This window comes from Luteimonas galliterrae (genome assembly GCF_023374055.1).
Classification (GTDB): Bacteria; Pseudomonadota; Gammaproteobacteria; order Xanthomonadales; family Xanthomonadaceae; genus Luteimonas_C; species Luteimonas_C galliterrae.
This window is the reverse complement of record NZ_JAMBEP010000001.1, coordinates 1089647-1200918: the sequence shown is the minus strand read 5'-3', so window position 1 is coordinate 1200918 and position 111272 is coordinate 1089647. Positions and strand designations below refer to the sequence as shown.

The following is a 111272-nucleotide window of genomic DNA, read 5'->3' as shown; positions in this document are numbered from 1 at the left end:
ACCCAGGTCTGCATGCCGTGCGCTTCGCTGCCCGATGCGCGCAGCCCTTGCGGCGTGCGTTCGGAATGGGCGATACCGCGGCCGGCCGTCATCCAGTTGACGTCGCCGGGGCTGATGTCCTGCAGCGAACCCAGCGTATCGCGGTGGGTGATGGCGCCGGCCCAGAGAAAAGTGACCGTGGCCAGGCCGATATGCGGATGCGGGCGCACGTCGATGCCGCGGCCCGGTTCGAACACCGCCGGACCCATCTGGTCGACGAACACGAACGGCCCGACCGAACGCGCCTGCACGCTGGGCACGGCGCGGCGCACCTGGAAGCCGCCGAGGTCGTGGACGCGCGGGGCGATGATCGTGGTCATGGGAGGCCTCCGTTTCCGAGCTGCGCACAGCATGGCATCAGCGGCATGATGCCGCCACGCGGGTCATGCAACGATGCATTCCGCCCGCCCTGCTTTTCGTAGGAGCGGCTTTAGCCGCGAGCTTTGCAAGATCGCCGCGATCCTGAAGAGCTCGCGGCTAAAGCCGCTCCTACGAAAAGCCAGCCGCTGCGTTTCGGCCTTGCTCGGTCAACTTCCAGCCATCGATCAACCGCACGCTGGCGCAGGCAGGCCCGCCGTCCGTTCCGGTACCGCGCATCCGCGTTTCCAGTCGACTGCCGCTGCGCAGCGCGCGTGCCAGCAAGGCCTGGTCGATGCCGGCCAGCATGATCTTCGCGCGCCGCGTCCAGCACGAATCCGCTTGCCCGGCCAACGTGCCGGAATTGACGTAGACGAAACGCGCCGATGGCGTGCCCTGGGCGAAGGGGCCGAGAAGATTGGGGCGGCCGTCGGCGAGCGGTTTGCCGGTACGCAACTCGAAATCGAAAGACAGATGGCCGTCATCGCGGTTCGCCGGCGGAACGAGTTCGTCGCGGCCGCGCTGCATCGCGAACGTCACGCCCGGCGGCGGATCGATCACGACGATGCGTAATCGCACCGTGACCTGTTCCGGCACCGCATCGCTCACGGCAGGGAGTCGAACCGCAATTGCGCCTCGGGATTCGCGCCGCGCGCCAGCGAAACCAGCGCGAGCCTGTGGCCGGCGACCGGCCTGCTGGCCTTGTCCGCGAAACCGGTATGCAAGCCGAACGATTCGGTTCCGGCGCCGGTTGCGGTCCACTCGAAGGTCACTTCCGCATCGCCCGCCCATACGCACTGGCGCTCGGGCGGACAACGCGAATCGTTCTTCACGCCGACGTATTTGAGCTGGCCGTTTCCAGCGAGCGCCACGCTTTCGCCGGGTTTCATCGCGAACGTTTGCGCGACCGGGACGCTGCGAGCGCCGCTGTTTTCGCCCGCGGCGGTGGTCGACGTGCAGCCGAGCGCGGCGGCGGCGAGGGCGGTAGAGATCAGCAATGCGGAGATACGACCGGTCATCGGCAACTCCTGCCATGGAGACGAGCCGGGAGCCTATCCCGCGGTACCCGAGCGCACCGTGAATCCGCTTTTCCGGAGGCTAACCCCGGTCCTCGTCGCGGCGCGAAGCCAGCCGATCGGCCAGCCGGGTCGGCTCCGGCAGCCGGTAGCGGGTCACGAAGCGCATCGTCAGGTCGGCGGCGGACGCCATCGCCACGTGCTGGCCCGGCGATACGATCAGCGGATTGCAGTTGGGCTTGCTGCGCAACAGCCAGCCGATCTGCTCGCCTTTGTGGCGCAGCGCGACGTAGGCGCCGCGCATCTGGTGCGGCACTGTTGTGGCTGCGCCTACCAGGATCTTTTTCGCCACGCCGATGCTGGGCAGGCCCGTGACGACGCCGAAATGGGCGGCGATGCCCAACCGGCGCGGGTGCGCAATGCCGTGGCCGTCGACGAAGACCAGATCGGGCGTCGCGCCCAGCCTGTCCAGCGCTTTCAGCAGCGCCGGCAATTCACGGAACGAAAGCAGTCCCGGCACGTAAGGCATGACCGTTTCGATGCGCGCGACTTCGGATTGCAGCGGCTGCAGCGTTTCCGCATCCAGCAGCACGGCCGCGGCGCGGGTGACGGCGCCGTCCTCTTCGAAGCCGACATCGAAGCCGGCGATGGTCCGCAGCGTCTTCGGAAAGCCATCGCGCAGCACCACGCGCTGCGCCAGTTCGCTCTGCATCGCGCGCGCATGCGCGACGCTGCCGTCCCAGTCCGCGAAGGCCGGATGCGCGGCCATCAGGCGGCCTTCAGCGTGGTCAGCAGGCCGCGCGCGGCGTTGAAGCGCGTCGAAGCGTCCGGCAGATCCAATTTCACCCGCAACTTGTCAGGCCCGTCCATCTGGTAGGCCTTGGGCTGGCCCTGGATCAGGCGGATCACCGCCATCGGGTCGATATTGGGCTTGGATTCGAAATGCACGCGGCCGCCTTTTTCGCCCAGATCGAGCTTGCGCAAGCCCAGTTGCGTGGCTTGCAGTTTCAGTTCGGCGATGGCGAACAGGTGCTTCGCTGCGTCCGGCAGCAGGCCGAAACGGTCGATCATTTCCACCTGCAGTTCGCGCAGCGATTCGGCGTCGCGCGCCGAGCTGATCCGCTTGTACAGCGTCAGCCTTGCGTGCACGTCGGGCAGGTAATCGTCCGGGATCAGCGCCGGCACGTGCAGTTCCACATCGGCGCCATGGCGTTCGACGCCATCGACGTCCGGCAACTTGCCCTGCTTGATCGAGCGCACCGCGCGTTCCAGCAGCTCGGTGTACAGGCTGAAGCCGACTTCGGCCATCTGCCCGCTCTGGTCTTCGCCGAGCAGTTCGCCGGCACCGCGGATTTCCAGGTCGTGCGTGGCCAGGGTGAAGCCGGCGCCGAGCTCGTCCATCGCCGCGATCGCGTCCAGCCGCTTGCGCGCATCCGACGTGATCGAACGTTGGTCCGGGATCACCAGATACGCGTAAGCGCGATGGTGGGATCGGCCGACGCGGCCGCGCAACTGGTGCAGCTGCGCCAGGCCGAACTTGTCGGCGCGGTTGATGACGATGGTGTTCGCGTTGGGAATGTCGATGCCCGATTCGATGATGGTCGAGCAGAGCAGCACGTTGAAGCGCTGCTTGTGGAAATCCAGCATCACCTTTTCCAGTTCCCGCTCCGGCATTTGGCCGTGGGCGATGCCGATCCGCGCCTCCGGGACCAGTTCCTGCAGTTCGCGCTGCATGCGGCCGATGCTTTCCACGTCGTTGTGCAGGAAGTACACCTGGCCGCCGCGCGACAGTTCGCGCTGGAAGGCTTCTCGCAGTTGCGCATCGTCCCAGGGCACCACGAAAGTCTGCACCGCCAGGCGGTGTGCGGGCGGGGTGGCGATGATGGCCAGGTCGCGCAGCCCGGCCATGGCCATGTTCAAGGTGCGCGGGATCGGCGTGGCGGTCAGCGTGAGCAGATGCACGTTGGCGCGTAAGGCCTTCAGTGCTTCTTTCTGGCGCACGCCGAAGCGCTGTTCCTCGTCGACGATCACCAGGCCCAGGTCGTGGAATTTGACGTCCGGCTGCAGCAGGCGATGGGTGCCGACGATCACGTCGATCTTGCCTGCGGCGAGTTTTTCCAACTCCGCCTTGATTTCCTTGGTGGATTTGAAGCGCGACAGCACCTCGACCCGGATCGGCCAGTCGGCGAAACGATCGGCGAAGTTACGGTAATGCTGTTCGGCCAGCAGCGTGGTCGGCACCAGCACCGCGACCTGTTTGCCGGCGGCTGCGGCGACGAAAGCCGCGCGTACCGCGACCTCGGTCTTGCCGAAGCCGACGTCGCCGCAGACCACGCGGTCCATCGGCTGCGAGCTCGACAGGTCGCGGATCACCGCTTCGATCGCGGCATGCTGGTCCGGCGTCTCCTCGAACGGGAAGGTCGCTGCGAACGGTTCGTACATCGCGCGATCCAGTGGCAAGGCCAGACCCGCGCGTGCCTGCCGCTTGGCCTGGATGTCCAGCAGTTCCGCGGCCACATCGCGCACTTTCTCCGCGGCGCGCTTCTTGGCCTTGGTCCAGGCCTCGCCGCCGAGCGAATGCAGCGGCGCGGTCTCGGCCGAGGCGCCGGAGTAACGGCTGACCAAATGCAACTGCGCGACCGGCACGTACAGGCGATCGCCCTTGGCGTATTCGATGTCGAGGTATTCGCCGGCCAGCCCGCCGGCTTCCAGCGTGACCAGGCCGCGGTAACGGCCCACGCCATGGTCCTCGTGCACGATCGGCGCGCCTTCGGACAATTCGCCCAGATCGCGGATGATCGCTTCGGGTTCGCGCCCGGCGCGCTTGCGCCGGCGCGGCTGCGCAGCGCGTTCGGGGAACAGCTGGCGCTCGGTGAGGATGGCGATGCGCGGATCGTCGAGGGCGAAGCCGTTGTCGAGCGGCGCTACTGCGATGGCGAAGCGTGCAAGCCCCTCTCCCTCTGGGAGAGGGGTTGGGGTGAGGGTTCGGGGAGGCGTCGCAGGTTTGGATGCCTGCGGCTTCTCCGAACCCTCATCCGGCGCTTCGCGCCACCTTCTCCCGGTGGGAGAAGGAAAGGCGAAGGCCTGGAAATCGGGCAGGACGTCAGGCGACAAGCCCGCGGCCTGCAGTACTTCGAGCAATGCTTCCCGACGTCCCGCGGTGTCGGCGGCGATCAATACGCGCCCCGGATAAGTAGCCAGGAACGTCTTCAACGAATCCGCCGGTTCCGCATCGCGGATCGCGATCGGCATATCGGGCGCTGGCTGGTCGCCCAACGGCGACGACTGTTCGCGACGCGCGTGTTCGGGGCCGCAAACTTCGACGCACTCGAAACGGTTCAACCTTTCGCGCAGCGAATCGGGCGGCAAATACAGCTGGTCCGGCGCCAGCAACGGGCGTTCGATGTCGTGGCGCCGCTGTTCGTAGCGTTCGCCGGTCTGGCGCCAGAAATGTTCTGCGGCTTCATTGCTGCCGTCGACGATCACCGGCAACGCGTTCGCGCCGAGATAATCGAACAGCGTCGCCGTCTTGTCGAAGAACAAGGGCAGGTAGTATTCGATGCCGGCCGGCGCCAAGCCGGCTTTCAGATCCTGGTACAGGGCGCTGCGTCGGGTATCGATGTCGAAGCGTTCGCGCAGCGCATCCATCGCGCGTTGCGCCGACTCGTCGTCGAGCGGGATCTCGCGGCCGGGCAGCAGCTGCACCGCCTGTGTTTTTTCCAACGAGCGTTGCGATTCGGGATCGAAGGCGCGGATGGAGTCGATGGCGTCGTCGAACAGCTCGACGCGGTAAGGTTCGTCCGCGCCCATCGGGTACACGTCGAGCAGGCCGCCGCGCACGGCGAAATCGCCGGGATCGAGCACCTGCGGCACGTTGCGGTAGCCGGCGGATTCCAGCCGCCGTTTCTCGGTGTCGAGATCGAGCTTCTGGCCGACGCGCACATCGAAGGTATTGCCCACCACGTAGCGCAGCGGCGGCAGGCGCTGCATCAGCGTCTGCACCGGCACCACCACGATGCCGCGCTTCAACGCCGGCAGGCGGTGCAGCGCGGCCAGGCGCTGGGAGACGATGTCTGGATGCGGGCCGAACTGGTCGTAGGGCAGGGTTTCCCAATCCGGGAACGGGATCACCGGCAGCGCGGCGTCCTCGCCGAGCAAGGTGCGCAGATCGGATTCGAGCTGGTGCGCGTTGTGGTTGTCGCGCGCGATCGCCAGCAACGGTCCGTCGTGCGCCTGGGCAGCGCGTGAAACGGCCCAGGCCAGCGCGGACGCGGACGCAGGCGCGCGCCACCAGGCGCGTTGCTGGCCGGTCTTGGGTAGAGGCGGGGCGGGGAAAACGGCGTTTTTGATAGGGGCGCTCATTGATCGCACAAAACAACGGCAGCGCCGGACGCGGTTTGCGCCCAGCGCGGGAAGGCCTAAGTTTAACGCGTGATCGCCCCCCGGCTCCGCCGACACGGCTTGGCGGGCCCGATCACGGTACGCACTTCGGCGACGCTGTCGGCGATTCAGCGCAGATCGAGCACTACGCGCACGAGCCCCGGCGAATTCGCCGATTCGCGATGGAAGCCCAACGATTGCGCCAGCTGCAGCATCGGATGGTTGTGCTCCAGCACATCGCCGTACAGGCGCTCGAGCTTCTTGCCCTTGGACCAGCGCACCAGGCGCCGCATCAGCTGCCGGCCCAGGCCCATGCCGTTGATGTAGTGGCTGACCAGGATCGCGAATTCCGCATCGCGCGTGCCCGGCGCGACCGAGGCGCGGGCGACGGCGCCCACCAGCGCTTCGCCGGGCGGCAGCGGCTCGGCCGCGACCAGCGCGAATTCGGTGCGTGGGTCGGGATGGGTCAGCCGCTCGGCCTGGTCCTCGCTGAGCTCCTTCATCGCGAACAGGAAGCGCTGGCGGACCTCATCCGGCTGCAGCAGGGGAAAAGCAGCGCGCAGCGGGCCGGCATCGTCCGGCCGGATCGGCCGGATCAGCACTTCCCGGCCGTTGGGCAGGCGCAGTTGCTCGTGCCACGGCGGCAGGCGGTTGCGGGGGCTCATGGCCGAATGCTGGCATGGCGAAAGTGAAGCTATGCTCTACGGCATGAAGACCGCCGCCGTACGCCGCCTCGTTTCCGCCTGGCCGGGCGTCGCGGAGGAGGTCAAATGGACCAAAATCCTGGTGTTCTCGGTCGGCGGCAAGATGTTCTGCGCGATGCACGACGGCATCGAGGCGCGGAATCTGGCCTTCAAGGTGGAAACGGCGCGCTTCCTGGAGTTCACCGACCGCCCGGGCATCGTCCCGGCGCCGTTCCTGGCACGCTGGCATTGGATCAGCCTGAACGATGCGCAGGCCTTGCCCGAAGCCGAGACCCGGTCGCTGATCCGCCGCAGCTACGAACTGGTGCGCGGCAAGCTGAGCCGCAAGCTGCAGCGGGAATTCGCGGACTAGCCGCTGCGCGGGCTGCGCGGGACGCTTTGCTAGACTTCCGCCCCTCCCAACGCAAGAGTCCCTCCCATGGCCGGCAGCGGCGATTCCACCCGTGCGATCCTGTTCGCGCTCGGCGCCAACTTCGCGATCGCCTGCGCCAAGGGCGTGGCCGCGTTCTTCACCGGGTCCAGCGCGATGCTGGCCGAAACGGTCCACTCGTTGGCCGACTGCGGCAACCAGTTGCTGTTGCTGTTGGGCATGCGCCAGGCCAAGCGGCCGCCGTCGCCGGATTATCCGCTGGGCTACGGCAAGGCGATCTATTTCTGGTCGTTCCTGGTCGCGGTGATGCTGTTCACGGTGGGCGGCATGTTCTCGCTGTACGAGGGCATCCACAAGCTGCAGCATCCGGAAGAATTGCGGCAGTGGTGGTGGGCGGCCGGCGTGCTGGTGTTCGGCATCGCCGCCGAGGCGGTGTCGATGCGCGCCTGTCTGCACGAGGTCGACAAGGCTCGCGGCGGCCGCAGCCTGTGGCAGTGGTTCCGCGAAAGTCGCCAGGCCGAACTGGTGGTGATCTTCGGCGAGGACCTGGCCGCATTGCTTGGCCTGGTGTTCGCATTGGCCGCGGTGATGACGGCCGTGGTCACCGGCAATCCGATCTGGGACGCGGTGGGCACCATCGCGATCGGCGTGCTGCTGATCGTGGTCGCCGTGTTCGTGGCGATCGAGGTCAAGGCCATGCTGATCGGCCAGAGCGTGGATCCGGCGCGGCAGGCGCAGATGCGCAAGTTCCTGGAGGACCGGCCCGAAGTCGGCCGCGTGATCAGTCTCATCACCCTGCAACTGGGCAACGATGCGTTGGTGTCGGTGCAGGCCGAGATGAGCGAAGGGCAGAGCGCTCGCGCGTTGACGGATCAGATCAACCAAGTGGAGCGCGCCTTCAAGGCCGAGTTCCCGGAAGTGTTATGGAGTTTCTTCGAGCCAGACGTCAAGACTAGCGTTTGACGGGTTTTGTAGAGCGGAGCTTGCTCCGCTGCTCTTTTGCTTGGGGTTTGTCGCGACCTGCCGGCCTTCCAGGCCGGAGTTTCGTCCGCTAAAATCGCGGCCGAGTGACCCTTCGGCAAGCTCAGGGCATGCTTTCTTTTTGATGGGCCCAAAAAGAACAGTAACCAAAGAAAAAGGGCCTTTGGAAGGGATCCTGGCGAGGGGGTTACCTCGTGTTCTTGGCCACCGCTCGCCGGCTCTCGGGATTCTTCCGTCGCTTCGACATTCAGATCCGAGGCGATCGATCCGAACGCCTCCTTAGCGCAACTCCGCAAAAGCCACGTCACCCATAGGTTGCGAATCAAAATCTAGTACCTGCGTAAGAAGGTCACCCACGACGAAAGCCGGGCCGCTGGCGAACTTTCAGGTACGACGCATCGCACCGCAGTTCAGGCCCTTTCTTGGGTTACTTTCTTTGGGCCAACAAAGAAAGTGACCCGGGCGCAGCCCGGAAGCCTTTGTCCATGGCGCGAGTCGCAGCGCGACCCGCGAGGACGCGGGCCTGGATCCCGGCCTTCGCCGGGATGACGGCTGAGGGGCAAGAGCAACATGGGTCCCAGCGTTCGCTGGGATGACGGCCTAAGAGCGAACGGCCTAAGAGCGAACGGCTTAAGAGCGAACGGCTTAAGAGCGAACGGCTTAAGAGCGAACGGCTTAAGAGCAAGAGCAGCGGGGCAAGCCTCGCTCTACAAAGCGGAGCGGAGCCACTCCAACTGCGCCGACCCGCCGTCGTCGCCGAGCGCCTTGAGTAGCACGCCCAGCGCCGGTTCCAGCGCTGCATCCAGCTTCCATGGCGCATTGAGCAGCAGCAGGCCGCTGCCATTCATGCGCAGCGGCGAATCGTCGGCACGCACCAGCAACTCGGCGACGAGCGCGGATTTGGCCGGCAGGTTCGCCGCTTTGCGATAAAACGGCCGCAACGCACGGCGCAGTTTGATCGGGTACCAGAGCGCGAATACGCCCTCCGGCCAGCGTTGCAGTCCTTCGCGCAGCGCGGCGACGGCGGCATCGAACTCGTTGAGCTGCGCCTCGTATGGCGGATCGATCAGAACCAGACCGCGGCCGATCTTCTGTGCCCCGCTTTTCGGCGGCAGGAAGGCTTTCATGGCCGCGTAGCCGTCGCTTTCGTGCGCGGCGACGCGTGAATCGCCGGCGAAGTTGGATTTCAGCGCGGCCGCTTCTATCGGTTGCAGTTCGCAGCAGACGATGCGGTCCTGTTCGCGCAGGGCGTGGGCCAGCAGCCACGGAGATCCGGGATAGGCGTCGTGCCCCTGTGCCGCGCGACAGGCCTGGACGGCTTTCAGGTAACGCGCGACGGCCGCATTGCGCGGCTGCGCGGCGATCAGGCGGCCGATGCCATGCTCGGCCTCCCCGGTGCGCTGGGCCGAGCCGGATTTGAGGCGGTACAGGCCGCGGCCGGCATGCGTATCGAGCGCGAAAACCGGCGACGGCTTGACGGTCAGGGCGTCGCAGATCGCCAACAGGGCGACGTGCTTGAGCACGTCGGCATGGTTGCCGGCGTGGAAGGCGTGGCGGTAGTTCATGCCGGCAGCATACAGCCGCTATGCTGCCGGCATGACCGCCGCCCATTCCCCGACGATACTCCTGGCCGAAGACGAGACCGCCATCGCCGATGCGGTGATGTATGCGCTGCGCAGCGAAGGCTTCGCGGTGGAGCACTGCCTGCTGGGCGGCGACGTGTTGCCGCGCGTGCGCGCCGGCGGCGTCGACCTGCTGCTGCTCGACGTGGGCCTGCCCGACGTGAGCGGCTTCGACGTATGCCGCCGGCTGCGCGATTTCAGCGACCTGCCGGTGATCTTCCTGACCGCACGCAACGACGAGATCGACCGCGTGCTGGGCCTGGAGCTGGGCGCCGACGATTACGTCGCCAAGCCCTTCTCGCCGCGCGAGCTCGCCGCGCGCGTCCGCGCGCGCCTGCGCCGGCATGCCGCGGCCGATGCGGGCTGGCGCAGGCACGGCGCCTTCGAGATCGATGCCGAAGGCCGCCGCATCCGCTACGCCGGCCGCGTGTTGGAACTGACCCGCTACGAATACGCGCTGCTGGCCGAACTGCTGCGCCGGCCCGGCGCGATCCTGAGCCGCGCGCAACTGCTCGACCGCGCCTGGGACGGCGACAGCGACAGCGCCGACCGCACCGTCGACACCCACGTCAAGACCTTGCGCGCCAAATTGCGCGAAGCCGGGGCGGAACCCGACCCGATCCGCACCCACCGCGGCGTCGGCTACTCGATCGAGGCATGAGATGAGGCTCGGGCTGCGCCTGTTCCTCGGTTTCTTCCTGATCGTCGGCGTTGCCGCGTTTTTCGTGATGCGGGTGTTCGTCGATGAGGTAAAGCCGGGCGTGCGCCAGGCCATGGAAGCCAACCTCGCCGATACCGCCAACGTGCTGGCGGCGCTGGCGACGGCGGACATGAAAGCCGGACGCATCGCCGACGGCGCGTTCGCCCGCGACATCGCCGCCGCGGGCCGCAGGCGATTGGGCGCCGACATCTGGGGCACGCGCAAGGAGCGGCTGGAAGGGCGCATCCTGATCACCGATGCGCGCGGCACCGTGGTCTACGATTCGCGGAACGAAGCGGTCGGGAAGGACTATTCGCGCTGGAACGACGTGTATCGCACCTTGCGCGGCGAATACGGCGCGCGCTCCAGCGGCGAAACGCCGGGAGATCGCCAGAACACGGTGATGCACGTGGCCGCGCCGATCCTGGACGGCGACAAGATCATCGGCGTGCTGACCGTGGCCAAGGCGAATCGGACGATGGAGCCGGTGATCGAGCGCAGCCAGCGCAACATCCTGCGCAAGGGCGGCTGGTTGTTGGGGCTGTCGGCCCTGATCGGCCTGGCGATGACCGCGTGGCTGGTGCGCGGCATCGGTCGTTTGAACCGGTACGCGCAGGCGGTGAGCAGCGGCGAACGCGTACCGCCGCCGCCGCCGCGCCGCGACGAGATCGGCGATCTCGGCCGCGCTCTGGAAACGATGCGGCGCGAACTGGAAGGCAAGCAATACGTCGAACAGTACGTGCAGACGCTGACCCACGAGATGAAGAGCCCGCTGGCGGCGATCCGCGGCGCGGCCGAGTTGTTGCAGGAGCCGCTGCCCGAAGCCGAACGTGCGCGCTTCGCGGCCCACGTGCAGGGCCAGAGCGAGCGACTGAACGAGATGATCGAAAAACTCTTGGCGCTGGCCGCGGTGGAACACCGCCGCGAGTTGCGGCAGAGCGAGCGCATCGATGCGGCCGATCTGGTGGCCGGGACCATCGAAGAATTGCGGCCCCGGCTGTTGCAAGCCGGTATCGAGGCCGTAGGCAGGGCACCGGAAAAACCGGTGGCGATCGACGGCGATCGCTTCCTGCTGCGGCAGGCGTTGCGCAACCTGCTCGACAATGCGATCGACTTCGCGCCCCAAGGCTCGCGCATCGACGTCGAATGCATGTTCGAAGGCACGGATGTCGTAGTTCGGGTCGGCGACCGCGGCCCGGGCGTGCCGGAATTCGCCCGCGAACGCGTCTTCGAACGCTTCTACTCGTTGCCGCGTCCGCAAGGCGGCCGCAGCACCGGCCTGGGCCTCACCTTCGTCCGCGAGGTGGCCGGCCTGCACGGCGGCAGCGTCCGGCTGTCGCCGCGCGAGGGCGGCGGTACCTGGGCCGAGCTGCGCCTGCCCGTCACCTGATCCATCTGCGGGGCAGCGCTCTTCGTAGGGGCGGCTTTAGCCGCGAGCTCTTCCGATGATCGATAGACACCCGCGGCGCGCGGAAAAGCTCGCGGCTAAAGCCGCTCCTACGAAGAGCTATAAGGCCGGACTTCACGCTGGCTTCAAATTCGCCCCGTCATGGCCTCATGGCGTCCCGGCACGCTGGCGCCGTCCAATGCCGAGGCTGCGCCATGAAGAACATGCGTTTGTTACTGCGTTTCATCACCGTCGGCGGCCTCGCACTGCTGCTGCTGATTCCGTTGACGATGATTCGCGGCACGATCAACGAGCGCCAGGCGTATCGCGCCGAGGCGGTGCGAAGCATCGCGCGCAGCTACGCGGGCGAGCAGAGCATCGCCGGTCCGGTGCTGGTCGTCCCTTATGTGGAAACGATCGAGGTCGAAGAAAGGAACGACGAAGGCGTGGTGATACGCAAGGTCAAGCGCGACGGAGAAAGCGGGCATTGGACGTTCTTCGCCGACTCGATGGACGTCGAAGGCAAAGTCGTGCCCTCCTCGCGGCGCTTGGGTCTGCACGAAGTGAGGGTCTACGAGCTGAAAGGCGTGCTGGCGGCGCGCTTCCAGGCGAAGATTCCGGCCGATGCGGACCCCAATCTGCCGCGCAAGATCGGCCGGCCCTGGCTGAGCTACGGTATCGCCGACGTGCGCGGATTGGCTGGTACGCCGCGCTTGCGCGTCGGCGGCAGCGAACGGCCGCTGGAACAAGGTCTCGGCAGCCGCGACGGCGCGGGCGTGCACGTCCGTCTGGCCGCGCCGCGCGCGGGCGAAACGCTGGCGCTGGACAGCCGCCTGGACTTCGCATTGGGCGGCACCGAATCCCTGGCGATCTCGCCGCTCGCCAAGCGCAACCGCATCGTGCTCGATTCGGTCTGGCCGCACCCGCAATTCAACGGCTCGTTCCTGCCGCGTACGCGCACCATCGACGCCAAGGGATTCCATGCGGAATGGGAAATCTCGTCGCTGGCCACCAATGCGCAGGCGCAATATCTCGCCGGCGCGAAGGCGGGCAAGGCGGGCGAACCCGCGCCTGGCGGGCTCGACGTGATCGGCCTTTCGCTGGTCGATCCGGTCAACGTCTATTCGCAGGCCGACCGCGCCAGCAAATACGGCATCCTTTTCATCGTGCTGACCTTCGTCGGTTTCGCGATGTTCGAACTGATCAAGCGGCTGCCGATCCATCCGCTGCAATACCTGCTGGTCGGCCTGGCGCTGGCGATCTTCTTCCTGCTGCTGCTCAGCCTGTCCGAGCACATCGCGTTCTGGCGCGCCTATCTGGTGTCGGCGGCGGCTTGCATCGGCCTGCAGGCGTTCTATCTGAGCCATGTGCTGCGCAGCAAGCTGCGAGGGCTCGGCTTCGCCGCCATGCTGACCATGCTGTACGCCGTTTTGTACGGCCTGCTGGTATCGGAAGACAACGCGCTGCTGATGGGTTCGCTGCTGCTGTTCGGCATCCTGGCCGCGATCATGTGGGTCACGCGCAAGGTCGATTGGTACGAATTGGGATCGTCGCTGCGCTGATGCGTCGGCGCGCTGATCGATGGATTTAGAAGAGGGCGATGGCGTGGGTTAGAGTTGCCGGCATGGATGCCGCCCCCGCCATCGCCTGTTTTCGTGGCGCCGCCATCGCGCCTTACCTGGAAGACGTGGCCAGGCTGCGCATCGCGGTGTTCCGCGACTGGCCTTACCTGTACGAGGGCGACCTCGCCTACGAGCGCGACTACCTCGCCGCTTACGCGGCGTCGCCCGACAGCGTCTTCGTCTTGGCTTTCGACGGCGACGAGCCGGTCGGCGCCTCCACCGGCCTGCCGCTGGCCGACGACACGATCGAGTTCCATCTGCCTTTCGTCGGCCGCGGCATGCCTGTCGATGAGGTGTTCTATTGCGGCGAGTCCGTATTGCTGCCGCGATATCGCGGTTGCGGGGTCGGACATGCCTTTTTCGACGAGCGCGAGGCGCACGCCCGGTCGCTGGGACGCTTCGCGTGGACGGCCTTTTGCGCGGTGGATCGCGACGCGGGGGATCCGCGCCGTCCTGCCGACCATCGCGGCAACGAAGTATTCTGGGCGAAGCGCGGCTATGAGCGGCAAGCGGGCATGACGATGAGATTGAACTGGCAGGAAAGCGGCGCGGGCGATGTCGAGCATGCGCTGACGTTCTGGCTGCGCCCGTTGGAGCGCGCGGCCGCATGAAGATCGCCGTCGCCAAGTATCCGATCGACGCACCGCGCGATTTCACCGAGTTCGCCGACAAGCAGGGTCGTTTGCTGGAACAGGCCGCAGGCGAGGGCGCGCAGGTCGCCGTGCTGCCCGAATTCCTGTCGTTAGAGCTTGGTGCGACGTTGGGCGAGGCTGTACGCGGCGATCTACAAGCTTCGCTGGCCGGCATACAGCGCCATCACGGCGATTGGCTGGCGCTGTTCGGCGGGTTGGCGCGCGAAACCGGAATGCGCATCGTCGCCGGCACCTTCCTGCTTGCGGACGGCGCCGGACGCTACCGCAATCGCGCCTATTTCTTCGCGCCCGACGGCCGTCACGCATGGCAGGAGAAGCTGCAGATGACCGGTTTCGAGAAAAAGGCCGGCACTATCGACGGCGGCGATGCGTTGAAGGTTTTCGATACCAACGGCATCCGGACGGGCATCGCGGTCTGCTACGACATCGAGTTCCCTCTGCCGGTGCGCGCGCAGTGCGAAGCCGGCGCCCGGTTGTTGATCGTGCCGAGCTGCACCGATGCCGCTGCGGGCGCGACCCGCGTCCGCGTCGGCTGCCTGGCGCGCGCGCTGGAGAACCGCTGCTACGTGGCGCAGTCGGTGACGGCGGGCGAAGCGCCGTGGAGCCCGGCGCTGGATTTCAACACCGGCGAAGCGACGATCTACGCGCCGATGGACACGGGCTTGCCTGCGGATGGGGTCGTGGCGCAGACGCAGGGCGATCAGGTGTGGGCGATCGCCGATCTGGATTTCGAGGCGCTCGACGCCAGCCGGGAGCGAGCGCAAGTCGCCAACGATCGCGATTGGCCGGGGCAAAACAAGCCCGGCATCGTCAGCGCGAAGGTAGAGCCTTTGTAGGAGCGGCTTTAGCCGCGAGCTCTTGATCTTGTGTGCGATCTGGCCAAGAGCTCGCGGCTAAAGCCGCTCCTACAGAGAGCGCAGCTCGCTAAGCGAACAACGACACGCCCGGCACCAGCCACAACGACAGCCCCGCCAGCGCGGTGCCGATGCCGGTCGCAGCCAGCACATCGCTCGGGTAGTGCAGGCCCAACACGACGCGCGATACGGCGACGCTGGCGGTGAACGGGATTAGCAGCCAGGCCAGCGTCGGGTAATGCGCCAGCGCTACCAGCGTGAAAGCGACGGCATGCAGGGTGTGGCCGGACGGGAAGCTGAACTCGTCCAGCGGCGCCACCCAAGCGCGGATGCGCACATCCGAAGCGTACGGTCGCGGACGCTTGGTCCAGTGCTTGAGCAGCTTGTACAAGCTCAGCGCTATCGCGCCGGTCGCGGCCAGGTGCGCGGAGGCCTTCAGTCCGTCGTAGCCGTCGAACACGATCAATGCGCCCATCAAGGCATACCAGAACACGCCGTCGCCCAGGCGGCTGATCGCCGCGAAATAGGCGCGCATTCCATGACGATCGCCCCAGTGGTTGGCGCGCAGGCACCAGCCCGCTTCCCAGCGCGATCCCATGCGCCGGCCGCGCATCGCTAACGAATTACGTCGAGGCAGCGGGTGCATAAGCCCTCCTGGTGTCCGCGAGCCGCATGAGCACGTCGTCGAAGTCGGCCGCGACCTGTTCCGGCCGCAGCGCCGCCACGGCCTGGCGCGCCGCGGCGCCCATCGCCCGGCGTTTTCCGGCGTCGCCGGCGATGTCCGCGCAGGCGCGCACGAAACCGTCGTCGTCGCCGTCGCGGATCGCCGCGCCGTGCACGCCGTCGCGCAGGTATTCGCGTGCGGCGCCGTAATCGAAAGCCACCGTCGGCAAGCCGCTGGCCATCGCTTCCAGCGTGACGTTGCCGAAGGTTTCGCTGAGGCTGGGGAACACGAACAGATCGCCGCTGGCGAAGTGCCGCGCCACGGCCTGGCCGCGTTGCACGCCGCAGAACACGAAATCGGGATGGTCCTGCGCCAGCTTCTCGCGCGAAGGGCCGTCCCCGACCCAGACGAAACGCGCGCGCGGTTGGATTTTTTGCAGCTCGCGGAACGCGCGCACGGCCAGGTCCAGGTTTTTCTCCGGCGCGATGCGGCCCAGGTAGATCACGGCGAGATCGTCGCGGCCGACGCCCCAGCTTTCGCGCAGCGCGTCGTCGCGTTTGGCCGGGTCGAACATCATCGTGTCTACCGCGCGCGGCAAGCGCACCACGTTGTCGAAGCGCTGCGACTCCAGGAACTGCGCCAACTCGCGCGTGGGCACGAGGGTCGCGGCGCCCTTGTTGTGGAATCGGCGCATCCAGCGCAGCGCGGTCTGCTGCAGGAAGGCGGCGCCGTAATTGCGCATGTACTCGTCGAACCGGGTATGGAAGCCGGTGGCGGCGGGGATCCCGAGACGCTTCGCCGCCCGCAACGCCGACCAGCCGAGCGGTCCCTCCGTGGCCACGTAGATGGCATCGGGCATCGCCTCGCGCCAGGCGGCGGCGAGCTTGCGCGTGGCCGGCAGCCCGAAACGCAAGCCCGGGTAGCGCGGCAACGGCGCGCCGCGCACCAGCAATTCGTGTTCCAGTCCGGCGCTGTCGGAGGCTTGTCGCGGCCGTACCACGGACACCTCGTGGCCGCGCGCGCGCAGGCCGTTTTCCAGCCCCTGCACGGTCAAGGCGACGCCGTTGACCTCGGGCGGATACGTCTCGGTGACGATGGCGTAACGCATGCAGGGCTTCCCGTTTTGGGAAGACTGAAGGCGCCGCATGAAACGGCAATGTCAGCGCGGTGACTCGGAAATGACAGCCTTAAGCCCGCGAAAACAGGGGTAAATGACTGTTTTTTGTAGGAGCGGCTTTAGCCGCGAGCTTTTGGGTCGTTTCCGAGGCGACAAAAGCTCGCGGCTAAAGCCGCTCCTACAGGAAGCCACGCTCAGATCAGGAAGGGCTTGAATACGACGCCCAATCCCGCCTGGCCTTCGACCTCGCCGACCAGGTCGGCGCGCAGCAGCGGGCGCGCGTCGACCCACGCCCGCGACAACACCAGGTCGAGGCGGTCGCCGCCGGCGCTCAGTTCCAGCTTCGGGATCGGATCCGCTTCGTGCGCACGGTGCAACGACACCGCCAGCCGCAACAACGCGGCCTTGCGCTTGGCGCTGAGCAGCAGGCGGTCGGGCAGGGCGTCGAAGGCGTTCTTGGGCACGCCGCGGCGATGCGTGCGCACCAGCGCCGCCAGCACCTGCTGCTCCTGGCGCGAGAAGCCGGCGATGTCCGAATTTTCCAGCACGTAAGCGCCGTGCACATGGTATTGGCTGTGGGCGATGGCCAAGCCGATCTCGTGCAAACGCGCGGCCCAGCCGAGCATGCGCGCATCGTCCGCGTCCAACGACCAGGCCTGGGCGGCTTGTTCGAACAGGGCGAGCGCCGTGTTTTCCACGCGCGAGGCCTGTTGCGCATCGATGCCGTAGCGCTGCATCAGCGCCGCCACCGACGTGTCGCGCGGGTCGTCCGCGCCGCCGCGGCCGAGCATGTCGTACAGCACGCCTTCGCGCAGCGCCGCCTTGCTCACCGCCATGCGCTGCAGGCCCAGCACTTCGAAGGCCGCTTCCAGGATCAGCAGGCCGCCGGCGATGATCGGCCGGCGTTCGTCGGACAGTCCCGGAAGGTCGATGTCCTCGATGCGTTCGGCCTGGAGCAGCCGGTCGCGCACCACGGGCAGGGCCTCGGCGGTCACCGCGCCCTTGGTCAGCTTCATCGCCGCGCAGATGTCGCCGATCGCCTTGTTGGTGCCGGACGAACCCAAGGCTTCGTGCCAGCCGAGCGTGCGGTAGGCCACGGTGAACTGCTGGAACTCGGCGGCCACTTCGGTCAGCGCTTCGCGCCAGCGTTTCTTGGAGAGCTTGCCGTTGCCGAAGAAGCGCCGCGTACTGGCCACGCAGCCCACCTGCAGGCTTTCGCGTTCGATCGCGTCGAAGCCGCTGCCGATGATGCATTCGGTGGAGCCGCCGCCGATGTCGATCACCAACCGCAGCTGCTCCGGCTTGGGCGGTTGCGCGTGGGCGACGCCGAGATAGACCAGGCGCGCCTCCTCGCGGCCGGACACCACTTCGATGGCATGGCCGAGCGCGGTTTCCGCCGGCACCAGGAAATTCTGCGGTGCCGACAGCTGGCGCACGGTGTTGGTGGCCACGGCCCGCACGCGTTGCGGCGGGATGTCGCGGATGCGTTGGCCGAAACGGGCCAGGCATTCCAGCGAGCGCTGGCGCACTTCGGCGTTCAGGCCGCCCTTGCCGTCCAGGCCTTCGGCCAGCCGCACCATCTCGCGCAGCCGGTCGACGATGCGCAACTGGCCGAGCGTGTAGCGCGCGACCACCATGTGGAAACTGTTGGAGCCCAAATCGATCGCCGCGAGCAGGTCGCCGTCCTGCAACGGCGTTTCCAGCGCGGATGCGAGCGCGACGCTCGCGCTCATCCGCAGATCCTGTTGAGCAGCGCCGCCTGCGCCGAATGCGGTGCCGCGCCATCCTGCGGCTGGAGCTTGCGGTAGCCGCCGTCGGATTGCAGTTCCCAGGCGTTGAGGTTGTCGACGAGATAGTTGTCGAGCGCTTCGTCGTAGACGCGCTTGGCCAGTTCCGGGTCGAGTATCGGGAATGCGGTTTCGACGCGCCGCAGCAGGTTGCGCTCCAGCCAGTCGGCGCTGGTGCAGAACAAGTCCGGGTCGCCGTCGTTGCCGAACCAGTAGACGCGGCTGTGCTCGAGGAAACGGCCGACGATCGAGCGCACCCGGATGTTGTCGGATACGCCGGGCACGCCGGGACGCAACGTGCACGCGCCGCGCACGATCAGGTCGATCTGCACGCCGGCTTGCGAGGCCGCGTACAGCGCGCGGATCACCTGCGGCTCGTTGAGCGCGTTCATCTTGGCGATGATGCGGCCTGACTTGCCGCTGCGCGCATGTTGCGTTTCGCGCTCGATCCGTTCCAGCACGCCGGCATGCAGCGTGAACGGCGATTGCAGCAGGCGTTTGAGCTTGATGGCCGGCGCCAGGCCGGAGATCTGCTGGAATATCTGGTGCACGTCGCTGCCGATGTCCGGGTCGGCCGTGATCAGGCTGATGTCGGTGTAGGCGCGCGCCGTGCCGCTATGGTAGTTGCCGGTGCCCATGTGCACGTAGCGGCGCAGCTTGCGGCCTTCGCGGCGCACGATCAGCAGCATCTTGGCGTGGGTCTTGTAGCCGACCACGCCGTATACCACCTGCACGCCGGCTTCCTGCAGCCTGTCGGCGAACGCGAGATTGGCTTCCTCGTCGAAGCGCGCGCGCAACTCGACCACGACCGTGACGTCCTTGCCGTTGCGCGCCGCCTGGACCAAGTGCTCCACGATCTGCGATTCGCGGCCGGTGCGGTACAGCGTCTGCTTGATCGCCAGCACGCCCGGGTCGTTGGCGGCTTGCTTGACCAGCTCCAGCACCGGCACGAACGAATCGTAGGGGTGGTGCAGCATCACATCGCCGGCCGAGACGCGCTCGAACAGCGATTCGCTGCCCGAGAGCATGCGCGGCTGGAAAGGCGCGAACTTCACGTCCGGGCGCTGCACCAGGTCGTAGATCTGGATCACGCGGTTGAGGTTGACCGGGCCGTCGATGCGGTAGACCGCGTTCTCCGGCAGGTCGAAATTCTCCAGCAGCATGCGTACGATCGGCGCCGGACAGTCCTGTGCGATCTCGAGCCGCATCGCGCGCAGATAACCGCGCCCGACCAGCTCGTCGCGCAGCGCCAGCGCCAGGTTCTCGACTTCGTCTTCGTCGACGATGAGTTCGGAGTTGCGGGTCACGCGGAACTGATAGGCGCCCTTGACCTCCATGCCCGGGAACAGTTCCTCGACGAACGCCGACAGCACCGAGGACAGCAGCACGAAATCGTTGTCGCCGCCGGAGACTTCCTGCGGCAACTGGATGATGCGCGACAGCGAACGAGGCGCGCGCACGATCGCCAGGTGGCCGGCGCGGCCGAACGCATCCTTGCCTTCCAGCACCACGACGATGTTCAGCGATTTGTTGAGGATCTTGGGGAAAGGATGCGCCGGATCCAACCCGAGCGGCGACAGCACCGGCATGATCTCGTCGCGGAAATACGCGCGCAGCCAGCGCGACTGCTTCGCGTCCCAGGAATTGCGGCCGAGCACGCGGATGCCGGCATCGGTCAATGCCGGGCGCAGCGCTTCGTTCCAGCAGCGGTATTGCGCTTCGACCAGCGACGCGGCGCGATCGTGGATCTGCTTGAGTACCGTGGCCGGGGCCAGGCCGTCCTGCGCCGGCACGATGCCGAAATCCTGCGCATGGCGCACGGTAGCGGCGCGGATCTCGAAGAACTCGTCGAGATTGGTGCAGGAGATGCACAGGTAGCGCAACCGTTCCAGCAGCGGTACCTGCGCGTCCTGCGCCTGCGCCAGCACGCGGAAATTGAAGTCCAGCTGCGACAGCTCGCGGTTGAAGTACAGCGCCGGGTCGCGCAGCGCTTCGTGATCGGTGCTCGGAGGCTGCAGGTCGATTTGCGCGTTCATTTTCCGGTCGCCAATAAGGGAGGTGCGGCGTGGTCGCGCGGATGCACGCGCTCGGCGCCGAAGTGACAGGAGAAGGTGCTGCCGCGCCCGACCTCGCTTTGGATCTCGAGCCGGGCCTGGTGCAGGTTGAGCACATGCTTGACGATGGACAGTCCCAGCCCGGTGCCGCCGCTCTCGCGGGTGCGGCTGGTGGAAACCCGGTAGAAGCGTTCGGTGATGCGCGGCAAGTGCGCGGCCGGTATGCCGTAGCCGGTGTCGCTGACGCGCAGCACCGCGCCGTCGCCGTCGCGCTCGAAGCGGATGCCGATGCTGCCGCCGGCCGGGGTGTAGCGCACCGCATTGCTGACCAGGTTGGAGAAGGCGCTGTGCAGTTCCTTGGTCGAGCCCCACAAATCCAACTGGGTCGTATCCTCGACCACGATCTGGTGGCGCTGCTGGCTCAGCGCTTCGGCCTCGCGTTTGAGGGTGGTCATCATCGGCGACATCGCCACGCTTTCGTCGGGAAGCCGATCCTGCGCCTCCAAACGTGACAATGTCAGCAAGTCCTCGACCAATTGGGTCATGCGTTGCGATTGGCGCTGCATTTCCGCCAGCATCGGCGCCCATTCCGGCTTTTCGGCGGGATCGAGCATCTCGAGATAGCCGTGGACCACGGTCAGCGGCGTGCGCAGCTCGTGCGAGACGTTGGCGACGAAGTCGCGGCGCACCTGTTCCAACCGCATCAGTTTGCTGACGTCGCGCGCCACCAGCAGCCACAGTTCTTCCGAATACGGGATCAGCCGCAGGTTGATGCGGGTTTCAGGGCTTACCGGCGAAGGCGCGTCCATCAGCGGTTCGGCGTTGCGGCCCTGGGCCAGCCAGCGCGACATCGGCAGGCTGTGCAGGCGGTCGCCGATCGGCGCGCCGATGTCGTTGGGATACTCCAGACCCAGCAGCGCGGTCGCGGCCTCGTTGAACCATTGCACGCGCTGGCTGTTGCGTTCCACCACCACGACCGCATCCGGCAGCGCGGCGGCGGCGGCGCGGTAGGCGCGCAGCATGTCCACCAGGCGCCGCTTGCGGCTGCGCATTTCGGCTTGGCCGCGGTGGAGCAGGCGGTCGAGTTCGTTCCAGATGCCTTCGCCCTGCGGCGGCGACAGGCGCTGGCGTGCGGTCAATCGCGTCAGCACGCCGCGGAGCCGCCAGTAATGCCAGGCGACGATGCCCAGCGCCGTGACGGCGAGCACCGGCCAGACTTGCCCGATCGTCAGGCCGACGACGACGGCCGCGGCCAGCAGCGCCGCGAGGGCGCCGATGGTCCTGAGCCAGGCGTTTTGGGCGCGGGGAGGCATGGTTTCGAGATTAGGGATTGGGGATTAAGGATTCGGAACAGCGAGTGTAGCCAGGGATCATATTCCGAGTCGCCGATGATGGTTTTTTACCAATCCCGAATCCCCAATCCCAAATCCCGAGCCTCACAGCGCCGCCGAGAACCGGTAACCGGCACCGCGCACGGTCTGCACCATGCCGTCCAGCTGGTGCGGTTCGAGCGTCTTGCGCAGGCGGCGGATGTGCACGTCGACGGTGCGTTCTTCGACATAAACGCTGCCGCCCCAGACATGGTCGAGCAGCTGCGAGCGCGTGTAGACACGTTCGGGGTGGGTCATGAAGAAATGCAGCAGGCGGTATTCGGTGGGACCGATCGGCACCGGCGCGGGCGTGCCGGCGTTTTCGGCGAACACCCGGTGCGCGGCGCCGTCGATGCGCAGCGCGCCGATCGCGACGCTGCCGTCCTCGTCGTCCTCGCGCGAGCGGCGCATGACCGCGCGGATGCGGGCCAGCAATTCGCGCGCCGAAAAGGGCTTCACCACGTAGTCGTCGACGCCGGCTTCGAGCCCGCCGACGCGGTCGTTCTCCTCGCCGCGCGCGGTGAGCATGATGATCGGGATCTCGCGGGTCAGCGGATCCTTGCGCCAGCGCCGCGCCAGTTCCAGGCCGCTGGTGCCGGGCAGCATCCAGTCGAGCAGGATCAGGTCGGGCACATGGTCGGCGATGGCCGACTGCGCCTCGCGGGCGTCGCCGGCATGGATCGGATCGAACTCGCCCTTGCGCAGGGCGAAGGCCACCATGTCGCGGATGGCCGGTTCGTCGTCGACGATCAGGATCTTCTTCTGCATTGCGGTCCGAGGCGCCCGCGGGCGTCCTTTGCGAGGGGTGCCGGACCAGTAGACTACGGTTTTATGACGGTCTCGTGACCGTGACTCATTCCATCCAGGGCGAGCTGCGCAGATGGGTGGTGGGTCCATCGAACCGATCGTCTTCCTTGAGCCGGGATCCGCGCTCCAGCACCTCGTCCTTGACGCCCTGCCGGCGCAGTTCCAGCACCGTCGGGGTGATCGCGGCGATGCGGGCGTCGATGCGGGCCCGTGCGTAATAGTCCAGTTCCGGGCGCTTTTTCAGGGTGTTGAGCTGGATCAGAGCCTGTTCCGGCCGCCCGTTCAGATAGGCGGCTTCGGCATAGGCCTCGCCGGCGCGGATAGGGTCGCCGGCGATTTCGCTGGCGCGCGCGAAAGTTTGCTGGAAGACCGGATCATCCCCGGAATTGGCCAGTAGCGGCCGCAGCACGGCCTGGGCCCGTTTGCCCGTCGCGGGCGTATTGCGCTCGCCCAGCACCTTGGCGTAGGTCAGCACGACCGCGCGGTTGTTGGGCATGCGTGCGATCAGGGTTTCGAAGCGCGCTTCGGCGGCCGCGGCATTGCCGCTGCGGGCCTCGGCTTCGGCGATCGCCAGGGTCAGCCACAGATCGCCGGGATGTTTCTGCAGCAGCGGCGTCAGGTCGGCCTGGGCGGCCTTGCCCTGGCCGGCTTCGAGCTTGGCCACCGCCAGGCCGTAACGCTGCGCATCGTTGAGCCCGCTGCCCTGGCCGCGGGCGATGCGGTCGTATTCGGCGATGGCGGCGGCCGGCGTATTGGCGCTGAGCGCGCGCAGGCGCTCGCGCGCCCAATCGAACTGGCCGGTCGCGCCGCGCGCTTGCGCCGTCGGCAGGCGCAGGCTGCCCGGCAGCAGCGGGTTGTTGCTGAGCGTGCCGGTGTCGGCGCTGGCGAGGACGGGTTTGGGCAGCTTGGCGGCGCGGTCGCGCGCTTCGGTGATGCGCAGCGAGGTGACCGGGTGGGTGAGCAGGTAATCCGGCGCGCGGTCGCGGTCGCCGCCCTGGTTGCCGCGGCTGGCGGCCTGCATGCGTTCGAAGAACGAAGCCATGCCATCGGGGTCGTAGCCGGTGCGCGACAAGGTGCGGATGCCGATGCGGTCGGCCTCGGCTTCGTTGCTGCGCGTGTAGTCGATCTGGCGTTGCGCGATCAGGCCCTGCGCCGACATTACCGCGGCCATGGTGGCATCGTCGCTGGAATTGCCGCCGCTGGCCTGCGCCACCGCGATCGCGCCCAGCATCGCCAACAATATCGGCACGCTGTCGCGCTTGGCGCGTTCCACCGCGCGCAGCACGTGCGATTGGGTGACGTGGGCGATTTCGTGCGACAGCACGCCGGCCACTTCGTCCTCGCTGCGCGCGGTCAGCACCAGGCCGGCATTGACGCCTATGTAGCCGCCGAGCGTGGCGAATGCGTTGATCTGGCGGTCGCGCAGCATGAAGAAAGTGAAAGGCTGGCGCGGCTGTTCGCTGTTCGCGGCCAGGCGGCCGCCCATCGACTTGAGCCAGCTGTCGATCAACGGGTCTTCCAGCACATAGCCGTAATGGCGCAGCTGGCTGAGCGTCATCGCGCCGTATTCTTCCTGCTGCGCGGGGCTGATCACCTCGCCGGCGGACGAACCGATGTCCGGCAGCCGCGACTCCTGCGCCGGCGCCAGGCCGCAGGCGAGCAGGAAGGTGAAAGCAGCGGCCAGGGGCAGGATCGGTCGCACGTTGACTCCACGTTGGCGCAACACAGTGTGCAGCAGGATGCCGGGCGCCGTCGTCCACGGCGTGAATCGGGCGTTAACTCCCGGTTTCGCGGGCCGCAGGGGTGGAAAATCGGCGATACGCGACCCATATTGACCGCAGACCCGCCGACAAGTTGCACCGGAGTTCCGTCTTGAGCCAGCAACCCGAAATCACCGTCTACACTTCCGCGATCTGCGCCTACTGCGTCGCCGCCAAGAATTTCCTCAAGAGCAAGGGCTTGAGCTGGAACGAAGTGCGGATCGATACCGACCCGTCCCAGCGCGAGAAGATGATGGCGCTGACCCGCCGCACCACGGTGCCGCAGATCTTCATCGGCCAGACCCACGTCGGCGGATACGACGACATGATGGCGCTGCACCGCGCCGGCAAGCTAGAACCGCTGCTGGCCGGGGCTTCCGAATGAGCGTCGGCGAGCAGGGCGAAAAGGACCGCGTCGCCCGGAGCGAGAGCGACCGAGTAGGCGAGTTCACCGCGTTCCGCAAGCGCATGAACGAGCGCATCCTGGCCGAACCCAACCAAGTGGTGCGGCGCTTCTTCGCGCTGGATACGCAGACCTACCAGGCGGGCGCGCTGGACGTGAAGACCAAGGAGCTGCTCGGCCTGGTGGCATCGCTGGTGCTGCGCTGCGACGATTGCATCAGCTACCACGTCGCGCAGTGCCGGGAAGCCGGCGTGAACCGCGACGAGATGTTCGAGGCGTTCTCGGTGGGCCTGGTGGTCGGCGGCAGCATCGTGATTCCCCACCTGCGCCGCGCAGTGGATTTCCTGGATAGGCTCGAGAGCGGAGCCGGCGGCCCGGCACCGGCGCACGCGCACGACTAGCCGGGCGCGTGCCGCGACCGCGCGCTGCCTGCGGCTTACCGCGTGACTTGCCTGAAGATCGCGTCCACGAGCGTCGCGGCGCGCAACACGCCGAACACCAGTTCGTCCGCGCCGGCGTTGCGCAGCGTTCGCGCCACGCCGGGATCGCTGCTCGGCAAAAGGGCGATCACGCGGGCATGGGGTTGGCGCTGCTTGACTTCGCGCACGATGCGGGCGGCATCCTGATCCATGTTGACCAGGACCACGTCGGGCGGACGCCGCGAGGCCATGCGCAATCCTTCGGCGACATCGTGCGTGGCCATGACGACATCCAGGCTGGCGTAGCGCTGCAGCAGGTTGTGCGCGCCTTCGCGGCGGAACGAGGATTCTTCGAGCACGAGCACGCGGATCGGCCGATCGGCGGCCAGGGAGGGCAGTGCGGACATGGGCGATACCTTTCGCGCGGGGGAGTCCGCAGCATCGCGCGCCGCCCGGCCGCGCCGACACCGCTAAAGCGCATGCTCGGCCGCATCACCGCCGATAGCCGCCGGCCTGCCGTTGGTGGGTGGCCCGATGGGGCTCGCGAAGCGTTTACGACTGCAGCCGGACATGGCTTCGGGCATAATGCGCGGCTATCTTTCCCACGCCGTCGCGCCGTCCGCGCGCGACCGGCCCTGCGCCTGGAACCTGCAAATGACCCCGACGAACGCGGCCAAACAGACCATCACGGTCATCCGTGGCGATGGCATCGGCCCAGAAATCATGGATGCCGCCCTTTATGTGCTCGACGCGATGGATGTCGGCCTGCAGTACGAGGAAGCCGACGCCGGCATGGTGGCGCTGGAGAAGCACGGCGAGCTGTTGCCGGCCGCGACGATGGATTCGATCCGCCGCAACCGCATCGCGCTGAAGAGCCCGCTGACCACGCCGGTCGGCGAAGGCTTCAGCTCGATCAACGTCGAACTGCGCAAGCGCTTCGACCTGTACGCCAACGTGCGCCCGGCCAAGTCGTTCCCGAACACGAAATCGCGTTTTCCCGAAGACGTCGACCTGATCACGGTGCGCGAGAACACCGAAGGCGCCTACATCGGCGAAGGCCAGATGACTTCCGAGGACGGCCAGATCGCAACGCTCACGCAGAAGGTCACGCGAAAGGGCTCCGAGCGCATCGTCCGCTACGCTTTCGACCTGGCGCGCAGCACCGGCCGCAAGAAGGTGACGGTGGTGCACAAGGCCAACATCCTCAAGTCGACCTCGGGCCTGTTCCTGAAGGTGGCGCGCGAAGTGGCCGCGCAGTATCCCGAGATCGAATGCAACGAGATGATCGTCGACAACACCTGCATGCAGCTGGTGATGCGGCCCGAGCAGTTCGACATCATCGTCACCACCAACCTGTTCGGCGACATCATCTCCGATCTGTGCGCCGGCCTGGTCGGCGGCCTGGGCCTGGCGCCGGGCGCCAACATCGGCGCCGATGCGGCGATTTTCGAAGCCGTTCACGGCTCCGCGCCGGACATCGCCGGCAAGGGCATCGCCAATCCCTGCGCGTTGCTGCTGGCGGTGGGGCAGATGCTCGACCATCTGGGCAAGCCGGCCGACGCGACGCGCCTGCGCGCGGCGATCGTCGCCACGCTGGAAGCGAAGGACGCGCTGACGCCGGACCTGGGCGGGCAGGGCAATACCATGTCGTTCGCCAAGGCGATCGCCAGCCGCGTCTGACTCGCGCGGTCCGCTCTTCGTAGGTGCGAATTCATTCGCACGCGCTTCCGACATGAGCAAAAAAAGCGTGCGAATGAATTCGCACCTACGAAAGCCGGGTCAGAGGCAGGCCTGGGCGCGGGTGCTGATCACCAGCACTGCTTCCTGCTGGAAGCGCCGCTTGTATTCCGCTGAAATCTCGGCGATGCGTTTACGGCCATCGGGATCGTCTTCATGCACGATCTCGACCATGCGCGACTCCTCGCGCTCTACCTGGCCACTGGCCCCGCGCCACTGGCCCTGCGTGCGGTAGACGGTCAAGCCGTCGGGGAAACGGGGCGTCACCGTATCGGCCAAAAAAGCCTGCCATTGCGTCTCATCCACCGGGCCGGTAGGAGTGTTCATGCCGAACAGCAGGCGGTCCGAGCGCTTCTCGCTGCATGCAGTGCCGGTCTGAGCGATCGGCTGCAGCGGCGCGCTCGCGCAGCCGGCGAGCGTGCCCAGCAAAACCAGCGAAGACAGCCATCGTGTCATCATATCGGCAAGCCCATTCCTTCAGGATCGGCAGGCTAATCGTGCGGATCATTGTGCGCGCCGCCGGGCCTTCGTGCGGCGCGAGCGCGACGGCGTGGGTCAATCGCCGGCCGTATTTTGGCCCATCCGCCGGTTGAACTGCAGGGCGATGAAGACCGCCAGCGCACAGCCGACCGGATGCGCGATTTCCGTAATCGCGCGCTGTATGGCATTGCCGGCGCCGGGCAGCAACCACAGCGTCAGCAAGTAGGTCACCAAACCCACCAACAAGCCAAGCAGCACGTGCGCTTTCCAACCGCGTTCGTTTTTGGCCAGCCAGAGGATCGCAGCGCCCAACAGGGCGTATTCCGCGCCTTTGATGCCGGCGGCCAGCCATGGCACCGCGCCGCCGGCAGCTTCGCTACCCAGTACTTCGAGCGTGGCTTTGTGCAGCGATCGCGCCAGCAGGAAGGCGATCGGGGCGCCGATCAGGCCGGCCAATCCCGCCAGGCCGCCGGCGCCGCGCGCGACCGCCTGGCCAGCGGCCAGCACCGCGCAGACCAACGACGACCAGGATATTTTCTGGACCGTATCGGCCGCGATCCGGACAGGCTCGGGCAACTGGCCCTGGAAGAGCTGGACGGCGAGCAGCATGCCTTCGATCAACAGGCCAAGGATGATGCCCAACCATGCGCCTCGCAGGAGGCGGGTGACCAGCTCGGGCTCGGGCGTTGCGACGGTTTGGGCAGATGTGGACATGGGCATTCTCGCGGGGGGTTCAGAAGCTACCGGTAGGGGCGGGGGCAAGACACCGCCAAAGTGAAGGGCTGCAATCGGCGGACACCGGCAATAAATACGGATAACTACCGTCGAGACGGCCATCGACCCGCTCAGACCCGCCCTATTCCGTGGCCGCAGGCGCTGGACAGCGGGCTTGCTGCGTCGCACAATCCGTAAAATCTCTTTATGCGGATGAAAGGATGAAGGTCGTCCCCAGCGCCGTTGCGCTGACCCCTCTGCTGCTGTTCCTGGCGCTGTTCTTCGGCGCCGGGCTCTACTACACGGCGCAGGGCGAGGCGATGGGCTTCTATCAGCTGCGCGCACCGGTGGCGATCCTGCCCGCGCTGGCCCTGGCGCTGTGGATCGCGCATCGCCGCGGCGCGAAGGCCATGGACACGATGCTGGGCGGCATCGGCGATTCCAACATCGTGCAGATGTGTCTGATCTTCCTGTTGGCCGGCGCGTTCGCTTACGTCACCAAGCTGATCGGCGCGGTCGACGCGGTGGTGTCGCTGGGCATCGGCGCGCTGCCGGCGGCGTTGATTCTGCCGGGGTTGTTCGTGGTCGCCGGCTTCCTGTCGCTGGCGATCGGCACCTCGATGGGCACGATCGCCGCCGTGGCGCCGATCGCGTTGGGCGTGTCCGAAGCGTCGGGCCTGGACCGCGCGCTGGTGATCGGCGCCGTGCTCGGTGGCGCCACGTTCGGCGATAACTTGTCGGTGATCTCGGACACCGCGATCGCCGCCGCGCGCACGCAGGGCTGCAGCATGCGCGACAAGTTCCGCGAAAACATCAAGATCGCATTGCCGGCGGCGGTGCTGACGATCGCGGTGCTGGCTTTCGTCGGCGAAGCCTCGCCGGTGGAGGCCTACGACGAAGTCTCGGCGTGGCTGGCGCTGCCCTACGCGCTGGTGCTCGTATTGGCGGTGATCGGCTGGGACGTGCTGGTGGTATTGACCATCGGCCTGGTGGTTGCTGGCGTGTTCGGTTTCGCGATGGCGCCCGATTTCGATACCGTCGCCTATGCCGAAGCGATCTACGACGGTTTCGAAAGCGTATTCGAGATCATGCTGCTGGCGCTGCTGATCGGCGGCTTGGGCGCATTGACCAAAGCCAGCGGCGGCCTGTCGTGGATCGCCAAACAGATCGCGCGCATCGCCCGCGGCAATACCGGCCGGCGCACCGGCGAGTGGAGTATCGCCGCGCTGTCTTCGGCGACCGATGTGTTCACCGCCAACAACACCGTAGCGCTGCTGATCAGCGGCGGCCTTGCGCGCGACATCGCCGAGCGCCATGGCGTGCCCGCGGCGCGTTCTGCGAGCCTGCTCGACATCTTCGCCTGCGCCGTGCAGAGCTTGCTCCCGTACGGCGCGCAGATACTGTTGGCGGCGTCGCTGGCGCACCTGTCGCCGATGGCGCTGATCGGCAAGGCGCACTATTGCTGGCTGCTGATCGCGATCACGATCGTGTTCATGCTGTGGCCCGCGCGGCGCGCCGGATGGGCGGCTGCCGATACGCAGCCATGAAAGGGGCGCCGCGGCGCCCTTTCATGGCTACCGAAAAAAGCGATCACGGCTGCACGCAACTGTGCAGTTGCTGAGCCTTGCGTTTGGGGCGGACTACGGGCGGAAGGTTGGGCGCTATGTGCTGCGCAAAGAACTGATTGGCCTGTTCCATCGTCTGCCAGACTTCGAACACGCGCCAGCCGCCGTCTTCCGATTCGTAGGCGCCGTGCATCAGGAAGCCCGGAGCGCGTTTGATCGGCCCGCTGAGCACCTTGAGCATGCCGTCGTAGCCTTCGCGGGTCTGTCCCGGGACGTCGGCGGTGATGAGTACGGTCATCGTTCGATCTCGTTCGTGGGGGAGAGGCGCGTCGAGACGAGCGCCGGCCGCAAATATTCGGCCCCTGCGTCAGAGACGGCGAGATGCGAAGGAAAGGGGAGGAACCCGCCTGTCGGCATGGCAAACCGCCCCCATTCGAGAGGGGCTACGATGCCGAGCAGAAAAAAAGGGCGCCGAAGCGCCCTTTTTGGGAAGCTGTGCCGAGGCTCAGCGCGACTGCAGCTTCGACAGCAGCCGCAGGAATTCGATATACAGCCACACCAGCGTGACCATCAGGCCAAACGCGCCGTACCACTCCATGTACTTCGGCGCGCCTTGCTCGACGCCGTTTTCGATGAAGTCGAAATCCAGCACCAAGTTCAGCGCGGCGATCACCACCACGAACAGGCTGAAGCCGATGCCGACGATGCCGTTCTCGTGGATCATCGGGATGTTGACGCCGAAGAACCCGAGCACGATCGTCGCCAGATAGACCAGGAAGATGCCGCCGGTCGCCGCGACCACGCCCAGCTTGAAGTTCTCGGTGGCCTTGATCAGCCCCGAGCGGTAGGCGAACAGCAGCGCGAACAGCGTGCCGAACGTCAGCAGCACCGCCTGGAACACGATGCCGGGGAAACGCAGCTCGAACATCGCCGAGATCGCGCCCAGGAAGAAGCCTTCCACCAGCGCATACATCGGCGCGGTGATCGGCGCCCAGGTCTTCTTGAAAGTGGTGACCAGCGCCAGGATCAGGCCGCCGATCGCGCCGCCCCAGACGTAGGGGCCGGCGTTGGCGATGCCGGCCTCGCTGCTGACCTGGTTCCAGGCGAACGCTGCGGTGAGCACGCACAGCAGCAGCAACACGCCGGTCTTGTTGACCGTGCCGTTCAGGGTCATGGCGCCGCCGTCGCGGGATACGACGGTGCCGCTGCCCAGGTCGAGGAAGGTCGATTCTTTGAGTGCCGGATTGCCGCTGCGGATCATGGGAACCCCTGTTTTCGGTGAAGGCGGCCGCCCTGGCCGCGTCGGTTCGGAGCATACACTCAGACCTTGTCCGGATGCGCCGTGTTTGACATAGGTGGGGCCGGTTCCGAGAATAGCCAGGTTCGGAGCGCTGGCGCGTTGCGACGGCAAGAACCGACCGACCGTACCGGCGGGGTATAGCGCAGTCTGGTAGCGCGCCTGCTTTGGGAGCAGGATGTCGGGGGTTCGAATCCCTCTACCCCGACCATCCCGGCCCACAGGCCACGGTGTAATGCGACAATCCGGCCCCGAGCGCCCGTAGCTCAACCGGATAGAGCACCGGCCTTCTAAGCCGGCGGTTACAGGTTCGAGTCCTGTCGGGCGCGCCAGAAGCGTTCAAAGCGGTTCAATGGTGGATGTAGCTCAGCTGGTTAGAGCACCGGATTGTGATTCCGGGGGTCGCGGGTTCAAATCCCGTCTTCCACCCCAAACCTTTGCCGCATCGAAGTTTGTTACAATTTCCAGATCGGGCCGTTAGCTCAGTTGGTAGAGCAGTTGACTCTTAATCAATAGGTCCAAGGTTCGAATCCTTGACGGCCCACCAATCCCGGAAGCGCCTGGCGACCCCAGGCGCTTTTTTGTTGGCGGGGCGGGGATCGCCTAAGATGCCGCCGAGCCAGCCGGGCGCCCCGGTCGGACGTTGCGAAAGTGGCGGAATTGGTAGACGCCCTGGTTTTAGGTACCAGTGCCGCAAGGCGTGGGGGTTCGAGTCCCCCCTTTCGCACCACCCCGGGCCGCCGATCAGGTCCCCGGCCCCATAAAAAGTGGCGGCAGGCCGCGTCTTCGGCCAAAATAATCCGTTCGATTGGACCGGATTGGGGCGCCATGGCCAGAAGCCGGCGCAGGCCCGGTCCAAATCCCCAACATCGCGCTGCGGAAACAACCCCGTGGCGGCAGGAGCGCACATGCAGGTCTCGGTCGAAACCATTGGCAATCACGAACGTCGCATCACCTTCCGCCTGCCCGCGGACAGCGTCGACAACCAAGTCGGCGGCCGCCTGCGCGAGATCGCGCGCAGCGCGCGTATCAAGGGCTTCCGCCCGGGCAAGGTGCCGGCCAAGGTGATCGAGCAGCGCTACGGCCAGCAGGTCCGCGCCGAAGTGCTGGACGACCTGCTGCGCAGCGGCTTCGACAACGCCGTGCGCAACGAGTCGTTCCGCATCGCCGGCAACCCGCAGATCGTGCCCAACAAAGAAGCCGCCGAGGGCGAGCTGGAATACGTCGCCACGTTCGAAGTGGTGCCCGATTTCGGCGAGATCGACGTCGCCAAGCTCGAAGTGGTGCGCCATACCTCCGAGGTGGAAGACGTCGACATCGATCGCATGATCGAGAACCTGCGCCTGCAGCGCCGCGAGTGGATACCGGTCGATCGCCCGGCGAAGGAAGGCGATCTGGTCGAGCTGGAAATGTGGTCCGAAGCCGGCGGCGTGCGTTTGCCCGCCGAGGGTGTCGAGAAGGGCAGCACCGTGCTCGGGTCGGGGATGATGTTCGGCGGCCTGGAAGCGGCGCTGCCCGGCATGGCCAGGGGAGAGCAGAAGACCGCCGATGTCGACTTCCCGGCCGATTGGCCGGTGGCGCCGCTGGCCGGCAAGACCGCGCAGATGCACGTCACCGCGTTGAACGTGTCCGAAGCCAAGCTGCCAGAGGTCGATCAGGCCTTCATCCGCAGCTTCGGCGTGAAGAGCGGCGAAATGGACCGCTTCCGTTCCGACATCCGCAGCAACCTGGAGCGCGAGCTGAAGGGCGCATTGATGAACCGGCTGCGCCGCGAAGTCGGCGAGCAACTGGCCGCCGCTTATGCCCACGTCGAAATGCCGCCGCGGCTGGTGGAGAACGAAGCCCGCGCCATGGCTGCCAGCGCCGCCCAACAGGCGGCCCAACAAGGCCAGCGCATCGACCAGGCGCCGGGTCCGTACATGGAAGCCGCACGCAAACGCGTGCTGGTCGGCCTGCTGGTGGGGGAGATCGCGCGCCGCAACGAATTGCGCCTGGAACCCAAGCGGGTCAATGAGACGCTGCGCCTGATCGCCTCCACCTACGAGGAGCCCGAGCAGGTGATCGAGCTGTACCGCAACGACGCGCAACTAATGAACGGGCTGCAGACGCGGGTGATGGAGGAGCAGGTGATCGACTGGATCGCCGAACGCGCCCACCACACCGAGCAAGCGCTGTCGTTCAGCGACGCGATTCGGCAGTAATACGGGACAATCGGAAAAGCACCGTCGTCCCGAGCGTAGTGAGGGATCTGCTTTCTGGATGTTCCAGCAGCAGGTCCCTCGCTGCGCTCGGGATGACGCGTTTTGGAGCGCGCGACCCGCTACCTCCCTCCGCCACTTGCGCTCGGGCCGCTTCGGCCCCAACTTGAGCGCATCTTCCTATTTCTTTCGCCTGGGTGCGACCGCAATGGACAATCGAATCAAAGCCCTGAATCTGGTGCCGATGGTGGTCGAACAGACCAGCCGCGGCGAACGCGCCTACGACATCTACTCGCGGTTGTTGAAGGAGCGGGTGATCTTCCTGGTCGGCGGCATCGACGACCACATGGCCAATGTGATCGTGGCCCAGTTGCTGTTCCTGGAAGCTGACAACCCTGAAAAGGAAATCAGCCTGTACATCAACTCGCCCGGCGGCATCGTCACCGCGGGCATGGCGATCTACGACACCATGCAGTTCATCAAGCCCGACGTCAGCACCATGTGCATCGGCCAGGCCGCCAGCATGGCCGCCACGCTGCTGGCCGCGGGCACCAAGGGCAAGCGTTATGCGCTGCCGAATTCGCGGGTGATGATCCACCAGCCGTTGGGCGGCTTCCAGGGCCAGGCGACGGACATCGACATCCATGCGCGCGAAATCCTGAGCATGCGCCAGCGCCTCAACGAGATCCTGGCCAAGCACACCGGCCAGGCGCTGGAGACGATCGCGCACGACACCGAGCGCGACAACTTCAAGAGCGCAGAAGCCGCGCGTGAATACGGCCTGATCGACCAGGTGCTGGAGCGCCGTTCGGAAGAGTCGATCCAGCCGTCGTGACCCAAAGCCCCTCTCCCATCGGGAGAGGGGTTGGGGGTGAGGGTTCGGCGAAGCGACGAACGCCCGATTGACGTCGCGAACATCGGGATCGCAACTTCGCCGAACCCTCATCCGCCCTTCGGGCACCTTCTCCCGGAGGGAGAAGGAAAAGCGATAAAAAAAGCGCAACAGGAGCCACATGAACGACCGCACCACCGCTTTGAACCTGGTCCCGATGGTGGTCGAACAGACCAGCCGCGGCGAACGCAGCTACGACATCTATTCGCGGCTGCTGAAGGAGCGGGTGATCTTCCTGGTCGGCGAGATCGACGACTACGTGGCCAATGTGGTGATCGCGCAGATGCTGTTCCTGGAATCGGAAAACCCGGAAAAGGACATCAGCCTGTACATCAACAGCCCCGGCGGCGCCGTCACCGCGGGCCTGGCGATGTACGACACCATGCAGTTCATCAAGCCCGACGTCAGCACGATCTGCGTCGGCCAGGCGTCCAGCGCCGGCTCGCTGCTGCTGATGGCCGGCGCCAAGGGCAAGCGTTATTCGCTGCCCAACTCCCGGGTCATGATCCACCAGCCTTCCGGCGGCATGCGCGGGCAGGCCACCGACATCGAAATCCACGCGCGCGAGATCCTGTACCTGCGCGAGCGCCTGAACCAGATCTACGCCGACCACAGCGGCCAGCCGCTGGAGCAGATAGAACGCGACATGGAACGCGACCGTTTCATGAGCGCGGTCCAGGCCCAGGAATACGGCCTGATCGACCATGTCCTGGACCGCCGCGCGGACGACTCGATCCAGGCCGCATGAGGCCGGTCCGGACAGGCTTAACCGGCCCTGGCGCAGGCGCGCCGGGCCTCACTTACCCGGGAACGGGCGCAAGCCGCCCGTCCAGTGCTATTCTCGGGCCGCATACGTATGAATGATTGGGCGATAGGGGCATGACCGAAGACCGTCAAAGCCGTACCGGCGACAGCAACAAGATCCTGTACTGCTCCTTCTGCGGCAAGAGCCAGCATGAGGTGCGCAAGCTCATCGCGGGCCCGAGCGTGTTCATCTGCGACGAGTGCGTGGAGCTGTGCAACGACATCATCCGCGAGGAACTCGAGGAGAAGTCGCAGTCCGCGCGCAGCTCGCTGCCCAAGCCGCGCGAGATCCTGGACGTGCTGGACCAGTACGTGATCGGCCAGCAGCGCGCCAAGAAGACGCTCGCGGTGGCCGTCTACAACCACTACAAGCGCATCGAGAGCCGGCAGAAGGCCGACGACGTCGAACTGGCCAAGTCCAACATCCTGCTGGTCGGCCCGACCGGCTCGGGCAAGACCCTGCTGGCCGAAACGCTGGCGCGGCTGCTCAACGTGCCGTTCACGATCGCCGACGCGACTACGCTGACCGAAGCCGGCTACGTGGGCGAGGACGTCGAGAACATCATCCAGAAGCTGCTGCAGAAGTGCGACTACGAAGTCGAGAAGGCGCAGCAGGGCATCGTCTACATCGACGAGATCGACAAGATCTCGCGCAAGAGCGAAAACCCGTCGATCACCCGCGACGTGTCCGGCGAAGGCGTGCAGCAGGCGCTGCTGAAGCTGATCGAAGGCACCATCGCCAGCGTGCCGCCGCAGGGCGGGCGCAAGCATCCGCAGCAGGAGTTCCTGCAGGTCGATACCCGCAACATCCTGTTCATCGTCGGCGGCGCGTTCGCCGGCCTGGACAAGATCATCCAGCAGCGCAGCACCGAGGCCGGCGGCATCGGTTTCGGCGCCAAGGTGAAGAGTTCCGAACGCAAGACCGAGACCGGCAAGGTGCTGGCCAACGTCGAGCCGGAAGATTTGATCAAATTCGGCCTGATCCCCGAATTCGTCGGCCGCCTGCCGGTGGTCGCCACGCTCGAGGAATTGGACGAGGCGGCACTGGTGAAGATCCTCACCGAGCCGAAGAACGCGATCAGCAAGCAGTTCAAGCGCCTGTTCGAGATGGAAGGCGTGGAGCTCGAGTTCCGCCCGGACGCGCTGCTGGCGATCGCCAAGAAGGCGCTCAAGCGCAAGACCGGCGCGCGCGGCCTGCGCACCATCGTCGAATCGGTGCTGCTGGACACCATGTACGAGCTGCCGTCGCTGGAGAATGTCACCAAGGTGGTGGTCGACGAATCGGTGATCGAGCACAAGTCCGAGCCTTACCTGATCTACGAAAGCACACCGGCCCCGCCGAAAGTCGCCTCGGCCGAGTGAATAGAGCCCCTCTCCCGTCGGGAGAGGGGTTGGGGTGAGGGTCCGGCGAAGCGATGGTTTCGACGATCGCGATCTGATTCGCCAGCTGACGACAGATGCTGCAATTTGGCCGAGCGAAGCTCCGCCGAACCCTCATCCGCCCTCCGGGCACCTTCTCCCGGTGGGAGAAGGGAAAGCGTGGCGCCCAACGCAACACTAGGTTTCAAACACGCCGCAAACGCTTGATCCGCAAGGATTCCAGCGTTACATGCCGGTTTCCGGCAACCCATGGCGCTTGCATCCCTCCGGCGCCAACCCCATAAATCGCCCATGGCGGCCCGAGCGGCCGCAAACCGTATTTACCTGGAGTCCCCATGTCTGACCATGCCGAACACGAAACCTTGCAACTGCCGGTGCTGCCGCTGCGCGATGTGGTCGTGTTCCCGCACATGGTCATCCCGCTGTTCGTGGGCCGCGACAAGTCGATCCACGCGCTCGACCAGGCGATGGAGTCGGACAAGCGCATCCTGCTGGTGGCGCAAAAATCCGCCGAAACCGACGACCCCGGCGCCGAAGACCTGTACCCGATCGGTACGCTGGCGCAGGTATTGCAGCTGCTCAAACTGCCCGACGGCACGATCAAGGTGCTGGTCGAAGGCGTGGCGCGCGCGCGCGTCGACAAGGTCGTCTCGCGCGATGGTTCGCTCAGCGGCAGCGGCGTGGTGATCGAATCCACCGACAGCCGCGAAGGCCGCGAAGTGGAAGCGGTGGGACGTTCGCTGATGTCGCTGTTCGAGCAGTACGTGAAGACCAACCGCAAGCTGCCGCCCGAGTTGCTGCAGACGCTGTCGGGCATCGACGAACCCGGCCGCCTGGCCGACACTATCGCGGCGCACCTGGGCGTGCGCCTGTCCGACAAGCAGAAGCTGCTGGAGACGATCGAGATCGGCGAGCGGCTGGAGCTGCTGGTCGGCTTCGTCGACGGCGAGATCGACGTGCAGCAGATGGAGAAGCGCATCCGCGGCCGCGTGAAGTCGCAGATGGAGAAGTCGCAGCGCGAGTACTACCTCAACGAACAGATGAAGGCGATCCAGAAGGAGCTGGGCGAACTCGACGAGGCGCCGAACGATCTGGACGAACTGGCGCGCAAGATCGCCGACGCCGGCATGCCCAAGCCGGTGGAAACCAAGGCCAAGAACGAGCTCAACAAGCTCAAGCAGATGTCGCCGATGTCGGCGGAAGCCGCGGTGGTGCGCAACTACCTCGACTGGCTGCTGGGCGTGCCGTGGAAGAAGCGCAGCAAGATACGCAAAGACCTGAAAGTCGCGCAGGAAGTGCTCGACGCCGACCACTACGGCCTGGAGAAGGTGAAGGAACGCATCCTCGAATACCTGGCCGTGCAGACGCGCGTGAAGCAGATGAAGGGCGCGATCCTGTGCCTGGTCGGCCCGCCCGGCGTGGGCAAGACCTCGCTCGGCCAATCGATCGCCAAGGCCACCAACCGCAAGTTCGTGCGCATGTCGCTGGGCGGCGTCCGCGACGAGGCCGAGATCCGCGGCCACCGCCGCACCTATGTCGGTTCGATGCCGGGCCGCATCGTGCAGAACCTCAACAAGGCCGGCAGCAAGAACCCGCTGTTCATGCTGGACGAGATCGACAAGATGTCGATGGACTTCCGCGGCGATCCGTCGTCGGCGCTGCTGGAAGTGCTCGACCCGGAACAGAACAACTCGTTCAACGACCATTACCTCGAAGTCGATCTCGACCTGAGCGAGGTGATGTTCGTCGCCACGTCCAACTCGCTCAACATTCCCGGTCCGTTGCTGGACCGCATGGAAGTGATCCGCCTTCCCGGCTACACAGAGGAAGAGAAGATCAACATCGCCATGCGCTACCTGGTGCCCAAGCAACTCAAGGCGAACGGCCTGAAGGAAGACGAGCTGAAGATCGCAGAGAGCGCGGTCAAGGACATCGTGCGCTACTACACGCGCGAATCGGGCGTGCGCAACCTGGAGCGCGAGATCGCCAAGATCAGCCGCAAGGTGGTCAAGGAAATCGCGCTGGCCGGCCCCAAGGCCAAGGCCGGCAAGGCCCTCAGCGTGACCAGCAAGAACCTGGACAAATACCTGGGCGTGCAGCGCTACGATTTCGGCCGCGCCGAGCAGGACAACGAGATCGGCCTGGTCACCGGCTTGGCTTGGACCGAGGTCGGCGGCGACTTGCTGCAGATCGAATCCACGCTGGTGCCGGGCAAGGGCCAGCTGATCCTCACCGGACAGCTGGGCGACGTGATGAAGGAATCCGCTTCCGCCGCATTGTCGGTGGTGCGCGCGCGCACCGAGCGTTTGGGCATCGAGCTGGATTTCCTGCAGAAGCTCGATGTGCACGTGCACGTGCCCGATGGCGCCACGCCCAAGGACGGCCCGAGCGCGGGTGCCGCTATGGCTACGTCGCTGGTGTCGATGCTGACCAAGATACCGGTGCGCGCCGACGTTGCCATGACCGGCGAGATCACGCTGCGCGGCCGCATCACCGGCATCGGCGGGCTCAAGGAGAAACTGCTCGCCGCGTTGCGCGGCGGCATCCGCACCGTGATCATTCCCGAAGAGAACCGCAAGGATCTCGCCGATATTCCGAAGACGGTTACGCAGCACATCAAGATCGTGCCGGTGAAGTGGATCGACGAAGTGCTGGATCTCGCGCTCGAGCGTCCGCTCACGCCGAACGTGGCGGCGAAGGGAATCGAAGAAGTCGTACGCGACAACGACCAAGCGGTCAAGCAAGTGGATGTCAAGCACTAAAGCCGTATCGCAAGCGACTGAAAACCGCTGAAAACCGCGCCATTATTGGCTTTTCCCGTTGCGCCGCCAAAATGGCGCTGGTATAACGACGGCAACCGCGAGCCGCGCATACGCGCGGCATCGAGGCACGTCCGACCGGGCGCATCTGCGGAACCCGCAGCGGGGGACCCGGTCATCTCATCCAGCGGTGCTATCCGCATAGGGAGTCCAAGAATGAATAAAAGCGAATTGGTCGACGCCGTGTCCAGCGAGTCCGATCTGTCCAAGGCCGACGCCGGCCGCGCGGTCGATGCCGTCATCGCCTCGATCACCAAGGCGTTGAAGAGCGGCCAGGACGTCACGCTGGTCGGCTTCGGCACGTTCACCGTACGCACGCGTGGCGCGCGTACCGGCCGCAACCCCCGCACCAACGAGACCATCAATATCCCGGCCTCGAAAAATCCTGCGTTCAAGGCTGGCAAGGCCCTGAAGGATGCCGTAAACTAGTCGGCTCGCGGCGGGCGCTTCGGCGTCCGTCCGGAGCGCTAGGGTGCTTAGCTCAGCGGTAGAGCGTCTCCTTTACACGGAGAGGGTCGGGGGTTCGAAACCCTCAGCACCCACCAGACAAGGTGGTTTCTCTACCGAGGTTGGCCCGGATTTCCCGGGGTTTCCGAGGGCGGCGAGCAAAGTTTTACGAAAGCGGAGTGGTAGTTCAGTCGGTTAGAATGCTGGCCTGTCACGCCGGAGGTCGCGGGTTCGAGTCCCGTCCACTCCGCCAGTACACCCGAAGGCGCCCGCAAGGGCGCCTTCGCTTTTTTGCGGCGCCGTACCTGTCGCCGATTCCGCCGCGGGCCGGCTGGGCCGCCTTCCTGTCCGCCGAAGCACGTTAAACTGCGCGGCTACGTAACGGCCCGAAATCGCCCATGCTGCAGAGCCTCAGAGACAAGTCGTCGAGCTGGATCGCCAAACTCATCCTGGCGCTGCTGCTCATTCCGTTCGCCTTCTTCGGCGTCGAGCAGTACCTGTCGCAGCGCGTCGACACGTACGCCGCGCGCGTCTCGACCCCGCCGACCTGGTGGGCGGGCGCCCCGACCTGGTGGCCGGCCAAGATGCTGTGGAAGCACCAGGAGATCGGCGTCGACGAATTCCGCGCGGAGTTCGAGCGCGAACGCCAGCAGCGGCGCGCGGCCGAAGGCGAAGCCTTCGACGCGCGCGCTTTCGAAAGCGCGGAGAACAAGCGCGCCGTGCTCGACAAGATGATCGACGAGCGGGTGATGCGGATCGCCGCCGAACGCTCCGGCATCGTGATCGGCGACGCGCAGATCCGCGAAACGATCAATTCGTTGCCGGACTTCCAGGTCGACGGCAAGTTCGATGCGCAGCGCTATCAGCTGGGCCTGCAGTCGCTCAATCCGCCGAAAACGCCGCGCCAGTTCGAACAGCTGGTGCGCGACAGCCTGCAGCAGTCGCAGATTCCCAGCCGCCTGGCCGAATCGTCCTTCGTCACGTCCGGCGAGCTGGACCGCCTACTGGTGCTGCTGGGCGAGAAGCGCGACGCGAGCTTCGCGCTGCTGCCGCCGCCCCCGGCCGACACAGGCGCCGTTGGCGGCGCGGAAATCCTGAAGTGGTACCGCGACCATGCGGGCGACTACCGCGCGCCCGAATCGGTCGCGATCGAGTACGTCGAGCTCAACGGCGCCACGCTGCCGCCGCCGCAGACCGACGAGGCGCAACTGCGCGCCCGCTTCGAGCAGGAAAAAGCGCGTTTCGCCGCGGCCGAACAACGCCAGGCGGCGCACATCCTGATCGCGGTCGACCCGAAGGCCGATGCCGCCGTGCAGAAGGCGGCCCAGCAGAAGGCCGCGCAGATCGCGGCGCAGGCCAAGCAGCCCGGCGCGGATTTTGCGGCGCTGGCGCGCGCCAATTCGGACGACCCGGGATCCAAGGACGCCGGCGGCGATCTGGGGCTGGTGGAGAAGGGCGTGATGGGCGACCAGGCGTTCGACGACGCGCTGTTCTCGATGCAACCCAACCAGGTCAGCGGGCCGGTGAAGAGCGCATTCGGCTACCACATCATCAAGCTGGGCGAGATCAAGACGGGGCAGCAGGTGACGTTCGAACAGGTGCGCGACGAGCTCGCGCGCGAGCAGGACGAAGCCGATCGCGAAAAGCAGTTCAACGATCTGGCCGGACGCATGGTCGATCTGGTCAACAAGAATCCGACGGCGCTGGAACCGGCCGCGCGCGAGATGAACCTGCCGGTGCAGAAATTGGGTCCGTTCCCGCGCGGCGCAGGTGCCGACGGCATCGCCGCGAACCCGCTGGTGCAGCGCGCCGCGTTCTCGGAAATCCTGGTGCAGGACGGCACGGTCAGCGACCCGATCGAGATCGCGCCCAATCACAGCATCTGGATCCGCGTGACCCAGCACACGCCCGAACGCACGCAGCCGCTGGCCGAAGTGCGCGACCGCGTGATCGCCGCGATCCGCGCCGACCGCACGCGCAAGGCCTCGGCCGCTGCCGCGGACGCGGTGTTGGCGCGGGTGAACAAGGGCGAGACGCTGGAAGCCGTCGCCGCTGCGCAGAGCCTGCAGGCGAATGCGTTGCAAGGCATCCGGCGCGGTGCGCCGATCCCGACCGAGGAAGCCAATCGCGCGATCTTCGCCGCGCAGCGTCCGGCGCCCGGCAAAGTGTCGGCGGGCAAAGTCGATACGCCCGATGGCGGCCACATCGTGTTCGCCGTCACCAAGGTCGAAGCCGGCGATCCGAAGGAACTGCCGGCGGAACAGCGCAAGCAGATGCGCGATCAGATCGCGCAGATGAAGGGCATCGACTCCGCGCAGGGCTACGTCACTGCGATGCGCAAGCAGATGAAGGTGGAAGTGGCGGAAGACCGGCTCTAATTCACCGCTTCGCAACCCGCGACTTTTTGTAGAGCGGGGCTTGCCCTGCTGCTCTTGCTTTTCGTAGGTGCGAATTCATTCGCACGCTCTTGATACACCGAAAAGCGTGCGAATGAATTCGCACCTACATTTGTAGAGCGGAGCTTGCTCCGCTGCCTTGGCTTGGGGGTTCTCGCGACCTGCCGGCCCTTTGGGCCGGGGTTTCGTCCGCTAAAACCGCGGCCGAGTGACCCTTCGGCAAGCTCAGGGCATGCTTTCTTTTTGGGGGGCCCAAAAAGAGAAGTCGCCAAAGAAAAAGGGCCTTTGGAAGGGATCCCGGCGAGGGGCTCCCCGTGTTCTTGGCCCCTTATCGCCGGCCCTCGGGATTCCGCCGTCGCTTCGACATTCAGATCCGAGGCGATCGATCAGAACGCCTCCTTAGCGCAACTCCGCAAAAGCCACGTCACCCATAGGCTGCGCATCAAAATCTAGTACCTGCGTAAGAAGGTCACCTACGACGAAAGCAGGTCCGCTGGCGAACTTTCAGGTGCGAGGCATCGCACCGCAGTTCAGGCCCTTTCTTGGGTTACTTTCTTTGGGCCAGCAAAGAAAGTGACCCGGCGCAGCCGGAAGCCTTTGTCCATGGCGCGAGTCGCAGCGCGACCGGCGAGGACGCGGGCCTGGATCCCGGCCTTCGCCGGGATGACGGCTTAGGGGCAACAGCAAGAGCAAGATGGGTCCCAGCGTTCGCTGGGATGACGGCTTAAGAGCAGAACGGCCTAAGAGCAAACGGCTTAAGAGCAAATGGCTTAAGAGCGAGAGCAGCGGGGCAAGCCCCGCTCTACAGAGCCGGAGAGAAGACCAGTTTTTGTTCGCTTTAGGAGGGCGAAGCGCTTAGTGCTCGTCGCCCACGCCGGTCATGCCCAGGATGTTGTATCCGGCGTCGACGTAGGTGATTTCGCCAGTGACGCCTGCGGCAAGATCCGAGCACAGGAAGGCGGCGACGTTGCCCACGTCCTCGATCGTCACGCTGCGCCGCATCGGCGCATAGCTTTCGACGTGGCCCAGCATCTTGCGGAAATTGGCGATGCCGGCCGCAGCCAACGTCTTGATCGGGCCTGCCGAGATCGCGTTTACGCGCGTGCCTTCCGGACCCAGGTTGAGCGCCAGATAGCGCACGCTGGCTTCCAGCGCGGCCTTGGCCACGCCCATCACGTTGTAGTTGGCCAACGCGCGCTCGGCGCCGAGATAGGTGAGGGTGAGGATGCTGCCGTTGCGGCCGCTCATCATCGGCCGCGCGGCCTTGGCCAGCGCCGACAGCGAATAGGCCGAGATGTCGTGCGCGATGCGGAAGTTCTCGCGCGTGAGCCCGTCCAGATAGCCGCCTTCGATGGCTTCGCGCGGCGCGAAGCCGATCGAATGCACCAGGATGTCCAGCCCGTCCCAATGCTTGCCGAGCTCGGCGAAACAGGCTTCGATCTGCGCATCTTCGGCGACGTCGAGCGGAATCACGATGTTCGAACCGTATTCGGCCGCGGCATCCTCGACGCGCGATTTCAGCTTGTCGCTCTGGTAGGTGAAGGCGAGTTCGGCGCCTTCGCGGCGCATCGCCTCGGCGATGCCGTTGGCGATCGAGCGCTGGCTGGCGATGCCGGTGATCAGTGCGCGCTTGCCTTGCAGGAAGCCCATGGGAAGCCTTGTCGGTTGCGGTGCAGGCGCCAAGTTTGCCGTTGACGGGTCGCGGAGTCGAGTTCGAGCCTCGCGACCCCTCCCACAAGCGGTTCTTGTAGGAGCGGCTTCAGCCGCGAGCATTTTTGGGACGCGGTCGCCGAGCGAAAAGCTCGCGGCTGAAGCCGCTCCTACGAAGAGCAAACCGCTATTCGTCCAGCTTCAGCACCATACCCGGCCGTATGACGCTTTTCGCGCCCAGGCCGTTTCGGCGCTGCAGTTGTTCCGTATCCAGCTTGTATTTGCGCGCGATCACGGACAGCGACTCGCCGCGCTTCACGGTGTGGGTGCGCGATGCGGAGGATTCGCCGGAACCGGCGATCAAGGTCGGCATGGCCGCTGCGGCGCCGGCATCGGCCAGCATGGCGATGTCGGCGATGGCCGGCATTTCGACGCTGGCCGCCGGCGCAAGCACCTGCAGCTTGCGATCGCCGCCGGCCACGCGCCCGGCGGGGAAGGCGGGGTTCATGCGCTTGAGCGCGGCGATGTCGAAACCGCGCTGCCGCGCCCAGCCGGCGAGGCTGTCGGCGTCGGCGGGCAAGGGCTGCGCGACGAGCACCGGAACCTGGCGGTCGATCGCGCGCAGCCAGTCGGCGCGATCGTCGGCCTGTTCCAACAGGCAGGACAGCGCATGCAGCTTGCGCACGTAGGCGTAGGTGATGCCGGACAGGCCGACCAGTTCCGCCGGCCGCGCATTGCGCGCGTTCTGGCCGCTGCGCCTCAGCGACTGCAGCAGCCGGTATTCGCCGGCGTTGTAGGCCATCACCGCCAGCCGCCAGTCGCCGGCGAACATGCCGTGCAGGGTCTTGAGGTATCGCACCGCGGCGCGCGTGGAATCCACCGGCGACAAACGGCCATCGTAGCCGGCGCGCATCGGCACGTTGTGGTTGCGGGCGGTGATGGCGATGAACTGCCAAAGCCCGGCCGGGCCGCCGGCGCTGCGCGCGGCGGGCTGGTAGCCGCTTTCCACGAACGGGATCAGCGCGAACTCGGTCGGCAGGTCGGCTTCGATCAACGCATCCACTACATAGCCGAACAGCGGCAGCACGTCGCTGTCCGGGTTGGTCAGTTTTTTCGGCGCGCCTGCGAAGTGTTGGCGCCAGCGCGCGCTGACCGCGTCGACATCGCACGTGGGGTCTGCAAGGTGCTCGCGGAAGCGCTTGTAGATGTCGGCGCCGCTGCGGATGGCCGGCGTGCCGTCGGCAGCGACCGCCGGCAGCGCCAGCGGCGTGTCGGCCGGCTGCGCCATCGCGCCGCCGACGCAGGACAGGGCTAGCAGCGACAGCGTGAGCGCCAGCGGCCGGATCATGCGCGGAAGCCGTCCTTCCAGCGGCGCAGTTCGGCGAAGGTTTCCACCCGGTCGGCCGGCTCGCGGCCGATGTGCGTAGCGACCGCGGCTTTCACGGCCGTTTCGTCGACGCGCAGGAAAGGATTGGCGGCGCGTTCGCCGGCCATCGTGCTCGGGACGGTGGGCCGGCCTTCGTCGCGCAGCGCGGCTGCCTGTGCGCTGCGGGCCGCGAGCGCGGCATTACCAGGTTCCACGGCCTGGGCGAAGCGGGCATTGGCGAGAGTGTATTCATGGCCGCAACAAACACGGATATCGCCGGGCAGCGCAGCCAGCCGGTCCAGCGATGCCAGCATCTGTTCAGGGGTCCCCTCGAACATCCTCCCGCAGCCGAGGCTGAACAAAGTGTCGCCGCAGAACAGCAGGCCGTCCCCGCCGCCGAAATGGAAGGCCACGTGGCTGCGCGTATGGCCCGGCACGGCGAGCACGTCGAACGGTTGGCCCAGCAGCTCGGCGCGTTCGCCGCCGCCCACACGCCGGGTCGCCGTGGCGATGCGCTCATCGTCAGGCGCGAGCACCGGCAAGGACGGCCAGCGCCGCAGCAGGGCCGGCACGCCGCCGATGTGGTCGTCGTGGTGGTGGGTCAACAGGATCGCCGCCGGCACCAGGCCCTGGTCGGCGGCGGCCAGGACCGGCCCGGCCTCGCCGGGGTCGACAAGCAGCGCCTGGCCGTCGTCGGCCACCCAGGCCCAGATGTAGTTGTCGCTGAACGCGGGCAAGGCCTGCAAACGCATCGGGTGACGCTCCGGAAGCTTTCCCGCAGAATTCGGACCATGCCCGCCCACTCCGCCAGCCGTCAACCCGACGGCGTCACATCTTGGTTCAATACATCGCAGGGCCAGACGGTGCTGCGCAGCGAGGACGAGGCAGTACGCCAGGCGATGCGCGAACGCCCCGGCCTGCCCAGCCTGTGGCTGGCCCAGCAGCGCACGCCGATCGATGTAGAAGGCGGACTTTGCGTGCGTTTGGTGAAAAATGGCGACCTGTTCGCCGGAGATGTGCGCTGCGGCACGGACTTGCCTTTGGCCAGCGAAGCGGTCGGCACGGTGATCCTGCAGCACGTGACGGAGACCTATCCCGACTGGCCGGGGTTGCTTGAGGAATGCGCCCGGGTGCTGATCCCAGGCGGGCGCCTGTGGGTCTTCGCCCTGAATCCGCTGGGCCTGTTCCGCGCGCGCTGGTCCGGCAACGGTCTGCGCACTTGCGAGCCCGTGACCTGGCGCCGCCGCATGCGTGCCCACGGCTTGCAGCCCGAACCGGTCTCGATCGGCCTGGGGCCGCGTTGGCGGGTGCAGGTGCTGCCCGACGCGCAAACCGGGGCGGGCAGCCGCGCGGCCTATCTGCTGCGCGCCGAGAAGCAGGTGATTCCGCTGACCCGGATCCGCCAGCCCGCGCTGCGCTGGCAGCCGAGTCTGCCCACCGCCTGACCGAGAACGCCGAACCGAATGAAGTCCATCGAAATCCACACCGACGGCGCTTGCCTAGGCAATCCGGGCCCGGGCGGCTGGGCGGCTTTACTGCGTTATGGAAGCCGCGAGCGCGAACTGGTCGGCGGCGAAGCGCTCACGACCAACAACCGCATGGAACTGATGGCGGCGATCGCCGGCCTGGAAGCGTTGACCGAACCTTGCAAGGTGGCTTTGCACACCGATTCGCGCTACGTGCAGCAGGGGATCGGCGAATGGATGCCCAACTGGGTGAGGCGCGGCTGGAAAACCGCCGGCGGCGATCCGGTGAAGAACCGCGATCTTTGGGAACGCCTGCATGCGGCCACGCTGCGGCACAAGATCGACTGGCGCTGGGTGAAGGGCCACGCCGGCGATCCGGACAACGAGCGGGTAGACGAGCTGGCGCGCGCCGAGGCGATCGCTTTCAAGCTGCGACTGGCCGCACAGCAGTTGTAGCGAACGCCGTCCTTTGTGGGAGCGGCTTCAGTCGCGAGCTTTTGATTTCAACCAGAAGAGCTCGCGGCTGAAGCCGCTCCCACAACAGCAGCGGCTCGTTACAATATCCGCATGCGCCAAATCGTGCTCGACACCGAAACCACCGGACTCTCCTGGGAAAAAGGCAACCGCGTGGTCGAAATCGGCTGCGTTGAGCTGTTCGAACGACGTCCCACCGGGCGCACCTTCCACTGCTATCTGAACCCGGAATGCGAATTCGAGCCGGGGGCCCAGGAAGTCACCGGGCTCACCCTCGAATTCCTGGCCGACAAGCCCAAATTCGCCGACATCGCCGAGGATTTCCTGGCCTTCATCGAAGGCGCCGAACTGGTGATCCACAACGCCGCCTTCGATGTGGGCTTCCTCGATTCCGAACTGGCGCGGCTGGGCCCGCAGTACGGCCGCGTGCGCGAGCGCGCCGCGGTCGAGGATTCGCTGGAGCTGGCGCGGCAACGCTATCCCGGCCAGCGCAATTCGCTGGACGCGCTGTGCAAGCGCCTGGGCGTGGACAACTCGCACCGCCAATTGCACGGCGCGCTGCTCGATGCGCAGCTGCTGGCCGAAGCCTACCTGGCGCTGACGTCGGGGCAGAGCGAAATCGGCTTCGACAGCCTCACCGAAACCGTGTCGCAGGTGGTCATCGACCGCCGCATCGCGCCCGAGCTGATGGGCGCACGCCCGCGCGTGCATGTGGACGAGGCCGAACTGGCCGCGCACGAGGCGCGCTTGGCCGCGATCCGGGCCAGGGCCGGCGCCTGCGTATGGGATTCGCACGACGATGTCGCCGTCGCAGCAGCCGATGCCTTGGCGCTGTAGCGCGTAGGGTGGGCCAAGGCCCACTCTACGGTCAGTGGCGTCGGACCAGGATCACGGTCACATTGTCCGAACCGCCGCCGTCCAATGCGGCCGCGACCAGGCCATCCACGCATTCCTGCGCGCTGCATTCGCCATGCGACAGGATCCGGGCGATGCCGCGGTCGTCCACTTCCTCGGTCAGGCCATCGCTGCACAGCAGCAGCTGCATGCCGGGGCGCAGCTCGCCGGTCATCGTTTCCACGTTGAGCTGCATCGGATCGGTGACGCCCAACGCCTGGGTGACCACGTTGCGGTGCGGATGGTTGCGCGCCTGCTCGTTGGTGATCGCGCCCTGGGCGATCAATTCCTGCACATAGCTGTGGTCCTGCGACAGCTGGGCGAGTTGGCCGTCGCGCCACAGATAGACGCGGCTGTCTCCGACCCAGGCCACTTCGAAACGGTTGCCCGACACGCGTGCGGCGACGACGGTGGTCCCCATCGGCAACGCTTCGTTGCGGCGCTTGGAGGCGCGGATGATTTCTTCGTCGGCGATGCGGATGGCCTGGGCCAGCGGGGTGCCTTCGCGCACTTCGCGGACGATGGTCTCGCGCGCCAGCGCGCTGGCGACTTCGCCGTACTGGTGCCCGCCCATGCCGTCGGCCACCAGCCACAAGCCCAATTCGCTGTCGCCGTAGTAGGTATCTTCGTTCAGCTCGCGCCGCAGGCCCACATGGGTCAGGTGTCCAAACTCGATCATGAGTCGATCATGCCGGTGATGTGGGGGCTCTTGCAGACGGATAACGGAATCATCGCGTCAGGGAGGACGCGAGGCAAGGCAAGTCGAACCCTAGGTGTTGTAACGGCGGCTGAAACAGGCGTCGATCGGGTAGGGATGGGGTCTCTTCGTTCGTCTGAGGGATGATCGATTCGCCGTCGGATCGGGCTCATACCAAGCGCCGCCTCTCCGCCAGACATAAAAAACGCCCCGAACGGGGCGTTTTTTATGTCTGGCGGAGAGGGTGGGATTCGAACCCACGGTACGCTATAAACGTACGCCTGATTTCGAGTCAGGTACATTCGACCACTCTGCCACCTCTCCGGTGGCCCGGCTGCGGGCGTAACGCGGCCGGGGGCGCAATGATACGGGCCGCGGGCGGGCCGGACAAGGCGGGGCGTAAACTATCGGCCTCCCACTCGAACGGTTGCCATGTCCGAAATCCTCGTTCCCGTTTCCTTCGGCGAGCTGCTCGACAAGATCGCGATCCTGCAGATCAAGTCCGAGCGCATGACCGACCCGGCCAAGCTGGCCAATGTGCGCAACGAGCTCTCCGCGCTGGAAAAGACCTGGATGGCGCATCCGGCGGCCGTGCAGGAATCCGGGTCGGAATCCGGGGCGGGCATCGGCAAGCTGCGCGCCGAGCTGAAAGCGGTGAACGAGCGCTTGTGGGTGATCGAGGACGACATCCGCGTCAAGGAGAAGGCGCAGGCCTTCGACGACGAGTTCGTCAGGCTGGCCCGCAGCGTCTACTTCGAGAACGACGAGCGCGCGCGGATCAAGAAGGACCTCAACCTGGCGCTGGGTTCCAGCTACGTCGAAGAGAAGTCCTATCAGGACTACAGGACCGGCGCGGCGCCCTGAAGTTCAGCCGCCGAACAGCCGGGCGACGATCGGCGGGCCCCAGGCGCGCAGCGCCAGCAGATAGGTCAGCAACGCCAGCGCAGCGGTCGCGCCCGCTAGCGCCAATGTGGTGGCCGCCTGCAGCGCCAGGCCAGCGCCGTTCCGTTTGGCGCGCAGGAAGGTTTCGGCCAGCAGCAGGTTCGGCACGAAGAAGAAATAGAGCATCGCCGTGTCGAACGGCCCGTCGAACGTCGCGGTGTGGCCCGCGCCGCCGGCAAGCACGCGCCAGCCGGTGTATTCGATCCGATACAGCCACGAGCCGATCACCAGCGCGAACAAGCGGATGGCCCACGCGCGATGCGCTTCGAAACGGCCCGCACGCGCATGCCGCACGGCGTTGCCGGCGGCCAGCATCAGCGCGAGTCCGTAAATGGAGAAAGCGACATCCATCTGCGTTCCACCGATCGTGCCCCGGGCGAGGATGAAGGCCAATCCGCCGGCGCCGGCGAGCATCGCCGCCGACGCATAGACGCGTCCGCTCCAGCGGTGCAGTTTCGGCCAGCGCGCGCGCAAGGCGGCGATCAGTTGGATCGGGCCCAGCAACAGCAGGACGACGCCGGCCAGCAAGTGCAGACCGATGCCGACGCTGGCACGCAACGCGGCCGGGTCGAACATTCGCGCCGCCTGTCCCGATCCCGCGGCGCCGTCGATCAGAGCGCCGCCGTAGAAAGCGAGGATGTAGAGCGCGAACAGGCATCCGCTGAACCAGGCGGTAGCGGCCAGGGCCGTACCGGCCCAGCGCACGGCCGGATGCCAGGAAACTAGCGCAGCGGGAAAGGCGGCGAGGCGGGCGGCCGCTTCGTTCATGGTGATGTCGCCAGCGGGGAACCGGCGCAAGCTACGCGGCCCGCGCCGCCGCAGGAACCCGCGATGGATAAGGCGCGGCGCTGCCGAAAGTCAGGCGCCGCCGCTCACCGCGGTCATGACGTCTTGCTTTCGATGTATTCGTCCATCCGGCTGAGCAGGCGCCACCATTCCGAGCCGTCGTCGCGATAAGTGCGGATAGCGCCGGCGCGCACCAGGATCTTGCGCAGTTCGTCTTCGCCGAAACCGCCCAGATGCTTCTGCAGCACCTCGAAAGACCGGTCGGTATAGCCCTTGTGGCTGAGGAAGTGGCGCGCGGTTTCCTCGGCCATGTACTCGGTCTTCTGCTGCTCGCGCGCCAGCGACAATTGCTGGCGGTGCTGCTGCCGGTTGAGCAGGTAGGTGATGCCGCCGCCGACGGCGGCGCCGAACAGCGAGGCCAATGCTCCGGCGATGGTGGGATCCATGTTCGGTTCCTTATGGCGACTGGCGATAGCGTTCGAAGGCGGCGATGGCGTCATCGACGGTCACCAGGTCCATCACGCCTTCGTATTCGATCTTGGTGCCCCACTTGATCTCCGACGCCGGCTTGCCGAGGTATTTGCGCGCGGCGGCGTCGTAGCGATCGACGCAGTACCGCAGGTCCGAATACGGCCCGCTGCGTTTCGGGTTGCTGGCGGCATGCAGGCCCAGCACCTTGCTGCCTACCGCATTGGCGATATGCATCGGACCGGAATCGGGCGTCATCACCAGGTCGGCGCGCTTCAGCAACGCCAACAACTGCTTCAGGGTGTCCTTGCCGACCAGGTCCAGCGCAGGCGCCTTCATCGCGGCGAGGATGGCGTCGGTGGTATCGCGTTCGAACTGGCTGCGTCCGCCGCACAGCACGATCCGCCAGCCTTGCGCGGCGGCATGGTCGGCGACGGCGGCGTACCGGTCCGCGCGCCAGGTGCGCAATGCGTGCACGGGGCTGGTGCAGGGCGATATCACCAAGGCCGGCTTCCCGTCTTGCGGCCATTGGGCCGAGGCCCATTCCAAAGCCGCCTCGGGTATCGGCAGATCCCAGACCACTTCGGTCTGTTTCAAGCCCAGCGGTTCGCAGAAGCTGCCTATCGCGTCCAGCACGTGGATGCCGGGGCGGTCGGCGATGCGTTCGTTGACGAATAGACCGTGCAGGTCCTTCGAACGCGAGCGGTCGTATCCGACGCGGCGGCGGGCGGGGACGAACGCCGACAGCAGGTTGGCGCGCGCGGCCACCTGCATCTGCAGCAGCGCGTCGAAACGGCGCCCGGCGAAACGTTTGCGCAATTCGCGCATGCCTTTCAGGCCCTCGGCCTTGTCGTAGACCGCGAACTCGACGTCCGCCAATCCTTCCAACAACTTGAATTCGCCTTTGCCGATGACCCAGGTCAGATCGACCTCCGGCCACGCCTTGCGCAGGGTGCGCACCAGCGGCACCACATGAGTCGCATCGCCCAGGGCGGACAAGCGCAGCAGGCAGATCGATCGCGGGGAAGAAGGCGTTATGGGCACGGGGATTGCTAGACTCGCTGAATGACCGGGTTCGACGCCACCGAAGGCCTGACGCCGTTCCGCGACGAGCGCGGACAGGGCTATGGCGCGATTCTGTTCGACGGCACGCGTGCGCGGCAAGCCGACCCCGACTGGTTCTCGCCTTCGCACTGGGGCGAAAAGGCCCGGCCGGTAGGCAGCGGCGGGCGCGGCGGCGCCTGGTTCATCGATATGCCGGTGGGCGCCGTGGTGCTGCGCCAGTACCTGCGCGGCGGCTGGATGGCGGCTTTCAGCCGCGACGGTCATCTGTGGCGCGGCAGCGGCCGCGTGCGCAGCTTCGCCGAGTTCCGTTTGCTGCGCGAACTGGTGCGGCGCGGCCTGCCCGTGCCGCGGCCGATCGCCGCGCAGTACGTGCGCGACGGCTTTCGCTACCGCGCCGCGATCCTGCTCGAACGCATCGAGGGCGCGCGCTCGCTGGCCGAACGCGCCGCCACCGCCGGGCACGACGCACCGTGGGAAGAGACCGGGCGGCTGATCGCGCGCTTCCATCGCGTCGGGCTTGACCACGCCGATCTCAACGCCAGCAACCTCCTGTTCGACAGCCGCGGCAACGGCTGGGTGATCGACCTGGACCGGAGCCGGCTGCGCATTCCGGCCACGGGGTGGCGCGAAGCGAACCTGTCGCGCCTGCGCCGCTCGCTGATGAAACTGCGCGGCAGCCGCTCCGAAGCCGATGTCGACGCCGATTTCGCGCGCCTGCGCGGAGCCTATGCCAATACCTGGAACCGGGGTTACTGATGGAATGGTCTTTGCGCTTCCATGGCGTGGGCAACGCTTCGGCGGTCGAGCTGGGCTCGCCGATGGCCACCATCGAACGCGACGGCGCACCATGGCTGACCATCGACTGCGGCGGCGAAGGCCTCACCGCCTACCAAGCGCATTACGGCGAGATGCCGCGCGCGCTGTTCGTCACCCACACCCATCTGGACCATATCGCCGGCTTCGAACGCCTGTTCGTCGCCAGTTATTTCGATGAAACGCGCCGGGGCCGCGTACGCCTGTACGTCCCAGCCAGCGTGGTACCGCTGCTCCACCAACGCGTCGGCGACTATCCGAATGCATTGGCCGAAGGCGGGGCGAATTTCTGGGATGCGTTCCAGGTGATTCCGGTCGGCGCCGCGTTCTGGCACGACGGCGTGCGCCTGGAGGTGTTTCCGACCCGCCACCACTGGCCCGAAACCGCCTTCGGCCTGCGCCTGCGGGGTAGTCTGGTGTGGACGGGCGACACCCGGCCGATCCCCGAAATGCTGGCGAAGTTCGCCGACGCCGGCGAACGGGTCGCGCACGACTGCGCGCTGCACGGCAATCCCTCGCACAGCGGCATCGACGATCTGGAGCGCGAATACCCGAGCGAGTTGCTGGACCGCTGCGTGCTCTATCATTACGCCAGCCGCAGCGACGGCGAGACGCTGGCCGCGCGCGGTTACCGCGTCGCCCATCCGGGCGAAGCGGTCGCGCTGGAAGAACCGGCGATGCCGAGGCTGCAAACGTAATGAACGCGGCGCTGCACAATCCGATACTGCCGGTCGACGCCCTGCGCCGGCCGTTGCGCGACTTGCGCCTGTCTGTGATCGAAGCCTGCAACTTCCGCTGCCCCTATTGCATGCCGGCGGACCAGATTGCCGAAGACCACGGCCTGGATGCGGCGTCGCGGTTGTCGTTCGACGAAATCGAAACGCTGGTGCGCGGCTTCGTGCGCCTGGGTGTCAGCAAGCTGCGCCTGACCGGCGGCGAGCCGCTGCTGCGCAAGCGCCTGCCGGAACTGGTCGCCCGGTTGGCCGCGATCGAAGGCATCGACGATCTGGCGCTCACCACCAACGGCTCGCTGCTGGCCAAGCAGGCCGCGGCGTTGCGCGATGCGGGCCTGCGACGGCTCACCGTCAGCCTGGATGCGCTGGATCCGGGCGTGTTTCGCGCCTTATCCGGCGGCCGCGGCGAGGTCGCCGACGTGCTGGCCGGCATCGCCGCTGCGGAAGAAGCCGGGTTCGCGCCGATCAAGCTCAACTGCGTCGTGCAGCGCGGCGTCAACGACGATCAAGCGTTGCCGCTGGTCGAACGTTTCCGCGGCAGCGGGCACATCGTCCGCTTCATCGAGTACATGGACGTCGGCACCTGCAACGGCTGGGACGCGACGCGCGTGGTGCCTTCGGCAGAATTGCGCGACCGCATTCATGCGCGCTGGCCGCTGCGGCCGCTGGATCCCAATTACCGAGGGGAAGTGGCATCGCGCTACGCGTTCGAGGACGGGCAGGGCGAAGTGGGTTTCGTCAGTTCGGTCAGCGCGCCGTTCTGTGGCGACTGCCATCGTGCCCGCGTTTCGGCGGAAGGCAAGCTTTACACCTGCCTGTTCGCGGGCGAGGGCAGGGACCTGCGGCCGATGCTGGCCCGTGGCGAGATCGCTTTCTCCGAGCATGTCGCGGAGCTGTGGTCGCGGCGGGCCGACCGTTACAGCGAGTTGCGCGGTGCGGCCGGCGTGTCGCGCAAGCACGTCGAAATGTATCTGATCGGCGGTTGATGCTTCGAAGCCGTCATTCCCGCGGAATCCAGTGACTTTGCCGTTGCCGTCATCCCAGCGGAAGCTGGGACCCATTTTGATCTAACCTTCGAAAAGAGCGAAAGTCACTGGATTCCCGCCTTCGCGGGAATGACGGCTAAAGAATACAAAGCGAATGAAGAAGAACGGCAAACTCACCCACATCGACAAAACCGGCCTTCCGGCCATGGTCGACGTGTCCGCCAAATCAGTCACCGCGCGTTCGGCGACCGCGGAGTGCCGCGTGCGCTTCCCCGCCGCCGTGGCGGCGCAGCTGCGCAAAAGCGGCCTGAAGAGCGCCAAAGGCGGCATCGTCGAGACCGCGATCGTCGCCGGCACGATGGCGGTCAAGCGCACGCACGAGCTGATTCCGTTCTGCCATCCGCTGCCGATCGACGGCTGCCGCATCGCCATCGCTTGGCATGGCGAGCGCGAGTTGCGCATCGAATGCGCGGTCAAGACCACGCATCGCACCGGCGTCGAGATGGAAGCGCTGACCGGAGCCACGGTCGCCGCGCTGACCGTTTACGACATGTGCAAGGCTTTGTCGCATGCGATCGTGCTGGGGCCGGCGAAACTGCTGGGCAAGAGCGGCGGCAAGCGCGATTTCGGAGTTGAAGGCTAATGGTGCGAGTCACTGTCCTGTATTTCGCCAGCTTGCGCGATGCGGCGGCGGTCGCGAGCGAAAGCGTCGAGTCCGACGCCGCCGATCTCGGCGCGCTGTACGAATCGTTGCGGGGCCGCCATGGATTCGCGCTGCCGATCAATCGCCTGCGCGTGGCGGTAGACGGTGCGTTCGCGCGCTGGAGCGACGGATTGCGGGAAGGTAGCGAGATCGCATTTATTCCGCCGGTTTCCGGCGGGTGATTTTTTTGCCGTCATCCCAGCGAAAGCGGGGGCCCATATTGCTGTTGATTTGCCGGTTTCCAAACCTTCGAGACAAGATCAAAATGGGTTCCAGCTTTCGCTGGGATGACGATTCCCTGGAATTCGCCGGCGTATGAAAAGATTCAATCTGTCCGACAAGCCCTTCGGCATCGTACCGTTGCGCGATGCGCTGCTCGACGCCCATGCCGGCGCGTTCGCCAGTTTCGAGGGCTGGGTGCGCGACCACAACGACGGCCGGGCAGTGAACGGATTGCGCTACGAAGCCTATGCGGCCCTGGCCGAGGCCGAAGGCGAACGCGTGCTGGACGAAGCGCTCGAGAAATTCGAAATCGTTGACGCCCGCTGCATCCATCGCATCGGCGATCTGGCCATCGGCGATCTGGCGGTCTGGGTGGGCGTATCGGCCGCGCACCGCGATGCGGCCTTCGCGGCCTGCCGCTACATCATCGACGAGGTGAAAGGACGGGCGCCGATCTGGAAGCACGAGCGTTACGCCGAGGGCGAAGCGGGCTGGCTTCACCCCGAAAATTGACGCGTAGCCCGGGTGGAGCGAAGCGATACCCGGGAGCGGCCGTAGCAGCGCCACCATCGAGGCTCCCGGGTATCGCCAGCGGCTCCACCCGGGCTACGAACGACGTCGAAAGCCGAACATCAAAATGGAGGCGACCCCGCCGGCTGGCCTCGGCACCCGCGTCGTTCGATACCGTTGCTGCCTTCCGGCCCTGGCGGGGTTTTCGAACTAGCGTCGCGAGGGGCCGACGGGGCCACCATGGAAACGACATCGCGTCACGACGCGAATTAATGGCGGAGAGAGGGGGATTCGAACCCCCGAAGCGCGGTTTAGACGCTTACACACTTTCCAGGCGTGCTCCTTCAACCACTCGGACACCTCTCCGCTGGAACCTGAAGGAAGCTTCCGGCAACGCTCAGGGGCGCAAATTCTAGCCGTGGCGGGCATTTGGGACAAGCGCGGGCCCGCTGTCGCGGTCCTTGCGAACGCGCATGGCAGAATGGGGGCATGTCCTACCTCGTCCTCGCCCGCAAGTGGCGCCCCAAGCGTTTCGCCGAACTGGTCGGGCAGGAGCACGTGGTCCGTGCCCTGAGCAATGCGCTGGATACCGGCCGGGTCCACCATGCCTTCCTGTTCACCGGCACGCGCGGCGTCGGCAAGACCACGATCGCGCGCATCTTCGCCAAGTCGCTGAACTGCGAGCGCGGCACCTCGGCCGAACCCTGCGGCGAGTGCGCCACTTGCCAGGCCATCGACGCGGGCCGCTTCATCGACCTGCTGGAGATCGACGCCGCGTCCAACACCGGCGTGGACGATGTGCGCGAAGTGATCGACAACGCCCAATACATGCCTTCGCGCGGCCGGGTGAAGGTCTATCTGATCGACGAAGTCCACATGCTGTCCAAATCGGCGTTCAATGCGCTGCTGAAGACGCTGGAGGAACCGCCGGAGCACGTGAAATTCCTGCTGGCGACCACCGATCCGCAGAAACTGCCGGTGACCGTGCTGTCGCGCTGCCTGCAGTTCAACCTGAAGCGACTGGACGAGCAGCAGATCGCCGGCCAGATCACCAAGATCCTCGCCGCCGAAGGCATCGCCGCCGAGCCCGGCGCGATCCGGCAGCTGGCCAAGGCCGCCGACGGCAGTCTGCGCGACGGCCTGTCGCTGCTCGACCAGGCCATCGCCTACACCGGCGCGAACAACGCGGACGGCACGCTGGCCGATACCGCGGTGGCGACCATGCTCGGCACGGTCGACCGCACCCGCGTCGGCGCCTTGCTGGATGCGCTGGCGGCCGGCGACGGCGAACGCCTGCTCGCCGAAGTGGCCACGCTGGCCGAGTTTTCGCCGGACTGGGGCAGCGTGCTCGACGCGCTGGCCGACGGCTTGCACCGGGTGCAGGTCAAACAGCTGGTGCCCGGCGCCGGCATCGAGACCGATGCGGTGGATGTCGAATCGCTGGCTGCGGCGCTGCGCCCGGAGCTGGTGCAGCTGTGGTACCAGATGGCGCTCAACGGCCGCCGCGACCTGCCGCTGGCGCCCAGCCCGCGCGCCGGTTTCGAAATGAGCGTGCTGCGGATGCTGGCGTTCCGTCCGGCCGAAGCCGGCGCGACGGCTTCCGGCGCTGCGCCGTCCACCGGCGCGCCGCGCGTCTCCGGTCCTGCCGCCGCCAAAGCTGCGCTGGCGGTCGAGAGCCGCAAGGCCGAGCCGGTGCGTGCGCCTGCGGAAAAAATCCCGGCTTCGCCGCCGCCCGCGCCGCAGCCGCCGGCTGCGGTCGCCGAATCGAAACCTGCGCTTGCGGCCTACAACGCTCCGGCGACGAGTATCGATGCGGAACGCTGGCTGGAACTGGTCGCCGCGATCGCATTGAAAGGGCCGGCGAAAGTGCTGGCGTCGCACGCCTCGTTCGTCGCCTATTCCGACAACGTGCTGAAACTGTCGCTGCCGGCCGCCGACGAACATCTGCGCGCGCCGCTGCTGGTCCAGCAATTGGCCGATGCGCTGGCGCCGGAACTCGGCGGCGCGCCGCAGATCCGATTCGAAGCCGCGAGCGGCAACGGCGAAACGCTGCACCAGCGCAACGAACGCCAGCGCGACGCGCGCCAGGCCGCAGCAGAGGAAACCTTCATGGCCGATCCGGCCGTGCAGCGCCTGATGCAGCACGGCGCCAAAGTGGTACCCGATTCCATCCGACCTTTCGACGAGTGACCGATATGCGTGGAAACATCGCCCAATTGATGCAGCAGGCGCAGAAGATGCAGGAAAACCTGCAGCGCGCCCAGGAAGAACTGGCCAACGTGGAAGTCGTCGGCAACGCCGGCGGCGGCATGGTCAGCGTGACCCTCAGCGGCCGCATGGAGTGCCGAAAGGTGCGCATCGACCCGAGCGTGCTGTCCGATCCGGAAATGGCCGAAGACCTAATCGCGGCCGCGTTCAACGATGCGGTCAACAAGGCCAACGCCGAGTCGCAGCAGCGCATGGGCGCGGCGACGGCGGGCATGCCGATGCCGCCGGGCATGAAGCTGCCGTTTTGATTTTAAAAGCTGTCATTCCCGCGAAGGCGGGAACCCAGCGACTTTAAGATTTTGAAGCAACATCAAAATGGGTCCCGGCTTTCGCTGGGATGACGGAATCTGATGTCGTCTCTGCTCGAACAACTGATCGAAGCCTTCCGCGTCCTGCCCGGCGTCGGCCAGAAAACCGCGCAGAGGATGGCCTACCACGTGCTCGAGCGCGAACGCGACGGCGGCAAGCGGCTGGCGGAAACGCTGGCGGCGTCGATCGAGCGCATCGGCCATTGCAAGCGCTGCCGCGATTTCACCGAAACCGAAATTTGCGCCACCTGCGCAAGCGCCTCGCGCGATGCGCATCAGCTGTGCGCGGTGGAATCGCCGGCCGACCGGCTGGCGATCGAACAGGCCACCGGCTATCGCGGGCTGTATTTCATCCTGCAGGGACGGTTGAGCCCGCTCGACGGCATCGGTCCGCGCGAATTGGGGCTGGATCAGCTGACGGCGCGGATGGCCGAGGGCGAAGTGCAGGAGTTGATCATCGCCACCAATCCGACCGTCGAAGGCGAGGCCACCGCGCATTATCTAGCCCAATTGGCGCGCCAGCATGGCGTGCGCCCGAGCCGCCTGGCGCACGGCGTGCCGCTGGGCGGCGAACTGGAATACGTGGATCGCGGCACTCTGTCGCATGCGTTCGGCAGCCGCAGCGAGATGCCGCAATAGCTCCTGTTTTTCGTAGGAGCGGCTTTAGCCGCGAGACTTTTTCCAGTCGCTGAAAGCAACATCAAAAGCTCGCGGCTAAAGCCGCTCCTACGAAAAGCGAAGGCTAACCAGGAGACGATCCAGATGCCCGACACCATCTTCCACAAGATCATCCGCCGCGAGATCCCGGCCGACGTCGTTTACGAGGACGAGGACCTGATCGCGTTCCGCGACATCGCGCCGCAGGCGCCGGTGCATGTGCTGTTCGTGCCCAAGGCGCCGATCGCCACCTTGAACGACGTCGGCGCCGAGCAGGCCCACATCGTCGGCCGGCTGGCCGTCGCCGCGGCCGAATACGCCAAGCGCGAGGGCTTCGACCGGGATGGCTACCGCATAGTGATGAACTGCAACGCGCATGGCGGGCAGACGGTGTTCCAGATCCATCTGCATCTGCTGGCGGGCGCGCCGCTGGGTCGGTTCGGGACGCCCGCCTGACGCGCGCCGTTTTGTATAGACGGCCTTTTGTAGGAGCGGCTTTAGCCGCGAGCTTTTTGCGATGAGGCGAAACCAAAAATCAAAAGCTCGCGGCTAAAGCCGCTCCTACAAAAGAGCGAGCCGCTCAGGCAGAAAAGCGGATCAGTAGCGGTTGTCGCCCCAGCCCCAACCGATCCACGGCCACGGCCGCTTGGAATAGGGATAGCGCGGATCCTGATAGGGCGCCTCGGGCCACAGATGCACGGAATCGGCGGCGACCCGCGGCCGTTGGTAGCCGTAGGCGCCGTAACTCGGCGCTTCGAAGCCCTCGATGCGTCCGATCACCGTCAGTTCGCGGTTCTTCAGATAAATCGCCGGATCGTAATAACCGGCGCTGCAAGCGACGAAACGGCCGCTGCCGTCATCGGCCATATGCCGCGGCCGGCCGTAGACCGACAGCTCACTGCCGATCATGTCGAAACAGGTGCGGTCGCCCGACGGCCGCGTCGCCACGATGCGTCCGCCCCAGCGCACCGGCAGCCCCGGACGTCCGGCTTGGCGCGCCTGCGCGGGGGAGATGTCGACGACCTCGCCCTGCAACGGCGCGGGCACGGTCGTGCAGGCGCAGGCCAGGCTGGCGAATGCGGAAACGGCAAGGAGACGCAGCTTCATCGGTCTTTCCTCGGGTAGGCGCTGGCGATCAGGGGCGATGCGCCTTCAGGGCGCGCACCAGGTCGCGGCGCTGCTGGCGATCGTCGGCCACAGCGTAGCGCGATTCGGCGAAGCGCCGGGTGAGCGCGAGCAACGCCTCGCCGTTCTGCGGGCGTTGGCGGGCGACGCGTTCGGCCCAGTCGCAGGCGGGCTCGTGGGGTTCGCGTTGCAAGCCGTAGCGGGCGTAGCGCGAACCCAGCCGGCGCCACGCGCGCAGCAGCGGATCGCGTTCCCGCTCGCTGTGCGCGATCAGCCAGGCCATCCAGCCCAGCGCCAGGACGGCCAGCAGCGCGAACATGGCGACCAGGTCGCCGGCCTTCAGCCGCGCGACGCCGAACGAACGCAGCATCCGTTCCTGGCGCGTCGCATCGAAACCCAGCACGAGGTCGTTCCAGCCGCGCCGCAGCCAATCCCCGGTGTTCCACACCGGGCGCAGATCGACCAGAGCGGCCGCGCGATCGTCGAGCGTGTCGTAGATGCGTTCCGGCGCGACCGCCGCGGTCGGGTCCACCCGCACCCAACCGCGTCCCTGCAACCACACTTCCGCCCAGGCGTGCGCATCCTGACGGCGCACGATCCAGTAATTTCCGATCGGATTCCGGTAGCCGCCGACATAGCCGGTGACTACGCGCGCAGGAATGCCGGCGGCGCGCATCAGCACCACGAACGACGAACTGAAGTGCTCGCAATAGCCGGCTTTCTGTTCGAACAGGAATTCGTCGACCGCATTGCGGCCTGGCAGCGGCGTCTCGAGGGTGTAGGCGAAATCGGCGCGGATCCAGCGCAATGCGCGTTGCACGATGGCGGCGTCGTCGCTGCCTGCATCGCTGCGCCACTGCCGCGCCAGCGCCAGCGTGCGCGGGTTGTAGCCCTCGGGCAGGCGCAATGCGGATTGCCTCAGCAGCACGTTCAGCCGCGGCTCGAAGGCGGCCGGCGGCGACGAGCGCACGCGCCAGCGCGTCAGCGCGCTCAAGGGGCGTTCCGCATACAAGCCGTAGTCTCCGGACAGCCGGGTGCCGTCGGGGGCTGCGGTGGGAAGATCCAGGGCCACGAGTTGGCGGCGGTCGGTCGGTTCGATTTCCATTTCGTAATCCCAAACCGCCGCGGCACGAGGCGCTTCCGCCGGCGGCAGCCCGCGCATCCATGACGGCTGCGTCCAGGTGCGTCCGTCGAAATTCCAAAGCACTGGCCCGCGCCAATACATCTGCGAGGGCTGCGGTTCCGCCCCGGAAAAACGTACGCGCAGCGCTGGCGAATCGTCGGACATGAGGTCGAGCCATCCGCCCGGACTCATCTCGTCGGAGAGCCCGGGGCGCGCCAGCGAGCGTTCCGGCACGCCCCAAAGCGGCGATCCGACGCGCGGAAACAGCCAGAAGGCGGCCAGCGCCAGCGGCAAACCGATGGCGATCAGCCGCCACACCGACAGCGTGGCGCGCCAGGGCGATACGCCGGTCACCGGCAGGCCCGATTCGGTGTCGGCGAAACGCTGCAGCGCCAGCAGCGCGAATGTGACGCCGATCAGCGCCAGCGTCAGCGACAATGGGCCCTGGTCGAGCAGAAACGTCGCGAACGGGCCGAACAGGGCGAATCCCACCAGACTGCGCGCATCGCGCAGCCGGGTGGTTTCCGAAGGCTTGATCGCCAGCATCGCGGCGAGCAGTGCGCAGCCCGTATCGCGGCCGATCGAGTAGCGCGACATCGTCAGCACCAGCAGGATCACCGCCCCGGCCAGCAGAAAGCGCAACCAGCCGGGCAGCGGCCGCCGCCACGACAGCGTGGAGATCGCTACCCCCAGCGCGGCGATCGCCAACGCGATCTGCAGCGGCAATTGCAGCAGCAACGGCAGCAGGCAGGCCGCCATCGCCAGCAAGGCCCAACGGCGGCCGGCGACGTCAAGCGCCATCGATATGCGGCAGCAAGGCCAATGCGCGCAGGCACGCATGGCGGTGGGCGGCGCCCTGCGCCGGGCCCAGCGCGGGCTGTCCCGGCAGGCGCAGCTGGTAGCGGCGGTTTTCGCGTTCGGCTTGGTCGATCCAGTGCGCCAGGCGGCGGATACGGGGTTCGTAAGCGAGCGGCGCCAGCCGTTGCCAATCCAGGACGACTTCGGCGCTGCGCGGCTGTTCGTACTCGCGCACCAGCAAGGTGTCGCGGCGCGCGGACGGTTTCCATGCGACCGCGCGCTGCGGATCGCCGCGACGGTAATTGCGCAGATGGTGCACGTCGTCGCCGGCCGGGTTCAGGCGCGCGGCGCCGCTGTCGCCGAGTTCGGTCGGCAAGGGCGGGCCTTGGGTTTCAGGCGCGGGATACACCAGCAGCGCCTGTTCGGGCCACAGCCAGGCCCAGGCGGTGGCCAGGCCGAGCGGGCGAAGCGTCGAAATGCGGATGCGGTCGAGATCGAGCCAGCCGCGGCGTTCGGTCGGTACAGGCAATACGGCTTCGTCGCTGCCGTCCAGCGACAGCCTCGCCACGGCATCGCCATGGCGCACGCTCAATCCCAGCCGGCGGCGCCCGTCGCGCGCGCCTGCGCGCAGCTTGAGCAGCAAGGGCTCGCCCGCGGCCACCGGTTCGGCCGACAGCGCTTCGATCACCAAGCCCGACAACTGCAGGTGCGCGGTGATCAGACTCGCCATCGCTGCGCCGGCCAGCAGCAATGCCAGCAGCAAGGCCGGGTTGTTGTTGTAGTTGAGCGCGCCCAGGCCCATCGCGACGATCAGCAGCGCGAAGAACATCCCGAAGCGCGTAGGCAGCACATAGACGCGTTTGCGGTCGAACGCGACCGGCAGCGCTTCGGGCGTGCGCGGACGCGCCCAAGCTTGCAGGCGCCGCCACAGCGTTTGACGCCGCGCACCGGCCATCGGTTTCAATCCACGGGGACGGCGAGCAGGATCGATTTGGCCAGCGAGACGCCGGTGCCGGCTTCGGCTTCGGCCACCAGTCTGTGCGCGGCGATCGCGCCGAACAGCGCCTGCACGTCTTCTGGCAGCACGTGGCCGCGCCCCAGCAGCAGCGCATAGGCACGCGCCGCGCGCAGCAACGCGAGCCCGGCGCGAGGCGAGAGGCCTACGCGTACGCCCGGATGCTGACGGCTGCGCGTGAGCAGCGCCTGCACGTAAGCGATCAGCGCATCGCTGGCATGCACGTCTTCGACGGCGCCGCGCAGCTGCAGAACGTCGTCTGAAGACAGCACAGGCAGCGATTGCGCGATCAGATCGCGGCGGTCGACGCCGGTCAGCAGCGCGCGTTCGGCGTCGGCGCTGGGATAACCCAGGGTCAGGCGCAGCAGGAACCGGTCCAGCTGCGAATCCGGCAACGGATAGGTGCCGGCCAGGTCCACCGGGTTCTGCGTGGCGATGACGAAGAACGGCTGCGGCAGGTGATGGGTGCTGCCGTCCACCGTGACCTGGTGTTCGGCCATCGCCTCCAGCAGCGCGCTCTGGGTGCGCGGCGGCGCGCGGTTGATCTCGTCGGCCAGCACGATGTTGGCGAAGATCGGACCGGGATGGAATTCGAAACGACGCGCCTGCGCGTCGTACACCGAAACGCCGACGATGTCCGCCGGCAGCAGGTCGGAGGTGAACTGCACGCGCTGGAAACCCAGGCCCAGCGTCGCCGCCAGCGCGTGCGCCAGGGTGGTCTTGCCCAAGCCGGGCAGATCCTCGATCAGCAAGTGGCCGTCGGACAACAGGGCCACGAAGGCCAGCCGCACCTCCTGCGCCTTGCCCAGCACCAACGAATTGACCTGCGCCTGCGCGCGTTTCAACGACTCGCCCAGCGCGTCGGTTAGCATGTTCGCTGATTGGGGCAGTGCCGACATGCGCGCCTCTGAGGGTTTTGGCCAGTGTAGCGGGGCGCGGGCGGATGCGGGAACGCAGCGACGGACAGCGGTCACGGAACGCGTTCATCGCGCTGTGGATGGCCGCGACCGCGCTCAAGTGCGCGCTCGCCGTGCGGCTGCCGCTGTTCGTGGACGAGGCGTTCTACTGGCAGGAAGGCCAGCACCTGGCGCCGGCCTATTCCGATCTGCCCGGGCTCACCGCTTGGCTGGCGCGGCTGGGCGTGGAGGCGGGTGGGCAGCATCCGTGGGCGCTGCGTGCGCCGTTCCTGCTGATCGCCGCCTGTCTGCCTTGGCTGATAGGGAAGATTGCGGCGCGGGAATTCGGCGCTGCGCGCGCATGGCAAGCGGCCGCGTTGGCGCTGCTTCTGCCGTTGGCAGGCACGCTGGGCTTGCTGGCGTTGCCGGATGTGCCGATGGCGCTGGCGGCCGTGCTGTGCCTGGATGCAGGCGCGCGGCTGCTGCGTGGGGTGGACGCGAAGGCCGCGCTCGAACTGGCGGCCGGCTTGGCGATCGGCGCGCTCAGCCACTATCGCTTCATCGCCGTGATCGGCATCGGCGCGATCGCCTTGCTCTATCTGCCCGAAGGCCGGCGCGCTTTGCGCGACGTGCGGGTCTGGGTCGCGCTGACGATCGGCGCGCTGGCGTGGTGGCCGCTGCTGGCCTGGAACCTGGAAAACGCCGACGCCGGATTGCGCTTTCAGCTGCTCGATCGTCATCCGTGGGCGTTGCATTGGGACGGCATGGGTTTCGTAGCGATCCAGACGCTGCTGGCCACGCCGTTGCTGTTCGCGGCGATGTGGCTTGCGGGTTGGCGCGGCGTGCGCGATTCCTCCGTGGCTGTGCGGTATTTCGCGCTGTGCGGATTGGGCCTAGTGTCGGGTTTCTTCGTGCTCGGCTTCTTCGCCGACAACGAGCGCGTAAGTTTCCATTGGCCGCTGCCGGGTTACCTCGCGTTGTTGCCCTTGGTGCCGGCGGCGTTGGAGCGCTGGCCGAGCGCCTGGCGCAGGGCGACGTGGTGGCTGGCGGCGGCCGGCTTCGTAGCCGGGCTGGCGCTCTATGCCGCCATTTCGACGCCGGCCTTGCGTGCGCACGTCGCTGCCGACAAATGGTATCCGTCCAATTTCGCCGGCTGGGACGAAGTGGCCGCAGCGGTGCGCCGCGAATTGGCGACGATGCCGCCGACGGCGTTCGTCGTGGCGGACAACTTCAAGCTGGGCGCCGAACTCGGTTTCGCGCTCGGCGATCCGGACATCGCGGTGCTGGACCATCCGCTCAACCACCGCCACGGGCGCGCGCCGCAATTGCGTTTGTGGGGTTTGGATTTCGCGACCGTGAACCATGCGAAGACGAAGCCAATGCTATTGGTGTCGGCCGTGTCGGAAGTCCAGTACAAGCATCTGCTCGGCTACTACCACGATCTGTGCCGACGGTTGGGGCCGCTGCCGCCGCCCACGGCGGTCAATGTCGATCACGGCGCGCAGCGTTTTCTGTTGTTCGACATGACTCGGCGGAAAGCTTCGCAAGGCCCTTGCACGACGCCGGCGATGGCTTGGATCGATGCGCCGGCGAGCGGTGCTTCAGTGGGGCCGATATTCGAAATCGCGGGTTGGGCTTTCAAGGATGGCGTAGGCCTGGACCGCGTCGAGGTGACGATAGACGGCATCGCTACGGTGCAAACGCAGTATGGCCTGCCGAGTCCGGGCACTGCGGTGTTCTGGCGCATATCCACCGATCCGAACCATCCCCGCGTCGGTTTCAAAGCGAGCATCGACGCGAGCGGCTTTTCCGACGGGCGCCATTGGCTGGGTCTGCGCCTGCACGGCCGCGATGGCAGCGTCGAAGTCTGGCGGGAGCAGCCGGTGGATATCGCTCACTGAGGTCGACCATCATCTGGCTAACGCCGGCGTCCACCGCCTTTGCCTAACTCTTCTCTTAAAAAAGTGGCCAGGAATTTGTTTTGCTCTGTAGAGCGGAACTTGCTCCGCTGCGCTTGCCCTTAAGCCGTTCGCTCTTAAGCCGTCATCCCAGCGAACGCTGGGACCCATTTGCTTTTGCTCTCGCTCTTGCCCTTAAGCCGTCATCCCGGCGAAGGCCGGGATCCAGGCCCGCGTCCTCGCCGCTTGCGCTGCGACTCGCGCCATGGACAAGGCTTCCGGGCTGCGCCCGGGTCACTTTCTTTGTTGGCCCAAAGAAAGTAACCCAAGAAAGGGCCTGAACTGCGGTGCGATGCGTCGCACCTGAAAGTCTGCCAGCGGCCTAAGCTTTCGTCGTGGATGACCTTCTTGCGCAGATACTAGATTTTGATTCGTCGCAATTGTAGCTACGTGTCTTCTTTGGACTGGCGCGTTAAAGCAGCGGAGCAAGCTCCGCTCTATAGCGCTAAAAGCGAAGTCACCGGATCCTTTCGGAATGAAAAATCAGGGCACTGCAAAACCGGCCTGGCGCAGGAGTCCTGCCGTGGCGATCAACGGCAGGCCGATCAGCGCGGTCGGATCCTGCGATTCGATAGCGTCGAACAACGCGATGCCCAGGCCTTCGGATTTGAAGCTGCCGGCGCAGTCGAAAGGTTCCTCTGCATCCACATAGCGCGCGATCTCGTCGGCCTGCAGCACGCGGAAACGCACCCGCGTGACGTCGAGCGCATGCAGGGCCGCATCGCCGTGCCGTAGGCTCAACCCCGTCAGGAAGCGCACGCTGCGGCCGGACATCGCGGACAGCTGCGCGATCGCCGCGTCGCGGCCGCCGGGCTTGCCCAACGGCCTGCCGTCGAGCTCGGCGACCTGGTCCGAACCGATCACCCAGGCGTCGGACTCCCGACGGGCTACCGCGGCGGCCTTGGCCGCGGCCAGCCGATGCGCGATCTGCGGCGGCGCCTCGTCCGGTAACGCCGTTTCGTCGACTTCGGGCCGGACGGTTTCGAAGGGCAGCCGCAGCCGCGACAGCAGTTCGCGCCGGTAGGGCGAAGTCGAAGCCAGGATCAGCCGCATATCAGTGCAGCGGGGCGCGGGCGCGCTCGATCTGAAGCAACTGCTGCTCGATGCGCGCGCGTGCGGCGTCGATCGATTCGCGCACCGCATCCAGCTCGTCCAGGCTGGCGGCCTCGCCGTGCTGCTGCAACCACAGGCGCTGCCGGAGCATTTCGCGCAGGGCGTCGCGGACCGGGTCGGCCTCGTCCTCACCGACGACGGCGGTGATTTCTGAACGGGCGTCGCGCAAACGGGCCTCCAGGGCGTCCGCGGCGTCCAGCACGGTGCTGACCGCCTGCTGCCGACGGCTGCCCTGGCCGTTGCGACGGCGTACGATAAGAGCCGCGCCGGCGGCCACGGCCGCCGTCACCAGCAGGACTAGGGTCAGGGTCACGGCGGCCCGGCGGACTGAGGATAGGCAGGCAGTCTGCCGCGCCTGCCCGGACAGGGCAAATTCCCTGTCCAAACACGGGCTTGGGTTTGACAGGACGGGGGGCCGAGCCTAGAATTCCGCGGCTTATGTCCGCCAATTTGCCCGAAGTATTGGACGCTTGGCGCATGGTGGCCGCACGGCGCAGTTTCGAAGGCCGGTTGCCATTGGCGTCGATGGGGCGCTTGCGGGACAGTCTGCTCGATGCCGAAGGCGAGGTCGCCTACGTCGTCGAATTCGGTACCGATTCGTTGCAAGTGCCCTACGTCGAGCTGCAGATCGATGCGGCGTTGCCGCTGGAATGCCAGCGCAGCCTGCAGCGGTATCTGGAGCCGGTGCGGATCGTGCAGCGGCTCGGACTGATCCGCGACGAGGAAGACGAGGCCGGCTTGCCGCCGGGCTACGAACCCTTGTTGATGGCCGAACATGGCGAGCTGCGGCCCGCGGAACTGATCGAGGACGAATTGATCCTGGCGGTGCCGGTGGTGCCGGTGGATCCCGATTCGGATGCGGTGCAGAACGACTGGCCCGCGGACGAAGAAGAAGTGAAGCAAGCCAATCCGTTCGCGGCATTGGCGGCGCTGAAAGAAAAGAAGAACTGAATTCTAGATATCTGATTTCAACGATTTGTAGCTGGAGCAATACCATGGCTGTGCAGAAATCCCGAGTGTCCCCCGCCCGCCGTGGCCAGCGCCGTTCGCACGACGCGCTGACCGCCAAGCAGCTCGCCACCGATCCGACCAGCGGCGAGACCCATCTGCGCCACCACGTCACCGCCGACGGCTACTACCGCGGCAAGAAGGTGGTCGAGGGCAAGACCAAGATCGTCGAAGAAGATTGATCTTCAGGACGGATCGCGGCTGCGCGTGACTGCGGTCACTGCGCATCGCCTTCTTTCCGGCCAGAATCGGCCGACGACTTGCGGGGATATCGATGAGCGCTACTGATCCGAACGGCCGCGTCTATGCGCGAATCGCCGGTACGGGCAGCTACCTTCCCGAGAAGGTGCTGACCAACGACGACCTCGCCAAGATGGTCGACACCAGCGACGAGTGGATCGTTTCGCGCAGCGGCATCCGCGAACGCCACATCGCCGCCGACGGCGAGACCACGGGCGACCTGGCCTACAACGCCTCGGTGCGCGCGCTCGAAGCCGCCGGCGTGTCCGCCGACGAACTCGACCTGATCGTGCTCGGCACGACCACGCCGGACCTGATCTTCCCGTCCACCGCCTGCCTGCTGCAGCATCGCCTGGGCGCCAACGGCTGCCCGGCCTTCGACGTCAACGCCGCCTGCTCGGGCTTCGTCTACGCGTTGACCGTCGCCGACAAGTTCATCAAGTCCGGCGCGGCCAAGACCGTGCTGGTGGTGGGTTCGGAAACGCTGACCCGCATGGTCGACTGGACCGAACGCAGTTCCTGCGTGCTGTTCGGGGACGGCGCCGGCGCGGTGGTGCTCAAGGCCGATAGCGAAACCGGCATCCTCAGCACCCATCTGCACGCCGACGGCGGCAAGAAGGAATTGCTGTGGAATCCGGTCGGCGTCTCGGTCGGCTTCAAGCCCGAGCTGCCCAACGCCGGCGTGCGCATCAACATGGCCGGCAGCGACGTATTCAAATATGCGGTCAAGGCGCTCGACTCGGTGGTCGAGGAAACGCTCGAAGCCAACGGCATCGACCGCCACGAGCTCGATTGGCTGATCCCGCACCAGGCCAACCTGCGCATCATCGAAGCCACCGCCAAGCGTTTGGACATGCCGATGGACCGGGTGATCGTGACCGTCGACAAGCACGGCAACACCTCTTCCGGTTCGGTGCCGCTGGCGCTGGACGAAGCGGTGCGCTCGGGCAAGATCCAGCGCGGCCAATTGGTGTTGCTGGAAGCTTTCGGCGGCGGCTTCACCTGGGGCAGCGCGCTGCTGCGCTACTGAGCTCTTGCTGTTTCCCCCTTTGAAAAAGGGGGATCAAGGGGGATTTGCTTTTGACCTTGCCTTTAAGGGCAACAGCAAAAGCAAATCGCTTCGCGATTCCCGGCCCTCGCTTTCGCGAGGGCGCTCGGCCAGCCGCAAGCCGATGGCTTGCAAACGGCTGTCCTCGCCCCCCATCGCCTGCGGCGATTCGCTCCCTTTTTCAAAGGGGGCAACAGCAAAGGCTCAGCCTCGCCGCTTGAAGAACTGCACCTCGCGCTCGTGCTTTTCCGCCGCGGCGCGCGTCTTGAACGTACCCAGATTGCGCCGCTTGCCGGTGCGCGGGTCCTGCTTGCGCGAATACAACCTGTATTCGCCCGATGCCAGTTTGCGGATCATGCTCGCATCCTCCTCGTGCGCATCGCAGCAGACCTGCGGTAAGCGCGCGGTGACGACGATGTGATCATCCCGCCGCACGATACGCACGGGTACAGACGAGGCCCGCATTTCGCCCTTATCATGCGCACCAGCCCTCCATGGACAGGCGCGTGACCGCCCAACATTCCACCGACCCATCGCTGGCCTTCGTATTCCCCGGCCAGGGCTCGCAATCGCTGGCGATGCTTGCCGAACTGGCCGAGCTGCATCCGTCCGTGCACGACACGTTCCGCGAAGCGTCCGACGGCGCCGGCGCCGATCTTTGGGCCTTGTCGCAAGGCGGCCCCGAAGAAATGCTCAACCGCACCGAATACACCCAGCCGGCGCTGCTCGCCGCGGGCGTCGCGGTGTGGCGCGTGTGGCGGGCGCAGGGCGGTGCGCAACCGGCCGTGCTGGCCGGGCACAGTCTGGGCGAATATGCCGCTCTGGTCGCCGCAGGTGCGTTATCGCTGCGCGACGGCGCGCATCTGGTCCGGATCCGCGGCCAGCTGATGCAGGAAGCCGCACCGCCGGGCACCGGCGCGATGGCGGCGGTGATCGGCGCCGACGACGCGCTGGTGAAAGAGGTCTGCAAGGAAGCTTCCGGTAGCCAGGTCGTAGTACCGGCGAACTACAACTCGCCGGGCCAGATCGTGATCGGCGGCGACGCCGAAGCGGTGGACCGCGCCTTGGCGATGCTCGCCGAACGCGGCGTGCGCAAGGCGGTCAAGCTCGCCGTGAGCGTGCCGTCGCACACGCCGATGATGCGCGAAGCCGCCAACCGGCTGTCGGAGACGATGGCCGGGCTGTCGTGGCAGGCGCCGACGATTCCGGTGATCCAGAACGTGGACGCCGAGGCGCGCGACAACGTGCAGTCGATCCGCGACGCCTTGGTGCGCCAGCTGTATCTGCCGGTGCGCTGGACCGATTGCGTGCAGGCGCTGGCCGCGCGCGGCGCTGCGCGCATCGGCGAATGCGGGCCGGGCAAGGTGCTGACGGGCCTGATCAAGCGCATCGACAAATCGTTGGATGCACGCCCGCTCGGCACGCCCGGAGAGTTCGAAGCCGCGCTGGCGGAATGGAAATAATCTTTTAGGCTTTTGTGGGAGCGGCTTTAGCCGCGAGCTTTCCCAGGTCGCGGACCAAGATCAAAAGATCGCGGCTAAAGCCGCTCCCACAAAAAAAGCATCGCGAAAAGCGTAAGAAGCATGAGGTGGATATGACGAAGGTTCTTGTTGGCGAAATCGCCCTGGTCACCGGCGCCAGCCGCGGCATCGGCGCTGCGATCGCCGATACGCTGGCCGCGCAGGGCGCGACGGTGATCGGCACCGCCACGTCCGAATCCGGCGCGAAGGCGATCGGCGAACGGCTGCAATCCGCCGGCGGACACGGCCGTGTGCTGAACGTCACCGATGCCGCTGCCGTCGAAGATTTGATCGACGCGATCGGCAAGGAATTCGGCGCCATCTCCATCCTGGTCAACAACGCCGGCATCACCCGCGACAACCTGCTGATGCGGATGAAGGACGAAGATTGGCAGGCCATACTCGACACCAACCTCAGCAGCGTGTTCCGCACCTCGAAAGCGGTGATGCGCGGCATGATGAAGGCGCGCAAGGGCCGCATCATCAACATCGCCTCGGTGATCGGCGTCACCGGCAACGCCGGCCAAGCGAACTACGCGGCGGCCAAGGCCGGCATCATCGCGTTCAGCAAGTCGCTGGCCAAGGAGATCGGCTCGCGCGGCGTCACCGTCAACGTGGTCGCGCCGGGCTTCATCGCCACCGACATGACCCGAGACCTGCCGGAGGACAGCAAGCAGGCGCTGATGGGGCAGATCGCGCTGGGCCGCCTCGGCGAGCCGGCCGATATCGCCCAAGCCGTGGCTTTCCTCGCCGGACCCGCCTCGAGCTACATCACCGGCGAGACCCTGCACGTCAACGGCGGCATGTACATGGCCTGACGCCGGGCATAAAATCCGGCCGTAAATCATTGAATCGACTGGTCGTCCGCGCCCGCGCGCGGCATGATCCCCTTTCCACTACACTATCGCCCTGAACAGTCTCCCGGGAGGAGCAAGCACCCATGAGCAGCATCGAAGAACGCGTCAAGAAAATCGTGGTCGAACAGCTCGGCGTCAAGGAAGATGAAGTCACCAACAGCGCTTCGTTCGTCGACGATCTCGGCGCCGACTCGCTCGATACCGTGGAACTGGTGATGGCGCTCGAAGAAGAGTTCGAGTGCGAGATCCCCGACGAAGAAGCCGAGAAGATCACTTCGGTGCAGCAGGCGATCGACTACATCAAGGCCCACGTCAAGGCTTGATGTCCGTCGTGAATGAGCCCGGTCGTCGGCCGGACTTTCCATTGAAGGCCGCCATGCGATTGAAACTTCGATCCGCGGGCGGGTCGTGACAAGCCACGGGGCCGCGTTCGCGGCCCCGTGCGTTTGCGCAGGCGCATGCGCCTGCGTACGGGCAAGAAGATTAAGGTTCAGGAGAGGGTTATGAGCAAGCGTCGCGTCGTCGTCACCGGTCTGGGCATCCTGTCGCCGCTGGGCAACGACCTGCAATCGAGCTGGGACGGCATCGTCAACGGCCGTTCGGGCATCGGCCCGATCACCCATTTCGACGTTTCCGCGTTCTCGACCCGCATCGCCGGCGAAGTGAAGGATTTCGACGCATCCGCCTGGATCGCGCCGAAGGACATCAAGAAGATGGACCCGTTCGTGCACTACGGCGTGGCCGCCTCGATGATGGCCATCGCCGACGCCGGGCTGGAAGTGACCGAAGCCGACGCCGAGCGCATCGGCGTGGCGATCGGCGCCGGCATCGGCGGCCTGAAGGGCATCGAAGAAACGACGCTGAAGTGGGCCGAAGGCGGCCCGCGCAAAATCTCGCCGTTCTACGTGCCCAGTACGATCATCAACATGATCGCCGGGCAGGTGTCGATCATGACCGGCGCCAAGGGCCCCAACATCGCGGCGGTCACGGCCTGCACCACGGCCACGCACAACATCGGCCTGGCGATGCGCATGATCCAGTACGGCGAGGCGGATGCGATGATCGCCGGCGGCGCCGAATACGCCACCACGCCGACGTCGGTCGGCGGCTTCTGTTCGATGAAGGCGCTGTCCACGCGCAACGACGATCCGGCCAAAGCGTCGCGCCCGTGGGACAAGGACCGCGACGGCTTCGTGATGGGCGACGGCGCCGGCATCGTGGTGCTGGAGGAATACGAACGCGCCAAGGCCCGCGGCGCGCGCATCTATTGCGAACTGGTCGGCTTCGGCATGAGCGGCGATGCCTTCCACATGACCGCGCCCAGCGAGAACGGCGACGGAGCGGCGCGCTGCATGCGCAATGCGATCAAGGACGCCGGCCTGGATCCTAGCGCGATCGGCTACATCAACGCGCACGGCACCTCGACCCCGGCCGGCGACCTGGCCGAAACGATGGCGGTCAAGGCCGCGCTCGGCGAGCACGCCTACAAGACCATGGTCAGCTCCACGAAGTCGATGACCGGCCACCTGCTCGGCGCCGCCGGCGGCGTGGAGGCGGTGTTCTCGGCGATGGCGATCCATGCCGGCGTGATTCCGCCGACGATCAACCTGGAGAATCCGTCGGAAGGCTGCGATCTGGACTACGTGCCCAATACGGCGCGCGAGAAGAAAGTCGATATCGCGATGTCCAATTCGTTCGGGTTCGGCGGTACCAACGGCACCTTGGTCTTCAAGCGGGTTTGACTTTAAAAGCCGTCATTCCCGCGAAGGCGGGGAATCCAGTGACTTGGCTTTAGCTCTCTCCCGCTTGCGCGAGAGGGTTGGGTGAGGGCGCGCGAAGTTACGGATGGCTTCGCAACAATCTGGCGGCAGCATTAAAGTCACTGGATTCCCGCCTTCGCGGGAATGACGGCTAAAAGCACATGCTCGTAACGCGCGCGCTCCCTCCGGACACCGACCTGCTGGCCCTGCACCGGCTAGCGCCGTCGCGCTATCCGTTGCTGCTGGAATCGGCCGCCAGCGGCACCGTGCACGGCCGCTGGGACATGCTGCTTGCCGCAAACGGAGAATCGCTCGCGCTGCATGCCGACGGCGTCGTCCGACGCGCGGACGGCGGCGCGGTCGCCGACGATTTCCTGTCCGCGCTCGACGCCGACTGGCGCAGCGCCCGCATCGCCCGCGAAGAACCGCGCTGGCCTTTCCACGGCGGTTGGGCCTTGTTCCTCGCGTACGAACTGGCTTCGCAGGTGGAGCCCGTCCTGCGCCTGCCGGCAGCGCCCGGAAAACTGCCGACCGCGCTAGCCCTGCGCTGTCCCGCGGCGGTGCTGCGCGATCATGTCACCGGCGATTGCGTCGTTGTGGCCGAAAGCGGCCACGCCGCGATGCTGGACGTCATCGCGCAGGATCTCGGGCGCGCTTCGGCGCAGTCCGTTGAGGCCACATGGCGGCCGCCGTACGCACTGATCGAAGACGAGCCGGAGCGTTTCACACGCGGCGTCGTGCGCATCCTGGAATACCTGGCTGCCGGCGACGTGTTCCAGGCGAACCTGTCGCGCCTGTGGCAGGCTGAATTCGAAGGCTCCATCGATCCGGCCGCGTTCTACGCGCAACTGCGCCGCGCCAACCCTTCGCCGTTCGCCGGTTTGTTCGCGGGGCAGGGCTGGGCGGCGGCGAGCTCATCGCCCGAGCGGCTGGTGTCGGTGCGCGGCGATCTGGTCGAAACGCGGCCGATCGCCGGCACCCGAGCCCGCTTCGAAGGCGACGACGATGCCGCGCGCATCCGCGAGCTCGTCGGCCATCCCAAGGAGCGCGCCGAGCACGTCATGCTGATCGACTTGGAACGCAGCGACTTGGGGCGCGTCTGCGTGCCGGGGAGCGTGGAGGTCGACGAACTGATGACGGTGGAAAGCTATGCGCACGTGCACCACATCGTCAGCAACGTGCGCGGCCGGCTGCGCGCCGGGACGACGCCGGGAGAAACGATCCGTGCGGTATTTCCGGGCGGCACCATCACCGGCTGCCCCAAGGTGCGCTGCATGCAGATCATCGCCGAGCTGGAAGGCGTCGGCCGAGGCGCGTATACCGGCGCGATGGGATGGCTCAACCGCGACGGCGATCTCGATCTGAATATCCTCATCCGCACCTGCGAAATCGAAGGCGCCGCGCTGCGCTTCCGCGCCGGCGCGGGCATCGTCGCCGACTCCGATCCGCAACGCGAACTGGACGAGACCCGCGCCAAGGCGCGCGGCATATTGCGCGCTCTGGGGATCGCATCGTGAGCGCGCGCGTCTTCGTCGGCCAGCACCGCGTCGAAGCGATCGCCACGGACGACCGCGGGCTCGCTTATGGCGACGGCCTGTTCGAAACCCTGCGCGCGCACCGCGGCCGGGCGCCGTGGTGGGAGGCGCATTGGGCCCGTCTCGAGCGCGGCGCGCAGCGGTTGCGGCTGCCGTTGCCCGACCGGGATTTCGTGCGCGCGCAAGCCGATGCCGCGCTCCAAGGCGTCGATGCGGGCGTGCTCAAGCTGATCGTCACCCGCGGCGGCGCCGGCCGCGGTTATGCGCCGGCCGAAACCGCGGAGCCGGCGTGGATCCTGTCTGCGCATCCATTGCCGCCGGGCCTGCGCGATGGATTGACGCTGCGCTGGTGCGATACGCGCCTGTCGATCCAGCCGGCGCTGGCCGGCATCAAGCATTGCAATCGCCTCGAACAGGTGCTCGCGCGCGCCGAATGGAACGATCCGGCGGCTTCCGGCCGGGAGGCCGACGAAGGTCTGATGCTCGATACCGAAGGCGATGTGGTCTGCGCCACCTCCGCCAATCTGTTCGCCCTGGTCGGCGGCCGCTGGGCGACGCCGCGCATCGACCGCTGCGGCGTGGCGGGCGTCTGCCGCGCCTGGATACTGGCCGATCTGGGCGCCGATGAATCGCGCCTGTCCCGTATGCAGCTCGAATCCGCCGAAGCGGTTTTCCTCTGCAATGCGGTGCGCGGTATCCTGCCGGTTGCCCGGCTCGGCGAACGCGCCTGGGCGCCCCATCCGCAAGTATCGGCCTTGCGCGGCCGCCTGGCCGCCGCGGCGCCGATGTTCGCGACCCACGATTGAAGGATCACAACGCGTGAGCCGCAAACGCCGCATCGGTATGTTCTTCGTGCTGTCCGCGCTGCTCGCCGGCGCGGGTGCGTACGCACTCTGGCAGCGTTACGCAGGGTTCGCCGACGCGCCGGTCTCGGGCATCGAAGCGGGCGAGACGCTGCTGGTCGAGCGCGGCGACAATTTCCCGCACGTGCTGCGCAAGCTGCGCGCGGCCGGCGTGGCCGACGGCCAGGATGTCGAGTGGCAGTTGCTGGCGCGGCAGATCGGCGCAGCCGGCAGGCTGCAGGTGGGCGAATACGCGTTGCGGCCCGGCGCCACGCCGCGCGAACTGCTGGCGGCGATGCGCGACGGCAAGATCGTCAGCTACCGCTTCACGATCGTCGAAGGCTGGAACATCCGCGAACTGCGCGCCGCGCTGGCGAAGGCCGCGCCGTTGAAACAGGAAACGGCGCAACTGGACGATGCGGCGCTGATGAAGGCGCTCGGCCACGCCGGCCAGCATCCCGAAGGCCGCTTCCTGCCCGAAACCTATCGTTACAACCGTGGCGACAGCGACCTCGGATTGCTCAAACGCGCCTACGACGACATGGCCAAGGCGCTCGACCAGGCCTGGAACGGACGCGCCGCCGATACGCCGCTCAAGAACAAGGACGAAGCGCTGATCCTGGCTTCGATCGTCGAAAAGGAAACGGGCATCGCCTCCGAACGGCCGCAGATCGCCGGCGTGTTCGCGCGGCGCTTGAAACTGGGGATGCTGCTGCAGACCGATCCGACCGTGATCTACGGGATGGGCAGCCGTTACGCCGGCAACATCCGCCGCCAGGACCTGACCACCGACACGCCCTACAACACCTACACACGCGCCGGCCTGCCGCCGACGCCGATCGCGATGCCCGGCGCCGACGCGCTGCACGCCGCGACCAATCCGGCGCCGGGCGATGCGCTGTTCTTCGTCGCGGTCGGCGACGGCAGCGGACGCCACGTGTTCACCCGCACTTTGGGCGAACACCAATCGGCGGTGCGGGAATACCTGCAGCGCTACCGCCTGCAGCAACAGTCGCCACCGGCAGCGCTTCCCCCGCAATGACGACGCCGATTCCACAAGCGCCGGTTCCACAAGCCCGCTTCATTACGCTCGAAGGCGGCGAGGGCGCCGGCAAGTCGACCGTGATCGCCGCGCTGCGCGATGCGCTGGAAACCGCGGGCGAGGACGTGGTCTGCACGCGCGAGCCCGGCGGCACGCCGCTGGCGGAGGAGATCCGCGGCCTGCTGCTGGACCCGCAGCACGAAGCGGCCGCGCCGGAGGCCGAGCTATTGCTGATGTTCGCCGCGCGCGCCCAGCACGTGCGCCGCACCATCCTGCCGGCATTGCAGCGCGGCGCCTGGGTGATCTGCGACCGTTTCACCGACTCCAGTTATGCCTACCAGGGCGGCGGGCGCGGGCTGGATGCGGCGTTCATCGCCGAATTGGAACGTCGCGTCGTCGGCATCGTGCCCGTCCTGACCCTGCTGTTGGACATCGACGTGCGCGAGGGCCGCGTGCGCACCAACACCCGCGATCTGTGGCCCGACCGCATCGAGCGCGAACAGGAGGATTTCTTCGCCCGCGCACGCGGCGTGTTCCTGATGCGCGCCCAGGCCGAGCCCGATCGTTTCCGCGTGATCGACGCCTCGCGTCCGCGCGAGCAGGTCGCCGCGGATGCGGTGGCGCACTTGCTCGCCCTGCGGGAATCGTCGCGATGAGCGCGTCCGGGAACCGTTTTGCGCCTTGGCAGCGACGCGCCTACGATCAGGCCTGCGAGGCGATCGACGCCGGCAGGCTCGCGCACGGCATGCTGTTCTGCGGACCGGCCAACCTGGGCAAGCGCGCGGTGGCCGAGCGCCTGGCGCAACGCCTGCTGTGCGTATCGCCCGGCGGCGACGGCGAACCTTGCGGGCATTGCCGCGGCTGCCAGCTGCTGGCCGCGGGCACCCATCCGGATTTCAACGTCATCTCGTTCGTGTTCAACCGCGAAGGCACGCGCCTGCGCACCGAGATCGTGATCGAACAGATCCGCGACTTGTCGGAAAAGCTCACCCTCACGCCGCAGTATGGCGGCGCGCAGGTGGCGATCATCGATCCGGCCGACGCGATCAACCACGCCGCTTGCAACGCGCTGCTGAAAACGCTGGAAGAACCGGTGCCTGGCCGCTACCTGTGGCTGGTCAGCGCCCATCCGGCGCGCTTGCCGGCGACGATCCGCAGCCGCTGCCAGAAGCTGGAATTCCGCCTGCCGCCGCAGGCCGAAGCGGTGGCCTGGCTGAGCGGGCGGGGCCATGCCGAGGCGGCCGCGGCCGAAGCGCTCGAGGCTGCGCGCGGCCATCCCGGCCTGGCCGATGCCTGGCTTCGCGATGGCGTATTCAAGCTGCGCCGCGAGGTGGCGGCCGATCTCGCCAGGCTGCGCCGCGGCGAAACCGCCGCCCTGGAAACCGCGCAGCGCTGGACCGCCGACGAGCATGCCGGCCTGCGTTTGCGCTTCGCCGCGGACCTGGCTTTGGCCGAGGCCGCAGGCTTGACCGACGCGGCGCGAACGCGCAGTCTGGCCGTGTGGTTCGACGCGGCCAATCGCACCCGCGACTTGTTGCGTACGACGGTGCGGGCCGACCTGACGGTCGCGGATCTATTGCTGTCCTGGCGCGGGGAAGACGCTCGGACGGCGGGGGGTGGCAGATGAGTTCGGTACCCGGAGCGGGCGGCGCGCGGCAGGGCATCCTGTCGCTGGCGGTCAAAGACAAAGCGGCGCTGTACCACGCTTACATGCCGTACCTGAAACACGGCGGCATCTTCGTGCCGACGCCGAAACGCTACTTCCTGGGCGACGAAGTCTTCCTGCTGCTGACATTGCCCGAATCGAGCGAGCGCCTGCCCGTCGCCGGCAAGGTGGTATGGGTCACGCCGCCCGGCGCGCAGGGCAACCGCACCGCCGGCATCGGCGTGCAGTTCGCCGAAACCGCAGAAGGCGATGCGGTGAAAGGCAAGATCGAAGCGTTGCTCGCGGGCACGCTCAACGCGGACAAGCCCACGCATACGATGTGACCGGCGCGCCGCGCGACGGGCCGCAGGCTCTGGGGCACGCACTTATGGCCTTTCGATCGGCCCACCGATGCGGGTCCTTTTTGCCGGTCCACAGATAGCGGTGTCCGGCCGCCATCCTGAATAACGTGATCCGCCGCATCGTGCGGCACGCGCCGTCGCCCCGAACAGGGCGGCCGACGCGACCTATCGAACGAAACAGGGGATCCGAATGAACATATCCACGAAGTTCGCTTTGGCAGCGCTTGCAAGCATCGCGATGACGCCGCCGACCGCGCATGCGGAGCAGATCGCTCTCGCGATCGCGGGGCAGGTGAAATCGGTGACGGGGAACGCATCCGTCGTCAACGGCCATGTCCACGTGGGCGATGCCGTGACCGGCTATTACGTCTTCGATACCGAGACGGCGGACGGCAATCCCTCGCCGCTGCAAGGGGTCTATCGGCATACCGGCCCGGAATACGGAATGGCTGCGGAGATCAACGGTCTGCGGTTCGAAAGCGACCCCGCGTCGGTGGATTTCACCCTGACCCTGGAGAACGACCTGTGGGGGCCTGGCCGCGGCGATTCCGCACGCCTGGCGTCGAAGCACAACCTCTTCGGTCCCGGCGTGCCGGCGGCATCGACAGACATGACGATCTCGTTGTACGAACGCAATTCGACCGCGCTGTCCAGCGATGCGTTGAGCGCGGAGGCGTTGCTTGCGCCCCAATGGTACGCCCCGCAAGCCAGTCCCTTCGCCCAGAGCGCCAGGCTCTCCATCTACGGGAGCGACGGCGGTAGCAAGTTCCTGGTGGAAGTAACGATCACCCATGCGGAGCGGATCGACTTGCCCGGATCGATGTGATGCCCCAACGGAAAAGGCGCCGCCAGGCGCCTTTTCCGTAACCGCACGCCGAAGCGCCACGCGGAAGACCGGCGAACGTGCGCGGCGAGCGCGCAGGCGACGGTTTCCTTCGTCGCAAGACACGCCCGCAAGCTGTCTTTAGGCAGTAAAGGGCGATACCCAATGCGGGTCGCCGCTCGCGGCCAGGCTCTCTATCTTGCGCGACGGCCAGACACGGCCGCCACGGAATACGCCCGATGAAACCAAGGTACCGCCGGCCTTTGCTGGCCGGCATGGCTTTGCTGTTCGCATTCGCCGCGATCGGCGCCGATCCCGCTCCGGACGCCGCCGTCCAGGGCGATGCATTGCAGGTACTGCGTTGCGGCAAGTTGTTCGACGCCAAGGCGGGCGCGTTGCTGGGGCCGCATTCGGTATTCGTCCAGGGCAAACGCATCGTCTCCATCAAGCCGGGCGTTGCGGTCGCGGCGGATTCGAAAGCGGTTGACCTCGGTGGCCACACCTGCATGCCGGGATGGATCGACCTGCACACGCATCTCACGGTCCAGGTGGATGCGCGCTCCCACGAGATGCTGCCCCGGGTCAATCCGGCCGATTTGGCTTTGCACGGCACGCGCTTCGCCCGCAAGACCCTGCTCGCCGGCTTCACCACGGTGCGCAACCTGGGCGACATCAACAACGAGTCGATCGCGCTGCGCAATGCGATCAACCAGGGCGTGGTCGAAGGGCCGCGCATCTTCACCGCGGCCAAGGCGATCAGCACCACCGGCGGCCATGCCGACTACAGCAACGGCCTCAACCAGAAGCTGGTCGGAGATCCGGGTCCCGCCGAAGGCGTGATCAATTCCCCGGACGATGCCTACAAGGCCGTGCGCCAGCGCTACAAGGACGGCGCCGACCTGATCAAGGTCACGGCGACCGGCGGCGTGCTGTCGCTGGCGAAGAACGGGCAGGGCCCGCAACTGCGGCAGGCCGAACTGGATGCCGTGGTCGCCGCTGCGCACGACTACGGCATGAAGGTGGCCGCGCACGCGCACGGGCTCGAAGGCGTCAAGCGCGCCTTGCGCGCCCGCGTCGACACCCTCGAACACGGCACCTTCCTGGACGACGAAGCGATCGCGATGATGAAGCGGCAGGGCACCTGGTACGTGCCTACCGCAGCGGCGATCGCCTACATCAACGAGCAGGCGGGGGTGCCCGGTTTCTATCCCGAAGTCATACGCGCCAAGATCGGCGGATTGCTCGCGCAGCGTCGACTCTCGCTGGACAAGGCCGAAGCGGCCGGCGTGCGGATCGCATTCGGCAGCGACACCGGTCCGCTGCCGCACGGCGACAACGCCCGCGAATTCGTGGAATTGGTCGCGGCCGGCCTGAGCCCGGCGCAAGCGTTGCAGGCCGCGACGGTCAACGCCGCCGAAGCGCTGGGCGAAAGCGCCGCGCTCGGCTCGATCGAACCGGGCAAGACGGCCGACATCGTCGCGGTGCCCGGCGATCCGCTCGCCGACATCGCGCTGACGCGCACACCTTCGTTCGTGATGAAAGACGGCCGGGTCTATCTCAAGCCCGATTGAAACCGCTAGCGCAGAACTCCGAATTCGCCACGCCGCATCAAGCCGACGGTCGCTTGCGGCGCGGCGCAGCACCGAACGACGTCACCATCAGGGGAATAGAGGAATATGAAAGCTAAACACAGAACCAACCGCCCGCGCGGATTGCGTCGCACGCCAGTCGCGCTGGCGGTGGCATTGGCCTTCCAGTGCGGCGCGCTCCTCGCGCAGTCGCAGGAAACGGCGCAGCCACAGGAGACGGTCACGCTCGATCGCATCGAAGTGCTCGGCTCCAACATCCGCAAGGCCGAAGTCGAAGGCCAATCGCCGGTGCTCAACATCACCCGCGAGCAGATCGAGCAGAGCGGCCTGATCTCCGTCGGCGACTTCCTGCAACAGCTCACCAGCAGCGGCAAGGCGCTCAATACGCAGTTCAACACCAGCGGCAACGCCGGCACGCCGCCCGACGGCGGCGGCATCGGCGCCGGCTCCACCCAGATCGACCTGCGCCACCTGGGCGCGCAGCGCGTGCTCGTGCTCGTCGACGGCAAGCGCTGGGTGTACGAATCCTCAGCCTCCGGCGTGGGCGGCGCGGCCGACCTCAACACGATTCCGCTGGCGATCGTCGAACGCATCGAAGTGCTGGGCGACGGCGCTTCCGCGGTGTACGGCTCGGACGCGATCGCAGGCGTGGTCAACATCGTCACGCGGCGCGATTTCAAGGGCGCCCAGTTCACCGGCTCGTACGGCCAGTTCGAGGACGGCGACGGCGAGACCTCGCGCGCGGAAATGACGGTGGGCACCGGCAACGATCGTTTTAATGCGATCTTCTCCGCGAGTTTCCAGGAGCAGAAAGCGGTGTCCTCCGGCGATCGCGACATCTCCGACGATTTCCCGGGCGGCATCACCCGCGGCAGCCCCGCCACCCCGCAGGGCCGCGCGGTATTCATCGGAGGGTTGAGCGAGCTCGGCGTGTGCCCGCTGCGCGACCTCAATGGCGACGGCATTCCCGATGCGCCGTTCTGCGACGTCACGACGCTGCCCAACACGCCGGTGGCCGGCAACGGCAGCCCCGTGTTTCCCGCGGACTACGTACCCTATACCGACGATTTGAGCTTCAACGCGCAGCCGTACAACTTGGTCCTGACGCCGAACAAGCGCAAGAGCCTGTTCGCGGCCACCGATTTCACGATCAACGAAGGCCTGAAGTTCTATGCCAAGGCGCTCTACAACCGGCGCGAATCGGTCAACCAGGCCGCGCCCAACGCGATCGTGATCGGACAGGAAGCGCCCGGCAACGGCCTGGCCGACCGCATCGGCGTGTCCATGCTCAATCCCTATAATCCGTTCGGCCGCGACCTGATTCCGGTCGCCCAGGGCGGCACCATGATCGCCATCGCGCGCCGTCCGGTGGAGGGCGGGCCGCGCATCTTCGAGCAGACCGTCGACACCTACTACTTCAACGCCGGACTCGAGGGCGAGTTCGCGGCCGGATCGCGTGCGTTCTACTGGGACCTGAACTACGTCAACTCGCAGAACCGCGCCGAACAGGTTTTCCGCAACACCTACAACATGCGCCGCGTGCAGTTGGCGCTGGGCAATCCTGCGACGTGCGCCGCCACGCCGGGCTGCGTGCCGCTGAACATCTTCGGCGGCATGGGCGCCGACGGGAAAGGCACGATCACGCCGCAGATGCTGGCCTGGATCAAGACCACCGTGCACGACAGCAGCGAGCAGAATCTGCAGATCGCCTCGGCCAACGTCAGCGGCGATCTGTTCGACCTGCCGGACGGCCCCCTGGCCTTCGCCGCAGGCTTCGAACATCGGCGCTACGACGGCTCGTTCACGCCGGATGCGGCGCGCGTGGCCGGCGAAATCCCGGACCAGGCGGCCACGGTCGCCACCCAGGGCGATTACGACGTCAGCGAATTCTACGGCGAGCTCAGCGCGCCGCTGCTGCGCGACAAGCGTTTCGCCAAGGATCTCGACCTGAGCGTGGCGGCCCGCTATTCGGACTACAGCACCTTCGGCGACGTGACCACCACCAAGATCGGCCTCAAGTGGCGCCCCCACGATTCGCTGTTGCTGCGCAGCACCTACTCGGAAGGTTTCCGCGCGCCGTTCATCGGCGAGCTTTACGGCCTGTCGCAGTTCGGCGCGAGCATCACCGATCCTTGCTCCGGATATGCGACGTCCGGCAACGCGCAGTTGATCGCCAACTGCACCGCGCTCGGCATTCCGACCACCTACAAGCAGCTGGGCTTCCAGATCTTCACCACCACCGGCGGCAACGACAAGCTGCAGCCGGAGACTTCCGAGAGCCTGACCTTCGGCGCGGTCTACAGCCCCGACTGGATCAAGGGCAGTGCGTTCGCCGACAGCCTGGACATCGAAGCCACCTACTATCGCCACCATGTGAAATCGGCTATCCAGGCGCCCGATGCGCAGGACGTGCTCAACGCCTGCGTGGCATCGGCGAATGCGGCCTCGTCGTCGTGCGCGGGCATCGTGCGCAACGCCACCGGCACCATCGCCTCGTTCGACAACCGCCTGGCCAATATCGGCGACATCGAGACCGACGGCGTCGATCTGAACATCGAATGGGCATTGGAGACCGACGTCGGCCGCTTCGGCGCGAACTGGCAGAACACTTACGTCGACAGCTTCGTCGCTACCGACAGTTTCGGGAGCCGTTTCAGCCGCACGGTGGGCGTCGAGGAGAACGACAGCGCGATTCCGCGCGTCCAGTCGAAGCTGACCGTGGATTGGAAACGCGGCAACTTCGGCCTGGGCTGGACCGCGCGCTACACCAGCTCGCTCACCGAACGCTGCTCGGATGCGTTCGACAGCAACCCGACCTTGTCGCTTACCGCGATGGGCTTGTGTTCGGAGCCGAACTTCGAGAACCCGTCGCTGTCGCGCGACAAGCTGGGCGCCACGACCTACCACGACTTGTTCGCGAGCTGGGACTCGCCGTTCGGCGTGCAGGGCCTGCGTTTCGGCTTGAACCTCAACAACGTCTTCGACAAGGATCCGCGCGTTTGCTACAGCTGCGCGCTCAACGGCTACGACCCCAGCACTTACGACGTGCCGGGCCGGTTCTGGAGCCTGCAGGTGTCTTACCGCTTCGAGTAACCGCCGGATCGGCGTTGCACGCGGGCCGGACGATCCGGCCCGCGTGCCGCCGCCGCGAAGGCCGATGGCGAGGTGTTCCGATGTCCGTTCAAATCACTTCCGCTTACGCCGGCTTGCTCGGTCTCTGGCTGGTGGCGCTCTCCGTCAACGTCGCCGCGCATCGCGCCAAGCTCGGCATCGGGCTAGGCGCCGGCGGAGACCCGCGCATGCGGCGCGTCGTACGGATGCACGGCAACGCGTCCGAGTCCATACCGGTCGCGTTGCTGCTCATGGCGCTTTGCGAGATCGGCGGCGGCCGCGCCTGGATCCTGCACGCGGCCGGCGTGGTCCTCGTCGCCGCGCGGGCGGCGAACGCATGCGGCTTGTGGAAATCCGAAGGCCCGCATCCGTTGCGGGTGGCTGGCGCGCATCTCACGTGGCTGACGACGCTGGCGTTGGCGTGCCTCAATATCGCCGGCGCGCTTTGATGTCTTCCGATCCGATCGGCTAGGCGCGCAACGCCGCCGAATCCCAGCCAGGCCGCGGCGCGAAGCGGTCGCCGTACTTGCCCTGCAGCGCTTGCAGCTTGGCCAGCAGCGCATCCGGGCCGGTTTCGCGGATGTACTGGATCGGGCCGCCGCGGAACGGCGCGAAGCCGGTGCCGAAGATCACGCCCGCATCGAGCAGGTCCTTGTCTTCGACCACGCCATCGTGCAGTGCGGCGACGGCTTCGTTGAGCAGCGGCAGGATCAGGCGATCTTCCAAGTCTTCGGGCGCCTTGTAGTCTTTCGGCAACTCGGGCTTCTTCGGTTTGCCGTTCTCCCACGAATACAGGCCCTGGCCGTCTTTCTTGCCGCGCTTGCCTTGCTCGGGCGGCGTGGCCAACGCGGCAGGAATCGCCAGGCCGAGAAAAGGCGCAAGTTCCTGGCCGACGCCGGAAGCCACATCCAGGCCAACCGTATCGATGAGCTCGATCGGTCCCATCGGCATGCCGAATTTCACCGCGGCCTTGTCGATCGCCGCGCCGGGAATGCCTTCGGAATACGCCGTCGCCGCTTCCAGCATGTACGGGAACAGCACGCGGTTGACCAGGAAGCCGGGCGTGCCTGCGACAGGCACCGGCAATTTGTCGATGGCCTTGCAGAACGCGGCCAGGCGCTTGCCGGTTTCCGGCGCGACCCGGTCGTGGTGGATGATTTCCACCAGCGGCATCATCGCCACCGGATTGAAATAGTGCAGGCCGGCGAACTGCGCCGGGCGCTGGATGTGCTCGCGCAGTTCGTCCAGCGGGATCGATGAGGTATTGGTGGTCAGCAGCGCATCGGCCTTCATCCGCGGTTCCAGCGTCGCGTACAGGTCGCGCTTGGCCTCGGCCTGTTCGATGATGGCTTCGATCACCAGATCCGCATCCGGCACGCCGTCGCCGTTCAAGTCGGATTTCAATCGCGCGGCGACTTCCGGGCGCTTGGCGTCGTCCTTCACTTTCTTGGCGAACAGTTCCTGCGCGCGCGCCATCGCGCCGTCGATGAAGCGCTGCTCGCGATCCTGCAGCGTCACCTCGAAACCTTTGTAAGCGGACCATGCGGCGATGTCGCCGCCCATCACGCCGGCGCCGACGACGTGCACGGTGCGGATGCCGGATTCTTTCCCGCCGAGGCCTTTCAATCTTTCCTGCAGGAAGAACACCCGGGTCAGGTTGCGCGCGGTCGGCGTGCCCGCGAGCTTGACCACCGATTTGCGTTCCGCCGCCAGCCGCGCCTGGATGCCGCCGCCGCTGCGCCGCCAGGTTTCGATCAACGAATACGGCGCGGGGTAGTGCTCCTTGCGTGCCTTGCGCGCGACCTGCTTGACCAGCATCGGCGCGAGGATCTGCCGCACCGGCCAGGTATTGGTGATCCAGCCCAGGAAGCGCTGCTTGAACGGACGCTGCGTGCCGCGCAGCGCGAGCTCGGCTGCGGCATCCACCAGTGTCGCCGCATCGACGACCTTGTCGACCAGTCCGATCGCCTTCGCCGCCGAAGCCGACAGTGTGCGCCCGGTCAGCATCATGTCCATCGCGGCCGGCGCGCCGACCAGTCGCGGCAGCCGCACGCTGCCGCCCCAGCCGGGGTAGATGCCCAGCTTCACTTCCGGCAGGCCGATGCGGGTGGATGGATCGTTGCTGGCCACGCGATAGCGGCAGGCGAGCGAAATCTCGGTGCCGCCGCCCATGCAGAAGCCGTGGATCGCCGCGACCGTAGGGCAGGGCAGCTCGGCCAGGCGCTGGAATGCCTGCTGGCCGCGGCGGATCGAGTCGCCGATCGTGCCTTTCTCGTCGAATTCCTGGAACTCGCGGATGTCGGCGCCGGCGATGAAGCCCTTGGCCTTGGCCGAACGGATCACCAGGCCTTTGGGCGGGTCCAGCGCAATCCGCTCCAGGAAGGCGTCGAGCTCGATCAGCACGTCCTGTGCGAAGGTGTTCACCGACTCGCCGGCGCGGTCGAACGACAGCACCACCACGCCATCGGGGCGGGCCTCGGCTTGCCAGTGGCTGAAGCGCAGTCCGTCCAGGCCTTCGATCATGTGGAATCTGCCATTCAGTCGGGTATGGAACCGTTATCATCCAGAGGATGTTCCGATGGCGTCAACAAGCGACGGGCATGGGGAATCGGCGGCAGGGAATGGAAAAAGGCTTTTTTGACGCCATTTAGAGCCATTGGCGGGCCGGAAATCGCGCCCGGATTTCTTCGCCGGCCCATTCCCGCTTCCCGATCCCCCACCCCTGCTGGAACTTTCTCCCATGCCAAAGGTCATACCGCCCAGCCACCGAGCCGGGCGAAAGGAGCGCCGGCCCGATGGCCGATAAGGATTCATCGCAGGAGTTGTTGGACCACGAGCTGGTCAGGCGCGTGCAGCGCGGCGACAGTGCGGCTTTCGATTTGCTGGTGCGCAAGTACCAGCATCGGATCGCAGCCCTGATCGGGCGCTACATCTCCGACTGGAGCGAGTGCCAGGACGTGGCGCAGGAAACCTTCCTGCGCGCCTACCGGGCGATCGCGAACTTCCGTGGCGACGCGCAGTTCTATACCTGGTTGCACCGTATCGCCGTGAACACCGCCAAGAACCATCTCGTTTCGCACAACCGGCGCCCGCCGACCGACGATATCGACGCGGCGGACGCGGAGCAGTTCGAATCCGGCATCCGCCTGCGCGACACCGATACGCCCGAGCGCGAACTGATGCGCCAGGAAATTGAACGAACGGTGATGCGCGTGGTCGATGGATTGCCGGAAGAATTGCGCACCGCCATCACCCTGCGCGAGGTGGACGGCCTGAGTTACGAAGAGATCGCGCAGAAGATGGATTGCCCTATCGGTACCGTGCGTTCGCGCATCTTCCGGGCGCGCGAAGCCATCGACACCGAATTGCAGCCCCTGCTCGACAACGAACCCCGTGAGCGTGCCCGCACATGACCCAAGACCATCGCAACGGCGACGACAAGATCGAAATCCACTATCGGCTCCAGCTTTCGGCGCTGATGGACGGCGCATTGCCGCCCGACGAGGCCCGATTCCTGTTGCGCCGCATGCAGCACGACACCGAGCTGGGCGGGTGCTGGGAGCGCTGGCAGCTGGCCGGCGAGACGCTGCGCGGCCGCGCGGTGGCGCCGTTGCCCGCGGATTTCTCGCAACGCGTGGCCGCGCGGGTGGCCGCCGAACCCGCGCCGCCGCTCAAGCCGGCCGCGCAGTCGCAGCGCTGGACGCGTTGGGGCGGCGGCGCGTTGGCCGCATCGGTCGCCTTGCTCGCTTTCTTCATGACCCGCCAGCAACCGCCGGCGGAGGCGTTGCCGGACGGCGCCCAGCCCGCGCAGATCGTCGCCGCTTCCTCCGAGCCGTCGCCCGCATCGGTGCCGGCCACTCCCGCTGCGCCGCCCGCCGCCGATCCGAATGCGGCCGACCCGAATGCGGCCGGCGCGCTCGCCGCCACCGCGGTGGCGGTGGCCGAAGTGCCGCGGCGCGCGGCCAACCGGCGCGTTTCTTCTTCGCGATCGCAGGCGCAGCGTGCGGCCTTGCGCGCGTCGGCGCGCGAGAATTTGCCGGTCGCAGTGGCGGCATCGAATACGGCGGCGGATGCGGCGAGCCAGCCATCCATCACCTTCCATCCGGCTGCAGCTTCGGCTATAGCTTCCAGCGATCCTTTCGCATCGCAGCCGATCGCACCGAGCCGGCCTTGGCCTAGCGCGACCCTGCCGCAGTTCTCTTCCGGCGCGCTCAGCGTCGATTACGGCACGACCAACGCGTACTACCCGTTCCAGCCGCGCTTGCCCGCTTCCTCGCCGCCCGCGGACAGCGGGTCCGATGCGAGCCTGCAGGAAACGCCGCAACGCTGAGCGGGAACGTTTCCCGCTTTTGTCGCTCCAAGTCGCCACTTCCTTCAACACTTGTCGAGGATGAGTCCCCGATGATCCGTTCGTTACGTCCCTTCGCCGCCATGTCCCTGGGTGCCGCCATCGCCACCGCCGTGGTCGTCGCCTTGCCCGATGCCACCGCGCAGCAATCCGGTGCGGTCACGCCGGCCGCATCGCCGCAGGCGCCCGCGCCGCAGCTGGTCGGCGGGTTGCCCGATTTCACCCAGCTGGTCGAGCGGGTCGGTCCGGCCGTGGTCAACATCGAAGCCGATGTGAAGCCGCGCCGCACAGCCATGCAGCAGATGCCGGACGACGAGGACATCCCGGAAATCTTCCGTCGCTTCTTCGGCCCCGGCATGCCGGGCATGCCCAGCCCCGGCCCGCGCGGCGGCGGCGTGTCGATGGGCACCGGCTTCATCATTTCCGCCGATGGCTACGTGCTCACCAACCATCACGTGGTCGAAGGCTCCGACGAGGTCAAGGTCAAGCTGTCCGACCGCCGCGAGTTCACCGCCAAAGTGGTCGGCAGCGACGAAAAATCCGACGTGGCGCTGCTCAAGATCTCCGGCGGCAGCTTGCCGTTCTTGCGCACCGGCGATTCCAACCAGCTCAAGCCGGGCCAGTGGGTGGTGGCCATCGGTTCGCCGTTCGGCCTGGACCACTCGGTCACCGCCGGCGTGGTCAGCGCGGTCGGGCGTTCCAATCCTTACGCCAACCAGCAGTACGTCCCCTTCATCCAGACCGACGTGGCGATCAACCGCGGCAATTCGGGCGGCCCGCTGCTCAACACGCGCGGCGAAGTGGTCGGCATCAATTCGCAGATCTTCAGCAATTCCGGCGGCTACATGGGCGTGAGCTTCGCGATCCCGATCGACATCGCGATGAACGCGGTGCAGCAGCTCAAAACGACCGGCCGCGTGAGCCGCGGCCAACTCGGCGTGCTGATCGGGCCTGTCGACCAGGATGCGGTCAAAGGCTTCAGTCTCCCCGATTCGCGCGGTGCGCTGGTCAACGATCTGCCGCCGGGCAGCGCTGCCGAAAAGGCGGGTATCCAGCGGGGTGACGTGATCCGTGCCATCAACGGCACCAGCATCAACGACGCCAGCGATCTGCCGCCGCTGATCGGTGCGATGGCGCCAGGTACCAAGGTGCGCCTGAGCGTCTATCGCGAAGGCCGGACCATCGAGATCCCGGTCACGCTGACCGAATTGAGCGACACGCCGACAGCCGGCACACCGGGTTCGACACCGCGGTCGCCGTCTTCGGCGCCGTCGTCCAACCCGCTGGGCATCGTCGGCCAGGACCTGGACGCGGACGACCGCCGGCAGCTCGGGCTGAAGCCTGGCGAAGGCGTCGGTATCGCCCGTATCGAAGGGTTGGCGGCGCGCAGCGCCGGCTTGCGGCCCGGCGACGTGATCCTGCAGGTCGGCCGCAGCGACGTCTCCAGCGCGGCCGCACTCAATCAGCAGCTGCGCGATGTCAAACAGGGCCAGACCGTGATGCTGCTGGTGCGGCGCGGGCAGTCGACCCAGTTCGTGGCGGTGACGCCGCGGGCAAGTGGCGACGACGAAAGCGACGAGGGCTGATGCTTTTTCCTCCCCCTGCGGGGGAGGATGCCCGAAGGGCAGGAGAGGGGGCGCGAGCGGAGCGAAGCATGCCTTTGCTCTTTGCGGTTGGTTTCTCGCGAAAAGCCGGACCCTCTCCCTGGCCCTTCGGGCCTGTCCCTCTCCCGCAAAAGGGAGAGGGAAGGAGCCGGGCTCGTGCGATAATGGCGCGTTGTCTCAGAAGGGCCGCGATGTCGGCCGTACCCGCGCCCCATGTCCGATTCGATGCGGAATATCCGCAACTTCTCCATCATCGCCCACGTCGACCACGGCAAGTCGACGTTGGCCGACCGCATCATCCAACTCTGCGGCGGGCTCCAGGCCCGCGAGATGGAGGCGCAGGTGCTCGACTCGAATCCGATCGAGCGCGAGCGCGGCATCACCATCAAGGCCCAGTCCGTCTCCCTGCCGTACACGGCCAAGGACGGGCAGGTGTACCAGCTGAACTTCATCGACACCCCCGGCCACGTCGACTTCAGCTACGAAGTCAGCCGCTCGCTGGCCGCCTGCGAGGGCGCGCTGCTGGTGGTCGACGCCGCCCAGGGCGTGGAAGCGCAATCGGTCGCCAACTGCTACACCGCGGTCGAACAGGGCCTGGAAGTGGTGCCGGTGCTCAACAAGATCGACCTGCCCACCGCCGACGTCGACCGGGTCAAGAAGGAAATCGAAGCGGTGATCGGCATCGACGCCGAGGACGCGGTGGCGATCAGCGCCAAGACCGGCCTCAACGTCGGCGACGTGCTCGAGGCGATCGTGCTGCGCATCCCGCCGCCCAAGCCGCGCGATACCGACAAGCTGCAGGCGCTGATCATCGACTCGTGGTTCGACAACTACCTGGGCGTGGTCTCGCTGGTGCGGGTGATGCAGGGCGAGATCGTACCCGGCACCAAGATACTGGTGATGTCGACCGGGCGCACGCATCTGGTCGACAAGGTCGGCGTGTTCACGCCCAAGCGCAAGGACCTGCCCAAGCTCGGCGCCGGCGAAGTGGGCTGGATCCACGCCAGCATCAAAGATGTGCACGGCGCGCCGGTGGGCGACACGCTCACGCTGGCTTCGGACCCCGCGTCCAAGCCGCTGCCCGGCTTCCAGGAAATGCAGCCGCGCGTGTTCGCCGGCCTGTTCCCGGTCGATGCCGAAGACTATCCCGCGCTGCGCGAAGCATTGGAAAAGCTGCGCCTCAACGACGCCGCGCTGCGCTTCGAACCGGAAAGCTCCGAGGCGATGGGTTTCGGCTTCCGCTGCGGCTTCCTGGGCATGCTGCACATGGAAATCGTGCAGGAGCGGCTGGAACGCGAATACGACCTCAACCTGATCACCACCGCGCCGACGGTGATCTACGAAGTGCTCAAGACCGACGGCACGGTGCTGCCGCTGGACAATCCGGCCAAACTTCCTCAGATGAACTTGGTCGAGGAGATCCGCGAGCCGATCATCCGCGCCAACATCCTCACCCCGCCCGATTACGTCGGCAACGTGATCACTCTGTGCGAGGAGAAGCGCGGCAGCCAGGTCGGCATCAACTACTTGGGCAGCCAGGTGCAGATCAGCTACGAGCTGCCGATGGCCGAAGTGGTGTTGGACTTCTTCGACCGGCTCAAATCGGTCTCGCGCGGCTACGCTTCCCTGGATTACCACTTCCTGCGCTTCGATGCCGGCCCGTTCGTGCGCGTGGACACGCTGATCAACGGCGACAAGGTCGACGCGCTGAGCATCATCACCCACCGCCAGCACGCCGACCGCCGAGGCCGCGAGCTGACCGACAAGATGCGCGAGCTGATCCCGCGGCAGATGTTCGACGTGGCCATCCAGGCCGCGATCGGCTCGCAAATCATCGCCCGCAGCACGGTCAAGGCGCTGCGCAAGAACGTGCTGGCCAAGTGCTACGGCGGCGACGCCACCCGCAAGAAGAAGCTGCTGGAGAAACAGAAGGAAGGCAAGAAGCGGATGAAGCAGGTGGGACGCGTGGAAATCCCGCAGGAAGCGTTTTTGGCCGTATTGCAGGTCGACAACAAATAATCCGTGGCGGCATCCGGCGGGCGATAGCGGTCGAAATGACGGTTAGGCCTTGATTTTCCTTCTCCCCTCGGGAGAAGGTGCCCGGAGGGCGGATGAGGGTTCGGCGAAGTGACGGATGTTCCAGTTCACCTCGTCCCTTTCTGCCGGGACGGTGCAGCGCCATCGCTTCGCCGTACCCTCACCCCAACCCGTCTCCCGGTGGGAGAGGGGCATAAGTATTAGGAGCAAGCATGCGTTGGTTCGAAATCGGTTTGGTGGTGCTGACTTTCGCCACCGGCATCATCTGGTTGCTCGACCGGCTGTTCTTCGCCAAGGCGCGCGAGCGCGAGGGCGGCGCGCTGCTGGAGACCAAGGAACCGGTGCTGGTCGATTATTCGCGCGCGTTCTTCCCGGTGCTGCTGATCGTGCTGCTGCTGCGCAGCTTCGTCGCCGAGCCGTTCCGGATTCCGTCCAGCTCGATGATGCCCAGCCTGCTGATCGGCGACTTCATCTTGGTCAACAAGTTCGCCTACGGCCTGCGCCTGCCGATCACCAACAAGAAGTTCTTCGCCGTCGGCGAGCCCAAGCGCGGCGACGTGGTCGTGTTCAAGCCGCCGCACCACCCCGAGCAGGATTGGATCAAACGCGTGATCGGCCTGCCCGGCGATACCGTGGCCTACCGCGACAATACGGTCTACGTGAACGGCAAGCCGTTCGCCTACCGCCCGGTGGGCAGCTATGTCGGCAAGGGCCAGGGCGGCGACATGACCGGCGCCACCCTGCTCACCGAAGAATTGCCCGGGCGGCCGCATCCGGTGCTGGAACGTGAGGACTTGCCGTTTTTCGCGGCCCAGGGCGAGGGACAATGGACGGTGCCGGCCGGACAGTATTTCGTCATGGGCGACAATCGTGATAATAGCGAGGACAGCCGGTTCTGGGACGTCCACTTCCTGCCCGAGGAGAATCTCCGCGGAAAGGCGTTCCTGATCTGGCTCAACATCGATCGCAGCGCGGGTGGGGTGGATTTCTCGCGGATCGGTTCGAGCATTCCATAGCGTCATTTCAGTAAGAGGGGAGAGCATGAAACGCACGCAAAGCGGCATCACCCTGATCGGGTTCCTGGTCGTGCTGGCCGTGGCGGGTTTCTTCGCCTATGTCGGCATGAAGCTGTTCCCGATGTACCAGGAGTTCTACAGCGTCAAGACGGCGCTGAAGGGGCTGTCCAACGAGCCCGGCATCGCCATGCAGGATCCGGCCAAGATCCAGGACCTGTTCTTTCGCCGGCTGTACATCAACTACTCCGACAACGTGAAGCCCGAGAACGTCAAGCTCTCGCGCGGCGATCGCGGCTGGAAGATGGAAGTCGACTACGAAGTCCGCAAGCCGATGATCTACAACATCGATGTGGTCGGAAAATTCAACGCAGTGCAAGAACTGACCCGCACCGGTGACATCGACGGCTGATCGCAGCCTGGGCTCCGGTGGCGACGCCTTCGGAAACCATGCTTTCAAAGATCCGGGCCTGCTCAAACAGGCCCTGACCCATCGCAGCGCCGGCGCTCCGCACAACGAGCGCCTGGAGTTCCTGGGCGATGCGCTGGTCGGACTGATCGTGGCCGACGCGTTGTATGCGCGTTGGCCCAAGGCGGACGAAGGCGCGCTGACCCGCGCGCGTTCGGAACTGGTGCGCGAATCCTCGCTGGCGGCGATCGCCCGGCGCATGGACCTGGGCGGCGCGCTCATCCTCGGGCCCGGCGAGATGAAGTCCGGCGGCCATCGCCGCGACTCGATCCTGTCCGACGCGCTGGAAGCGCTGGTCGGCGCCATCTATCTCGACGCCGGTTACGAGGCCTGCCGCGACGCGGTACTGCCCTGGTTCGCGCAGGCCATCGACGAGCTGCAAGCCGGCAAGGTCGACAAGGACGCCAAAACGCGCTTGCAGGAATGGCTGCAGGCGCGGCAGCGGCCCTTGCCGGTCTACGAACTGGCGGCGGAAAGCGGCGACGACCATGCCAAGGTGTTCCACGTACGTTGTCGGCTGACCGATGCCGAGTTGGCCGCCGAAGGCGAGGGCCCTTCGCGGCGGGCCGCCGAGCAGGCCGCGGCGGAAGGCGTGTTGCAGGCCCTGCTCGCTGTTTCGTAGGCGACCGCAGCTTTGTGGGAGCGGCTTTAGCCGCGAGCTCTTGATCTTGCTTCCTCCCGGCAAAGCTCGCGGCTAAAGCCGTCCCCACAAAAAGCGCATTTGCCCAGGCGGCCGGCGAAGGCGGACAATCCACGCATGGATCCCACCTTCCACCGCGCCGGCAGCGTCGCCGTCATCGGCCGCCCCAACGTCGGCAAATCGACCCTGGTCAACGCGCTGGTCGGCGCCAAGGTCAGCATCACGTCCAAGCGGCCGCAGACCACGCGGCACCGGCTGCTGGGCATCGCCACGTTCCCGCAGGGGCAGATCGCTTTGGTCGACACGCCCGGCCTGCACCGCGAGCAGGGCAAATCGACCGCGTCCGCGATGCACCGCTGGATGAACCGCGCCGCGCGCGGCGCGCTGGAAGGCGTCGATGCCGCCGTGCTGGTGGTCGAGGCCGGGCGCTGGGACGACGAAGACACGCTCGCCTTCGATGCGCTGAAAGAAGCCGGTGTGCCGGTGGTGCTGGCCGTGAACCAGGTCGACAAGCTGCGCGACAAGACGGCGTTGCTGCCTTATCTGGCCAAGGTGTCGGCGGGGCGCGAATTCGCCAGCGTGCATCCGATCTCGGCGTTGAAGCGCAGCGGCCTGGAGGCGCTGGTCGACGACTTGTTGAAGCTGCTTCCCCAGGCGCCGCCGATGTACGGCGAGGACGAGATCACCGACAAGAGCCAGCGCTTCCTCGCCGGCGAAATGGTGCGCGAGCAACTGATGCGCCAGCTCGGCGCCGAGTTGCCGTATGCGACCACGGTCGAGATCGAGCGCTTCGTCGAGGACGGCGAGCTGTTGCGCATCGGCGCGGTGATCTGGGTCGAGCGCGACGGGCAGAAGGCGATCGTGATCGGCAAGGGCGGTTCGCGCCTGCGCGAAGTGGGTACGCTGGCGCGTTCGCACATGGAGCAGTTGTTCGGCCGCAAAGTATTCCTCGAGACCTGGGTGCGGGTGCGCGAGGGTTGGTCGGACGACGAAGCGGCGTTGCGGACGTTGGGTTACCACGATTGAGCTGGCTTTGAATGCTCCTGCTTTCAGCCGTCATTCCCGCGAAGGCGGGAATCCAGTGACTTGGTTTAGGCCCTCTCCCGCTTGCGGGAGAGGGTTGGGCGAGGGGGCGCGGCGCAACGTGCTCGCTTCGCCACTTCCTGAAAAGCCAAAGTCACTGGATTCCCGCCTTCGCGGGAATGACGGCTAAGAGCAAAACGCCGGAAACGCCACCGAAATGCGCATCGACAACGAAGCCGCCTACGTGCTGCACACGCGCCCCTGGCGCGAAACCAGCCTGCTGGTCGAAGTGCTTGGAGAAACCCATGGCCGCGTTGGCCTGGTCGCGCGCGGCGTGCAGGGACCCAAGCGGCATCCGTTGCGCGCTGCGTTGCAGCCGCTGCAGCACATCCGTTTCGATGCCGTGCAGCGCGGCGAACTGGCGCGCTTGAACGGCGCCGAAGCGCTCGATGTGGCGCCGCGCCTGGCCGGCGATCCGGCGCTGGCGGGTTTCTACCTCAGCGAGCTGGTGCTGCGCCTGGCGCCGCGCAACGATCCGCATGGCGAGTTGTACCAGGCGTACGGCTTGGCGCGGGCGCGGTTGTCGTCGGACGAGCCGCTGGCTTGGACGCTGCGGCGCTTCGAACGCGATCTGCTCGACGCGCTCGGGTTCGGTTTCTCGTTCGACATCGACGGCGATGGCGAGGCGATCGACCCTGCCGCGCGTTACCGGCTGGATCCGGAACACGGCCCGCGGCGCCTGCTCAGCGACCGCGGCCAGCGCGACCGCGACGAAGCCGCCACCGGCCGCGCGCTGCTGGCGCTCGCGCACGACCGGCAACCGGCGGCCGAAGACCTGGCCAGCCTGCGCCGCGTCATGCGCGCGGTGCTCGCGCACCATCTCGGCGGCCGCGGGCTGAAATCGTGGGAGCTGATCGGGCAGTTGTCGCGCGGCAAACCGCGTGTCGCAGAAGGCTAATTGGCGCCGCTTTCGTACAGCGGCTTCTGTAGGAGCGGCTTCAGCCGCGAGCTTTTTTGCCGTCATCCCGAGCGAAGCGAGGGACCTGCTTGTTCATGGCGCTACGAATCAAGCAGGTCCCTCGCGTCGCTCGGGATGACGGCTAAGAAGATCAAAAGCTCGCGGCTGAAGCCGCTCCTACAGAAGCCGCCGCCACAAAAAAGCGTCAGCCGGCCAGCGTTCGCTCCACAATCCGGGCGAACTCATCGGCTCGCGCGCGGTCGTGCATCGCCGCATCGAGCCGCTCGACCGACGATTTCAACGACGCGGCGCCGACGAATCCGCAACTGGCCTTGAGCCGGTGCAATACGCTGCGCGCCGCGGCGGTATCGCCCTGGGCTAACGCCGCCAGCACGGCGCTGCGCTGGTCAGGCAATTCGGCCAGGAACATCGCTCGCAAGGCGGCGACATGTTCGCGATTGCCGTTCAGGGCGGCGAGCGCGCGCTCGTCGTCCCAGACGGCCGCCGCGCCAGCGGATCGCTCCGCCACGACCGGCGCGGGATTGCGGCCCAGCGTGCTTGCGATGGCTTCGCGCAATTCGGCGGCCGCGAACGGCTTGGTCAGCGTGGCCAGGAAGCCGGCCTGCAGCAATGCCGCGTGCTCGTCCGGATCGCGCGAAGCGGTATGCGCCAACGCCGGCGTGGACATGCCTTGCTTGCGCAGCCGGGCGAGCAGATCGACGCCGTCGCCGTCCGGCAGGCGCACGTCGAAGAGCCAAAGTTCGTGTTGCCGCGTCGTCGCCAGGGTCAGTGCGGTGCCGACCGAGGCGGCCGTATCCACTTCGGCGGGGAGCGCGGCGATCACCGCGGCCATGAACGCTCGGCTGGCCGGGTCGTCTTCGACCAGCAACAAGCGCGGCTTCATCGCATTCGCATCCTGCATCGTTATGCTCCACTCATGCCGCGATCGATGTTACGCCTGCTGCCTTGCCTGTTGCTGGTCTGCCTGGGGCCGGTGTCGGGGCGCACCCTGAGCGCCAGGATCGCCCAAGTGGTCACGCCCGTGGCCACGCTGGAGGGCGTCACCGTACGGTTGGATTGGCCGGCGCAGGCGACACAGGGCAGTCTCAGCCTGACCGCCAAGCGCGTCGCCGCGCAAGATCTGGGCTACCGCTTTGCAGACATCGCCTGGGATTGCCCACTGTTGCGCGACATCCAGGGCGGCTGGCGCTGCGATGGCGTACTGCGTTCGGGTCGCGCCAAACCGATGCGCCTGTCGCTGGACCTGGGCGTGGCCAGTACCGATGCCACCCTGTCGCAGGGCAGCGCCCGGTTCGCCTTGCATCGTCAGGCGGCGACGCCCGACCTGACCTCGCTCGACCTGACCCGCGTCCCCATGGCCTGGGCGCAGGCGCTGGCGACCCAGGCCTGGCCGGCGGGACGGTTCAAATCGGGCACGCTCGACGGTCGCCTGACGGTCGAGGCCGCGGACGACAAACCGTTGCGCATTCAGGGCCCCTTGTCCCTGGCCGGCATCGGATTGGATACGCCGGACGGCAGCATCGCGGCGGAAGGCGTGTCCGGACGTTTCGATATCGATTACCGGAAGGCGGCCGCGGCATCGCAGGTCTCGCTGAGCGGTGCCTTGAAAGGCGGTGAATTGCTCGCCGGCAATGCCTATCTGCTGCTGCCGGCCACGCCGGTGTCCTTGCGCATCGACGCGACGCAATCGGGCAGCGCGGGCTGGCGCTTGCCGCGCATCGAATGGCGCGACGGCGAGCGCCTGCAGGCGACCGGCAGCGCCGCGTTGTCGGCCGATGGCGCGTTGCGCGATCTGGACCTGAGCGTGAGCAGCCGCGACATCGCGCCGCTGCGTCAGGCCTACCTGTCCGGTTGGCTCGGCTTGGCCGGCCTGGGCGAAGTCGCGCTTGCCGGCGCCATCGGCGCACGCCTGCAGATGCGCGACGGCGAACTGCGCGTTGCCGACGCGCGCTTGCACGGCGTCGATGTGCGCGATGCGCAGCAACGCTTCGTATTCGAGGGGCTCGACGGCGACGTGCGCTACTCGGCCGACGCACCGGTGGCCAGCGAACTGCGCTGGCGCGGCGGCCAGTTGCAAGGCCTGGATTTCGGCGCCGCCGCATTGCCTTTCGACAGCCGCGACGGCGTGCTGCGCCTGCGCCGGCCCGCGGCCATGCCGATGCTCGGCGGACGCGTCGAATTCAGCGCTATGGCCTTGCGCCCGCCCGCCGGCGACGCCGGCCTGCGCATCGAATTCGGCATGGAGATCGACAGCATCGACTTCGGCAAGGTATCCGCGGCGCTCGGCTTGCCGGCGTTCACGGGCGAACTGAGCGGCCATATTCCCAAGGCGCGCTACGCCGACGACCGCATCGATTTCGACGGCGGCCTGGCCCTGCACCTGTTCGACGGCAGCGTGCAGGTGTCGTCGCTGGCGATGGAGCGGCCGTTCGGCGTCGCGCCGACCTTGTCGGCCGACATCGCGTTGCAAGGAATCGATCTGCAGGCGCTGACCGGCGTCTTCGATTTCGGCAGCATCAGCGGCCGCCTGGACGGGCGCATCGACGACCTGCGCCTGGTCGACTGGGGCGCGTCCGCTTTCGACGCTGAATTCCATACCGTGCCGCGCTCGGGCGTGCGCCAGCGCATCAGCCAGCGCGCGGTGCAGAACATCTCCAGCGTCGGCGACGCTTCTTTCGTGGGCAGCCTGCAGGGGCAACTGATCGGCCTGTTCGACGACTTCGGCTATGCCCGCATCGGCATTTCCTGCCGGCTGGAGAACGAGGTCTGCGAGATGGGCGGCCTGCATTCAGCCAACGGCGGATTTACTATCGTCGAAGGCGCCGGCATACCGCGGCTGAACGTGGTCGGCTACAACCGGCAGGTCGACTGGCCGACCTTGGTCGAACGCTTGGCCGCGGTCGGCAAGGGCGACGTCAAGCCGGTATTCGAATAATCCATGGATCTTCTAATCGTCCCGCAATTCACCAGGAGAAAGCACATGCGCCGTTGGTTGGGAATGCCGGTAGCCGCCGCGCTCGCGTTGACCGCGTGCGTCACCATCAACGTCTACTTTCCGGCCGCCGAGGCCAAGGAAGCGGCCAAGGAGTTCGTCGAAAAAGTGATCGGCGACGAGGCCGGTTCCAGCGCGCCCGCGCCGGAGGAAAGCAAGCCCGGCGGCGGCATGGCGAGTTTCGATCCGCTGATGCTGATCGGCATCGCGCCGGCTTATGCGCAATCCTCGCCGGACATCAATATCAAGACGCCGGCGATCCAGGCGATCCAGTCGCGCATGAAGTCGCGTTTCGACGGTACGCTGCGCAAGCATTTCGATTCGGGCGCGCTCGGCTTCACCAACGACGGCCTGGTCAGCGTGCGCGATGCGTCCAAGATTCCGCTGGGCGACCGCGTCGGGGTGAATCAGGCGGTGGCCGACCAGGGGCGCGACGCGAAAGCCGTGTATCGCGAGATCGCGGTCGCCAACAAGCATCCGGAATGGGAAGGGCAGATCCGTGCGGTGTTCGCCAAGCAGTGGGTGGACAGCGCCAAGGGCGGCTGGTGGTATCAGGATGCGGGCGGGGGTTGGAAGCAGAAATAACGCTTTTAGCTTCTGTGGGAGCGGCTTTAGCCGCGAGCTTTTACCTGACGGCAAGAGCTCGCGGCTAAAGCCGCTCCCACGAAGAGCGATGGCGGCATGCGACAATGAGCGGCCCTACGCACGCAGCCTTACGCCACGTGGCCCGCCTCGACCAGACGCCTTTCCCCGCCGACATCCTCGATCTCAGCCACGACGGCCGCGGCGTCGCCCGCCGCGACAACGGCAAGGCCGTTTTCATCGCCGGTGCCTTGCCGGACGAGAAAGTCATGGCCAAACAGACCGCCCGCTCGCGCAATTTCGATGAAGCGGTCGCGTTGGAAGTGCTGCAGGCCTCGGCCGACCGCGTCGCGCCGCGCTGCCCGCACTTCGGCACTTGTGGCGGCTGCGCACTGCAGCATCTGGAAGAATCCAAGCAGATCCTGGCCAAGCAACGCGTACTGCGTGAGAACTTCGAGCGGATCGGTCACGTCGCACCGGAGTCCTGGTTGCCGCCGCTGACCGACGCGGCCTGGGGCTATCGCCGCAAGGGCCGCTTCTCCGTACGCCGCGTCGAAAAGAAGGACAAGACGCTGGTCGGCTTCCGCGAGAACGATCCGCGCTTCGTCGCCGACCTGTCCGTCTGCTACACCGTGATTCCTCAGATCGGCGACCGGATCGTAGCGCTGTCCGCGCTGATCGACGGCTTGGACGGCCGGCGCGACATCCCGCAGATCGAATTCATCGCCGGCGACGATACGATCGCGCTGGTGTTCCGGCACCTGCTGCCGCTGTCGAACCAGGATCGCGATGCGCTGGTCGCGTTCGGGCAGTCGCACGGCTTCGCGATCTTCCTGCAACCCGGCGGCGTGGACTCGGTGCATGCGGTGTGGCCGGAATCGCCGCCGCTGACGTTCCGGTTGCCGGCCTGGGACGTGGAATTGAAGTTCAGGCCGCTGGATTTCATCCAGGTCAATGCCGGCCTCAACCAGAAGATGATCGCGCTGGCGCTGGATCTGCTCGGCGCGCAAGCCGACGAACGCGTGCTCGACCTGTTCTGCGGCCTGGGCAATTTCACCTTGCCGCTGGCGCGCGTGGCGCGCGAAGTCGTGGGCGTGGAAGGCGAGGCCGGATTGGTGGCCCGCGCCCGCGAGAACGCCGCGCACAACGGCCTGACGAATGCGCAGTTCCATGCCGCCGATCTGGCGCAGGACCTGGGCGGGCATGCCTGGATGCGCGCTGGCTTCGATAAGCTCCTGCTCGATCCACCGCGTTCTGGCGCCGATGTCGTGCTCAAGCAACTGCCGTTGAAAGGTTTGAAGCGTATCGTCTACGTCAGCTGTCATCCGGCGTCGCTGGCGCGCGATGCCGGCTACCTGGTCAACGAACGCGGCTGGAAGCTGCGCAGCGCGGGGGTGATGGATATGTTTCCGCACACGGCGCATGTGGAGTCGATTGCGATGTTCGAGCCGAAGTAGCTTTGAGGCAAAATACGGAGGCAAGCATGGGCATCGAAATCGAATACAAATTCCTGGTCAAAGACGACAGCTGGCGCGAAGCGGCCTACAAAGCCGTGCCGATGGCGCAGGGCTATATCAACGATCAGGCGGCGATGGACAGCGGCGCGCAGCGCGCCTCGGTGCGGGTGCGCATCGCCGGCGAAGAAGCGTTCCTGAACCTCAAATCGCGAGACATGGGCCCCACGCGCCAGGAATTCGACTACCCGATCCCGCTCGGCGACGCCCGCGCGCTGCTCGCCCTGTGCGTGGGCGGCACCATCGAGAAGCGCAGGCATTACGTGAACCACGCCGGCCACGTCTGGGAAATCGACGAATTCCTGGGCGACAACGCCGGCCTGATGGTGGCGGAAATCGAACTGGCGGCCGCAGGCGAGGACTTCGACAAGCCCGTCTGGGCCGGCGCCGACGTCACCGATCTGCCGCGCTATTACAATCTGGCCCTGGCCTCCCATCCCTATTCGCGATGGAGCGAAACGGAGCGGGCAGCCGTCGATTTGGTGTAGTTTGCGTTACGCGCCCGGATGCGGCACCGGTCCGGCGCGACATCCAGGAGATTTGCAATGCTCGTGATCGGCGTCGCCGGCACCGAACTCAATGCGCAGGAACGCGACTGGCTGCAGCACGACGCCTGCGCCGGCGTGATCCTGTTCAAGCGCAATTTCGCGTCGCGCGCGCAGGTGGCCGAATTGTCGGCCGCGATCCGCGAGGCCGCGCCTCGGCCGCAACTGATCTGCGTGGACCAGGAAGGCGGACGCGTGCAGCGCTTCCGCGAAGGCTACAGCGCGCTGCCGCCGCTGGAGGAGATCGGCCGCATGTACGCCGCCGATCCGGTCGCCGCGCTCGAACTGGCGCGCGAGCATGCGTGGCTGATGGCCAGCGAAGTGCGCGCCAGCGGCGTGGACCTGAGCTTCGCGCCTGTGGTCGATGTCGGCCACGACAACCTGGCCATCGGCAACCGTTCCTTCTCGGAAGATCCGAAGGTCGTGGCCGAATTCACGCGCGCCTATGTGCGAGGCATGCATGCTGCGGGCATGGTGGCGACGATCAAGCATTTCCCCGGACATGGCACGGTGCGCGAGGACACGCATTTCGACGACGCCGTCGACAACCGCTCGCTGGAGCAGATGCGCGCGCGCGATCTGGTTCCTTTCGTCGCCGGGATCGAAGCCGGCGCCGACGCGGTGATGATGGCGCACATCGTTTATCCGCAGGTCGCGCCGGAACCCGCAGGTTATTCGTCGCGCTGGATCCAGGAGATCCTGCGCCAGGAAATGGGCTTCCGCGGCGTGGTGTTCTCCGACGATATCGGCATGAAGGCGGCGTTTTCCGCAGGCGGCATCAAAGCGCGCGTCGATGCGCACCTGGATGCCGGTTGCGACGTGGTGCTGGTCTGCCATCCCGAGCTGGTGGAGGAATCGCTGGACGCAGTACAGGGACGGAAACTCAATACGATGGCGCTGACCGGCCTGATCGGCCGCGGCGCGATGGGTTGGGACGGCCTGCTGGCCGAAACGCAATACGGCCAGGCGCAATCGCGCTTGATGGGCCAAACCGGAGGTGCGGCATGAGTCCCGTGCGGCTGGGCGAAGTGCTGCCCGATGCCGAATTGATCCACGACCGCGCCACGCTCGAGCAGGCGATCCAGCGCCTGGCCGACGAGATCCGCGGCGATTACGAAGGCGACATGCCGCCATTGTTCCTCACCGTGATGCACGGCGGCATGCCGTTCGCATCGCAACTGGCCTTCGCGCTCGGCGAGCGCGGGCTGGATCTGGAGTTCGACTACCTGCATGCCACGCGTTACCGCGGGAATACGTCCGGCGCGCGCTTGGCTTGGTTGCACCGTCCTGCGACTTCGTTGCGCGGCCGCCGCGTGCTGCTGGCCGACGATATCCTCGATGAAGGCCATACGCTGCTGGCGATCAAGCGCTGGTGCGAGGACGAAGGCGCGGCCGACGTGCGCACGGCAGTGCTGGCGGTGAAGATCCACGACCGTTGCGTGGAAGGCATCGAAGCGGAGTATGTCGGCGTGGAAGTGCCCGATCGCTACGTGTTCGGCTACGGCATGGATTTTCAAGAACAGGGCCGGAATCTGCCCGCCATTTACGCCCTGAAAGCTTAAGCCCTCCCCTTGAAGGGGAAGGAGAAGAGCAACGGCAGCAACGAGAATCCTTGAAATGACCGACATCTCCCTGGCCATCATCGGCGGCACCGGCGTCTACGCATTGGCGCAACTCGAAGATGCCGAAGCGCACCAGCCAGTGACGGCCTACGGCGCACCGTCTGGTCCGATCCGGATCGGCACTTTGGCCGGCAAACGCGCCGCCTTCCTGGCGCGCCACGGCGAAGGCCATTCGCTGCCGCCGCACAAGATCAACTACCGCGCCAACCTGGCCGCGCTGAAAGCGCTCGGCGCGACGCGCGTGTTGGCGATCAACACCGTCGGCGGCATCACCGAGGCGTTCGGTCCGCGCGTGCTCGCTTGTCCCGACCAGCTGATCGATTACACCTGGGGCCGGATCTCGACGCTGAGCGAAGAACCGGGCAGCGAAGTGTTGCATGTCGATTTCGGCGATCCGTACACGCCGGCGCTGCGCGAGGCCGTGTTGTCCGCGGCGGGGCGCGCAGGCGTCACCTTGGTGGGGCATGGCTGCTACGGCGCGACCCAAGGCCCGCGCCTGGAGACCAAGGCCGAAATCGCCCGCATGAAGCGCGACGGCTGCAACCTGGTCGGCATGACCGGCATGCCCGAAGCGGGCCTGGCGCGCGAGCTCGGCCTGGACTACGCCTGCCTGGCCATCGTCGCCAACTGGGCGGCCGGCGCCGGTCCGGATCCGAACGAGGTCATCACCTTCGACGACGTGCTCGCCAACGTGGCCGCGGCCTCCGCCGGCCTGCCGGCACTGGTCGGCGCCATACTGGCCGGGTGATTGCCAGTACGGGCGGTTGCTTTGCATACTCCGCCCGTGCGCCAGGCCGCCCCACGCGCCGGCGTACGCACAACGCACCCATCATGAGGTCAGCAAAGCTATGCAGTACGGCACCGTGAAATGGTTCAACGACGCCAAGGGTTTCGGCTTCATCGCACCCGAAGACGGCAGCGCCGACGTGTTCGTGCACTTCTCGGCGATCAACGCGCAGGGCTTCCGCAGCCTGCAGGAAGGCCAACGCGTCAGCTACGAAGTCGTGCAGGGCCCGAAAGGCGCGCAAGCCGCCGGCGTGGCACCGGCGCAGTAAGAAGCGCCAGCATCGATCCATCCTGAGCCCCGCGCCTGGCCGCGGGGCTTTTTTCTGGGGAACGCATGACCGCGCTGCACATCGCCATCGTGGGTTACGGAACGGCCGGCCAGGCGGCGGCAGCGTTGTTGACGCGCGACGGGCATCGCGTGGAAGTGTTCGAACGCGTCCCGCGGCCCGGTCCGGTCGGCGCGGGCTTCCTGCTGCAGCCGACCGGATTGCAGGTGTTGTGGGAGATGGGATTGCTGGACGGCGCGCTCGCGCACGGCGCCCGCATCGAACGCCTGTACGGCGAAACGCCGCGCGGCCGCGCGGTGATGGACATGCGTTATGCCGGACTGGATGCGCGCCTGTTCGGCCTGGGCCTGCAACGCCCGACCTTGTTCCGCCTGCTCGCCGACGCCTGGGCAAGCGATGGCGGACTGCATTGCGGCACCGCCATCGTGGCGGTCGACGACGCTACCCGCCGCGTCCGCGACGACACAGGACGGTGGCACGGTCCTTACGACCTGATCGTGGTCGCAGACGGCTCGGCTTCGCAGCTGCGCGTGCAAGTGGGCGAGTTGCGGTTGGACCGTCCATTTCCGTGGGGCGCGCTATGGTGCCTGCTGCCGAGCGAAGGCTGGCCCTGGCTCACCGAATTGCGCCAGCGCTACGTCGCCGCGCGCAAGATGATCGGCATGCTGCCGGTCGGCACGCGGCCGGACGACGCTACGCCGCGGCTGAGTTTCTTCTGGAGCCTGCCGGTCTCGGATTTCGAGCCCTGGCGGTCGCGCGGCATGCCTGCATGGCGGCAGGAAGTGTCGCGGATATGGCCGGAAGCGGATCGCTGCCTCGAGCACGTCGCCGATGCCGCGCAACTGGCGCGCGCCAGCTATCGCGACGCTGCGCTCAAGCGGCTGCATCGCGGACGTCTGGTGCTGATCGGCGATGCCGCGCACGCCATGAGCCCGCAGTTGGGGCAGGGCGTCAACATGGCGCTGATGGATGCGCTCGCCTTGCGCGATGCGCTGCGCGACGAGGCCGGCGTGGAGGCTGCATTGGACCGTTACGGCCGCGTGCGCAGCCGGCACGTCTACATCTACCACTTCTGGAGCCGCTGGCTGACGCCGCTATTCCAGTCGGATCGCGACCTCGTGGCCTCGATGCGCGACCTCGCGTTCAGGCCGCTGGGCGCATTGCCGGGCGGGCGCGGCCACATGCTGCGCGTGCTCAGCGGCACCCAGCAAGGCATGTTCCGCAAGTGGCCGCTGCAGCCGGCCTTCCTGGCCAGGCTGGAGGCGCTGTCCGCGGACCGCCGCACCGCGGCGCGAATTGCGCGAGAATCGTTGCCTGCCGCCTGATGGAACCGCCATGTCACGTTTCCAGACGCACGTGGTCGACAACCAGCCGCCGGAATTCGCGCCCTGCGACCTGTGGGCGGCCGATTGCGCGCTGCGCGAAGCGGTCGCGCGCGAGGGCGGCGGTGCGTTCGAGGGCAGGCTCGCCGCGTATGGCGCGCTCGCCGGCGACGAGCTCTACCGCCTCAGTTTCGACGCGCACCGCGACAAACCGCGTCTGCGCACGCACGACCGCTTCGGACATCGCATCGATACGGTCGAATTCCACCCGAACTATCACCGCATCCTGCAGGCGGCGCTCGAGAACGGTGTCGCCGGATTGTCGTGGTCCGAACCGGTGCCGGGCTCGCACGTCGCGCGCGCGGCGCTGAGCTATCTGCACCACCAGGTCGAACCCGGCACCAGCTGCCCGCTGACGATGACGCATGCCGCCATGCCGGTGCTGCGCCATGCGCCGGCCTTGCGCGAATGGGCCGACAAAGTCGCCGCCTCGCAATACGATCCGCGCGATGTGCCGATCGGGCAGAAGGCCGGCGTCACGCTCGGCATGGGCATGACCGAGAAGCAGGGCGGCAGCGACGTGCGCGCCAATACGACCCTCGCGACGCCGCTCGCCGAAGAGGGGAAGTACTCGCTGATCGGGCACAAATGGTTCTTCTCCGCTCCGATGTGCGATGGTTTCCTGGTGCTGGCGCAAGCGCCGGGCGGTTTGACCTGTTTCTTGATGCCGCGACGCCTGGCGGACGGCGCCAAGAACGCCTTCCGGCTGATGCGCTTGAAAGACAAGCTGGGCGACTGGTCGAACGCGTCCGGTGAAGTCGAGTTCGTCGAGGCGAAGGCCTATCGCATCGGCGACGAAGGCCGCGGCATCGCCACCATCCTGGAAATGGTGATGCTGACCCGGCTCGACTGCATGCTCGGTTCGGCGGCGGAGATGCGCATGGCCTTGGCGCAGGCGCTGCACCACGCGGCGCATCGCATCGCATTCGGTAAGCGCCTGATCGAACAGCCGCTGATGCGCAACGTGCTGGCCGACCTGGCCGTCGAATCCGAAGCGGCGCTGGCCTTGTCGATGCGCGTGGCCCGCGCAGTCGATTCCGCGCCGCGCGACGCCCGCGAAGCCGCGTTCGCGCGCGTCGCCACCGCCATCGGCAAATATTGGATATGCAAGCGCGCGCCGGCCTTCGTCAACGAAGCGCAGGAATGCCTGGGCGGAGCGGGGTACGTGGAGGAATCGATCCTGCCGCGCTTGTACCGGCAGGCGCCGCTGAATTCGATCTGGGAAGGCAGCGGCAATATCCAGTGCCTGGACGTGCTGCGCGCGCTTTCCCGCGAACCCGAAACCGGGGAGGCATTGCTCGCCGAACTCGACGGCGCCGTGGGGCTTCACCCGGCCCTGGATGCCGCCGCCGCATCGCTGCGAGTCTCCTTCGCCGACGCCAAGAACGCCGAAGCGGGCGCGCGCCTGCTGGTCGAGCGCATGGCGCTGGCGCTGCAGGCGGCGGTGCTGCTGCGCGCCGGAAGTCCGGTTGCCGACGCATTCTGCCGCAGCAGGCTCGGCGGGGAGCACGGGCTGGCGCTCGGGACTTTGCCGGTGGATGCGGACTTCGCAGAGATCATCGACCGGGCCCGCGCCGGATGAGGTATCGCGGCTACAGCCCCATCATCCTCGCAACCCTTCTGCCGCTGGCGGCCGCGGCTGCGACGCCGGCCATGGCGCCATTGTCCGCGCGCGCCGACCGTATCCATGTCGACAAGTCGGAACGGCGGATGGAGCTGCTGCGCGACGGCAGGGTGATCCGGCGCTACAGGATCCGGCTCGGCGACGTTCCGGTCGGCCCCAAGCACCAGCAAGGCGACGAGAAAACGCCCGAGGGCGACTACCGGATCAGCGGGCGTAATCCCACCAGCCGTTTCCATCTGTCGCTGCGCGTGTCCTATCCCGACGAGGCCGACCGCAAGCAGGCCCGCGCACGCGGCGTCGACCCCGGGGGCGACATCATGATCCACGGCGGCAATACCGCGCTGTATCCCTTCGATTGGACCGACGGTTGCATCGCCGTCACCGACAAGGAGATCGAGGAGATCTGGAGTCTGGTGCCGACCGGCACGCCCATTCGCATCGATCCTTGAGCCGCTTGGCAGAGCGGGGCTTGCTCCGTTGCTTTTGATTTTCTCCTTCCCCTTCAAGGGGAAGGCCGGGATGGGGATGGGTTTGATGTTGCTGCGAAAGTCAAACCCATCCCCACCCAACCCTCCCCTTGAAGGGGAGGGCCAAAAGCAGCGGCTGCGCTTCAGTCGGGGCCGTCCTTTTTCACCGGATGGCCGCCGAATTCGTTACGCATCGCCGACAGCAATTTGTCGGCGAAGGAATCGTCGTCGCGCGAGCGCAGCCGCTCCAGCAGCGACAGCGTGATCACCGGCGCGGGCACGTCCAGGGCGATGGCCTCGGCGACGGTCCATCGGCCTTCGCCGGAATCGGACACCCACGGCGCGATGCCGTCCATGCCCGGATTCTTGCGCAGGGCATCGGCGGTCAGATCGAGCAGCCACGAACGCACAACGCTGCCGGTGCGCCAGATCTCGGCGACCTGGTGCAGGTCGAAGCCGAAGTCCCGCTTGTGCTGCATGATCGCGAAGCCTTCCGCGTACGCCTGCATCAGGCCGTATTCGATGCCGTTGTGCACCATCTTGGCGAAATGCCCGGCGCCCGAAGCGCCGACGCGGCCCCAGCCCTTGTCTGCTGCGGGCGCCAGCGAGGCGAAGATCGGCCGCAGCGTTTCGATCGCCGCTTCGTCGCCGCCGATCATCAGGCTATAGCCTTCTTGCAAGCCCCAGACGCCGCCGCTGGTGCCGCAGTCGATGTAATGCACGCCGGCGGCTGCGAGCGATTCCGCACGGCGCATCGAATCCTGGTAACGCGAATTGCCGCCGTCGACCACGATGTCGCCGGCTGCGAGCAGCGGTTGCAGCGCCGCGATCGTGTCGTCGACGATCGCGCCGGCCGGCACCATCAGCCAGACCGCGCGAGGCGAGGGCAGTTGCGCGACCAGCGCCGCCAGCGAATCGGCAGCGACGATGCCGCGTTCGGCAGCGGCCTCGCGTGCGGCTTCCACCGGATCGAAGCCATGCACGCGATGTCCGTTGCGCGCGAGTCGTTCGGCCATATTCGCGCCCATGCGGCCGAGGCCGATCATGCCGATGTCCATGAGGAATTCCGTCTGGTCAGGTGACCGGATTCTCCCACGCCGGCGTGATGGCAGGCGCGACGGCCGCGGAACGTTCAGTCCAGGAATTGCAACTTCGCCAATTCCGCATACAGCCCGCCCTGCGCCAGCAACTGCGCGTGCGTGCCTTCGGCGACGATCCGACCGCGGTCCATCACCACGATCCGGTCCGCCTTCAGTACCGTGGCCAGGCGATGAGCGATGACCAGCGTGGTGCGGCCGGCCATCAGCCGCTCCAGCGCGTGCTGCACGGCGCGTTCGCTCTGCGCGTCCAGCGCGGAAGTCGCTTCGTCGAGCAGCAGGATCGGCGCGTCCTTCAGCAGCGCACGGGCGATCGCGACGCGTTGCTGCTGGCCGCCGGACAGGCGGGCGCCGCGTTCGCCGAGTTCTTCGTCGTAGCCTTTCGGCAATTCGGACAGGAATTCGTGCGCTTCGGCCGAGCGCGCGGCGGCTTCGATGGCGGTGGCGTCCGCTTCCAGCCGGCCGTAGCGGATGTTGTCGCGCGCGCTGGCGGCGAAGATGGTCGGCGCTTGCGGCACGAGCGCGATGCGTTCGCGCAACGCAGCCGGATCCAATGCGCGGATGTCGGCGCCGTCCACCGAGATCGCGCCCGATTGCGGATCGTGGAAGCGCAACAGCAGCGAAAACACCGTGCTCTTGCCGGCGCCCGAAGGGCCGACCAGGGCGACCGTTTCGCCGGGATGCACCTGCAGCGTGAAGCCATCCAGCGCCGGCAGGTCGGGGCGCATCGGGTAATGGAAAGTGACATCGTCGAAACGCAGCTCGCCGCGCAGCGGTTGCGGCAGCGGCTGTGCGGCGGCAGGCGCCACGACCTGCGGGGTTTCCTGAAGCAGCTCGTTGATCCGCCCCATGCCGCCTGCGGCCCGCTGCAGTTCGTTCCACACTTCGGCCAGCGCGCCGACCGAGCCGCCGCCGATCAGCGCATACAGCACGAATTGACCCAGCGTGCCGGCGGTCATCCGGCCCGCGATCACGTCGTGCGCGCCCGACCACAGCACCAGCGTGATCGCGCCGAAGATCAACGTGATCGCGATCGCCGTCACCCAGGCTTGCGAGCGGATACGTTTGCGCGCGGTTTCGATCGCGACGCCGATCGCGTCGCCGAAGCGGCCGCGTTCGTAAGGTTCGCGCGCGTGCGCTTGCACGGTGCGCACAGCGCCCAGCGTTTCGCTGGCCAGCGCGTTGGCGTCGGCGACGCGGTCCTGGCTGGCCCGCGAAACCTTCTGGATACGGCGCCCGCCGATCACGATCGGCAGCACTGCCAGCGGAATGCCTACTAGGGCATAAGCCGCCAGGCGCGGCTGGGTGACGAACAGCATGACCAGCGAGCCGACTACCGTGACGCTGCTGCGCAGCGCGACCGACATGCTGGAGCCGACTACGCTGCGCAACAGTTCAGCGTCGGCGGTCAGCCGCGAGATCAATTCGCCGCTGCGATTGCGGTCGTGGAAGCCGGCGTCGAGCCCGATCAGGTGCGCATACAATTTGTTGCGCAGGTCGGCTACCACGCGTTCGCCCAGCAGCGAAACGAAGTAGAAACGCGCAGCGCTGGCGAGCGCCAGCACCAAGGCCACGGCGAACAGGAACAGAAAGGCGCGATCGATGTTGGTGCCGCTGGAGAACCCTTGGTCGATCATCCGGCGCACGGCCAAAGGCAGGCTGAGCGTAGCTGCGGAGGCGACGGCCAGCGCGAAGAGCCAAGCCACGAATAGGCCGCGCTGGCGCATGACGAACGGCCAGAGCGCGCGCAGAGTGCCGATGCGGGGTTTGGGTTTGGCTTCTTCGGGCGCTGTCGACATGTTTTTCCTGCGGTGCCTCTAAGCCGTCATTCCCGCGAAGGCGGGAATCCGGCGACTTTGCATGAGCCCTCTCCCGCTTGCGGGAGAGGGTAGGGTGAGGGCGCGCGGGATGGCAGATCGCATCGATGCCCCCCGGAAAGCGAAAGTCGCTGGATTCCCGCCTTCGCGGGAATGACGGCTGAAAAGCGGTCTAGTCCTTCCCAGGTGGCCGCCACTATTCCGCAAACCGCACCCGATTACGTGTGGCG

Annotated in this window: 108 protein-coding genes, 9 tRNA genes and 1 other RNA gene (2 of these 118 running past the window's edge); 77 read left to right on the top strand and 41 right to left on the bottom strand. The window is 66.6% G+C overall.

The features are described 5' to 3' along the window. From M2650_RS05505 to M2650_RS05480, 6 genes are all read right to left on the bottom strand, one after another. Window positions 1-359, bottom strand: partial view of a pirin family protein gene (locus M2650_RS05505; RefSeq protein WP_249472260.1) — the beginning only. Its footprint begins 505 nt before the window's first position; the window shows 359 of its 864 coding nt (coding positions 1-359); its start codon is at window positions 357-359; its stop codon lies beyond the left edge, outside the window. 169 nt (window positions 360-528) lie between these two features. Next, window positions 529-1005, bottom strand: coding sequence for a DUF5990 family protein (locus M2650_RS05500; RefSeq protein WP_249472257.1), 477 nt, complete (start codon window positions 1003-1005; stop codon window positions 529-531). Further along, complete coding sequence (locus M2650_RS05495) at window positions 1002-1415, bottom strand: hypothetical protein (protein ID WP_249472254.1); 414 nt, start codon at window positions 1413-1415, stop codon at window positions 1002-1004. The genes M2650_RS05500 and M2650_RS05495 overlap by 4 nt, the downstream gene beginning before the upstream one ends. A gap of 79 nt (window positions 1416-1494) precedes the next feature. Next, window positions 1495-2184, bottom strand: a complete 690-nt coding sequence (gene nfi / locus M2650_RS05490; protein WP_425602530.1) for a deoxyribonuclease V — start codon at window positions 2182-2184, stop codon at window positions 1495-1497. Then, window positions 2181-5762 (bottom strand): transcription-repair coupling factor, encoded by a 3582-nt coding sequence (gene mfd / locus M2650_RS16585; protein WP_249474223.1) that lies wholly within the window; start codon window positions 5760-5762, stop codon window positions 2181-2183. The genes nfi and mfd overlap by 4 nt, the downstream gene beginning before the upstream one ends. A 158-nt stretch (window positions 5763-5920) precedes the next feature. Beyond that, window positions 5921-6457 carry a GNAT family N-acetyltransferase gene (locus M2650_RS05480; protein WP_249472248.1) on the bottom strand — a complete coding sequence of 179 codons (537 nt, stop codon included), beginning with the start codon at window positions 6455-6457 and terminating at the stop codon, window positions 5921-5923. 43 nt (window positions 6458-6500) lie between these two features. Between M2650_RS05480 and M2650_RS05475 the strand changes: the two genes are divergently transcribed. Both M2650_RS05475 and M2650_RS05470 read left to right on the top strand, forming a co-directional pair. After that, entirely contained in the window at window positions 6501-6848 is a 348-nt protein-coding gene (locus M2650_RS05475; protein WP_249472245.1) for an MmcQ/YjbR family DNA-binding protein, read from the top strand. A 66-nt stretch (window positions 6849-6914) separates the two neighbouring features. Continuing rightward, window positions 6915-7829 carry a cation diffusion facilitator family transporter gene (locus tag M2650_RS05470; RefSeq protein WP_249472243.1) on the top strand — a complete coding sequence of 305 codons (915 nt, stop codon included), beginning with the start codon at window positions 6915-6917 and terminating at the stop codon, window positions 7827-7829. Between the two features lie 725 nt (window positions 7830-8554). Here the strand turns inward: M2650_RS05470 and M2650_RS05465 are convergent. Then, on the bottom strand, window positions 8555-9412 hold the full coding sequence (locus M2650_RS05465; protein WP_249472240.1) for a 23S rRNA (adenine(2030)-N(6))-methyltransferase RlmJ: 858 nt from the start codon (window positions 9410-9412) through the stop codon (window positions 8555-8557). Between the two features lie 31 nt (window positions 9413-9443). On the opposite strand from M2650_RS05465, the gene creB reads away from it, so the two are divergent. From creB to M2650_RS05440, 5 genes are all read left to right on the top strand, one after another. Beyond that, window positions 9444-10130 carry a two-component system response regulator CreB gene (gene creB / locus M2650_RS05460; protein WP_249472237.1) on the top strand — a complete coding sequence of 229 codons (687 nt, stop codon included), beginning with the start codon at window positions 9444-9446 and terminating at the stop codon, window positions 10128-10130. A 1-nt stretch (window position 10131) separates the two neighbouring features. After that, complete coding sequence (creC, locus tag M2650_RS05455) at window positions 10132-11559, top strand: two-component system sensor histidine kinase CreC (RefSeq protein ID WP_249472234.1); 1428 nt, start codon at window positions 10132-10134, stop codon at window positions 11557-11559. Window positions 11560-11771: 212 nt separating this feature from the next. Next, complete coding sequence (gene creD, locus M2650_RS05450) at window positions 11772-13118, top strand: cell envelope integrity protein CreD (protein ID WP_249472232.1); 1347 nt, start codon at window positions 11772-11774, stop codon at window positions 13116-13118. Window positions 13119-13180: 62 nt separating this feature from the next. Then, a complete protein-coding gene (locus M2650_RS05445) occupies window positions 13181-13789 on the top strand; it encodes a GNAT family N-acetyltransferase (RefSeq protein ID WP_249472229.1) in 609 nt (202 codons plus the stop codon). Continuing rightward, window positions 13786-14667, top strand: coding sequence for a carbon-nitrogen hydrolase family protein (locus M2650_RS05440; RefSeq protein ID WP_249472226.1), 882 nt, complete (start codon window positions 13786-13788; stop codon window positions 14665-14667). Before M2650_RS05445 ends, M2650_RS05440 begins: the two co-directional genes overlap by 4 nt. A gap of 88 nt (window positions 14668-14755) precedes the next feature. Here M2650_RS05440 and M2650_RS05435 read toward each other — a convergent pair whose 3' ends face one another. From M2650_RS05435 to M2650_RS05405, 7 genes are all read right to left on the bottom strand, one after another. After that, window positions 14756-15298: a phosphatase PAP2 family protein gene (locus M2650_RS05435; RefSeq protein ID WP_249472223.1), complete on the bottom strand. Its 543-nt coding sequence runs from the start codon at window positions 15296-15298 to the stop codon at window positions 14756-14758. A gap of 10 nt (window positions 15299-15308) precedes the next feature. Then, complete coding sequence (locus M2650_RS05430) at window positions 15309-16457, bottom strand: glycosyltransferase family 4 protein (protein ID WP_249472220.1); 1149 nt, start codon at window positions 16455-16457, stop codon at window positions 15309-15311. Between the two features lie 203 nt (window positions 16458-16660). Further along, on the bottom strand, window positions 16661-18199 hold the full coding sequence (gene ppx, locus M2650_RS05425; protein WP_249472217.1) for an exopolyphosphatase: 1539 nt from the start codon (window positions 18197-18199) through the stop codon (window positions 16661-16663). Then, entirely contained in the window at window positions 18196-20289 is a 2094-nt protein-coding gene (gene ppk1 / locus M2650_RS05420) for a polyphosphate kinase 1 (RefSeq protein WP_249472215.1), read from the bottom strand. The genes ppx and ppk1 overlap by 4 nt, the downstream gene beginning before the upstream one ends. Continuing rightward, window positions 20286-21620, bottom strand: coding sequence for a phosphate regulon sensor histidine kinase PhoR (phoR, locus tag M2650_RS05415; RefSeq protein WP_249472212.1), 1335 nt, complete (start codon window positions 21618-21620; stop codon window positions 20286-20288). The genes ppk1 and phoR overlap by 4 nt, the downstream gene beginning before the upstream one ends. 123 nt (window positions 21621-21743) lie before the next feature. Next, complete coding sequence (gene phoB, locus M2650_RS05410; RefSeq protein WP_249472209.1) at window positions 21744-22445, bottom strand: phosphate regulon transcriptional regulator PhoB; 702 nt, start codon at window positions 22443-22445, stop codon at window positions 21744-21746. 85 nt (window positions 22446-22530) lie between these two features. Then, a complete protein-coding gene (locus tag M2650_RS05405; RefSeq protein WP_425602503.1) occupies window positions 22531-24186 on the bottom strand; it encodes a M48 family metalloprotease in 1656 nt (551 codons plus the stop codon). Window positions 24187-24356: 170 nt separating this feature from the next. Here M2650_RS05405 and grxC point away from each other — a divergent pair, with 170 nt between their 5' ends. After that, complete coding sequence (gene grxC / locus M2650_RS05400; RefSeq protein ID WP_345779839.1) at window positions 24357-24629, top strand: glutaredoxin 3; 273 nt, start codon at window positions 24357-24359, stop codon at window positions 24627-24629. Further along, a complete protein-coding gene (locus tag M2650_RS05395; protein ID WP_249472203.1) occupies window positions 24626-25048 on the top strand; it encodes a carboxymuconolactone decarboxylase family protein in 423 nt (140 codons plus the stop codon). Before grxC ends, M2650_RS05395 begins: the two co-directional genes overlap by 4 nt. A gap of 35 nt (window positions 25049-25083) precedes the next feature. On the opposite strand, the gene M2650_RS05390 is transcribed toward M2650_RS05395, so the two are convergent. Further along, on the bottom strand, window positions 25084-25473 hold the full coding sequence (locus M2650_RS05390; RefSeq protein WP_249472200.1) for a response regulator: 390 nt from the start codon (window positions 25471-25473) through the stop codon (window positions 25084-25086). Between the two features lie 247 nt (window positions 25474-25720). Between M2650_RS05390 and M2650_RS05385 the strand changes: the two genes are divergently transcribed. Further along, on the top strand, window positions 25721-26746 hold the full coding sequence (locus tag M2650_RS05385) for an isocitrate dehydrogenase (protein ID WP_249474220.1): 1026 nt from the start codon (window positions 25721-25723) through the stop codon (window positions 26744-26746). A gap of 99 nt (window positions 26747-26845) precedes the next feature. Here the strand turns inward: M2650_RS05385 and M2650_RS05380 are convergent, their stop codons facing one another. Both M2650_RS05380 and M2650_RS05375 read right to left on the bottom strand, forming a co-directional pair. Next, complete coding sequence (locus M2650_RS05380; protein WP_249472197.1) at window positions 26846-27262, bottom strand: DUF3574 domain-containing protein; 417 nt, start codon at window positions 27260-27262, stop codon at window positions 26846-26848. A 96-nt stretch (window positions 27263-27358) separates the two neighbouring features. Continuing rightward, on the bottom strand, window positions 27359-27997 hold the full coding sequence (locus tag M2650_RS05375; RefSeq protein WP_249472194.1) for a hypothetical protein: 639 nt from the start codon (window positions 27995-27997) through the stop codon (window positions 27359-27361). Window positions 27998-28218: 221 nt separating this feature from the next. On the opposite strand from M2650_RS05375, the gene M2650_RS05370 reads away from it, so the two are divergent. After that, window positions 28219-29544 (top strand): Na+/H+ antiporter NhaC family protein, encoded by a 1326-nt coding sequence (locus M2650_RS05370; protein ID WP_249472191.1) that lies wholly within the window; start codon window positions 28219-28221, stop codon window positions 29542-29544. A 43-nt stretch (window positions 29545-29587) separates the two neighbouring features. Here M2650_RS05370 and M2650_RS05365 read toward each other — a convergent pair whose 3' ends face one another. Together M2650_RS05365 and M2650_RS05360 are read right to left on the bottom strand one after the other, a co-directional pair. Next, window positions 29588-29860, bottom strand: coding sequence for a hypothetical protein (locus M2650_RS05365; protein ID WP_249472188.1), 273 nt, complete (start codon window positions 29858-29860; stop codon window positions 29588-29590). A 207-nt stretch (window positions 29861-30067) separates the two neighbouring features. Further along, a complete protein-coding gene (locus M2650_RS05360) occupies window positions 30068-30823 on the bottom strand; it encodes a Bax inhibitor-1/YccA family protein (protein WP_249472185.1) in 756 nt (251 codons plus the stop codon). Between the two features lie 170 nt (window positions 30824-30993). Between M2650_RS05360 and M2650_RS05355 the strand changes: the two genes are divergently transcribed. The 14 genes from M2650_RS05355 to M2650_RS05290 all read left to right on the top strand — a co-directional run bounded on the left by M2650_RS05355 (window position 30994) and on the right by M2650_RS05290 (window position 41777). Further along, window positions 30994-31070 (top strand) — tRNA-Pro (locus M2650_RS05355). Between the two features lie 44 nt (window positions 31071-31114). Next, a tRNA-Arg gene (locus tag M2650_RS05350) sits at window positions 31115-31191 on the top strand. A gap of 23 nt (window positions 31192-31214) precedes the next feature. Next, a tRNA-His gene (locus M2650_RS05345) sits at window positions 31215-31291 on the top strand. Window positions 31292-31330: 39 nt separating this feature from the next. Next, window positions 31331-31406: transfer RNA gene (locus M2650_RS05340), tRNA-Lys, on the top strand. A gap of 98 nt (window positions 31407-31504) precedes the next feature. Beyond that, window positions 31505-31589, top strand: a tRNA-Leu gene (locus tag M2650_RS05335). Between the two features lie 178 nt (window positions 31590-31767). Further along, window positions 31768-33060, top strand: a complete 1293-nt coding sequence (tig, locus tag M2650_RS05330) for a trigger factor (RefSeq protein ID WP_249472182.1) — start codon at window positions 31768-31770, stop codon at window positions 33058-33060. Window positions 33061-33265: 205 nt separating this feature from the next. After that, window positions 33266-33892, top strand: coding sequence for an ATP-dependent Clp endopeptidase proteolytic subunit ClpP (gene clpP / locus M2650_RS05325; RefSeq protein ID WP_249472179.1), 627 nt, complete (start codon window positions 33266-33268; stop codon window positions 33890-33892). A 178-nt stretch (window positions 33893-34070) separates the two neighbouring features. Beyond that, complete coding sequence (gene clpP, locus M2650_RS05320; RefSeq protein WP_249472176.1) at window positions 34071-34697, top strand: ATP-dependent Clp endopeptidase proteolytic subunit ClpP; 627 nt, start codon at window positions 34071-34073, stop codon at window positions 34695-34697. A 131-nt stretch (window positions 34698-34828) separates the two neighbouring features. After that, window positions 34829-36115 carry an ATP-dependent Clp protease ATP-binding subunit ClpX gene (gene clpX / locus M2650_RS05315; RefSeq protein ID WP_249472173.1) on the top strand — a complete coding sequence of 429 codons (1287 nt, stop codon included), beginning with the start codon at window positions 34829-34831 and terminating at the stop codon, window positions 36113-36115. A 353-nt stretch (window positions 36116-36468) separates the two neighbouring features. Beyond that, window positions 36469-38895, top strand: coding sequence for an endopeptidase La (gene lon, locus M2650_RS05310; protein ID WP_425602502.1), 2427 nt, complete (start codon window positions 36469-36471; stop codon window positions 38893-38895). A 213-nt stretch (window positions 38896-39108) separates the two neighbouring features. Further along, window positions 39109-39381, top strand: coding sequence for an HU family DNA-binding protein (locus M2650_RS05305; RefSeq protein WP_249472170.1), 273 nt, complete (start codon window positions 39109-39111; stop codon window positions 39379-39381). Between the two features lie 41 nt (window positions 39382-39422). Further along, window positions 39423-39497 (top strand) — tRNA-Val (locus M2650_RS05300). A gap of 78 nt (window positions 39498-39575) precedes the next feature. Beyond that, window positions 39576-39652, top strand: a tRNA-Asp gene (locus M2650_RS05295). A gap of 145 nt (window positions 39653-39797) precedes the next feature. Next, window positions 39798-41777: a SurA N-terminal domain-containing protein gene (locus M2650_RS05290; RefSeq protein WP_249472167.1), complete on the top strand. Its 1980-nt coding sequence runs from the start codon at window positions 39798-39800 to the stop codon at window positions 41775-41777. Between the two features lie 873 nt (window positions 41778-42650). On the opposite strand, the gene M2650_RS05285 is transcribed toward M2650_RS05290, so the two are convergent. The 3 genes from M2650_RS05285 to gloB form a co-directional block, all read right to left on the bottom strand. Further along, window positions 42651-43445 (bottom strand): enoyl-ACP reductase FabI, encoded by a 795-nt coding sequence (locus M2650_RS05285; protein WP_249472164.1) that lies wholly within the window; start codon window positions 43443-43445, stop codon window positions 42651-42653. A gap of 187 nt (window positions 43446-43632) precedes the next feature. Beyond that, entirely contained in the window at window positions 43633-44793 is a 1161-nt protein-coding gene (locus M2650_RS05280; RefSeq protein ID WP_249472161.1) for a lytic transglycosylase domain-containing protein, read from the bottom strand. Next, window positions 44790-45563, bottom strand: a complete 774-nt coding sequence (gene gloB / locus M2650_RS05275; protein ID WP_249472158.1) for a hydroxyacylglutathione hydrolase — start codon at window positions 45561-45563, stop codon at window positions 44790-44792. The genes M2650_RS05280 and gloB overlap by 4 nt, the downstream gene beginning before the upstream one ends. Window positions 45564-45602: 39 nt before the next feature. On the opposite strand from gloB, the gene M2650_RS05270 reads away from it, so the two are divergent. The 3 genes from M2650_RS05270 (at window position 45603) to dnaQ (ending at window position 47588) form a co-directional block, all read left to right on the top strand. Continuing rightward, window positions 45603-46256 carry a methyltransferase domain-containing protein gene (locus M2650_RS05270; protein ID WP_249472155.1) on the top strand — a complete coding sequence of 218 codons (654 nt, stop codon included), beginning with the start codon at window positions 45603-45605 and terminating at the stop codon, window positions 46254-46256. A gap of 18 nt (window positions 46257-46274) precedes the next feature. Beyond that, on the top strand, window positions 46275-46733 hold the full coding sequence (gene rnhA / locus M2650_RS05265) for a ribonuclease HI (RefSeq protein WP_249472152.1): 459 nt from the start codon (window positions 46275-46277) through the stop codon (window positions 46731-46733). 111 nt (window positions 46734-46844) lie between these two features. After that, complete coding sequence (dnaQ, locus tag M2650_RS05260) at window positions 46845-47588, top strand: DNA polymerase III subunit epsilon (protein ID WP_249472145.1); 744 nt, start codon at window positions 46845-46847, stop codon at window positions 47586-47588. Between the two features lie 31 nt (window positions 47589-47619). Here dnaQ and M2650_RS05255 read toward each other — a convergent pair whose 3' ends face one another. Both M2650_RS05255 and M2650_RS05250 read right to left on the bottom strand, forming a co-directional pair. Then, entirely contained in the window at window positions 47620-48324 is a 705-nt protein-coding gene (locus tag M2650_RS05255) for a Stp1/IreP family PP2C-type Ser/Thr phosphatase (protein WP_249472141.1), read from the bottom strand. Window positions 48325-48575: 251 nt separating this feature from the next. Continuing rightward, window positions 48576-48666 (bottom strand) — tRNA-Ser (locus M2650_RS05250). A 108-nt stretch (window positions 48667-48774) separates the two neighbouring features. Between M2650_RS05250 and M2650_RS05245 the strand changes: the two genes are divergently transcribed. After that, window positions 48775-49206: a hypothetical protein gene (locus M2650_RS05245; RefSeq protein WP_249472138.1), complete on the top strand. Its 432-nt coding sequence runs from the start codon at window positions 48775-48777 to the stop codon at window positions 49204-49206. A 3-nt stretch (window positions 49207-49209) separates the two neighbouring features. Here the strand turns inward: M2650_RS05245 and M2650_RS05240 are convergent, their stop codons facing one another. The 3 genes from M2650_RS05240 to M2650_RS05230 all read right to left on the bottom strand — a co-directional run bounded on the left by M2650_RS05240 (window position 49210) and on the right by M2650_RS05230 (window position 51576). Further along, on the bottom strand, window positions 49210-50052 hold the full coding sequence (locus tag M2650_RS05240) for a DUF2306 domain-containing protein (RefSeq protein ID WP_249472137.1): 843 nt from the start codon (window positions 50050-50052) through the stop codon (window positions 49210-49212). A 113-nt stretch (window positions 50053-50165) separates the two neighbouring features. Next, window positions 50166-50516, bottom strand: coding sequence for a hypothetical protein (locus M2650_RS05235; protein ID WP_249472135.1), 351 nt, complete (start codon window positions 50514-50516; stop codon window positions 50166-50168). A 10-nt stretch (window positions 50517-50526) separates the two neighbouring features. Then, window positions 50527-51576 carry a glycosyltransferase family 9 protein gene (locus M2650_RS05230; protein WP_249474217.1) on the bottom strand — a complete coding sequence of 350 codons (1050 nt, stop codon included), beginning with the start codon at window positions 51574-51576 and terminating at the stop codon, window positions 50527-50529. Between the two features lie 27 nt (window positions 51577-51603). Here M2650_RS05230 and M2650_RS05225 point away from each other — a divergent pair, with 27 nt between their 5' ends. The 6 genes from M2650_RS05225 to M2650_RS05200 all read left to right on the top strand — a co-directional run bounded on the left by M2650_RS05225 (window position 51604) and on the right by M2650_RS05200 (window position 55574). Continuing rightward, window positions 51604-52359: a 3-deoxy-D-manno-octulosonic acid kinase gene (locus tag M2650_RS05225; RefSeq protein ID WP_249472129.1), complete on the top strand. Its 756-nt coding sequence runs from the start codon at window positions 51604-51606 to the stop codon at window positions 52357-52359. Continuing rightward, a complete protein-coding gene (locus tag M2650_RS05220) occupies window positions 52359-53114 on the top strand; it encodes an MBL fold metallo-hydrolase (protein ID WP_249472126.1) in 756 nt (251 codons plus the stop codon). Before M2650_RS05225 ends, M2650_RS05220 begins: the two co-directional genes overlap by 1 nt. Continuing rightward, window positions 53114-54136 carry a GTP 3',8-cyclase MoaA gene (moaA, locus tag M2650_RS05215; RefSeq protein ID WP_249472123.1) on the top strand — a complete coding sequence of 341 codons (1023 nt, stop codon included), beginning with the start codon at window positions 53114-53116 and terminating at the stop codon, window positions 54134-54136. Before M2650_RS05220 ends, moaA begins: the two co-directional genes overlap by 1 nt. 154 nt (window positions 54137-54290) lie before the next feature. Continuing rightward, window positions 54291-54779 (top strand): cyclic pyranopterin monophosphate synthase MoaC, encoded by a 489-nt coding sequence (gene moaC, locus M2650_RS05210; protein WP_249472120.1) that lies wholly within the window; start codon window positions 54291-54293, stop codon window positions 54777-54779. Beyond that, on the top strand, window positions 54779-55021 hold the full coding sequence (locus M2650_RS05205; RefSeq protein WP_249472118.1) for a MoaD/ThiS family protein: 243 nt from the start codon (window positions 54779-54781) through the stop codon (window positions 55019-55021). Before moaC ends, M2650_RS05205 begins: the two co-directional genes overlap by 1 nt. Window positions 55022-55154: 133 nt before the next feature. Continuing rightward, window positions 55155-55574 carry a molybdenum cofactor biosynthesis protein MoaE gene (locus tag M2650_RS05200; RefSeq protein WP_249472115.1) on the top strand — a complete coding sequence of 140 codons (420 nt, stop codon included), beginning with the start codon at window positions 55155-55157 and terminating at the stop codon, window positions 55572-55574. 133 nt (window positions 55575-55707) lie between these two features. On the opposite strand, the gene ffs is transcribed toward M2650_RS05200, so the two are convergent. Both ffs and M2650_RS05190 read right to left on the bottom strand, forming a co-directional pair. Next, an RNA gene (gene ffs, locus M2650_RS05195) (signal recognition particle sRNA small type) lies at window positions 55708-55804 on the bottom strand. A gap of 40 nt (window positions 55805-55844) precedes the next feature. Continuing rightward, window positions 55845-55937, bottom strand: a tRNA-Ser gene (locus tag M2650_RS05190). 123 nt (window positions 55938-56060) lie between these two features. On the opposite strand from M2650_RS05190, the gene dnaX reads away from it, so the two are divergent. The 4 genes from dnaX to M2650_RS05170 all read left to right on the top strand — a co-directional run bounded on the left by dnaX (window position 56061) and on the right by M2650_RS05170 (window position 59260). Further along, window positions 56061-57761 (top strand): DNA polymerase III subunit gamma/tau, encoded by a 1701-nt coding sequence (gene dnaX, locus M2650_RS05185; protein WP_249472111.1) that lies wholly within the window; start codon window positions 56061-56063, stop codon window positions 57759-57761. A 5-nt stretch (window positions 57762-57766) separates the two neighbouring features. Further along, window positions 57767-58087, top strand: coding sequence for a YbaB/EbfC family nucleoid-associated protein (locus M2650_RS05180; RefSeq protein WP_249472108.1), 321 nt, complete (start codon window positions 57767-57769; stop codon window positions 58085-58087). Window positions 58088-58189: 102 nt separating this feature from the next. Further along, window positions 58190-58786: a recombination mediator RecR gene (gene recR, locus M2650_RS05175; RefSeq protein WP_249472106.1), complete on the top strand. Its 597-nt coding sequence runs from the start codon at window positions 58190-58192 to the stop codon at window positions 58784-58786. 123 nt (window positions 58787-58909) lie between these two features. Then, a complete protein-coding gene (locus M2650_RS05170) occupies window positions 58910-59260 on the top strand; it encodes a histidine triad nucleotide-binding protein (RefSeq protein ID WP_249472105.1) in 351 nt (116 codons plus the stop codon). A gap of 141 nt (window positions 59261-59401) precedes the next feature. Here M2650_RS05170 and M2650_RS05165 read toward each other — a convergent pair whose 3' ends face one another. Genes M2650_RS05165 through M2650_RS05150 form a run of 4 tightly spaced genes read right to left on the bottom strand, consistent with a single transcriptional unit; the run spans window position 59402 to window position 63764 of the window. Then, window positions 59402-59911 (bottom strand): Slp family lipoprotein, encoded by a 510-nt coding sequence (locus M2650_RS05165; protein WP_249472102.1) that lies wholly within the window; start codon window positions 59909-59911, stop codon window positions 59402-59404. Between the two features lie 28 nt (window positions 59912-59939). Further along, entirely contained in the window at window positions 59940-61853 is a 1914-nt protein-coding gene (locus tag M2650_RS05160) for a transglutaminase TgpA family protein (RefSeq protein ID WP_283254620.1), read from the bottom strand. Beyond that, window positions 61843-62805: a DUF58 domain-containing protein gene (locus tag M2650_RS05155; RefSeq protein ID WP_249472099.1), complete on the bottom strand. Its 963-nt coding sequence runs from the start codon at window positions 62803-62805 to the stop codon at window positions 61843-61845. The genes M2650_RS05160 and M2650_RS05155 overlap by 11 nt, the downstream gene beginning before the upstream one ends. A 5-nt stretch (window positions 62806-62810) precedes the next feature. Further along, entirely contained in the window at window positions 62811-63764 is a 954-nt protein-coding gene (locus M2650_RS05150; protein WP_249472096.1) for an AAA family ATPase, read from the bottom strand. 44 nt (window positions 63765-63808) lie between these two features. Between M2650_RS05150 and M2650_RS05145 the strand changes: the two genes are divergently transcribed. Then, entirely contained in the window at window positions 63809-65662 is a 1854-nt protein-coding gene (locus M2650_RS05145; protein WP_249472094.1) for a glycosyltransferase family 39 protein, read from the top strand. 540 nt (window positions 65663-66202) lie between these two features. On the opposite strand, the gene M2650_RS05140 is transcribed toward M2650_RS05145, so the two are convergent. Beyond that, on the bottom strand, window positions 66203-66772 hold the full coding sequence (locus tag M2650_RS05140; RefSeq protein WP_249472091.1) for a Maf family protein: 570 nt from the start codon (window positions 66770-66772) through the stop codon (window positions 66203-66205). 1 nt (window position 66773) lies between these two features. Beyond that, window positions 66774-67145 (bottom strand): hypothetical protein, encoded by a 372-nt coding sequence (locus tag M2650_RS05135; protein ID WP_249472088.1) that lies wholly within the window; start codon window positions 67143-67145, stop codon window positions 66774-66776. A gap of 125 nt (window positions 67146-67270) precedes the next feature. Here M2650_RS05135 and M2650_RS05130 point away from each other — a divergent pair, with 125 nt between their 5' ends. From M2650_RS05130 to M2650_RS05120, 3 genes are all read left to right on the top strand, one after another. After that, a complete protein-coding gene (locus M2650_RS05130) occupies window positions 67271-67783 on the top strand; it encodes a YceD family protein (RefSeq protein WP_249472083.1) in 513 nt (170 codons plus the stop codon). A gap of 44 nt (window positions 67784-67827) precedes the next feature. After that, window positions 67828-68022, top strand: a complete 195-nt coding sequence (gene rpmF, locus M2650_RS05125; protein WP_249472080.1) for a 50S ribosomal protein L32 — start codon at window positions 67828-67830, stop codon at window positions 68020-68022. A 92-nt stretch (window positions 68023-68114) separates the two neighbouring features. Further along, a complete protein-coding gene (locus tag M2650_RS05120) occupies window positions 68115-69110 on the top strand; it encodes a beta-ketoacyl-ACP synthase III (protein ID WP_249472079.1) in 996 nt (331 codons plus the stop codon). Between the two features lie 222 nt (window positions 69111-69332). Here M2650_RS05120 and M2650_RS05115 read toward each other — a convergent pair whose 3' ends face one another. Continuing rightward, complete coding sequence (locus tag M2650_RS05115) at window positions 69333-69485, bottom strand: hypothetical protein (RefSeq protein WP_249472077.1); 153 nt, start codon at window positions 69483-69485, stop codon at window positions 69333-69335. A 149-nt stretch (window positions 69486-69634) separates the two neighbouring features. Here M2650_RS05115 and fabD point away from each other — a divergent pair, with 149 nt between their 5' ends. From fabD to M2650_RS05045, 14 genes are all read left to right on the top strand, one after another. Next, entirely contained in the window at window positions 69635-70591 is a 957-nt protein-coding gene (fabD, locus tag M2650_RS05110; RefSeq protein WP_345779838.1) for an ACP S-malonyltransferase, read from the top strand. 131 nt (window positions 70592-70722) lie between these two features. Further along, on the top strand, window positions 70723-71466 hold the full coding sequence (gene fabG / locus M2650_RS05105) for a 3-oxoacyl-ACP reductase FabG (RefSeq protein WP_249472074.1): 744 nt from the start codon (window positions 70723-70725) through the stop codon (window positions 71464-71466). Between the two features lie 122 nt (window positions 71467-71588). After that, on the top strand, window positions 71589-71828 hold the full coding sequence (gene acpP, locus M2650_RS05100; protein ID WP_232897694.1) for an acyl carrier protein: 240 nt from the start codon (window positions 71589-71591) through the stop codon (window positions 71826-71828). A gap of 180 nt (window positions 71829-72008) precedes the next feature. Beyond that, entirely contained in the window at window positions 72009-73247 is a 1239-nt protein-coding gene (gene fabF, locus M2650_RS05095; protein ID WP_249472071.1) for a beta-ketoacyl-ACP synthase II, read from the top strand. 179 nt (window positions 73248-73426) lie between these two features. Next, the gene (locus tag M2650_RS05090; protein WP_249472068.1) at window positions 73427-74782 is read left to right on the top strand and encodes an aminodeoxychorismate synthase component I; all 1356 of its coding nucleotides are present in this window, start codon (window positions 73427-73429) and stop codon (window positions 74780-74782) included. Continuing rightward, window positions 74779-75606: an aminodeoxychorismate lyase gene (gene pabC, locus M2650_RS05085; protein ID WP_249472065.1), complete on the top strand. Its 828-nt coding sequence runs from the start codon at window positions 74779-74781 to the stop codon at window positions 75604-75606. The genes M2650_RS05090 and pabC overlap by 4 nt, the downstream gene beginning before the upstream one ends. A gap of 37 nt (window positions 75607-75643) precedes the next feature. Then, a complete protein-coding gene (gene mltG, locus M2650_RS05080; RefSeq protein WP_249474211.1) occupies window positions 75644-76684 on the top strand; it encodes an endolytic transglycosylase MltG in 1041 nt (346 codons plus the stop codon). Next, complete coding sequence (tmk, locus tag M2650_RS05075) at window positions 76681-77340, top strand: dTMP kinase (RefSeq protein WP_249472063.1); 660 nt, start codon at window positions 76681-76683, stop codon at window positions 77338-77340. The genes mltG and tmk overlap by 4 nt, the downstream gene beginning before the upstream one ends. Further along, window positions 77337-78311, top strand: a complete 975-nt coding sequence (locus M2650_RS05070; RefSeq protein ID WP_249472061.1) for a DNA polymerase III subunit delta' — start codon at window positions 77337-77339, stop codon at window positions 78309-78311. Before tmk ends, M2650_RS05070 begins: the two co-directional genes overlap by 4 nt. Further along, the gene (locus M2650_RS05065; RefSeq protein ID WP_249472058.1) at window positions 78308-78673 is read left to right on the top strand and encodes a PilZ domain-containing protein; all 366 of its coding nucleotides are present in this window, start codon (window positions 78308-78310) and stop codon (window positions 78671-78673) included. Before M2650_RS05070 ends, M2650_RS05065 begins: the two co-directional genes overlap by 4 nt. Window positions 78674-78881: 208 nt before the next feature. Then, window positions 78882-79517: a hypothetical protein gene (locus tag M2650_RS05060; RefSeq protein ID WP_249472055.1), complete on the top strand. Its 636-nt coding sequence runs from the start codon at window positions 78882-78884 to the stop codon at window positions 79515-79517. A gap of 236 nt (window positions 79518-79753) precedes the next feature. Beyond that, entirely contained in the window at window positions 79754-81085 is a 1332-nt protein-coding gene (locus tag M2650_RS05055; protein WP_249472053.1) for a metal-dependent hydrolase family protein, read from the top strand. Between the two features lie 105 nt (window positions 81086-81190). Further along, on the top strand, window positions 81191-84196 hold the full coding sequence (locus tag M2650_RS05050; protein ID WP_249472050.1) for a TonB-dependent receptor: 3006 nt from the start codon (window positions 81191-81193) through the stop codon (window positions 84194-84196). A gap of 80 nt (window positions 84197-84276) precedes the next feature. Beyond that, window positions 84277-84663 (top strand): MAPEG family protein, encoded by a 387-nt coding sequence (locus tag M2650_RS05045; RefSeq protein WP_249472048.1) that lies wholly within the window; start codon window positions 84277-84279, stop codon window positions 84661-84663. Between the two features lie 19 nt (window positions 84664-84682). Here M2650_RS05045 and M2650_RS05040 read toward each other — a convergent pair whose 3' ends face one another. After that, window positions 84683-86737: a 3-hydroxyacyl-CoA dehydrogenase NAD-binding domain-containing protein gene (locus M2650_RS05040; protein WP_249472045.1), complete on the bottom strand. Its 2055-nt coding sequence runs from the start codon at window positions 86735-86737 to the stop codon at window positions 84683-84685. Window positions 86738-87009: 272 nt separating this feature from the next. Here M2650_RS05040 and rpoE point away from each other — a divergent pair, with 272 nt between their 5' ends. The 9 genes from rpoE (at window position 87010) to recO (ending at window position 96306) form a co-directional block, all read left to right on the top strand. Then, window positions 87010-87627: an RNA polymerase sigma factor RpoE gene (gene rpoE / locus M2650_RS05035; protein WP_249472044.1), complete on the top strand. Its 618-nt coding sequence runs from the start codon at window positions 87010-87012 to the stop codon at window positions 87625-87627. Beyond that, entirely contained in the window at window positions 87624-88544 is a 921-nt protein-coding gene (locus M2650_RS05030; protein ID WP_249472042.1) for a sigma-E factor negative regulatory protein, read from the top strand. Before rpoE ends, M2650_RS05030 begins: the two co-directional genes overlap by 4 nt. Window positions 88545-88615: 71 nt before the next feature. Continuing rightward, entirely contained in the window at window positions 88616-90148 is a 1533-nt protein-coding gene (locus tag M2650_RS05025; RefSeq protein WP_345779837.1) for a DegQ family serine endoprotease, read from the top strand. A gap of 243 nt (window positions 90149-90391) precedes the next feature. Next, the gene (gene lepA, locus M2650_RS05020; protein WP_249474208.1) at window positions 90392-92185 is read left to right on the top strand and encodes a translation elongation factor 4; all 1794 of its coding nucleotides are present in this window, start codon (window positions 90392-90394) and stop codon (window positions 92183-92185) included. Window positions 92186-92415: 230 nt separating this feature from the next. Continuing rightward, window positions 92416-93219, top strand: coding sequence for a signal peptidase I (gene lepB / locus M2650_RS05015; protein WP_249472038.1), 804 nt, complete (start codon window positions 92416-92418; stop codon window positions 93217-93219). 25 nt (window positions 93220-93244) lie between these two features. Then, window positions 93245-93628 carry a DUF4845 domain-containing protein gene (locus M2650_RS05010; RefSeq protein WP_249472035.1) on the top strand — a complete coding sequence of 128 codons (384 nt, stop codon included), beginning with the start codon at window positions 93245-93247 and terminating at the stop codon, window positions 93626-93628. Further along, the gene (gene rnc / locus M2650_RS05005; RefSeq protein WP_425602501.1) at window positions 93612-94307 is read left to right on the top strand and encodes a ribonuclease III; all 696 of its coding nucleotides are present in this window, start codon (window positions 93612-93614) and stop codon (window positions 94305-94307) included. Before M2650_RS05010 ends, rnc begins: the two co-directional genes overlap by 17 nt. Before the next feature lie 135 nt (window positions 94308-94442). Then, window positions 94443-95351, top strand: a complete 909-nt coding sequence (gene era / locus M2650_RS05000) for a GTPase Era (RefSeq protein WP_249472032.1) — start codon at window positions 94443-94445, stop codon at window positions 95349-95351. Between the two features lie 214 nt (window positions 95352-95565). Next, window positions 95566-96306, top strand: a complete 741-nt coding sequence (recO, locus tag M2650_RS04995; protein WP_249472027.1) for a DNA repair protein RecO — start codon at window positions 95566-95568, stop codon at window positions 96304-96306. A 205-nt stretch (window positions 96307-96511) separates the two neighbouring features. On the opposite strand, the gene M2650_RS04990 is transcribed toward recO, so the two are convergent. Further along, window positions 96512-97228: a response regulator gene (locus tag M2650_RS04990; RefSeq protein WP_249472024.1), complete on the bottom strand. Its 717-nt coding sequence runs from the start codon at window positions 97226-97228 to the stop codon at window positions 96512-96514. Between the two features lie 15 nt (window positions 97229-97243). On the opposite strand from M2650_RS04990, the gene M2650_RS04985 reads away from it, so the two are divergent. The 11 genes from M2650_RS04985 (at window position 97244) to M2650_RS04935 (ending at window position 108110) form a co-directional block, all read left to right on the top strand. Next, entirely contained in the window at window positions 97244-99262 is a 2019-nt protein-coding gene (locus M2650_RS04985) for a translocation/assembly module TamB domain-containing protein (RefSeq protein WP_249472022.1), read from the top strand. A 45-nt stretch (window positions 99263-99307) separates the two neighbouring features. Further along, window positions 99308-99904: a YdbL family probable chaperone protein gene (locus tag M2650_RS04980; RefSeq protein ID WP_249472019.1), complete on the top strand. Its 597-nt coding sequence runs from the start codon at window positions 99308-99310 to the stop codon at window positions 99902-99904. A 104-nt stretch (window positions 99905-100008) separates the two neighbouring features. Further along, window positions 100009-101358, top strand: a complete 1350-nt coding sequence (rlmD, locus tag M2650_RS04975) for a 23S rRNA (uracil(1939)-C(5))-methyltransferase RlmD (RefSeq protein WP_249472014.1) — start codon at window positions 100009-100011, stop codon at window positions 101356-101358. A 26-nt stretch (window positions 101359-101384) separates the two neighbouring features. Further along, window positions 101385-101903 carry a CYTH domain-containing protein gene (locus tag M2650_RS04970; RefSeq protein ID WP_249472011.1) on the top strand — a complete coding sequence of 173 codons (519 nt, stop codon included), beginning with the start codon at window positions 101385-101387 and terminating at the stop codon, window positions 101901-101903. A 57-nt stretch (window positions 101904-101960) separates the two neighbouring features. Further along, the gene (nagZ, locus tag M2650_RS04965; protein ID WP_249472008.1) at window positions 101961-102968 is read left to right on the top strand and encodes a beta-N-acetylhexosaminidase; all 1008 of its coding nucleotides are present in this window, start codon (window positions 101961-101963) and stop codon (window positions 102966-102968) included. Further along, window positions 102965-103522, top strand: a complete 558-nt coding sequence (locus M2650_RS04960) for a hypoxanthine-guanine phosphoribosyltransferase (protein ID WP_249472005.1) — start codon at window positions 102965-102967, stop codon at window positions 103520-103522. Before nagZ ends, M2650_RS04960 begins: the two co-directional genes overlap by 4 nt. Window positions 103523-103577: 55 nt before the next feature. After that, window positions 103578-104330: an S-methyl-5'-thioinosine phosphorylase gene (locus M2650_RS04955; protein WP_249472002.1), complete on the top strand. Its 753-nt coding sequence runs from the start codon at window positions 103578-103580 to the stop codon at window positions 104328-104330. A gap of 100 nt (window positions 104331-104430) precedes the next feature. Beyond that, entirely contained in the window at window positions 104431-104637 is a 207-nt protein-coding gene (locus M2650_RS04950) for a cold-shock protein (protein WP_249471999.1), read from the top strand. A gap of 65 nt (window positions 104638-104702) precedes the next feature. After that, entirely contained in the window at window positions 104703-105980 is a 1278-nt protein-coding gene (locus tag M2650_RS04945; protein ID WP_249471996.1) for an FAD-dependent oxidoreductase, read from the top strand. 10 nt (window positions 105981-105990) lie between these two features. Further along, a complete protein-coding gene (locus tag M2650_RS04940) occupies window positions 105991-107619 on the top strand; it encodes an acyl-CoA dehydrogenase family protein (RefSeq protein ID WP_249471994.1) in 1629 nt (542 codons plus the stop codon). 71 nt (window positions 107620-107690) lie between these two features. Next, a complete protein-coding gene (locus M2650_RS04935) occupies window positions 107691-108110 on the top strand; it encodes a L,D-transpeptidase family protein (protein ID WP_249471985.1) in 420 nt (139 codons plus the stop codon). Between the two features lie 161 nt (window positions 108111-108271). Here M2650_RS04935 and gnd read toward each other — a convergent pair whose 3' ends face one another. From gnd to M2650_RS04920, 3 genes are all read right to left on the bottom strand, one after another. Further along, window positions 108272-109186: a phosphogluconate dehydrogenase (NAD(+)-dependent, decarboxylating) gene (gnd, locus tag M2650_RS04930; RefSeq protein ID WP_249471982.1), complete on the bottom strand. Its 915-nt coding sequence runs from the start codon at window positions 109184-109186 to the stop codon at window positions 108272-108274. A gap of 74 nt (window positions 109187-109260) precedes the next feature. Then, complete coding sequence (locus M2650_RS04925; protein ID WP_249471979.1) at window positions 109261-111024, bottom strand: ABC transporter transmembrane domain-containing protein; 1764 nt, start codon at window positions 111022-111024, stop codon at window positions 109261-109263. A 214-nt stretch (window positions 111025-111238) separates the two neighbouring features. Continuing rightward, window positions 111239-111272, bottom strand: partial view of an IMPACT family protein gene (locus M2650_RS04920; RefSeq protein WP_249471976.1) — the 3' end only. 551 nt of this gene lie beyond the right edge of the window; 34 of the gene's 585 nt are visible here — the last part of the coding sequence; its start codon lies beyond the right edge, outside the window; it ends in the stop codon at window positions 111239-111241.

Excerpts from the sequence above, each read along its gene's own strand:
- M2650_RS05495 (WP_249472254.1), bottom strand. The coding sequence starts at position 1,415 with ATGACCGGTCGTATCTCCGCATTGCTGATCTCTACCGCCCTCGCCGCC.
- M2650_RS05480 (WP_249472248.1), bottom strand. The coding sequence starts at position 6,457 with ATGAGCCCCCGCAACCGCCTGCCGCCGTGGCACGAGCAACTGCGCCTG.
- M2650_RS05475 (WP_249472245.1), top strand. The coding sequence starts at position 6,501 with ATGAAGACCGCCGCCGTACGCCGCCTCGTTTCCGCCTGGCCGGGCGTC.
- M2650_RS05470 (WP_249472243.1), top strand. The coding sequence starts at position 6,915 with ATGGCCGGCAGCGGCGATTCCACCCGTGCGATCCTGTTCGCGCTCGGC.
- M2650_RS05465 (WP_249472240.1), bottom strand. The coding sequence starts at position 9,412 with ATGAACTACCGCCACGCCTTCCACGCCGGCAACCATGCCGACGTGCTC.
- creB (WP_249472237.1), top strand. The coding sequence starts at position 9,444 with ATGACCGCCGCCCATTCCCCGACGATACTCCTGGCCGAAGACGAGACC.
- creC (WP_249472234.1), top strand. The coding sequence starts at position 10,132 with ATGAGGCTCGGGCTGCGCCTGTTCCTCGGTTTCTTCCTGATCGTCGGC.
- creD (WP_249472232.1), top strand. The coding sequence starts at position 11,772 with ATGAAGAACATGCGTTTGTTACTGCGTTTCATCACCGTCGGCGGCCTC.
- M2650_RS05445 (WP_249472229.1), top strand. The coding sequence starts at position 13,181 with ATGGATGCCGCCCCCGCCATCGCCTGTTTTCGTGGCGCCGCCATCGCG.
- M2650_RS05440 (WP_249472226.1), top strand. The coding sequence starts at position 13,786 with ATGAAGATCGCCGTCGCCAAGTATCCGATCGACGCACCGCGCGATTTC.
- M2650_RS05435 (WP_249472223.1), bottom strand. The coding sequence starts at position 15,298 with ATGCGCGGCCGGCGCATGGGATCGCGCTGGGAAGCGGGCTGGTGCCTG.
- M2650_RS05430 (WP_249472220.1), bottom strand. The coding sequence starts at position 16,457 with ATGCGTTACGCCATCGTCACCGAGACGTATCCGCCCGAGGTCAACGGC.
- ppx (WP_249472217.1), bottom strand. The coding sequence starts at position 18,199 with ATGAGCGCGAGCGTCGCGCTCGCATCCGCGCTGGAAACGCCGTTGCAG.
- ppk1 (WP_249472215.1), bottom strand. The coding sequence starts at position 20,289 with ATGAACGCGCAAATCGACCTGCAGCCTCCGAGCACCGATCACGAAGCG.
- phoR (WP_249472212.1), bottom strand. The coding sequence starts at position 21,620 with ATGCCTCCCCGCGCCCAAAACGCCTGGCTCAGGACCATCGGCGCCCTC.
- phoB (WP_249472209.1), bottom strand. The coding sequence starts at position 22,445 with ATGCAGAAGAAGATCCTGATCGTCGACGACGAACCGGCCATCCGCGAC.
- M2650_RS05395 (WP_249472203.1), top strand. The coding sequence starts at position 24,626 with ATGAGCGTCGGCGAGCAGGGCGAAAAGGACCGCGTCGCCCGGAGCGAG.
- M2650_RS05390 (WP_249472200.1), bottom strand. The coding sequence starts at position 25,473 with ATGTCCGCACTGCCCTCCCTGGCCGCCGATCGGCCGATCCGCGTGCTC.
- M2650_RS05385 (WP_249474220.1), top strand. The coding sequence starts at position 25,721 with ATGACCCCGACGAACGCGGCCAAACAGACCATCACGGTCATCCGTGGC.
- M2650_RS05380 (WP_249472197.1), bottom strand. The coding sequence starts at position 27,262 with ATGATGACACGATGGCTGTCTTCGCTGGTTTTGCTGGGCACGCTCGCC.
- M2650_RS05375 (WP_249472194.1), bottom strand. The coding sequence starts at position 27,997 with ATGTCCACATCTGCCCAAACCGTCGCAACGCCCGAGCCCGAGCTGGTC.
- M2650_RS05370 (WP_249472191.1), top strand. The coding sequence starts at position 28,219 with ATGAAGGTCGTCCCCAGCGCCGTTGCGCTGACCCCTCTGCTGCTGTTC.
- M2650_RS05365 (WP_249472188.1), bottom strand. The coding sequence starts at position 29,860 with ATGACCGTACTCATCACCGCCGACGTCCCGGGACAGACCCGCGAAGGC.
- M2650_RS05360 (WP_249472185.1), bottom strand. The coding sequence starts at position 30,823 with ATGATCCGCAGCGGCAATCCGGCACTCAAAGAATCGACCTTCCTCGAC.
- tig (WP_249472182.1), top strand. The coding sequence starts at position 31,768 with ATGCAGGTCTCGGTCGAAACCATTGGCAATCACGAACGTCGCATCACC.
- clpP (WP_249472179.1), top strand. The coding sequence starts at position 33,266 with ATGGACAATCGAATCAAAGCCCTGAATCTGGTGCCGATGGTGGTCGAA.
- clpP (WP_249472176.1), top strand. The coding sequence starts at position 34,071 with ATGAACGACCGCACCACCGCTTTGAACCTGGTCCCGATGGTGGTCGAA.
- clpX (WP_249472173.1), top strand. The coding sequence starts at position 34,829 with ATGACCGAAGACCGTCAAAGCCGTACCGGCGACAGCAACAAGATCCTG.
- lon (WP_425602502.1), top strand. The coding sequence starts at position 36,469 with ATGTCTGACCATGCCGAACACGAAACCTTGCAACTGCCGGTGCTGCCG.
- M2650_RS05305 (WP_249472170.1), top strand. The coding sequence starts at position 39,109 with ATGAATAAAAGCGAATTGGTCGACGCCGTGTCCAGCGAGTCCGATCTG.
- M2650_RS05290 (WP_249472167.1), top strand. The coding sequence starts at position 39,798 with ATGCTGCAGAGCCTCAGAGACAAGTCGTCGAGCTGGATCGCCAAACTC.
- M2650_RS05285 (WP_249472164.1), bottom strand. The coding sequence starts at position 43,445 with ATGGGCTTCCTGCAAGGCAAGCGCGCACTGATCACCGGCATCGCCAGC.
- M2650_RS05280 (WP_249472161.1), bottom strand. The coding sequence starts at position 44,793 with ATGATCCGGCCGCTGGCGCTCACGCTGTCGCTGCTAGCCCTGTCCTGC.
- gloB (WP_249472158.1), bottom strand. The coding sequence starts at position 45,563 with ATGCGTTTGCAGGCCTTGCCCGCGTTCAGCGACAACTACATCTGGGCC.
- M2650_RS05270 (WP_249472155.1), top strand. The coding sequence starts at position 45,603 with ATGCCCGCCCACTCCGCCAGCCGTCAACCCGACGGCGTCACATCTTGG.
- rnhA (WP_249472152.1), top strand. The coding sequence starts at position 46,275 with ATGAAGTCCATCGAAATCCACACCGACGGCGCTTGCCTAGGCAATCCG.
- dnaQ (WP_249472145.1), top strand. The coding sequence starts at position 46,845 with ATGCGCCAAATCGTGCTCGACACCGAAACCACCGGACTCTCCTGGGAA.
- M2650_RS05255 (WP_249472141.1), bottom strand. The coding sequence starts at position 48,324 with ATGATCGAGTTTGGACACCTGACCCATGTGGGCCTGCGGCGCGAGCTG.
- M2650_RS05245 (WP_249472138.1), top strand. The coding sequence starts at position 48,775 with ATGTCCGAAATCCTCGTTCCCGTTTCCTTCGGCGAGCTGCTCGACAAG.
- M2650_RS05240 (WP_249472137.1), bottom strand. The coding sequence starts at position 50,052 with ATGAACGAAGCGGCCGCCCGCCTCGCCGCCTTTCCCGCTGCGCTAGTT.
- M2650_RS05235 (WP_249472135.1), bottom strand. The coding sequence starts at position 50,516 with ATGGATCCCACCATCGCCGGAGCATTGGCCTCGCTGTTCGGCGCCGCC.
- M2650_RS05225 (WP_249472129.1), top strand. The coding sequence starts at position 51,604 with ATGACCGGGTTCGACGCCACCGAAGGCCTGACGCCGTTCCGCGACGAG.
- M2650_RS05220 (WP_249472126.1), top strand. The coding sequence starts at position 52,359 with ATGGAATGGTCTTTGCGCTTCCATGGCGTGGGCAACGCTTCGGCGGTC.
- moaA (WP_249472123.1), top strand. The coding sequence starts at position 53,114 with ATGAACGCGGCGCTGCACAATCCGATACTGCCGGTCGACGCCCTGCGC.
- moaC (WP_249472120.1), top strand. The coding sequence starts at position 54,291 with ATGAAGAAGAACGGCAAACTCACCCACATCGACAAAACCGGCCTTCCG.
- M2650_RS05205 (WP_249472118.1), top strand. The coding sequence starts at position 54,779 with ATGGTGCGAGTCACTGTCCTGTATTTCGCCAGCTTGCGCGATGCGGCG.
- M2650_RS05200 (WP_249472115.1), top strand. The coding sequence starts at position 55,155 with ATGAAAAGATTCAATCTGTCCGACAAGCCCTTCGGCATCGTACCGTTG.
- dnaX (WP_249472111.1), top strand. The coding sequence starts at position 56,061 with ATGTCCTACCTCGTCCTCGCCCGCAAGTGGCGCCCCAAGCGTTTCGCC.
- M2650_RS05180 (WP_249472108.1), top strand. The coding sequence starts at position 57,767 with ATGCGTGGAAACATCGCCCAATTGATGCAGCAGGCGCAGAAGATGCAG.
- recR (WP_249472106.1), top strand. The coding sequence starts at position 58,190 with ATGTCGTCTCTGCTCGAACAACTGATCGAAGCCTTCCGCGTCCTGCCC.
- M2650_RS05170 (WP_249472105.1), top strand. The coding sequence starts at position 58,910 with ATGCCCGACACCATCTTCCACAAGATCATCCGCCGCGAGATCCCGGCC.
- M2650_RS05165 (WP_249472102.1), bottom strand. The coding sequence starts at position 59,911 with ATGAAGCTGCGTCTCCTTGCCGTTTCCGCATTCGCCAGCCTGGCCTGC.
- M2650_RS05160 (WP_283254620.1), bottom strand. The coding sequence starts at position 61,853 with ATGGCGCTTGACGTCGCCGGCCGCCGTTGGGCCTTGCTGGCGATGGCG.
- M2650_RS05155 (WP_249472099.1), bottom strand. The coding sequence starts at position 62,805 with ATGGCCGGTGCGCGGCGTCAAACGCTGTGGCGGCGCCTGCAAGCTTGG.
- M2650_RS05150 (WP_249472096.1), bottom strand. The coding sequence starts at position 63,764 with ATGTCGGCACTGCCCCAATCAGCGAACATGCTAACCGACGCGCTGGGC.
- M2650_RS05145 (WP_249472094.1), top strand. The coding sequence starts at position 63,809 with ATGCGGGAACGCAGCGACGGACAGCGGTCACGGAACGCGTTCATCGCG.
- M2650_RS05140 (WP_249472091.1), bottom strand. The coding sequence starts at position 66,772 with ATGCGGCTGATCCTGGCTTCGACTTCGCCCTACCGGCGCGAACTGCTG.
- M2650_RS05130 (WP_249472083.1), top strand. The coding sequence starts at position 67,271 with ATGTCCGCCAATTTGCCCGAAGTATTGGACGCTTGGCGCATGGTGGCC.
- rpmF (WP_249472080.1), top strand. The coding sequence starts at position 67,828 with ATGGCTGTGCAGAAATCCCGAGTGTCCCCCGCCCGCCGTGGCCAGCGC.
- M2650_RS05120 (WP_249472079.1), top strand. The coding sequence starts at position 68,115 with ATGAGCGCTACTGATCCGAACGGCCGCGTCTATGCGCGAATCGCCGGT.
- M2650_RS05115 (WP_249472077.1), bottom strand. The coding sequence starts at position 69,485 with ATGATCCGCAAACTGGCATCGGGCGAATACAGGTTGTATTCGCGCAAG.
- fabG (WP_249472074.1), top strand. The coding sequence starts at position 70,723 with ATGACGAAGGTTCTTGTTGGCGAAATCGCCCTGGTCACCGGCGCCAGC.
- acpP (WP_232897694.1), top strand. The coding sequence starts at position 71,589 with ATGAGCAGCATCGAAGAACGCGTCAAGAAAATCGTGGTCGAACAGCTC.
- fabF (WP_249472071.1), top strand. The coding sequence starts at position 72,009 with ATGAGCAAGCGTCGCGTCGTCGTCACCGGTCTGGGCATCCTGTCGCCG.
- M2650_RS05090 (WP_249472068.1), top strand. The coding sequence starts at position 73,427 with ATGCTCGTAACGCGCGCGCTCCCTCCGGACACCGACCTGCTGGCCCTG.
- mltG (WP_249474211.1), top strand. The coding sequence starts at position 75,644 with ATGTTCTTCGTGCTGTCCGCGCTGCTCGCCGGCGCGGGTGCGTACGCA.
- tmk (WP_249472063.1), top strand. The coding sequence starts at position 76,681 with ATGACGACGCCGATTCCACAAGCGCCGGTTCCACAAGCCCGCTTCATT.
- M2650_RS05070 (WP_249472061.1), top strand. The coding sequence starts at position 77,337 with ATGAGCGCGTCCGGGAACCGTTTTGCGCCTTGGCAGCGACGCGCCTAC.
- M2650_RS05065 (WP_249472058.1), top strand. The coding sequence starts at position 78,308 with ATGAGTTCGGTACCCGGAGCGGGCGGCGCGCGGCAGGGCATCCTGTCG.
- M2650_RS05060 (WP_249472055.1), top strand. The coding sequence starts at position 78,882 with ATGAACATATCCACGAAGTTCGCTTTGGCAGCGCTTGCAAGCATCGCG.
- M2650_RS05055 (WP_249472053.1), top strand. The coding sequence starts at position 79,754 with ATGAAACCAAGGTACCGCCGGCCTTTGCTGGCCGGCATGGCTTTGCTG.
- M2650_RS05050 (WP_249472050.1), top strand. The coding sequence starts at position 81,191 with ATGAAAGCTAAACACAGAACCAACCGCCCGCGCGGATTGCGTCGCACG.
- M2650_RS05045 (WP_249472048.1), top strand. The coding sequence starts at position 84,277 with ATGTCCGTTCAAATCACTTCCGCTTACGCCGGCTTGCTCGGTCTCTGG.
- M2650_RS05040 (WP_249472045.1), bottom strand. The coding sequence starts at position 86,737 with ATGATCGAAGGCCTGGACGGACTGCGCTTCAGCCACTGGCAAGCCGAG.
- rpoE (WP_249472044.1), top strand. The coding sequence starts at position 87,010 with ATGGCCGATAAGGATTCATCGCAGGAGTTGTTGGACCACGAGCTGGTC.
- M2650_RS05030 (WP_249472042.1), top strand. The coding sequence starts at position 87,624 with ATGACCCAAGACCATCGCAACGGCGACGACAAGATCGAAATCCACTAT.
- M2650_RS05025 (WP_345779837.1), top strand. The coding sequence starts at position 88,616 with ATGATCCGTTCGTTACGTCCCTTCGCCGCCATGTCCCTGGGTGCCGCC.
- lepA (WP_249474208.1), top strand. The coding sequence starts at position 90,392 with ATGCGGAATATCCGCAACTTCTCCATCATCGCCCACGTCGACCACGGC.
- lepB (WP_249472038.1), top strand. The coding sequence starts at position 92,416 with ATGCGTTGGTTCGAAATCGGTTTGGTGGTGCTGACTTTCGCCACCGGC.
- M2650_RS05010 (WP_249472035.1), top strand. The coding sequence starts at position 93,245 with ATGAAACGCACGCAAAGCGGCATCACCCTGATCGGGTTCCTGGTCGTG.
- era (WP_249472032.1), top strand. The coding sequence starts at position 94,443 with ATGGATCCCACCTTCCACCGCGCCGGCAGCGTCGCCGTCATCGGCCGC.
- recO (WP_249472027.1), top strand. The coding sequence starts at position 95,566 with ATGCGCATCGACAACGAAGCCGCCTACGTGCTGCACACGCGCCCCTGG.
- M2650_RS04990 (WP_249472024.1), bottom strand. The coding sequence starts at position 97,228 with ATGCAGGATGCGAATGCGATGAAGCCGCGCTTGTTGCTGGTCGAAGAC.
- M2650_RS04985 (WP_249472022.1), top strand. The coding sequence starts at position 97,244 with ATGCCGCGATCGATGTTACGCCTGCTGCCTTGCCTGTTGCTGGTCTGC.
- M2650_RS04980 (WP_249472019.1), top strand. The coding sequence starts at position 99,308 with ATGCGCCGTTGGTTGGGAATGCCGGTAGCCGCCGCGCTCGCGTTGACC.
- rlmD (WP_249472014.1), top strand. The coding sequence starts at position 100,009 with ATGAGCGGCCCTACGCACGCAGCCTTACGCCACGTGGCCCGCCTCGAC.
- M2650_RS04970 (WP_249472011.1), top strand. The coding sequence starts at position 101,385 with ATGGGCATCGAAATCGAATACAAATTCCTGGTCAAAGACGACAGCTGG.
- nagZ (WP_249472008.1), top strand. The coding sequence starts at position 101,961 with ATGCTCGTGATCGGCGTCGCCGGCACCGAACTCAATGCGCAGGAACGC.
- M2650_RS04960 (WP_249472005.1), top strand. The coding sequence starts at position 102,965 with ATGAGTCCCGTGCGGCTGGGCGAAGTGCTGCCCGATGCCGAATTGATC.
- M2650_RS04955 (WP_249472002.1), top strand. The coding sequence starts at position 103,578 with ATGACCGACATCTCCCTGGCCATCATCGGCGGCACCGGCGTCTACGCA.
- M2650_RS04950 (WP_249471999.1), top strand. The coding sequence starts at position 104,431 with ATGCAGTACGGCACCGTGAAATGGTTCAACGACGCCAAGGGTTTCGGC.
- M2650_RS04945 (WP_249471996.1), top strand. The coding sequence starts at position 104,703 with ATGACCGCGCTGCACATCGCCATCGTGGGTTACGGAACGGCCGGCCAG.
- M2650_RS04940 (WP_249471994.1), top strand. The coding sequence starts at position 105,991 with ATGTCACGTTTCCAGACGCACGTGGTCGACAACCAGCCGCCGGAATTC.
- M2650_RS04935 (WP_249471985.1), top strand. The coding sequence starts at position 107,691 with ATGGCGCCATTGTCCGCGCGCGCCGACCGTATCCATGTCGACAAGTCG.
- gnd (WP_249471982.1), bottom strand. The coding sequence starts at position 109,186 with ATGGACATCGGCATGATCGGCCTCGGCCGCATGGGCGCGAATATGGCC.
- M2650_RS04925 (WP_249471979.1), bottom strand. The coding sequence starts at position 111,024 with ATGTCGACAGCGCCCGAAGAAGCCAAACCCAAACCCCGCATCGGCACT.